This window comes from Mesorhizobium tianshanense (assembly GCF_007830515.1).
GTDB lineage: Bacteria > Pseudomonadota > Alphaproteobacteria > Rhizobiales > Rhizobiaceae > Mesorhizobium > Mesorhizobium tianshanense.
In genome coordinates this window covers 1-96,594 of record NZ_VLKT01000030.1, presented here as the reverse complement: position 1 = coordinate 96,594, position 96,594 = coordinate 1, and the positions used below count along the sequence as shown (strand labels likewise).

Sequence of the window (96,594 nt, the reverse complement as noted above, 5' to 3'; positions counted from 1 at the left end):
ATCTATGAGGGTGCGCGCGACATGGCCCGCGACATCGCCAAGACCGACGCCTACCAAACCTCACGCTATCAACGGAAGAAGGTGGAGATGCTGTTCGCGCACCTCAAGCGCATCCTGAAGCTCGACAGACTGCGATTGCGCGGCCCCTGTGGTGCCCGCGATGAGTTCCACCTCGCAGCCATCGCCCAGAACCTCAGGAAATTGGCCAAGATCTGCACTACCCGGACGCCAATCCCAGCCACTTAGGGCAAGGAGGCCGCCTCGACCCAATCGCAACTCGTCGCGGCGAAAAGAACGCCCGGCTTAATCACCGACTTCTTCAACACAATCGGTCGAATTCAGTCGTTCAGAGTGATTGGGTTGATACTTAGCCAGGCGCGCCGGCGACCGACCCCCTGATCACCAGGTCGACCGGCCAGACCTCGCCGCGGGCGCCCTCCTCCAGGCCGGAGATCCGCGCCGCCAGCCGTTCGGCGACGCGTGCGCCGGCCAGGCGGATCGACGAGCGCGTCGTCGACAGCGGCACCGAGAAATTCTCCGGCTTCAGCCAGGGGAAGACATCGTCATGGGCGATCAGCGACAGGTCGCTCGGAATGGTCAGGCCAAGGTCGCGCACCGCGCGCACGACGCCGAGCGCCATGATCAGGCTGGAGCAGGCGATGGCGGTCGGCGCATCGCTGCGCTCGAGCAGCCGCCTGGCGGCGCGATAGCCGTTCTCCTCGGTCATGGCCAGGGAACAGACATGGCCCTCGCCAAGCTCCAGACCGCTCGCCGCCAGTGCCCGGCGCACGCCGCGCTCGCGGTGAATGGCGAAGGTCTCGCGGTCGTCGCCGTTGATCAGCGCCAGCCGCCGGTGACCGAGCTGGATGAGCAGCCGGGCAGCCTCATGGAAGGCGCCCTCATTGTCGATGTCGGTGAAGGGGTAGTCGAAATCGAGGCCTTCGCTGCGGCCATGGACGATGAAGGGGATGCCGAGCGTGCTGACCAGCGCCACCCGCCGATCGGCGGGCCTTGGCGAGGAGATGTAGACAGCGTCGACCTGCCGGTTGGCGACGATACGCCGGTAGGTGGTCTCCTGGTCGTCGGCATCGGCCGGGGACAGCACCAGGTCGAGTTCGTGCGAACGGGCGTAGTCGCCGAGGCCGGACAGGAATTCGACGAAATGCGGGTCGATGTCGACGGCCGTCCCGGTCGGCAAGACATAGCCAATCATCCCGGTCTTGCCGGTCGCCAGCCGGCGCGCGCTCGGGTTGGGGCGGTAGCCGTGGCGCTTGGCGGCGTCGATCACCCGCCGGCGCGTTTCCTCGTTGACCTCCGGGTAGCCGTTCAGCGCGCGGCTTACCGTTGTCTGCGAAAGCGCCAGCATGTGGGAGAGCTGTTTGAGGTTCACAGGAGGCCTCCAAGCCTCAAAGCGCTTTTAACCATGGATTGCCGATCGCCCGGGAAAGCGCTGCCTAGTGTGGAGACAATAAGCACCGTTTCTGACCGGTTTGAAGTAAAATTTACTGCTGCATCGCCAAAAAAGCATGCTGCAGCGCACTTATGTGCTCCTGTATCGCGGGAATTAAATCGATTAGCCCCTTTACCCCCTTGACTCCCGATCGATTCAGTGGCGTGATTGGAAAGGCCAAAGCGCTTTGGAAGACTCTTCGAAAGGTTGCGGTTCCTTTCCGACTGAGTCACAGTCCTGCAGCGTCGGCGGACGGAATGGAGGTTTCGTCCGGGTGTTTGTGACCACTGGGAGGAATACCGATGAAGAAAATGCTTCTGCTGGGTGCCGCGTTTGTCACGCTCACCCTTAGCGCGCCAGCGCAAGCCGAACTGAAGTTCAAGCCGGGTGAGGACCCCCGCTTCAACTGGGCGAACTACGAAGAGCTCAAGAAGGTCGACCTCAAGGGCGAGACGCTGTCGATCTTCGGGCCATGGCGCGGCGAGGACGAGGGCCTCATCCGCACCGTTCTCGACTATTTCGCGGAGGCCACCGGTGCCGAGATCAAATACTCCTCGTCGGAAAATTACGAACAGCAGATCGTCATCGACACGCAGGCCGGCAGCCCGCCCAACATTGCCGTGCTGCCGCAGCCGGGCCTGATCCAGGACCTTGCGTCCAAGGGCCTGCTGACGCCGCTCGGCGACGACACCGCCAACTGGGTCAAGGACAATTACGGCGCCGGCCAGTCGTGGGTCGATCTCGGCACCTTCAAAGACAAGGACGGCAAGCCGGGCTTCTTCGCCTTCCCCTACAAGGCCGACGTGAAATCGCTGGTCTGGTACTCGCCCGACAATTTCGAGGAAGCCGACTACGAGGTGCCGAAGACGCAGGAAGAGCTTGCCGAGCTCGAACAGAAGATCATCGCCGACGGCGGCACGCCTTGGTGCATCGGGCTCGGTTCGGGCGGCGCCACCGGCTGGCCGGCGACCGACTGGGTCGAGGACATCATGCTGCGCACCCAGACGCCCGAGACCTACGACAAGTGGGTGAAGGACGAGATTCCGTTCAACGATCCCGCGGTGGTCAACGCCATCGACATTTTCGGCAAGATCGCGACCGACGACAAGATGGTCGAGGGCGGCGCCAAGGCGGTTGCGGCGACCGACTTCCGCGATAGCCCGAAAGGCCTCTTCTCGGTGCCGCCGAAATGCTATCTGCACCATCAGGCGTCGTTCATCCCGACCTTTTTCCCGGAAGGCACCGAGATCGGCCAGGACGCCGACTTCTTTTATTACCCGCCCTACGCCTCCAAGGCCGACCTCGGCACCCCGGTGCTCGGCGCCGGCACGCTTGCCATGATCACCAAGGACAGCAAGAGTGCCCGCGCGTTCATCGAATTCCTGAAGATGCCGCTCGCCCATGAGATCTGGATGGCCCAGGGCGGGTTCGTGACGCCGCTGAAGTCGGTCAACAACGACGCTTATGCCAGCGAGGCGCTGAAGAAGCAGGGCGCAATCCTCGCCGAGGCCTCGACCTTCCGCTTCGACGGATCCGACCTGATGCCGGGCAAGATCGGCGCCGGCGCCTTCTGGACCGGCATGATCGATCTCGTCGGCGGCAAGTCCGCCCAGGATGTCGCCACCGACATCCAGAAGAGCTGGGACGCGATCAAGTAAAGTAGGCGCCGCGGCTGAATATTCGGATTACCGATCCCAAATGGATCCGGGCCTCAATGGCCCGGATCCGACCGGCGGCCCGCGCCGCAGCGATTTTTATGAGCATATTCCGGCATGACGCGCGACCAGCAAGAGTGGAGCCCTGCCTTGCCTCCGGTCGCGCTCCAAACAACTGAATCGGCACATGATCCCGCCGCCAAAGCCATTCTCGACTGGCGGATCATGCGCAGAGGGAGGGACCCGTGGCGGCTCAGATTTTCTCGGCCATATTCGTCATCATCGCCGGCGTCGGCGGCTGTGTCGCCTATTTCTGGGGCGCCAACAGACTGGTGGACATCATCTTCCCGTCGCGCGGCGTCGCCGGTGCCGCGGCCATCGACAATCTGCGCCGGCAGGGGCTGATCCGGCCGTGGCTATTCGTCGGCCCGGCCATGATCATCCTCACCATCTACCTGATCTACCCGGTCGTGGAGACGCTCAGGCTGTCGTTCCTCGATCGCGGCGGCGCCGATTTCGTCGGCTTCGCCAATTATGAATGGGCGCTCGGCGACCGCGAGTTCCGCAGCTCCATCCTCAACAACATCATCTGGCTGGCGGTCGTGCCCGCCGCCTGCACCTTCCTCGGTCTGATCATCGCCGTCCTCACCGACAAGATCTGGTGGGGCACCATCGCCAAGAGCCTCATCTTCCTGCCGCTGGCCATCTCGTTCGTCGGCGCCAGCGTCATCTGGAAATTCATCTACGAGTATCGCGGCGCGGGCCAGACGCAGATCGGCCTGCTCAACGCCATCATCCAGTATTTCGGTGGCCAGCCGCAGGTCTGGATATCGCTGCCGTTCTGGAACAATTTCTTCCTGATGATCATCCTGATCTGGATCCAGACCGGCTTTGCCATGGTCATCCTGTCCTCCGCCTTGCGGGGTATTCCCGAAGAGACGCTGGAAGCCGCCGTCATCGACGGCGCCAATCCGTTCCAGATCTTCTGGAAGATCATGGTGCCGCAGATCTGGGGCACGATCGCCGTCGTCTGGACCACCATCACCATCCTGGTGCTGAAGGTTTTCGACATCGTGCTGACCATGACCAACGGCCAATGGAACAGCCAGGTCCTGGCCAATCTGATGTTCGACTGGATGTTCCGCGGCGGCGGCGATTTCGGCCGCGGCGCCACCATCGCCATCATCATCATGATCGCGGTCATTCCGATCATGGTCTGGAACATCCGCCAGGCCAACAAAGAGACGGGAGGACATTGAGATGGCCGTGTCGACCGGAAAGTCCTTTGCCAGCCGTTTCGGCGTCCATATCGCGGTCCTCATCTTCGTCGCGATCTGGACCGTGCCTACGCTCGGCATTCTCGTCTCGTCGCTGCGCGACAAGGATCAGATCATCGCCTCGGGCTGGTGGAACTCGTTCGCCAGTTCCACCCAGACGGAAGCGGGCCGGCTGCCACCCGCCTCGGCGCAGGTCGAGAAGGACGGCAAGTTCGTCCTCGAGGGCAACATCTTCGGCGACGATCCGGCCCGCGACATCAGCGCCTTCGGCGTCAAGTCGGCGGCGCCGACGCAATATCCCGCCGGCACGACGGCCGATCTCGGCGACGGCGAGACCTTGCAGCTCAACGCCGACGGCAGTTTCGTCATGACCTCGACGCAGCCCTTCGAGGGCGAGCGCGGCCAGCGCGTCTACTACGCCTCGTCGGCGCCGCCGAAGTTCACCACCGACAATTACGATACGGTGCTGTTTTCGGAAGGCATCGGCCGCTCCTTCATGAATTCGCTAACCGTCACCATTCCGGCGACCGTCATCCCGATCCTGATCGCGGCGTTCGCGGCCTATGCACTGGCCTGGATGCGCTTTCCCGGCCGGGCGCTGCTCATCGCGGTCATCATCGGCCTCCTGGTCGTGCCGCTGCAGATGTCGCTGATCCCGCTGCTGAAGCTCTATAACGGCGTCGGCTCTTTCTTCGGCGTGCCGTCGAAAACCTATCTCGGCATCTGGCTGGCGCATACCGGCTTCGGCCTGCCCTTCGCCATCTATCTCCTCAGAAGCTACATTGCCGGGCTGCCGCGCGAAATCATGGAATCGGCGCGCATCGACGGCGCCAGCGATTTCGAGATTTTCGTCAAGATCGTGCTGCCGCTGTCGTTCCCGGTGCTGGCCTCCTTCGCCATCTTCCAGTTCCTCTGGGTGTGGAACGACCTTTTGGTCGCGATGGTTTTCCTCGGCACCGAAGGGGACCAGATCGTGCTGACCGCCAAGCTCAACGCGTTGCTCGGCTCGCGCGGCGGCGACTGGGAGATCCTGACGACGTCGGCTTTCATCACCATTGTCGTGCCGCTGATCGTGTTCTTCTCGCTGCAACGCTATTTCGTCCGCGGGCTGCTCGCCGGTTCGGTGAAGGGAGGTTGAGATCATGCAATCCGCCGTGAAAGCGACCGTGAAACCCGACCTCGCCGCCGATAGCGACTGGTGGCGAGGGGCCGTGATCTACCAGATCTATCCGCGCAGCTATCAGGACTCGAACGGCGACGGCGTCGGCGACCTCAAGGGCATCATCGGCAGGCTGCCCTATGTCGCGGCGCTCGGCGTCGACGCCATCTGGATCTCGCCGTTCTTCAAGTCGCCGATGAAGGATTTCGGCTACGACGTATCCGACTTTTGCGACGTCGATCCGATGTTCGGCACACTGGTCGATTTCGATGCCCTGACCGCCGAGGCGCACAAGCTCGGGCTCAAGGTGATGATCGACGAGGTGCTGTCGCATACCGCCGACAGCCATCCGTGGTTCAAGGAAAGCCGCTCGAACCGCACCAATCCCAAGGCGGACTGGTATGTCTGGGCGGACGCCAAGCCCGACGGCACGCCACCCAACAACTGGCTGTCGATCTTCGGCGGTTCGGCCTGGCAGTGGGACACCAGCCGCCAGCAATACTACCTGCATAATTTCCTGGCCGAGCAGCCCGATCTCAACTTTCACAGCCGTGCGGTCCAGGACGCGCTGCTCGACGTCACCCGCTTCTGGCTGGAACGTGGCGTCGACGGCTTCCGCCTCGACACCATCAACTTCTACTTCCACAGCCAGGGCCTGGAGGACAATCCGGCGCTGCCGCCCGAAGAGCGCAACGACCAGACCGCGCCCTCCGTCAATCCTTACAACTACCAGGACCACCTCTACGACAAGAGCCGCCCGGAAAACCTCGGCTTCCTCGAACGCTTCCGCGCCCTGCTCGACGAATATCCGGCGACGGCCGCGGTCGGCGAAGTCGGCGATTCACAGCGCGGACTGGAGGTGGTGGCAGCTTATACCGCCGGCAGCAAGCGCGTGCATATGTGCTACTCGTTCGATTTCCTGGCCCCCGAAAAGATCAGCGCGGCGAAGGTGCGTTCGGTGCTGGAGGCGTTCGGTAAGGTCGCCAGCGACGGCTGGTCGTGCTGGGCCTTCTCCAACCATGACGTGATGCGCGCTGCCTCGCGCTGGGCGGCCGGCGAGGCCGACCCGACCGCTTATCTCAAGGTGATCTCGGCGCTGCTGATGTCGCTGCGCGGCTCCGTCTGCATCTATCAGGGCGAGGAGCTCGGGCTCGGCGAGGCCTCGCTGCAATTCGAGGATCTGCAGGATCCCTACGGCATCCGCTTCTGGCCGGAATTCAAGGGCCGCGACGGCTGCCGCACGCCGATGGTCTGGGATGGCGCCGCCCTGAATGGCGGCTTCTCCAAGGCAAAGCCATGGCTGCCCGTGCCTGCCAAGCACCTTCCGCAAGCGGTCGATGTGCAGCAGGGCGACGACGCCTCGCTGCTCGAACACTACCGGCGCTTTCTCGCCTTCCGGCGTTTGCATCCGGCGCTGGCCAAGGGCGATATCGACTTCATCGAAAGCGAGGGCGATACGGTTGCCTTCACGCGCCGCGAGGGCAACGAGCAGATCGTCTGCGTCTTCAATCTCGGCAGCCGACCGGCCGAAATCGATCTTGGCGGGCGCTCGCTGCAGCCCTTGCCGGGGCACGGGTTTTCGGGACAGACTAGCGCCGGCTCTATCCGCCTCGGCGGCTACGGCGCCTGGTTCGGGCGTATCGACTGAATTGGCATTTCACTGGAGGGAATCATGGCCGATGTCACGCTAAGGCAAGTGAAGAAATCTTACGGCAATCTCAACATTCTCCACGGCATCGACCTCGACATAAAGTCGGGCGAGTTCATCGTCTTCGTCGGCCCTTCGGGCTGCGGCAAGTCGACCTTGCTGCGCTCCATCGCCGGGCTTGAGGAAATCACCTCGGGCGAGCTCAAGATCGCCGGCGAGGTGGTGAACGACGTGCCGCCGTCGAAACGCGGCATCGCCATGGTGTTCCAGTCCTATGCGCTCTATCCGCACATGACCGTCTACGACAACATGGCGTTCTCGATGAAGATCGGCAAGGAGAGCAAGGCCGAGATCGACAAGCGGGTGCGCCAGGCGGCCGAAATCCTGCAGCTGACAAAATATCTCGACCGGCTGCCTAAGGCGATGTCGGGCGGCCAGCGCCAGCGCGTCGCCATCGGCCGCGCCATCGTGCGCAACCCGAAGGTCTTCTTGTTCGACGAGCCGCTGTCGAACCTCGACGCGGCACTGCGCGTCGCCACCCGCATCGAGATCGCCAAGCTCAAGGAATCGATGCCTGCCACAACGATGATCTACGTCACCCACGACCAGGTCGAGGCGATGACGCTGGCCGACCGCATCGTCGTGCTCAAGGAGGGCCATATCGAGCAGGTCGGCACGCCGATGGATCTCTACAAGAAACCCGGCAATCTGTTCGTCGCCCAGTTCATCGGTTCGCCGGCCATGAACATCCTGCCGGCAACGATCGACAAACCAGGCAACCCGACCATCGTCAGCCATGTCGGCGGCCGCAAGGCGACGGTGCCCATCGCCACGCCGGCCTCGGCGAAGGGTGCTGCGGTGAGCTTTGGCGTGCGGCCGGAGGATTTGATGATCGCCACCGGCGCGGATTATCTGTTCGAGGGAACGGTGGACTATGTCGAGCAGCTCGGCGAGGTCCAGCTGGTCTATGTCGACATCGGCCGCGCCGACCTGCCGCTGGTGACCAAGCTGCCCGGCAATGTCGAGGTCAAGCGGGGTGCTGCGCTGCGGTTGAGTGCCGATGCCGGAGATCTGCATATTTTCGATGCCGAGGGACATTCCTTCACACTCCACAATGCGGAAGCAAAGGCAGCCTGAGAGCGGCAGCCGAACTGCTGGATATAGGCAGTTTGGCGAAGGCAAAAAACAAGAGCGGCGGGCAAAGCCCGCCGCTCTTGTGCGTTCTGGTCGCTGCTTAGCGGCCGAACAGGTTCCGGTCGCTGCCCTGCGGGGCGGACTTCTGTACGTCGCCAGATGAATTGAGCAGCTTGTAGACCGGCGAGCCGGTGTTGCGTACCGAGGACGTCTGCGTGTTGTCGACGTTGACGGCCGCCTGCTTATTGATGTCGGTTCCGCCAACGTTGTCGTTGCGGGCATAGGCGCTGCCGGCGGCAATCAAAAGTGCGGCGGCGGTAAGAGCGATTTTCTTCATTTCAGTATTCCTGGATTTTCGCATTCGACCAGCGCGGCGGTCTTGATGAAAGACAATGCCGCCGCTGTTGTTTGTTTGACCATGATCTTTTCCGAAAACCGGTTTCCACTTTTTGCTTCGCTGACCTTCGGTTCGGGATCACGGTCTGGAATCGACTGTTAGTTGTTGCCGAAGAGGTTGCGGTCGCTGCCGTGGACGGGCTTCTCGTCAGCCGGAACCGGATTCTGGGCCGAAGCCGAATTCCGAACCGAAGCCGTGTACGAGCTGTCGACCGCGGCGGCCGGCTGGTTGGCGCCGTCAGACCCATAATGGTCACTGCCTTCAGCAAAGGCGCTGCCGGTGATGGCCAGAACGGCGACGGCAGCAAGAGCGATCTTTTTCATTTTAAGTACTCCAGTATCTTAAGTTTCCCGTCCGTCCAGCGGCTTGTCTTGGAAGGAATTCGCGTCGTTCGGACAGCCCCGATGTGGGAAGGCCATCCTGCGGATTCCAATCACGAAGTTGTTCCGTGTGGACCAAGAATCTGCATCTTGAAATTGTGCCAGTGGCTCCTACAACCACAATTTTCCTTTTTTTATCAGTCTGTTAGCTCAAGCGTTCCATCCGACCATTTGACGGATTGGCGAGCCAGCGTTCACACCGTCCTGCACGCAGTGTCAACAGAAACGAACCGTTCGGTTCGATTTTAGACGCACCTAAAAAAGCATTTCGAAGCCTGCTAACGAATCGTTAACCAGTTCGGCCCCTGACAATGGGCCAAATCCGGCCATGCTTTCGGGCCGGCAACGCTCGGCGAAGGGTGGATTTCACCCTTGTTCACTCCGGTCCAACAGGTTTCGTGGCCGTGTCGCGCCGCATGGATACGATGTCGCTTTCATGCCGACAGTCGGTCGGCGGTCATGATTAGATCACGCCAACTCAGGTGCCGCTTGGTGACGACCAAGCGGAGAATTGGGAAGCCGGTCAGAACCCGGCGCTGCCCCCGCAACGGTGGTGGAGTTCAAGTCGCAACGGGAGACCACTGGGCCACAAGCCTGGGAAGGTGTCGCGATGAGTCCGCAAGGACACTCCAGAGCCCGGAAACCAGCCCGAGATTCTAGACTCGACTGATCGCGGTGGGCGGTCAAGAGGCGGATAGTGCATGCCCGGCCGTATTGCCGACGTGCAGCCGATCCTTCCTCCATCACCACCAGTTCAGTCCTTGGACATGAGGACAGGACATGGATGCGCGCAACGACATGCTGAGGCTCTTGCACGGCCGCAGGCAAGGCTATTCACTGGAACAGCCCTTCTACACCGATCCCGATTTCTTCAAGCTCGACATGGAGCTGATCTGGTATCGCGACTGGCTGTTCATCGGTCACGATTGCGAGTTGCCGAAGCCGGGCAGCTACATCACCGTCCAGATCGGCGGCTATCCGGTCGTGCTGGTCCGCGACCAGCAAGGCAAGATCAACGCCTTCCACAATTCCTGCCGCCATCGCGGCAGCCGCGTCTGCAACGCCGACAAGGGCACGGCGGCGAAGCTCGTCTGCCCCTATCACCAGTGGACCTACGAGCTGGACGGCCGGCTTTTGTTCGCAAGGCAGATGGCGGATGGCTTCGACAAGAGCCAGTTCAGCCTGAAGCCAGTCGCCTGCGAAAGCGTCGGCGGTTACATCTTCATCTGCCTGGCCAAGGAGCCCGCGGATTTCGCGCCGATGCGCGCGATGGTCGAGCCCTACCTCCTGCCGCACCGGCTGCGCGAGGCAAAGGTCGCCTTCGAATCGACCATCGTCGAGAAGGGCAACTGGAAGCTCGTCTGGGAGAACAACCGCGAGTGCTACCATTGCGCCGGCAACCATCCGGAACTGTGCAAGACATTCCCGGAAGCACCGACTGTGACCGGCGTGCAAGGCGCCGACAGCGATCCGGAGATGCTGGCGCACTGGGCGAAATGCGAGGCGGCGGGCTTGCCGAGCAAGTTCCGCATCGATTCGGCCGGGCAGTATCGCGCCACCCGCGCGCCGCTGCTGCGCGACGCCGTCAGCTACACGATGACGGGACGGCGCGCGGTGAAGAAGAACCTTTCCGACAGCGTTTCGACCGACCGCATCGGCTCGTTGCTGCTCTACCACTATCCGACGACCTGGAACCATATCCTCGGCGATCATGCCGTCACCTTCCGCGTGCTGCCGATCAGCGCCACGGAAACGGCCGTCACCACCAAATGGCTCGTCCACAAGGATGCGGTCGAAGGCGTCGACTACGATCTCACCGAACTCACCCATGTGTGGACCGAGACCAACGACCAGGATCGCCGCATCGTCGAGGAAAACGCCTTCGGCATCCTGTCGCCGGCCTATGAGCCCGGCCCCTATTCGGAACTGCATGAGGGCGGCGTCATCCAGTTCGTCGAATGGTACGCGTCCTTCATTGGGCCGCGCCTTGCCGAGGACGGCCGGCCGGCGTTGCGCAGCGTCGCCTAAGATCTGAGGGATGAATGCGATGACGGACCTCGGGCTCTACCGCCATCTCGACGAGATGGCGCCCTGGAACGACAGGCTCCAGGTGCTGGAAGTGATCGGCGTCAGCGACGAGGCGCCTGAGGTGAAGACCTTCACCTTCCGCTCCGACAACCAGACCTGGTTCCGCTACAAACCGGGGCAGTTCGTGACGCTGGAACTGCCGACCATTGAGGGCCCGCTGATGCGGACCTATACGCTGTCGTCCTCGCCGTCGCGGCCGTTCTCGATCGCGGTGACGGTGAAAGCGCAGGCCGGCAGCGCCGGCACGCGCTGGATGTTCGACAATCTGAAGCCCGGCGTTCACGTGAAGGCCTATGGGCCGGCGGGCGACTTTTCGCTGCACAGTCATCCCGCGGCCAAGTATCTGTTCATTTCGGCCGGCTCCGGTGTGACGCCGATGATGTCGATGCTGCGCTGGCTGAACGACTGCGCGCCATGGACCGATGTCGGTTTCGTCAACTGCGCCCGAAAGCCCGAAGAGATCATCTTCCGCAAGGAACTCGAACTGCTCGGCAGCCGCATGCCGGGTCTGACGCTCGGCTTCATGATCGAGGAGCGCTCCAGCCGCGAGGGCTGGTTCGGCCATATGGGTCGGATCGACGCGATCCGGCTGCCGCTGCTGGCGCCCGATTTTCGTGAGCGCGAAATCTTCTGCTGCGGTCCCGACCCGTTCATGCGCGCGGTGCGGCAGATGCTGGAGGCCGCCGGCTTCGACATGGCCAACTACCATCAGGAAAGCTTTGCGGCGCCGCCGGTGGAGGAAATACCGGCCCCGTTCGCATCGCCGGCGGAAGGCGGGGCGGCAGAAGGCGGGGTCGAGATCCCTGCTGAAGCCGCAACGCCGATCCGCTTTTCGCTTTCGGATGTCGATGCCGACTGCGTTGCCGGCCAGACCGTGCTGCAGACGGCGCGCGCCTCGGGCGTGCGAATTCCCGCAGCCTGCGAGTTCGGCCTGTGCGGAACCTGCAAGGTGAAAAAGGTCTCGGGCAAGGTCGAAATGAGTCACAATGGCGGCATCCTCGATCACGAGATCGATGACGGCTTCATCCTCGCCTGCTGTTCGAAGCCGCTGACGGCGCTGGAAATCGAGGTCTGACAAGCTGAGCCGCAGCCCTCAGACCCCGTAGCGCTCGGTGCGGATGAGGCCTGCCGGAACGCCGGCATCGATCAGCGCCTGAGCGGCGGCCGACACAAAGGCGTTCGAGCCGCAGACAAAGGCGAGCCTTGGCGGCGCGGGCAGCCGCGCCATCGATTGCACCATCATCGCGGCATCGACCCGCCGCGAGTAGTCTACAGGGCGCCGGGCGGCCTCGCGCGTCAGCGTCAGCACCAGATCGAAGCCGTCCCGGCGATCGTCGAGGCCGATCAGTTCGTCGCGAAAGATCACCTCGTCCCAGACCCGCGCGGAAAACACCAACGCCGCGGGCACCGCTGATTTGCGCGCCGCGCGATGGCGGATCATCGCCATCAGCGGCACCACGCCCGATCCGCCGCCGACCAGCAGAAGCGGCCCGCCGTCGCTGTCGGACCAGACGAAATGGCCGCCGAGCGGCCCGCGCAGTTCGACCTCGTCGCCGACCGCCGCTATCTCATGGAAGAAGGGCGAGACCTCGCCGTCGTCGAGTTTTTCGATCGCCAGTTCGATCGTCTCGCCCGATTCCGGCGCCGAGGCGATGGAGTAGGAGCGGCGCGCCTGATAGCCGTCCGGCGCCGTCAGCCTGACATCGACATGCTGCCCGGCACGATAGGCGAAGGACCGCGACGGCTGGAGGAAAAAGCTGGTGACGCGCGGCGTGCGCTTTTCGATGCCGGTGATGGTAACCGTCTGCCAGGGCGACTGCGCCGCCGGCCCGTCGCTCATGGATCGCCCGCATAGCGCTGCTCGCGCCACGGGTCGCCATAGATGTGATAGCCGCGCAGTTCCCAGAAGCCCGGCTCGTCACGCTCGGTGAACTGCAGCCCGTTCAGCCATTTGGCCGACTTCCAGAAATAGAGATGCGGGACCAGCAGCCGCGCCGGGCCGCCATGGTCGGGCGTGATCGGCTTGCCCTCGTAAAGCAGCGCCACCATCGCCTTGCCGGCGGTGACGTCCTTCGTCGGCACGTTGGTGGTATAGCCGTCGAAGGACAGCGCCAGCGTGAAGGCGGTCGGCGGCTCGATGCCGGCACCGGCAAGAATGTCATCGACCAGCACGCCCTGCCACGCCGTGTCGAACTTGGTCCATGCGGTCACGCAATGGATGTCGCGCGTCATCTTGGTTAGAGGCAAAGCGTTGAACTCGGTCCAATTCCATTTCTTGATCGGCCGCGGTCCGTGCTTGAGCGTGAACGACCAGTCCTCGGTGCGCACGCGCGGCGTCGGCCCGGCCGACAGCACCGGGAAGCCTTGCTCGAGATACTGCCCCGGCGGGATACGCGCATCCGCATCCGTCGGGGGCTTTCGTCCTGAAAAAAAGCCGCGGGTAACCATCGAGACAATCCGTTTACATGGGGCCGTTTACATGGGGCCGTTTACATGGGGCCATTTGCTTGGGGCCGTTTGCCTGGGGCCGTCCGCCGGCCTTCAACAGTCTTCTCGAAGATGGCTTGGCGGGGCAACCGAAATGTTGGCAACGACCTCGCGACGCCTTGCTGGCCTCACAAGCTCGCCGCCCGGATGGTTGCCATCTGCTGCTGTCGCCTGCCGGGACGGCGCCGAAACCCGAGAACAAAAAAACCGCCTCGGCGGCGGGTCGCTGGCGCAAATCAGCACCATGAATAAATTCCTAACATAACCGCCGTCACAAAGCAAGAACAAATGTGCTATGCCTCAGGGCAATCGCTTCAGGTCGGCGTTGCCCCTATACGCCGATCCCGTCGGTTCGCCTGAGATAGCCCGTGGCGATTTCGCGCATGCGCCTGGCGTCAAAGCTCGGTCCATGGCCGCCATGGCCGATGCGGATCGGCAGGTCGAGCAGCCGCTGCATCGTCCGGCGATAGGCGGCGCGGTCGGAATCCGGCAGGTCGTCGATCAGCATGTCGTCGTAGATGGCGTCGCCGGCGAAGAACAGGCCGTCGGCCTCATCGAACAGCGCGATCGAATCGGGGGAGTGGCCGGGCAGATGCAGCACGCGAAATTGCCGGTCGCCGAGGTCGACCAGATCGCCCTCGTCAAGCGTCCGCGTCAGCGGCGCCGGCGTAATTTTATAATCGGCCGCTTTCCAGCCCGGCGCCGGCAGCTTTGAGACCGCGCCGTCGAGCGTGTGGAACATGTGGGCATAGGTGACCGCTTCATCCATGCTGTCGAATTGCGCGGCGCTGTGCCTCGGCCCCGCCCGCAAGGGGAATTCGTGCAGCGAGCCGACATGGTCGAGGTGGATATGGGTGGCAACGACGAGCAGCGGCTTGCCGGCCGGCGTGTCTATCTCGGGCGCCAGCGGGCAAATGCCCATGCCGGTGTCGACAAGCAGGTCGACATCGCGGCCGCGCAGATGCCAGATGTTGGCGCGCACGAAATCATGCACGAACGGCTCGGTCAGCATCGTGGTATGGGCGTCGATGATGGTCTTGCTGAACCAGTCAAGCATCAGGAGAGAGCCGGCATCACAAGAGAGCAGGCATCAGACGAACGGCTTTCCGACCTTGTATTTTTCGGGAACCAGCCGCTTCAGGTAGGCCATTCCCGCATCGGACAGTTGGTTGACATCCGGCAGCATGAAGTCGTCGGGCATGTGACGGGTCTTGCCGGCGACGTTTTGCAGCGGCACCTTCTTCAGCACGGTTTTCTGGCCGTCATATTGCAGCGCCACCGAGCCACCGCCCTGTTCCGCCACCGCAACGGCAAAGGCGCCGGCATCGAAGGCTTCCTGCGCATCGACTGCGTTGATGGCGCCGACATAGCCGCGCGGCATGTAGCCGAGCGCGTCGACGCGCGCCCGCTTGCCGGGCAATCCTTCGGCCAGCGCACGCTCGAGGGCGGCCGGCAGGTCGCTGCCCGACAGCTTGACGTTGCCATGCGCATCGCGCTCCAGTTTCTCCGGCGGGACGAGACTTTCGACCAGCGCCTTGCCATCGGCGGTGCTGACGCCTTCGGAGACCGCAACGATGCAGCGCTTGTGGCGGTCGAGCGTGGCGCGCACGTCGTCGATGAAGGCCGCGGCCGAGAACGGACGTTCCGGCACATAGACGAGATGCGGGCCGCTGTCGGGGTCAAGCTGCCAGGCGGCAGCGGCGGCGGTAAGGAAACCGGCGTGCCGCCCCATGACGATGCCGACATAGATGCCCGGCAGAGCGCGGAAATCGAGGTCGACCGAGAGAAAGGCGCCGGCGACGAACTCGGCCGCCGAAATGAAGCCGGGCGTGTGGTCGTTCTCCTCGAGATCGTTATCGATCGTTTTCGGCGCATGAACGAAAGCGATCTTGCCACCGGCAGCATCGGTCAGGATCTGCTGCGTGCCCGACGTGTCGTTGCCGCCGATATAGATGAAGGCGTCGGCGCCGGCCTTCTTCAGGCCATCGAGGATGACCTCGCAATAGGCGGCATCCGGCTTGTCGCGGGTCGAGCCAAGGGCGGCGCTCGGCGTTGCCGCAATCAGCCTCAGCCGGTCCTCGGCTATGGCGGAAAGATCGACATAGTTGCCGTCCCGAATGCCGCGCACGCCGTGGATGGAGCCCAGGACCTTGGCGCCGGGATGCCGCTTGCGGATCTCGAGCGCGGCGCCCACCATCGTCTGGTTGATGACGGCGGTCGGGCCGCCGCCTTGCGCGATCACAAAAGTTCCGGACATGCTTCACGTCTCCCGAGCTGTGGCTTTGCAGGCACATTCGCCTGTCTTGCGAGATCACGCAACGGGAGAGTCGAATGGCCGCGCCGGCCTCGCTATCAGGTCAGACGACGACGATCGGGTTCTTCCTGGAGACGCGGCTGTAGAGGTCGATGATGTCCTGGTTGATCAGGCGCACGCAGCCCGACGACATCGCCTGGCCGATGCTCCACCATTCGGGCGAGCCGTGGATGCGGTAGCCGGTGTCCTGACCATTCTGGTAGATGTAAAGCGCGCGTGCACCAAGCGGATTTTCGAGGCCGCCGGGTTGGCCGCCTTGCCACTTCACCAGTTCCGGTTTGCGGGCAATCATCTCGGCCGGCGGCGTCCAGGTCGGCCATTCCTTGCCGTACTGGATGTTGGCGCGGCCGGACCAGCGGAAGCCTTCCTTGCCGATACCGACGCCGTACCGGATCGCGTCACCGCCGGGCTGCACCAGATAGAGCAGCCGCTCCTGCGAATGGACGACGATGGTGCCGGGCTGCTCGCCGGTCGGATCGACGACGATCTGGCGGCGGAACTCCGGCTTGACCTTGAGATAGGGCACTTCCGGCAGCGTGAAGCCGCCGTCGGTGACGGAGGCGTACATGACGGCCGGGCTGGTTATGTTCCTATCGACGCTGATGCTCGGGCGGATGGGCCGGATCGAGCCGGTGGTGCCGCCGTCGAGCTGAAGCGCGGACAGGTCGAGCGTCTGGCTGCAGCCGGCAAGGCCGAGCAGCGCCAACGAGCCGGCACCGGACAGCACCGCGCGGCGGGAAAGCTGGATTTCTGGAATTTCGATGTTGATGGCGTCGCCGTCGTACGGCGACTTCAGACCTTGCGGCAACTCACGCATGTACCCAAACCCTACGCTGTCGGCCGGAAACACGGTCCGGCCGGATAGCAGGCATTTTCAGCAATCATGGTTGAGAAAGCGTGAACACGGCTTGCCCCGCCTTAACCTCCTGGCCGAGCCGCGTGCCGTACATTTTCGATGCTGCCCCTTTACATCTTCGCGAGGCCAAGGATTTATCCTCTTCTTTGAGCTCAAGGAGACGAACATGTCCTTCGAAAACTGGGCCGCCTTTGCCGCCGCCTCGACGATCCTTCTTGTCATTCCCGGCCCGACCATCCTTCTGGTCGTGTCCTATGCGCTGGGCCAGGGCTGGCGCACCGCGCTGCCGATGGCGGTCGGCGTGGCGTTTGGCGACTTCACGGCGATGACGCTGTCGATGCTGGGCATCGGCGCGCTGCTGGCGGCGTCGGCCACGGTGTTCACGGTGCTGAAGGTGATCGGCGCGGGCTATCTGATCTATCTCGGGATAAAGCTGTTTCGCGCCGGCGGCGCGCTCAAGGCCGAACCGCGCCTGGACGCGGTGTCGTCGGCCAAGATGATGGCGCATGCCTGGCTGGTCACCGCGCTCAACCCGAAAAGCATCACCTTCTTCGTCGCCTTCCTGCCGCAGTTCCTCGACCGGCATGCGGATTTCTGGACGCAGATGCTGATCTTCGAAACGACCTTCCTGGCACTCGCCTTCGCCAATGCCTTCGGCTATGCGCTGATCGCGGCAAGGGCGCGCAACGTCGTGCGCAACCCGAAGGCGATCCGCATCTTCAACCGCACCGGCGGCACGCTGCTGGTCGGCGCCGGCATCGCCACGGTGGCGATGCGTTCGGGCAATTGAAGGCCGCGACGTCATCGACCCGACGCTGATCGAGGCGGCGCTACGTTCCGGCGACCACGCGTTGGCAAGGGCGCTTGCCGCGGCACGCGCCTGGCACGGCCCGGGCAGCCCGTTGTCGGCGCTGCTTTCACGGCGAGCGGCCGATTTGTCGGAGAATTGACCGGAGGCGAATCTTGTCTTAAAAACTGCCAAGTCAGATTTTTTCGAGATCCGAAAAAATTAATGACATCGGGAGGAACATATGTATCTCGGCCTCGATCTGGGCACGTCGGGCGTCAAGGCGCTTTTGATCGATGCCGGGCAGACTGTCATCGATTCCGGCCACGCTTCGCTCGACGTGTCGCGGCCGCATCCCGGCTGGTCCGAGCAGAATCCAGCCGACTGGATCCGCGCCTGCGAAGAAGCGGTCGCCGAGCTGAAGGCTTCCCATTCGAAAGAACTTGCCGCGGTCAAAGGCATCGGATTGTCCGGCCACATGCATGGCGCCACATTACTCGACGCCGGCGACCAGGTGCTGCGCCCCTGCATCCTGTGGAACGACACGCGCAGCCACGCCGAAGCGGCTGCGCTCGACGCCGATCCGCGTTTTCGCAAGCTGACAGGCAACATCGTCTTTCCCGGCTTCACCGCGCCAAAGCTCGTCTGGGTGAAAAACAACGAACCGGATATTTTCGGCAGAGTGGCAAAGGTCCTGCTGCCGAAGGATTTCCTGCGGCTCTGGCTTTCCGGCGAACACATTTCGGAGATGTCGGATTCGGCCGGTACGTCCTGGCTCGATGTCGGCAAGCGAGGCTGGTCGTCCGACCTGCTCACTGCCACGTCGCTCGACGAAAGACAGATGCCGTCGCTGGTCGAAGGCACTCACAAAGCCGGCGCCTTGCGCGGCGAACTGGCCGCGAAATGGGGGATGCAGTCCGGCATCCCGATCGCCGGCGGCGCGGGCGACAATGCGGCGTCGGCCTGCGGCATGGGCACGGTGGCAGCGGGCCAGGCCTTCGTCTCGCTCGGCACGTCGGGCGTGCTGTTTGCCGCCAATGCGTCCTATCTGCCAAACCCGGAAAGTGCGGTGCATACGTTCTGCCACGCGCTGCCCGACACCTGGCACCAGATGGGCGTCATCCTGTCGGCAACCGATTCGCTCAACTGGCTGTCGGAAATCACGGGAAAAGGCGCTGGCGAGCTGACGGCCGAACTCGGCGACACGCTTAAGGCGCCGACCGGCGTGTCCTTCCTGCCCTATCTCTCAGGCGAGCGTACTCCCTATAACGACTCGGCCATTCGCGGCTCGTTCACCGGGCTTGCGCATGAATCCACCCGCGCGGTGCTGACCCAGGCGGTCGTCGAAGGTGTGGCTTTCGCCTTCCGCGACAGCCTGGAGGCTTTGGCCAAGGCCGGCACGACCCTGACGCGGGTGACGGCGATCGGCGGCGGCTCGCGCTCGCGCTACTGGTTGAATGCCATCGCCACCGCGCTCGGCCTGCCCGTCGACATTCCCGCCGACGGCGATTTCGGCGCTGCCTTCGGTGCGGCGAGGCTCGGCCTGATCGCGGCGACGGGCGCCGATCCGCTCAGAGTGTGCACGGCGCCGGCCACCGACGCCACGATCGAACCGGTCGCCGCACTAAGCGATGCCTATACGGATGCCTATCAGCGTTACCGGGCCCTTTATCCCGCGATCAAGGCTGCGACCGCATGAGCGAGGGTTTATCCCCGTCTGGCCTCGCTAGCAAAGCCTCACTGTGCTGGAACCTTGTCGAGGAAGCCGGTGACGCTTTTCAAGCGGCCGTTCTCTATGACGCCGATATCGGTGCCTTCGATGATGGAATCGCTGCCTTCCGGCCCGAGATTCCACGAGAAGCGGATCGTGTCGGCAAAACCGTCCGGCTTGCCCTTCAACGAAAACCGGAAGCCGGCAAAGCGCTGCTGCACGCCTTCGACCAGTGCGGCGACGCCATCATGGCCGTCGCCCTGCATGATCGGGTCGCGGTAGCTGACGTCTTCGGTGAAGGCCGCCTTGAGCAAGGCCTGCCTGCGTGCGGCGTCACTCTCGTTCCAGGCGGCGATGTAGTTTTCGGCGATCGTGTTGAGGTCGGTCATGGTCTGTCTCCTTTGTTTGGGGCTTTGACATGACCGTTTTCATCCAGCGCCGGCGCGAAACCAATTACGCCTGAGGTAATCGGGACAGAACCATGCGAGAGGACAGACAATCATGACCAGCGGCTTTTTCGGCGATATCCAAGAGATCAAATATGAGGGGCCGGATTCGACCAATCCGCTGGCCTACCGGTTCTACAATCCCGATGAAATTGTCGCCGGCAAGCGGCTGGAAGACCATCTGCGCTTTGCGGTCGCCTACTGGCATTCCTTCGCCTGGCCGGGCGGCGATCCGTTCGGCGGCCAGACCTTTGAGCGGCCATGGTTTGCCAAGGCAGGCGGCACCGACACGATGGAACTGGCCAAGCTCAAGGCCGATGTCGCCTTCGACATGTTTGCGCTACTCGGCGCTCCCTATTTTTGCTTTCACGATGCCGATGTGCGGCCGGAAGGCAGGGACTTTTCCGAAAGCGCTGCGCGGCTCGACGAGATCGCCGATTACTTCGCGACCAAGATGAAGCAGACCGGCGTCAAGCTGCTTTGGGGCACGGCGAACCTGTTCTCGCATCGCCGCTTCATGTCGGGTGCGGCCACCAATCCCGATCCGGATGTCTTTGCCTACGCGGCAGCGACGGTGAAGCACTGCATCGACGTGACCAACCGGCTGAAGGGCGAGAATTATGTGCTGTGGGGCGGCCGCGAGGGCTATGAGACGCTGCTCAACACCGATCTGGCCCGCGAGCAGGAGCAGGCAGGCCGCTTCCTCAATCTGGTCGTCGACTACAAGCACCGCATCGGCTTCAAGGGCACCATCCTGATCGAACCGAAGCCGCAGGAGCCGACCAAGCACCAGTACGACTATGACGTCGCCACAGTCTACGGTTTCTTGAAACGCTTCGGGCTGGAAAAGGAAGTCAAGCTCAACATCGAGCAGGGCCATGCGATCCTGGCCGGCCATTCCTTCGAACACGAACTGGCGCTGGCCAATGCGCTCGGCATCTTCGGTTCGATCGACATGAACCGCAACGACTACCAGTCGGGCTGGGACACCGACCAGTTCCCCAACAATGTGCCGGAGATGGCGCTGGCCTACTACCAGGTCCTGCAGGCCGGCGGCTTCAAGACTGGCGGCACCAATTTCGACGCCAAGCTGAGGCGCCAGTCGCTCGATCCGCAGGACCTTTTGATTGCCCATATCGGCGGCATGGATTGCTGCGCGCGCGGCCTCAAGGCCGCCGCCAGGATGGTCGAAGACAAGGCGCTGTCGGGACCACTCGCCGAGCGCTATGCCGGCTGGACCACGACCGAGGCCAAGGCGATGCTCGCGGGCAAGCGCACGCTGGAGGAGATCACCGAGCGCGTCGTCAAGAAGAAGATCGAGCCGCAGCCGAGATCCGGCCGCCAGGAACTGCTCGAGAACATCGTCAATCGGTATGTGTGAGGGCGGAAAGCCGCTTCGTACCATGGCGGCGGGATAACCACTCCCGCCGCCCTGAAATGGCTTTGCGCGCGAGGGCGGAACCGACGACAAGGTTTTGCCTTGCACCGCCCCTCAATCGCCTCGCTCTTGCCTTCAAACAGCCGTCACGAATCTCGTATAGTGTGGTTCGTGGCGGAAACAGAAAGAAGGAGGCGAAACGATATGCAGCACGAACGCGAAATCGACGCCCTGCTCTCATCTGGCGAGGCCGGGTCGATCATCGACCGGTTGATGGCGTTGCCGCATCCGAAGGACGGCGCGCGCAGCACGAACGAATGGGACCGCGCGGTGGCTAGCCGCTTCGAGACCCATCTTGCGAGGCAGATGCGCTCGCAGATCGACGGCGCCGGCGATCGCCAGAACGCAGCCTGATCCCACTACGCCCGTCGTAACCTGACCGGCGCTTCGCCGAAAGCTCTTGAAAACGCTCTGGAAAATGCCGCGGCAGACGAAAATCCCGTCCGCCCGGCAATATCGGCCATGGCCACACGCGTGTCGACCACCAGCCGGCGCGCGGCGCCCAGCCGCAGCCGGAGGTAATAGGCGCCCGGCGTCTCGCCGATCGACTTGCGAAAGATGCTTTCCAGGGTCCGCGCCGTCACCCCGGCGCGCTTGGCCACCGCGGCGATGGTCAGCGGCTGGTCGACATGCGTTTCCATCAGCCGGATCGCCTGTGCCAGCCGCGGATCATAGCCGTCGAGGCGGCCGAGCGAGACCAGCGGCTGCGCGTCGGTGGCGGCGCGCGCCTGGTCGTAGATGAAGACGCTCGCCACATCGAGCGCCACCGCCATGCCGAGCCGCGTGCGGATCAGATGCAGCATCAGGTCGAAGGTCGGCGAAGCGCCGCCCGAGGTGAAGACCGGCCCGTCGATGACATAGCGGTCGGGGCGCACATCGACGCCGGGAAAGGCCGACGAGAAATCCTCCATATCCTCCCAGTGCGTCGTGGCGCTGCGCCCTTCCAGCAAGCCCGCGCGGGCAACCAGCCACGTACCGGCTTCGACGCCGCCGCAGGCGCGCGCGGCGCGGGCCGCCCGGCGCAGCCCAGCAAGCAGGGCAGCGGTTGCATAATTCTGCGTGCCGAAACCGGCGACAACGACAAGCATATCGGTGGATTCAGCCGCATCGAAGCGGCCGCTGACCGCGACCGGCAGTCCGCATGTGGTGACCGGAGCTTCGCCGGTCACCGAAACCAGCCTGAAATCGAACAGCGTCTCGCCGGCAATGCGGTTGGCTGCGCGCAGCGGATCGAGTGCCGAGGCCACGCACATGATCGATGAGCCGGAAAACACCAGCAGCGTCACCTTGAGCGGCGAGCGCTCGGTGCGAAAGATCGAAGGTTTTTCGCTTTTTGTCATAGGAGCTTCGTAAAACGCAAAACAGTTTCCGACAAGTCAGGCATTCTTGCCGTCTGTTCGATCGGGTCCATGTTTGATTGGGCCATGTTTGATCGGAACCGTCCGTGCTGATTGGGAGAAAAGTCCATGCCGCTTGCGATGAACCGTGAGGTATTCATTACCTGTGCCGTGACCGGGTCCGGCAGCTCGCAGGACCGCAGCCCGCATGTGCCGCGCTCGCCCAAGCAGATCGCCGATTCAGCCATCGATGCGGCCAAGGCGGGTGCTGCGATCGTCCACTGCCATGTTCGCGATCCCGAAACCGGCAAGCCCAGGCGCGATGTGAACCTCTATCGCGAGGTAACCGAGCGCATCCGCGCGGCGGATGTCGACGTGGTGCTGAACCTGACCGCCGGCATGGGCGGCGACATGGTGTTCGGTTCGCCGGAAAACCCGCTGCCGCTGAACGAAAAAGGCACCGACATGGGTGGCGCGAACAACCGCGTGGAGCATGTGCGCCAATGCCTGCCGGAGATCTGCACGCTCGACTGCGGCACCATGAACTTCGCCGAAGCCGATTATGTCATGACCAACACGCCCGGCATGCTACGCGCCATGGGCGGCATGATGACCGCGCTCGGCGTCAAGCCGGAGATCGAGGCGTTCGACACCGGGCATCTGTGGTTCGCCAAGCAGCTTGTCGAGGAAGAAGTGCTGAAGCCCGATGCTCTCGTGCAATTGTGCATGGGCGTGCCGTGGGGCGCGCCCGACGATCTCAACACCTTCATGGCCATGGTCAACAACGTGCCGTCGAGCTGGACCTGGTCGGCCTTTTCCATCGGCCGCAACCAGATGGCCTATGCTGCCGCCGCGGTGCTGGCCGGCGGCAATGTCCGCGTCGGGCTCGAGGACAATCTATGGCTCGACAAGGGCGTGCTCGCCACCAACGCGCAGCTGGTCGAGCGGGCGGTCAGCATCGTGTCGAACATGGGCGCAAGAGTGATCGGCCCGGACGAGGTGCGCAAGAAGCTCAATTTGACGAAGCGCGCCCCGCTCTGAAGACGGACTCGGTAGGGAGGAGCCGCCGATGAAGACCGTGAAATTCACCGCCATGAAGGATGGCGACCGCGAGGACTATGCCTTCCTGACCGAGCACGAGATCGACTATGCGGCCAGGACCGGCGAGCGGCTGCTCGACGCGCTGGTGCAGCTCGACGAGGGCCTGTCCGGATACAAGATCACGCGGCTCGGCCATTCGCTGCAGGCGGCGACGCGTGCCTGGCGCGATGGCGCCGACACCGACTGGATCGCCTGCGCGCTGCTGCACGACATCGGCGACATCCACGCGCCCTACAATCACGACGAATATGCGGCCGCCATCCTGAAACCCTTCGTGCGCGAGCAATGCACCTGGGTGGTGGAGAAGCACGGCGACTTTCAGCGCCTCTATTATGCCCACCACCTCGGCGGCAATCCCCATGCCCGCGAGCGCTTCGCCGGGCACGCCTATTTCGACGATTGCGACCAATTTTGCGAGCGCTGGGACCAGTCGAGCTTCGACCCGGACTACGAGACGCTGCCGATCGATTTCTTCAGGCCATTCGTGCTCGAAGTGTTCGCTCGCAAGGCCTACGACCCGTCAGTGATCCTCGCCGGCGAGCGCGTGCCTCTCATCGACCCCGCAACAGCCAGGACAAGAACCGGAGCCTCCGCATGAGCATCATCACCAAGGCGGCCGCCATCGGCGGCGGCGTCATCGGCGCAGGCTGGGTGGCGCGGCTGCTCCTCAACGGCATCGACGTGTCGATCTTCGATCCCGATCCCGAAGCTTCGCGCAAGGTCGGCGAAGTGATGAAGGGCGCGCGCCGCGCCTATAAGCAGATGCTGCCTGGCGGCCTGCCGAAAGAGGGCAAACTGACCTTCGCCAAGACCATCGCCGATGCCGTCGCCGACGCCGATTTCATCCAGGAGAGTGTGCCTGAAAGACTCGACCTGAAACATCGCGTGCTGGCCGAGATTGATCTTTATGCGCCGGCCAACACCATTGTCGGCTCCTCGACCTCCGGCATCAAGCCGACCGACATGCAGGTGGCGATGAAGAAGCATCCCGAGCGTCTGGTCGTCGGCCACCCGTTCAATCCGGTCTACCTCCTGCCGCTGGTCGAGATCGTCGGCGGCGACCAGACCTTTCCCGAGGCGATCGAGGTCGCCAAGGAGATGTACGCCTCGATCGGCATGAAGCCGGTGGTGATCCGCAAGGAGATCGAGGCGTTCGTCGGCGACCGTCTGCTGGAGGCGGCATGGCGCGAGGCGCTGTGGCTGATCAAGGACGGCATCTGCACGGTCGAGGAACTCGACGACATCATGCGCTATGGCTTCGGCCTGCGCTGGGCGCAGATGGGCATGTTCCAGGTCTATCGCGTCGCCGGCGGCGAGGCCGGCATGCGCCATTTCATGGCGCAGTTCGGGCCGTGCCTGAAATGGCCATGGACCAAGCTGATGGACGTGCCGGAGTTTAACGACGAGCTGGTGGACCTTATCGCCACCCAGTCGGACGACCAGGCGCATGGGCTGTCGATCCGCGAGCTCGAAAAGATCCGCGACGACAATCTGGTCGCTATCATGGATGCGCTGTCAAAGCAGAACAAGGGCAAGGGCTGGGGCGCCGGCGCCTTGCACAAGGACTATACCAAGCAGCTCGCCAAGCTTGCGGCGAAGAAGCCCACCGCCTCCAAGGCGGCCGAAAAAGCCAAGGCGACCAAGCCGGTGAAAAAGGCTGAGAAGCCGAAGAAAAAGAAGAAAGGCTGAGACTATGGATTTTGGTCTTTCGGAGGAACAGAAACTCATCGTCGAGACGACGCGCGCCTTCGTCGAGAACGAGCTTTACCCGCATGAGCGCGAGGTCGAGCGCACCGGCGTGCTGCGCCGCGAACTGATCGAGGAGCTCCAGGCCAAGGCGATCCAAGCCGGCCTCTACGCCGCCAACATGCCGGCGGAAGTCGGCGGCGCCGGGCTCGATACGGTGACCTGGCTGCTCTATGAGAAGGAGCTTGGCCGCGCCAATTATGCGCTGCACTGGACGTGCGTGGCGCGTCCCTCCAACATTCTTTTGGCCGGCACGCCGGAGCAGCGGGAAAAGTATCTGTTTCCTTGCATTCGCGGAGAGAAATGGGACTGCCTGGCGATGACCGAGCCCGGCGCCGGCTCCGACCTGCGCGGCATGAAGGCGACTGCGGTCCAGGATGGCGACGACTGGGTGCTGAACGGCACCAAGCACTTTATCTCCCACGCCGATCTCGCCGACTTCGCCATCGTCTTCATGGCCTCGGGTGAGGAAGAAACCTCGCGTGGAAAACGCAAGAAGATCACCGCTTTCTTCGTCGACAAGGGCACCAAGGGATTTGCGGTGCGCGACGGCTATCGCAACGTCTCGCATCGCGGCTACACCAACGCCATCCTCGAATTCGACGATTGCCGCCTGCCGGCAAGCCAGGTTCTGGGCGAGGTCCACAAGGGCTTCGACGTCGCCAATTCATGGCTTGGCGCGACCCGCCTGCAGGTCGGCGCGACCTGCCTCGGCCGCGCCGAGCGGGCGCTTGGCCACGCGGTCGAATACGCCGCGCAGCGCCGGCAATTCGGCCAGCAGATCGGCAAGTTCCAAGGCGTGTCCTTCAAGCTCGCCGACATGGCGACCGAACTGAAGGCGGCCGAGTTGATGGTGTTCGAAGCCGGCTGGAAGTACGATCAGGGCACCGTCACCGATCAGGACATGGCCATGGCCAAGCTGAAGGCCACCGAAATGCTCGCCTTCGTCGCCGACGAGGCGATCCAGATCCATGGCGGCATGGGGCTGATGGACGACCTGCCGCTGGAGCGCATCTGGCGCGACGCCCGCGTCGAGCGCATCTGGGAAGGCACGTCCGAGATTCAGCGCCACATCATCTCGCGGGCATTGCTGCGAGCGGTTGGGGGCTGATCGATGCATAAACTTGAGCGCCTTTTGCGGCCGCGAACGATCGCCGTATTCGGTGGCGCGCAGGCCGCCGCCGTTGTCGCGCAGTCGATCAAGATGGGCTTTGCCGGCGAGATCTGGCCGGTGCATCCGAGCAAGGAGGACGTCGCCGGCCGCAAGGCCTATCGTTCGGTGGCCGACCTGCCCGGCGCCCCCGACGCCGCCTTTGTCGGCGTCAACCGGCATCTGACCATCGAGGTGGTCAAGGCGCTGGCCGAACGCGGCGCCGGCGGCGCCGTCTGCTTTGCCGCCGGCTACCTCGAAACCGAGGCCTATGACGAGCATGGCGAGCGGCTGCAGGCCGAGCTGGTCGCTGCTGCCGGCCGGATGCCGATCATCGGGCCGAACTGCTACGGCCTGATCAACTATGCCGACGGCGCGCTTTTGTGGCCCGACCAGCATGGCGGCATCAGGCTGGCGGGGGGCGGCCGCGGCGTCGCCATCATCACCCAGTCGTCCAACATCGCCATCAACATGACGATGCAGAAGCGCGGCCTGCCGATCGCCTTTCTGATGACCGCCGGCAACCAGGCGCAGACCGGCCTCTCCGAAATGGCTCTCGGCCTGATCGAGGACGACCGCGTCACCGCGCTCGGCCTGCATATCGAGGCCTTTGATTCGGTAGCCGGCTTCGAAAGGCTGGCGGCGCGGGCGCGAGAACTCAAGAAGCCGATCATCGCCATGAAGGTCGGCCGTTCCGAGCAGGCGCGGCAGGCGACCGTGTCGCACACCGCATCGCTGGCCGGCTCCGACGCCGCCTCGGGCGCCTTCCTGAAGCGGCTCGGCATAGCCCGCGTCGATTCGATTCCCGCCTTCATCGAGGCGCTGAAGCTGCTGCACGTCACCGGGCCGTTGCCCGGCTACCGGCTGTCGTCGATGAGCTGTTCGGGCGGCGAAGCGTCTGTCATGGCCGACAGCGCCGAGGGCCGCTGGGTGAACTTCCCGGCGCTGACCGACAAGCACCGCGCCCACGTCAAATCGACGCTCGGGCCGCTGGTTGCGGTGGCCAACCCGCTCGACTACCACACCTTCATCTGGAATAACGAGCCGGCGATGACCGCCACCTTCACCGCCATGGTGTCGGGCGGCTTCGACCTCAACATGCTGGTGCTCGATTTCCCGCGGCCCGACCGCTGCTCCGACACCGACTGGTGGACGACGCTGCGCGCCTTCGAATCGGCACTGAAGACCAACAAGGCGCAGGGCGCGATCGTGTCGTCGCTGCCGGAGAACCTGCCCGAGGAATATACCGCCGGGCTGATGGCGCGGGGCATGGTGCCGTTGTTCGGCATTTCCGAGGCCATGGACGCAGCCCAGGCGGCAGCCTTCATCGGCTGGGCCTGGCGCGAGCCGCAGGCGCAGCCGATCGACACCTCGGCGTCCGGGGCGCCGGCCGGCGACCATGTCACCCCCGACGAGGCCGAGGCGAAAGCGCGGCTGATCCAGGCCGGACTTCCCGTGCCCAGGGGTGAGCGCGCCGGCAACGCGGTCGAGGCGGTGATCTCCTCGATGGCGCTCGGCTTCCCGGTGGCGCTGAAGGCCCTGGGCGTCACCCACAAATCCGAGCTCGGCGCGGTGCGGCTCAACCTCAGGGATGCCGAATCCGTCAGCACCGCCGCCCATGATCTCGCCCCCCTCGGCACCGGCCTCTATGTCGAGCGCATGGTGCGCGACGGCGTCGCCGAACTCATCGTCGGCTTCACCCGTGATCCGATGTTCGGCGCGGTGATGACGCTGGGCACCGGCGGCGTGCTGGTAGAGCTTCTGCGCGACAGTATCACACTGATGCTGCCGGCAAGCCGCGACGACATCGAGGCGGCGTTGCGCGGGCTCAAACTGTTCCCGCTGCTCGAAGGCTATCGCGGCCGGCCCAAGGCCGATGTCACGGCTGCCATCGATGCGATATCGGGCATTGCCGCCTTCGTGCAGCAAAATGCCGGCGAGATCGAGGAACTCGACATCAATCCGCTGATCGTCTGCACCGAGGGCAATGGCGCCTGGATCGCCGACGCGCTGCTGGTGCTGGGAGAAAACAGGAATGTCTGACGTTATTTCAACCCGCCGCGAAGGCTCGGTCCTAGAGGTCACGCTCGACCGGCCCAAGGCCAACGCCATCGACCTGAAGACCTCGCGGCTGATGGGAGAGACGTTCAAGGCGTTCCGCGACGATCCGGGCTTGCGCGTCGCCATCGTCAAGACCGCCGGCGACAAGTTCTTCTGCGCCGGCTGGGATCTGAAAGCCGCGGCCGGCGGCGACGCGGTCGACGGCGACTATGGCGTCGGTGGTTTCGGCGGACTGCAGGAACTGCGCGATCTCAACAAGCCGGTCATCGCCTGCGTCAACGGCATGGCGGTTGGCGGCGGCTTCGAGCTGGCGCTGTCCTGCGACCTCATCTATGCGTCGGACCATTCCTCCTTCGCGCTGCCGGAGATCCGCGCCGGCACTTTGGCCGACGCTGCGACGATCAAGCTGCCGAAGCGCATTCCCTATCACGTCGCCATGGACCTTTTGCTCACCGGCCGCTGGATGGATGTTGCCGAGGCACATCGCTGGGGCCTGGTCAACGAGGTGCTGCCCAAGGAGAAGCTCGAGGACCGCGTCTGGGAGATCGCACGGCTGCTGGCCAGCGGCCCGCCGCTGGTCTTCGCCGCGATCAAGGAAACGGCTCGGGTCGCCGAATCGCTGACCTTCCAGGACGCGATGAACAAGGTGACGCGCCGGCAGTTGCCGACGGTTGACGCGCTGTACGGCTCGGAGGACAATCTCGAAGGCTTTCGCGCCTTTGCCGAAAAGCGTGATCCTGTGTGGAAGGGGAAGTGACACGGCGGAGATGATGGTGGATTCGTTACGGTCCGTTCCGTTCCCATGACCGACTACAAGAAACTGATCGACGCAGAGACCTGGGCCTTCATCGAGCGGACCAATTCCTACTATCCGCCGGACACGATCGACTACACGATCGATCAGCAGCGCGACATCTACGACCGGCTGTGCCGCGAGTTCTTTGCCGGCTATCCCGAAGACGTCACGGCGGAAACCACCGCCATTGCCACGCCTTCGCACCCGATCCCGCTCCGCATCTATCGCACCCCGGCGCCGGAAGCGGCGGCGATGGTGCTTTATCTCCACGGCGGCGGTTTCATCCTCGGCGGGCTCGACAGTCATGACGATCTCTGCGCCGAGCTTTGCAGCCGCACCGGCTATGAGGTGGTTTCGGTCGACTACCGGCTGGCGCCGGAACATCTTCATCCGGCTGCCTTCGACGATGCCATCAGCGCCTTCGAATGGGCGGCGACGACTTACAAGCGCCCGATCCTGCTTTGCGGCGACAGCGCCGGCGGCAATCTCGCCGGCGCGGTCAGCCACGCCACACGCGGCCATGCTCGAAGGCCGATCGGCCAGGTGCTGATCTATCCCGCTCTTGGCGGCGACCGCTCGCAAGGGTCTTACGTGACCCATGCCGAGGCGCCGATGCTGACCGCGCGCGACCTCGATTTCTATGGGGACATCAGGACCGGCGGCGAGGATCGCACCGGCGACCTCACTCTGGCTCCGCTGGCCGACGCCGACTTTGCCTATCTGCCGCCGACCGTGCTGATCACCGCCCAATGCGACCCGCTGTCGTCCGACGGCGAGGCCTATCGCGACCGCGTCGTCGCGGCAGGCGGCCACGCCTTTTGGTTCGAAGAGCCAGGGCTGGTGCATGGCTATCTCAGGGCCAGGCATACGGTCGGCCGCGCCCGCTCGAGCTTCACCCGGATCGTCGAGGCGGTGTCGGTTCTCGGACGGGGCGAATGGGTCTGGTGAGCTACCTACCCCACCCCGCGCGCCGCAGCGCGGCCAGCGCTGCGGCCGGAGAAGATGCAGCCGCCGAGAAACGTGCCTTCCAATGCCGCATAGCCATGCATGCCGCCGCCGCCGAAACCGGCGGCTTCGCCGACCGCATATAGCCCTTCGACCGGCCGGCCATCGATGCCCAGCACGCGGCTGTCGAGATCGGTGTGCAAGCCGCCCAGCGTCTTGCGGGTCAGGATGTTGAGCCGGACCGCGATCAGCGGGCCATTGGCGGGGTCGAGCATCTTGTGCGGCTTAGCCGTGCGGATCAGCCGGTCGCCGAGATAGGCCCGCGCCCCGCGCAAGGCGGTGATCTGCATGTCCTTGGAGAACGGATTGTCGAGTTGCCGGTCGCGGGCGAGGATTTCGCGCTCGACCTGGCTGAGCTCAAGCAGCGGCTCGCCGCCGGCCAGCGCGTTCATGCGGGCGACCAGCGCCGGCAGCTCCGCCTCGACGATGAAATCCTTGCCCTTCTCCATGAACGCTTTCACCGGACCGGGAACGCCTGACGTGGCGCGGCCGAGCACCTGGCGCCAGCTTTTCCCAGTCAGATCGGGGTTCTGTTCGGAGCCCGACAGCGCGAACTCCTTCTGGATGATCTTTTGAGTCAGGATGAACCAGGAATAGTCGAAGCCGGTGCGCATGATGTGGCTGAGCGTGCCCAGCGTGTCGAAGCCGGGATAGAGCGGCACCGGCAGGCGCTTGCCACGCGCGTCGAGCCACAGCGACGACGGGCCGGGCAGGATGCGGATGGCATGGTCGGTCCAGAGCGGCGCCCAGTTCCTGATGCCTTCGACATAGTGCCACATGCGGTCGCGATTGATGACGCTGCCGCCGGTCCGTTCGGTGATCGCCAGCATGCGGCCGTCGACATGGTCGGGGACGCCGGAGATCATATGCCTGGGCGGGGTGCCCAGGCGCTGCGGCCAGTTCTTCCGGACAAGCTCGGGATTGGCGCCGATGCCGCCGGAGGCAACGATGACCGCCTGCGCCTGCAGTTCGAAATCGCCAGCGACATCGCGCGAACTCTTGCGGCCGCGCTCGACGTCGCTCGGCACCAAAATGTCGCCGCGCACGCCGTCTACGACAGTGCCTGTCCGGGTCAGCTCGTTGACGCGGTGGCGGAATTTGAAGCGGATCAGTCCGTTCTTCTCGGCCTCGCGGACTCGCTGGACGAACGGTTCGAGGACGCCGGGCCCGGTGCCCCAGGTGACGTGGAAGCGCGGCACCGAATTGCCGTGACCGACGGCGTTGCCGCCGCCGCGCTCGGCCCAGCCGACCACGGGAAAGAATTTTAGGCCGCGCTGCATGAGCCAGGAGCGCTTCTCGCCGGCGGCGAAGCCGACATAGGCTTCGGCCCAGCGGCGGGGCCAGAGATCTTCCGGGCGGTCGAAGGCGGCGGTGCCCAGCCAGTCCTCGAGCGCCAGCGCATACGAATCGCGGATGCGCATGCGCCGCTGTTCGGGCGAATCGATGAGGAAGATGCCGCCGAGGGACCAGAATGCCTGGCCGCCGAGCGACTGCTCCGGCTCCTGGTCGACGATGATGGTCTTCTTGCCGGCCTCCGCCAGTTCCGCCGCAGCGACGAGGCCAGCAAGGCCGGCGCCGACAATGATCACATCCGCATCGTCAGCCATTTTTCTCCCCCGGCTCTCCTCCCCTGCTTAGATTCTGTTGTTTGTCGCAGGTTCTTGTCGCAAAACCGTGGGACACTTTTGCGGAACCTGCTTGGTTGTCAGACCGTCTCCCAGCCTTCCTTCTCGCCGGCGCGGAAGATGGCGTCGATGACCTTCTGGTTGAGCACCGATTCTTCCAGCGTGAAGACGCGGTCCTTGCCGCCAAGTGCGGCCCGCGCAAAGGCCTCGACCTCCAGCCGGTATTGCTGCATGCCGGGGAAGCGGAACACCTGGGCCTCGCTGTGGTTCTGGTTGTGCAGCTCGATACGATGATGGTCATAGATCCCGGCGTTGAACGGCGAAAGCACCTCGATGAAGCCCTTCTCGCCGTGGAACACCATCACCTGCCGCGCCGCCATCTGAGTCGACAGATAGAACGACAGTTCGAAGTCGCCGAAATCGGCGCGGATCGAAGAGTATATGTCTGTGCCGAATGTCTTGTCGCGCTCGATCGTCGCCTGGACCCGCAGCGGCTCCTTGCCCGTCGAAAAGCGTGTCGACACCGTCGGATAGACGCCGATATCGGGCAGCGCGCCGCCGCCGAGGTCGAGCTGGTTACGCATGTTGGCGGGATCGACATTATAATAGGAGAACGCACCCTGGACATGGCGCAGCCGGCCGATGGCGCCGTTGGCGATCAGCTCGCGCACCTTGATCCATTGCGGGTGGTAGACGACCATGAAGGCTTCGCAGACCAGCACTTTCTTGGCGTCGCGCAGCGCGATCAGCGGCGGAATGTCCTTGGCATCGAGCGCCAAGGGCTTTTCGACCAGAACATGCTTGCCGGCCTCTATCGCCTTGGCAGTCCATTCGACATGCTGCGCGGTCGGCAGCGGGATGTAGACGCCGTCGACGTCCTCGGAGGCGAGCAGCTCGCCATAGGAACCGAAGGCATGTGGCGCGCCGAAACGGTCGGCCAGCGCGCGGGCTTTCGACATGTCGCGGCTGGCGATCGCCGACAGAACGCCGTTATCCGCCTCGACCATTGCCGGCAAAAGATGCTCGCGGCCGATCTTGGCCGTCGACAAAACACCCCATCGGAACATCAGCCTTCTCCCTCTCGGTTTGCAGGAATGGAGGTTTGCCTGAATTCAGGAGAAAAGCCAATGCGGGACACCGGTTCCTCGCCCCACGAAGTGGGGAGAGGAAGAAGCGCTCAACCTCTTTTACCCGTCAGCGTCATGTCGAAGTTTACGACGTTCGAATAGATCGGCGTGCCGACATCCATGCCGTAGCGCGAACGCATCACCTTGCCGGTGACATGGAATCTGATCGTGCCCGCCTTGAGGCCGCCGAGCTCGGCCGTGAACTTTTCCGGAAAGGTCTTGCCGCGCGCCGTCAGCCGGCCGGTGACGAGGGCCGTGGTGTCGCCAGTGCGTTTCACGCTGGTCGAACGGAATCGGATTTCCGGGTTGTTGGCGGAATCGAACACGGCGTCGGAACGAAGGAAGGCGTCGACGCGGCTCTGACCGGTCCCGACGCTTTCGGGAAAGATGGTCAGGTTGACCCGGGAGCGCCCGACATTGCTGTTGTCGATGCGGATCGAGCCCTTGAAGCGGCCGAAGGCGCCGTCGAGCCCGCCGCCGCCGGCCTTGCCGATGGAGAAACGGATGCTCGAACTGGCCGGGCTGATCGTGTAGCTGCCGGCGGCATCACCGAGGGCGACCGCCGCGAAAACAGGCACGGCAAGGCAAGCGGCAATCGCCGCAAATCCCAGGATCCGCGCATACATGGGAATGATCCTTCTCTTGGTGGCGACGCTTTTCTAGCGTCCTCGCCCCATAAACGAATCAGCCGCCTGCTCTATTCCGAGCTGTGATCTGAAGGCGTGATCATGCGCGTCAGCACCGCGTCCTTCAGCCAGAAATGATGACGTAGCGCCGCGGCGAAATGCAAGGCGACGAGCCCGATGCCGGTGTAGGCGAGATACCAGTGCGCTGCCGCCCAGAAGCTCTCTGCCGTGTCCGATTCAGCCAGCGGCAGGTCCGGCATGACAAACAGATTGAAGGGCACGCTCGGGATCTCCAGCATCGAGACCGAGACCAGCGCCCAGCCGGACAGCGGCAGAGCGAACTGAAACGCATAAAGTGCAAAATGGACAGGCGGCGCCATGCGGCGCTCCAGAGGCCCGACCGAGCGCGGCAGCGCCGGCACTGCATTGCCGAGACGCCAGGCGATGCGCAGGATCACCAGGCCGAGCAGCAGAAAGCCCAGGGATTTGTGCAGCTGGATCAGTTCGAAGGCGGTCCGCTGGCTGGACACCCGCATCATGACGAAGCCGAGCACGAACTGGCCGATGAAGAGTGCGGCGATCAGCCAGTGAAGGACGATCGCCGCCCAGCCGTAGCGGGTCGTGCTGTTGGTGATCGATATCGGCATGGTCGGTGAACGTTGGCGGGATCGGCTTTTATCCGGTCATCTTGAAGAAATCGACAAAGGCCCTGAGCGCGGGACGAGGTCGTCGCCAAGCGCTGCACGGAGGATTGCTGGCGTTGGTCAATGGTGAATGCCTGCCAACGGAAGGGACGCTTCGGCGTCCTCTTTTCCCGCACCTTAGTTTTCCTGCTCAAGGCCAATGGTTCGGTCTGCCTCAGACCAAAAGACTGGCTCTTCGATTGAAGGCCACTCCTCGCGGTAAACAAAGCCCTCGATCGCATCGAGCCTTGCCGTTGTCTGGTCGAAGAACAGAACCATGCCGCACTCCAACCGATCAGGTCCGACACACGCCGTACGGAGTGAACTGAACACCCGATTCTCAAAGCGTAGTTCCGGGGGAACCGACGCTGGAATGACAGTGGTCATGAACCCGACAGCATTGCGGCCTCGATCTTTGACTTCGAGACTATTCGCCTTGTCAGGAGAAATGCCCGCGACACGACAGAACTCCCGAACGAAAAACATCTCGAGCGGAGTCAGCTTCATCCAGCTAACCCCGCAGCACGCCGCCAGTCTGCTTGTGCACGTTCTCGACGATGCGCTTGGCCAGCGCCTCGAAATCCTCGTCGGTCAGCGTCTTTTCGACAGGCTGGATCGACACTTCGATGGCGACCGATTTCTTGGCCGCACCCAGCGATGCCCCTTCGAAAACGTCGAAGACCGAGACGCTGGTGATCAGCTTCTTGTCGGCGGCAAGGGCGGCGCGGGTCAGCGTGCCGGCTTCGACCGCCTTGTCGACGACGAAGGCGAAATCGCGCTTGACCGCCTGGAAGGCGGACAGGTCCAGTCTCGGCTTTGTCCGCGTCGGCTTGGCCTTCGGCTCGGGTACGGCGTCGACGAAGACCTCGAAGCCGCAAAGCGGTCCGGAAACATCCAGCCCTTCCAGCGTCTTCGGATGGAACTCGCCGAACGTTCCCAAAATCACTTTAGGACCGAGCTTGATCGTTCCGGAGCGGCCGGGATGATACCAGGCCGGGCCGCAGGCCTCGATCTGCAGCCGCTCGACCGGCGCGCCGCAGGCTTCGAGCGCGGCGATCGCGTCGGCCTTGGCGTCGAACACACCGACGGAACCGGCGTTGCCGGCCCAGTGGCGGCCGGAGCCTTCGAGCTTGGCCGTGCCGCGCCGCACGCCGGCGGCGACGCGCCGCTGCTGGTCGGCCGCATCGCCTTCATAGGTACCCGACACCTCGAACAGCGCGACATCGCCGATGCCCCTGTCGGCGTTGCGCTGGGCTGCGGCGATCAGGCCCGGCAGCAGCGACGGCCGCATGTCGGACATGTCGGCGGCGATCGGGTTGGCCAGCTTGAGCGCGGTCTGGCCGCCGCCGAACAGTTCGGCATGTTTTGCCGGGATGAACGACCAGGTGACGGCCTCCATCATGCCGCGCACCGCCAGCGCCCGCTTGGTCGCGCGGGTGCGGATCTGCAGCACGGTCAGGATCTTGGCGTTGACCGCATCATGCGCGCCGAGCGGCTGCGGGGCGATGTTGTCGACGCCATGGATGCGCATGACCTCCTCGACCAGATCGGCCTTGCCGTCGACATCCGGCCGCCAGGACGGGACCGCCACATCGACCACATCGCCCGCGCCTTCCGGCTTGAAGCCGAGGCGGGCAAGGATGTCGAGGCTCTCGTCCCTGGGCACCTCGATGCCGGTCAGCCGCTTCACTTCCGACAGCGGGAAGGAAACGATCTTCTCGACATGGCCGGCATAGCCGGTGACTTCGGTCTCGCTCGGCGTCCCACCGCAGAAATCCAGCACCAACTTCGTCGCCAACTCCACCCCGGGAACCATGAATTCAGGGTCGACGCCGCGCTCGAACCGGTAGCGCGCATCGCTGATGATGCCAAGCGTGCGGCCGGTGCGGGCCGTGGCGATCGGATCCCAAAGTGCCGATTCGATCAGCACGTCGGTGGTGTTCTCGTCGCAGCCGGAATGCTCGCCGCCCATGATGCCAGCGATGGATTCGACACCGCTTTCATCGGCGATCACGCACATCTCCGGTGTCAGCGTGTATTCGCGGCCGTCGAGCGCCAGCACCTTTTCACCGTCGCGTGCCCGGCGCACGGTAAGGTTGCCGGTGACCTTCCTGGCGTCGAACACATGCAAGGGCCGGCCGCGGTCGAAGGTGACGTAGTTGGTGATGTCGACCAGCGCGCTGATCGGCCTCAGGCCAATGGCAATCAGCCTTTGCTGCAGCCATTTCGGCGACGGGCCGTTCTTGACGCCACGCACCAGGCGCAGCGCAAAACCGGGGCAGAGCTCCGGCGCCTCGATCGTCACCTTGACCGGGCACATGCCGCTGCCGGCATGCGGCATGATGGCCCCGCCGACGAGGCGGCCAAGGCCGCTTGCCGCCAGATCGCGCGCGATGCCATAGACGCTGGTCGCATCCGGCCGGTTCGGCGTCAAATTGATCTCGATCAGCGGATCGTCGAGATGGGAATAGGCGGCGAAGCTGGTGCCAACCGGCGCATCGGCGGGCAGGTCGATGATGCCGCTATGCTCGTCCGAAAGTTCCAGCTCGCGCTCGGAGCACATCATGCCGTGACTTTCGACGCCGCGGATCTTGCCGACCGTCAGCGTCACGTCGATGCCGGGAATGTAGGTGCCGGGTGCTGCAAAGGCACCGATCAGGCCCGCGCGGGCGTTCGGCGCGCCACACACCACCTGCACCGGCGCCTTGCCGTCGCCGGTATCGACGGTGAGCACGCGCAGCCGGTCGGCGTCGGGATGCTGCACCGCCGTCAGCACCTTGGCGATGACGAAGGGTTTCAGGCTCGCTCTGTCGTCGACATGTTCGACTTCGAGGCCGATCGAGGTCAGCCGCTCGACGATCTCGGCCAGCGAGGCGTCGGTCTCGAGATGGTCCTTGAGCCAGGAGAGGGTGAGTTTCATGACTGTGTTCCGTCTGGTCCTTGCCCGTCAGGTCTGGGCACGCTGGTCTTCAAATGGCGCGGCAGCGCGTCGGGCATGTGCAGGAAAGGGAGCTGCTCGCGCACATAGGCATGGTGCGTCGGCTTGAAATAGGCCGGCATGTCCATCGCGCCGAGCATGAAATAGATCTGGTCGGCCAGCCGCTCGTCGACATAGGCGATCGGCGAGCCGCAGATGCCGCAAAACGAGCGCGTCACCGGCCCGTTCTCGAACATCTTCAGCGCCTTGCCGGTGAAGGTGACCTGTTCGGTCAGGAAGCCGACAAAGGCCGACACCGGCGCGCCGCTGGCCCGCCGGCAATCGCCACAATGGCAATAGCTGACATGGTGCGGTTCGGCCGAAGCCTCGAACCGCACAGCACCGCAGCGGCAGCCGCCGGTGTGGACCACTGTCATGCGCTCAAGCCTCCGAACAGCGTCGGCATGTCGAGCGGCCTAAAACCGTAATGCGACAGCCAGCGAACATCGGCGTCGAAGAAGGCGCGCAGGTCCGGCATGCCGTATTTGAGCATGGCGATGCGATCGATGCCCATGCCCCAGGCAAAGCCCTGATACTCGTCGGGATCGAGCCCGCCATATCTCAGCACATTGGGATGCACCATGCCGCAGCCGAGGATCTCCATCCAATCGGAGCCTTCGCCGAAGCGCACCTCGCCCGGCCGCGAACGGTCGCACTGGATGTCGACCTCCATGCTGGGTTCGGTGAACGGGAAGAAGGACGGGCGGAAGCGCATCTTGACCTGAGGCACCTCGAAGAAGGCCTTGCAGAACTCCTCCAGCACCCATTTCATGTTGGCGACATTTGCTGTCCTGTCGATCACCAGCCCCTCGACCTGATGGAACATCGGCGAGTGGGTGGCATCGGAATCCTGCCGGTAGGTCTTGCCGGGGATGACGATGCGGATCGGCGGCTTCTGCGCCTCCATGGTGCGGATCTGCACCGGCGAGGTGTGGGTGCGCAAAAGCTTGCGCTCGCCCTTCTCGTCCGGCTGGAAGAAGAAGGTGTCGTGCATCTCGCGCGCCGGATGGCCTTCCGGGAAATTCAGCGCGGTGAAATTGTAATGGTCGGTCTCGATATCGGGACCTTCGGCGATGGCAAAGCCGAGGTCGCCGAAGATCGCCGCGATCTCGTCGCTGACCTGGCTGATCGGATGGATGCGGCCGCGCTCGGCCGGCGATTGCCGCACCGGCAGCGTGACGTCGACCTTTTCGGCGGCAAGACGGGTTGAGATCGCTACATCCTTCAGCTCGGCCTTGCGCGCGACAAGCGCCTCGGTGATGCGGTTCTTGAGCCCGTTGATCGCCGGACCTTTTACCTGACGCTCCCCGGCCGACATCGAGCCGAGCGTCTTCAGCATTTCGGAGACCGAGCCCTTCTTGCCGAGCGCCGAAACGCGCACGGCTTCGATCGCCTGCTCGTCGGCGGCCGATGCAATGTCGGTCATCAGGGAATTTTCGAGGGTTTCCATGTCACTCATGTTCCAGACTCGATTGGAAGCAAAGAAAAACCCGCGCCAGCCCTGCCAGCGCGGGTTTCCCAAATCAGTGTCGAAGTGCTTGGGAAGGCGCTGGTTAGGCTACAGCGCTTTCAAAAGCGTTCGGCGTGGTGTTCTTCAGGTATTCGAGCGCGACCTTCGCCTTGGCCACAAGCGCGGCGAACGCCTGCGGCTCGTGGATGGCCATGTCCGACAGGACCTTGCGGTCGATCTCGATGCCGGCCTTGTTGAGGCCGTCGATGAAGCGGCCATAGGTCAGGCCATGCTCGTGGGTCGCTGCATTGATGCGCTGGATCCACAAAGCGCGGAACGAGCGCTTGCGGTTCTTGCGGTCGCGATAGGCATACTGCAGCGACTTTTCCACCGCCTGCTTGGCGATGCGGATGGTGTTCTTGCGGCGGCCGTAGAAACCCTTGGCGGCTTTCAGGACCTTCTTGTGCTTGGCGTGCGAGGTGACGCCTCTCTTTACGCGTGCCATGTCATGATCTCCTTAAAACGCTGTCCAGACCGAATGCTCTTGTTGTTTGGCGCATGATGTCTTCCAAAAAGTCTGCAACTTTTTGGCATCATGCCCTAGAGGCCGTTCGGCAGAAAATTCTTGATGACCTTCTTGCCATCCGGTTCAGCCAGAACCATCGTGCCGCGGGCATTTCGAATGAACTTGTTGGAACGCTTGATCATGCCGTGACGCTTGCCGGCCGCAGCCGACAGGACTTTACCGGTACCTGTGATCTTGAACCGCTTCTTGGCGGCCGACTTGGTCTTCATCTTGGGCATTTTGCTACTCCGTTTCTTTGAGGTCTCCGGCGTGCCTTTGGCACTCCACGCCTCTTGTTTTGTTCGCTTCAGGCCGACCAAAGCCCGAAAAGCAAATGAAACCGCCACGGCATGCCCTGCCGGGCGGTTTTTTGGGAACGGCGGTCCTATACGTCAAAGCGGGCCGGCGCGCAACACCCCGTGCGCGCGACGCCCAGGCTTATGGGAAACGGAACAGCACCGGCAATATGCCCGATTCCTGCGCGCCGTCGATCAACTCGAAAGCCGGCAAGGCGACGAGGAACACCAAACCATCCAGCAGCGTGGTCCGCAGCAGGCGCGGCTTGAAGCTGCCGGTGTCGCCTTCCTGATACAGCGAAAGCTTCGGGAAGAAGCGCGGCACCCGCGCCATATAGGCCTGGAATGGAGCACCGAGGGCCTCCTTCAGGAACTTCTCTTCGCGCAGGATGACGACATGAAAGGCGGCGGCGCAAAGCACGGCAAAGCCGATCGTCGCGGTGATCGAGCCGATCTGCGCGCCGACACCGGCGGCAGCCATCGAGGAGAAGACATAGAGCGGATTGCGGGTGATCGAATAGGGCCCGCCGGTCACCACCTCGGAGGATTTGCGCCCGCCGATATAGAGCGTCGACCACAAGCGCCCGACAATGCCGAGAAAGATCAGCAGGACGCCGACCATTTCGATCGTTTCGTGCGGCACGCTGTCGGGAGGAAAAGAAGACTGGCCAAACAGCAGCGCCGCGAACAGGACGACCACGAGCGCGGCAAGAACCATCCTGCGCGCGTGCTGGTAGCTGCCCAGCGCATGCTTGGCTAGCACTTGTTCGGCCTGCGCAGATTTGACTTCTTTGAGCATGTCGTGAATCCGATCGTCGAGGAACTTTGCCGGCGATCGCAGCGTCTGGCCAAGAAACAGGCGCCCCGCCGATCGCCGGGACGCCTTGCAGCAGGATTCAGGCGAATTTAATGCATGTCGCCCAAAAATGCGCAGCGGTTTTGGGACAACGACATGCACAAACAGAGGCTAGAGCGCAACGCGCTTTAGCGTGGCGCCAGCACCATCATCATCTGACGGCCTTCGAGCTTCGGTTCGGCTTCGACCTTGGCGATGGGCGCCACTTCCTCGCGAACCTTGTTCAGAAGCTGCATGCCGAGTTCCATATGCGCCATCTCGCGGCCGCGAAAGCGCAATGTCAGCTTGACCTTGTCGCCTTCCTCGAAAAACCGCCGGACCGCTTTCATCTTGGTCTCGTAATCATGGCTGTCGATGTTCGGGCGCATCTTGATCTCCTTGATCTCGATGACCTTCTGGTTCTTGCGCGCCTCGGCCGCCTTCTTCTGGTTGGCGTATTTCAGCTTGCCGAGATCGAGAATTTTTACGACGGGCGGCACCGCATTGGGCGATATCTCGACCAGATCGAGCCCAGCCTCTTCGGCGAGCAGCAATGCGTCGTTGATGGAGACATCGCCGTGGTTCTGGCCTTCGGCGTCGATAAGTTGGACCCGGGCGACCCGGATGTCACGGTTGGAGCGCGGGCCCTCCTTAGTGGGCGCCGTTGCTTTGAAAGGTCTGCGAATGGTCGTGGTCTCCTTGGGCCGTTTCGTTCAGGATTTTCAATTCAGTTGCGAACGCGCCAATGTGGTGAGCGCGCGGCCGGAGTCAATAGCACAGCGTTCACAGGAAATCACCCTGTTCCCTACTGCAGCCTTGTGCCAAACGAAGAAAGTTGCCGAGCACTTTTCGTCGAACCGCCAGTTGTGCCAAAAGACCTGCGTGAGGGAGCAGCCATGACCGCACCGGTTTTTCTCGATGTCGACGGAACCAGCATCGCTGTCAGGCGCGCCGCGGGTGCAACACCCGGCATTGTCTGGCTCGGCGGCTACAAGTCGGACATGCTGGGCACCAAGGCGGAGACGCTGTCGGACTGGGCAAGCGGGCAAGGCCGCGCCTTCCTGCGTCACGACTATTCCGGCCATGGCGAATCGGGTGGCGCCTTCGCCGACGGCACCATCTCGAAATGGCTTTCGCAAAGCCTCGCCGTCTTCCGCCATTTCACGCAAGGCAGGCAAATCCTGGTCGGCTCCTCGATGGGCGCATGGATCGCGCTGCGCATGGTCCAGGAATTGCGCCAAGAATTGCCCAAGGCAGGCGAGAACCGCATCGCCGGCCTGGTGCTTCTGGCCCCGGCGCCGGATTTCACCGCCGAGCTGGTCGAGCCGGTGCTGACCGAAGCGCAGAAGCGCGACCTTGCCGAAAAGGGTTTTTTCGAGGAGCCATCGGACTATTCGGCCGAGCCTTATATCTACACCCGCGCGCTGATCGAGGACGGCCGCAACAACCTGACAATGACCGGGCCGATCGACACCCATTGCCCCATCCACATATTGCAGGGGCTGGCCGATGCCGACGTGCCGCCGAGCCATGCGCTGAAACTGGTCGGCCTGCTGCCGGCCGACGACGTCACGCTGTCGCTGATCCCCGACGGCGACCACCGCCTGTCACGGCCGCAGGATCTCGACATGCTGGTGCGGTCGGTCGACGCCATGGTGCGGCAGGCAGGCTAGGGACATGCGTATTTCCATTCCGGTATCCGCCTACGTCGCGGCGATTGTCGGCTTCGGCGGCACGCTGGCCATCGTCATCGCCGCCGCCAAGGCGGTGGGCGCGACGCAGGTCGAAACCGCAAGCTGGGTTACGGCGATCTGCCTGGCGATGACGATCGAGTGCCTGTGGCTGTCCTGGCGCACCAAGATGCCGGTCATCACCGCCTGGTCGACGCCGGGCCTGGCGCTGATCGCGGCATCGAACGGCTTTTCGATGGGCGAGGCCGTCGGCGCCTTCATCGTCACCGCCATCCTTTTGATCGCCACCGGCCTGTTCAAGCCGCTGACCCGGCTGATCGCCAGGATACCGGCCTCGGTCGCGTCGGGAATGCTGGCCGGCATTGTCGTCACCTTCGCCATCAACGCAGTGAAGGCCATTCCCGTCGACCCCTGGCTGATCCTGCCGCTGATCGCCACCTTCTTTGTCATCCGCCTGTTCAATCCGGCGCTCTCGGTGCTGGCGGTGCTGATCGTCGGCGGCGCCGCCGCCTTTCTCACCGGCCGTGTCGGCGGCCTGCCGACGCCTGAACTTTCGACATTGACGCTGATTGCGCCGCAGTTCACCGTCACGGCGCTCATCGGCCTGGCGCTGCCGCTCTACCTGGTCACCATGGCCTCGCAGAACCTGTCCGGTCTCGCCGTGCTGAGGGCCGCGGGCTACCATCCAGAACCCGGCCCGCTGATCGGCGTCACCGGCCTGCTTTCGCTGCTGTCGGCGCCGTTCGGGGCCTCGACCACCAATCTGGCGGCGATCTCGGCGGCGATCTGCACCGGCCCCGACGTGCATCCCGATCCCGCCGAGCGCTGGAAGACCGGTCCCTTTTACGCGCTTGCCTATCTCGTCTTCGCCATTTTCGGCGCCTCGCTGGTGGCGATCTTCGCGGTGCTGCCGCAGAGCCTGATCGTGCTGGTCGCCGGACTGGCACTGATGGCGCCGCTCGCCAACGCGCTGTCGATCGCCCTGAAGGAGGACGACGAGCGCATGGCCGCCACCGTCACCTTTGCCGTCACCGCCTCGGGGCTGACGCTGTTCGGCGTCGGCGCGGCGTTCTGGGGCCTGATTGCGGGCCTGGTCGTGCTTTTCCTCGAAACCCTCAAAAAGCGATAATCATTTCAGCCGTTTGTCCGGTTTTGGCAGTGGCTGTCTTGAATCGCCGTTTTTCCCTTCCCATTTCGATTCCACGCAGCCGCGATTGGCTGTCTCCAACTGAAGGACTGGGAGAAAATGAACACATCTGCATTGATCCGTCCGGCCTGGACGCCGGCGACCATCGCACTGATGGTGATCGGCTTCATGGTGTTCTGGCCGCTCGGCCTCGCCATGCTCGCCTACATCATCTGGGGCGACCGGCTTGACGGCTTCAAGCGCGACGTCAACCGCGCGACCGACGGCATCTTCGCCGGCTGCCGCCGCGGTTCCGACAAGGCGGCGCGCTGGGGCCACGGCTCCGCCCGCACCGGCAATGTCGCTTTCGACGACTGGCGCGAAAAGGAACTCGAGCGGCTCAATGAAGAGCGCCGCAAGCTCGACGAGATGCTGAGCGAGTTCGACGAATATGCCAGGGAATTGCGTCGCGCCAAGGACCAGGAAGAGTTCGACCGCTTCATGGCGAACCGCAACAAGTCGACCTCCCCGACAACCGGTGGTCCGACAACCGGTGGATCGACCGGCTCTACGGGGACCGGCAAGCGCAGCGGCAAGTCCACGCCTGGCCTGCTCGACGAGTAAGGCCCTTGCCCCGATAAATAATCAAAAAACGGCGTCGCGTCAGCGGCGCCGTTTCTTTTTTGTTCTATTCGTTTTCCTCGAATCGCGTATCGTCACGCCATGTCATTCGGCTTCTTCCGCAACCTGACCAAACCCAGGCCCGCCCCCGCCGTGGAGCGAGAGCATTGCGTTGCCGGCCGCACGCTGCCGCTCAAGATCGTCGAGAGCGACCGGGCGCGCCGCCTGACGCTGCGCATCGATTCCGGCGGCCGCGGCTTGCGCATCACCGTGCCGCCGGGCCTGCGGCGGGGCGAGGTTGAAAAATTCCTGGACCGGCATCAGGACTGGCTGGAGCAGCGGCTGGCCAAGGTGCCCAACCGGCCGCAGGTGCGGCCCGGCATCAAGATACCGGTGCGCGGCGTGCCGCATCGCATCGTTCATGAACCTTCGAAACGCGGCACCGTCATGCTGTCGCGCGACGAGCGCGGCCCGCTGATGATCGTGCATGGCGATCGCGTGCATCTGCCGCGCCGCATCGCCGATTTCCTCAAGCGCGAAGCCAAGCGCGAGATCGAGGCGCTGGTGATCAAGCACACCGGGGCGGTCGGCAAACGCGCCAGGGCGATCCGCTTCAAGGACACGTCGAGCCGCTGGGGATCGTGCACGTCCGACGGCAATCTGTCCTTCTCCTGGCGCATCATGATGGCTCCGGCACCGGTCATAAACTACCTCGTCGCGCATGAGGTGGCGCATCTCAAGGAGATGAACCACGGCCCGAAATTCTGGAAATTGTGCGAGCAGCTCTGCCCCGACACCGAGCGCTGCAAGGACTGGCTCAAGCGCAACGGCGGCGCGCTGCAGGCGATCATGTTCGAGTGATTGATGCCCGCGCGGATCGAATACCGGCTGATTGGAGCGGGCTGGGCGATGTGCGATGTGACGGTTGGCGACCTTCAAGCAACCGTGGCAGCGTCTTATCTGGGCGATGCTCTCAACGAGCTGCTTGGCGCTACACTAAAAGCGCTGAAAGGCACCAGGTATTCGGTCGCTCGCTTCTGTGATGAACCCGGTGAGTATCGCTTCGTCCTGGTGCCGGAAGGCGCATTTGTCAGAGTGCAGATACTGGAATTTTCAGAAATCTGGTCTGACGAGCCAGATGACTTCGGCGAGATGAAACTTGAAGCCACATGCGGGTTGCGAGAGTTCGCAGAAGCAGTTCTCAGTGCCGTTCGTGCGGTTCTGAACACACATGGCGTCAAGGGTTACAAGGAGAATTGGGTCCGTCACGAGTTTCCATTGGAGGCCATGAACGAGCTGAGCCGCGCGTTGGGAGTGGCGACACTCCAATGACAAGCGAGCTTTGAAAGCTTAGCCGATCAATCGTCGTTCGCTGCGTTGAGCTCCTCCGGCCGCAAGCCTCCATCGGCATGGCGCGGCCATGGCAAGAAGTCCGTCTCGAAGGCGTCGCTGTCGAAATAGTCGAGCGCGCGCTGCGCCTCGGCGCCGTTGAAGGCGGCTTTGTGCATCAGATGCACAATGACCTCGCGGGCCTGCGCGATCTTTTGCCTGAGTTGGGCAACGGTTTGGTCTGCCATGTTTTCTGCTCCCGCCTGCAGTCCCTGGGAAGAAGGTAGCGCGTTCCGCGCTGGCGGCAAACAGCATGCTTTTTCTCGACTCTTTTGCCGTTTCGTGCCAATCCCCGCGTCATGGCGCTCGACATCAAGATATGCGGATTGAAGACCGACAAGGCATTAGCCGCGGCACTGGCCGGCGGCGCCAGCCATGTCGGCTTCATTTTCTTCGCCAAAAGCCCGCGCTATGTCGAGCCAGCGCAAGCCCGCCGCTTGCGTGAAGCGGCGATCGGCAAGGCCAAGGCGGTTGCCGTGACGGTCGACGCCGGCGATGCGTTGCTGGATGAAATCGTTGAGAAAATGCAGCCCGACATGCTGCAGCTGCATGGTTCGGAAACGCCCGAGCGGGTGGCGCAGGTCAAGGCCCGCTATGGCCTGCCGGTGATGAAGGCGCTGGCCGTCAGCGCCGCTGCCGATCTGGAGCGGATAAAACCCTTCGTCGGCATTGCCGACCGTTTCCTGTTCGACGCCAAGCCGCCGAAGGGTTCGGAACTGCCGGGCGGCAACGGCGTTGCCTTCGACTGGCGCATTCTGGCCGGCCTTGACGCAGGCGTCGATTACATGCTTTCGGGTGGGTTGAACGCCGCCAATATCGGCGATGCCGTTCGGCTTGCCAATCCGCCCGGATTAGACATTTCCTCTGGTGTGGAAAGCGCGCCTGGCGTCAAGGATCCGGCGCTGATCGAACAGTTTTTCCGGGCCGTCGGAGCCGCGCGGAACACCCGCGCAGCCTGAAGGATAGAACCCGGAGCATGTCCCGGAAAAGTGGAAACCGGTTTTTCCGACAAGGACATGCTCCAAAACAAGAAGTAGGAGATCGGCGATGGACAAGCCGGCGATACCCAATTCCTTCCGCACCGGACCCGACGAACAGGGCATGTTCGGCATCTTCGGCGGCCGTTTCGTCGCCGAGACGCTGATGCCGCTGATCCTCGACCTCGAACGGCACTGGAACGAGGTCAAGGACGATCCGGATTTCAAGGCCGAGCTGACTGACCTTTCGACCCACTATGCCGGCCGGCCGTCGAAGCTTTACTTCGCCGAAGGCCTGACCAGGCATCTTCGCGAGGTTTCCTCGGCGAAGGGCCTGGGCGGCGGCGCGAAAGTCTATTTCAAGCGCGAGGACCTGAACCACACCGGCTCGCACAAGATCAACAACTGTCTCGGCCAGATCCTGCTGGCCAAGCGCATGGGCAAGAAGCGCATCATCGCCGAGACCGGCGCCGGCCAGCATGGCGTGGCGTCGGCCACGGTGGCGGCGCGTTTCGGCTTTCCCTGCGTCGTCTATATGGGCGCAACCGACGTCGCCCGCCAAAGCCCCAACGTCTTCCGCATGAAGCTGCTCGGCGCCGAGGTGCGGCCGGTGACCGCCGGCCACGGCACGCTGAAGGACGCCATGAACGAAGCTCTTCGGGATTGGGTAACCAATGTCGAGGACACCTATTACCTGATCGGCACCGCCGCCGGCCCGCATCCCTATCCGGAGCTGGTGCGCGACTTCCAGTCGGTGATCGGCACCGAGGCGCGCGCCCAGATCCTCGAGCAGGAAGGCCGCCTGCCGGACACCATCATCGCTTGCGTCGGCGGCGGTTCCAACGCCATCGGCCTGTTCCATCCCTTCCTCGACGACAAAGACGTTCGCATCATCGGCATCGAAGCCGGCGGCCGCGGTCTCGACGGCATCGAGCATTGCGCCTCGATGAATGCCGGCGCGCCGGGCGTGCTGCATGGCAACCGCACCTATCTACTGCAGGATGCCGACGGGCAGATCATGGACGGGCACTCGATCTCGGCCGGCCTCGATTATCCGGGCGTCGGGCCGGAGCACTCCTGGCTGCGCGATACCGGCCGCGTCGAATACGTGCCGATCCTCGACGACGAGGCGCTGGAGGCATTCAAGCTGACGACCCGCGTCGAAGGCATCATTCCGGCGCTCGAATCCGCCCATGCCATCGCGCATGCCGTGAAAATCGTGCCTGCCATGGACAAGGACCAGATCGTCATCGTCAACTTGTCCGGCCGCGGCGACAAGGACGTGCATACGGTGGCCAATATGCTGGGCATGGAGATCTGATCATGACCACCCGCATCGACCGCCGCATGGCCAAGCTGAAGGCCGAAGGGCGCCCGGCGCTCGTCACCTATTTCATGGGCGGCGACCCGGATTACGACACCTCCCTGTCGATCATGAAGGCGCTGCCCGGCGCCGGCAGCGACATCATCGAGCTCGGCATGCCGTTTTCCGATCCGATGGCCGACGGCCCTGCGATCCAGGCGGCAGGCCTGCGCGCGCTGAAGGGCGGCCAGACGCTGGTCAAGACGCTGAAGATGGCGTCGGAATTCCGCGCCGGCGACAATGAGACGCCGATCGTTTTGATGGGCTACTACAACCCGATCTACATCTACGGCGTCGACCGCTTCCTCAGGGATGCGCTGGCCAGCGGCATAGACGGGCTGATCGTCGTCGACCTGCCGCCGGAAATGGATGAGGAACTGTGCATTCCGGCGCTGAAGGCCGGCATCAATTTCATCCGGCTGGCGACGCCGACCACCGACGACAAGCGCCTGCCCAAGGTGCTGCAGAACACGTCGGGTTTCGTCTACTACGTGTCGATGACCGGCATCACCGGCTCGGCGCTTGCCGACACCGGCAAGGTGGCGGCGGCGGTCGGGCGCATCAAGGGCCATACCGACCTGCCGGTCTGTGTCGGCTTCGGCGTCAAGACCGCCGAGCAGGCGCGCGTGATCGGCGCCAATGCCGATGGCGTCGTCGTCGGCACCGCGATCGTCAATGCGGTGGCCAATGTGCTGGGGCCGAAGGGCGAAAAGACCGCCGACCCGGCCGAGGCAGTCGCCACGCTGGTCAGCGGGCTTTCGCAAGGCGTGCGCGCGGCTCGCCTTGCTGCCGCCGAATAGTCTTCCTACGTCTTTCCTACCTCTTCGTCAGGACAGGAGCCGAAGCGATGAACTGGATCACCAACTACGTTCGCCCGAAGATCAATTCGATGCTCGGCCGGCGCACCGACATGCCCGAGAACCTCTGGATCAAGGATCCCGAGACCGGCGAGATGGTCTTCCACAAGGATCTGGAGCAGAACCAGTTCGTCATCCCGTCTTCCGGCCACCACATGAAGATCTCGGCCAAGGAGCGGCTGAAATTCTTCTTCGACGACGGCAAGTACGAGACGCTCGAAAACCCCAAGGTCGTGCAGGATCCGCTGAAATTCCGCGACGAGAAGCGCTACACCGACCGGCTGAAGGACGCCAAGGCCAAGACCGGGCTCGAAGATGCCATCGTCAATGCGCTGGGGACCGTCGAAGGCTTGCCGGTGGTGGTGACGGTGCAGGACTTCGCCTTCATGGGCGGCTCGCTTGGCATGGCCGCCGGCGACGCCATCGTTCATGCCTTTGAAGTGGCGTTGCAGCGCAAACGGCCGCTGGTGCTGTTCGCGGCCTCCGGCGGCGCCCGCATGCAGGAAGGCATCCTGTCGCTGATGCAGTTGCCGAGAACCACAGTGGGTGTCGATCGGCTGAAGGAGGCCGGCCTTCCCTATATCGTCGTTCTGACCAACCCGACCACCGGCGGCGTCACTGCCTCCTATGCCATGCTGGGCGACGTGCACATCGCCGAGCCCGGCGCGCTGATCGGCTTTGCCGGGCCGCGGGTCATCGAGCAGACCATCCGGGAAAAGCTGCCCGATGGCTTCCAGCGCTCCGAATATCTGATGGAGCACGGCATGGTCGACATGGTGGTGTCGCGGCTGGAGATGCGACAGACGATCGCGCGGCTCCTGAAAATGCTGCTCAAGCTGCCCGAAACGCAAAAGCCGCTGGAGCCGGAAATCCTGCCGCCGGCGGCGATCCCGGCGGAAGCACGCCCGCAAGCCTGACGCGACATCCTTCGCCGCGAACGCGATTGCGCGCCGTCTGTGGCGCGCCTAGGATTCCACCATGACCACGCTTGCCGCCGACCGCGAAATCGAAAGCCTGATGTCGCTTCATCCGAAGGGCTTCGATCTTTCGCTCGACCGCATTTCGCGGCTGCTGGAGCGGCTGGGCAATCCGCAGAACCATCTGCCGCCGGTCATCCACATCGCCGGCACCAACGGCAAGGGTTCCTGCGCCGCCTTTTCGCGGGCGCTGCTCGAAGCGGCCGGCCACCGCGTCCATGTCCACACGTCACCACATCTGGTGAACTGGCATGAGCGCTACCGGCTGGCCGCCGACGGCGGCGGCAGGCTGGTCGAGGACAAGGTCTTCGCCGATGCCATTGCCCGCGTCGCCAAGGCCAATGGAGGCGAGACGATCACCGTCTTCGAGATCCTCACCGCCGTCACCTTCCTGCTGTTTTCGGAACATCCGGCGGATGCCGTCATCATCGAGGTCGGCCTCGGCGGCCGCTTCGACGCCACCAATGTCGTCACCGAGCCGGCGGTGTCGGTGATCATGCCGGTCTCGCTCGACCACGAAGCCTATCTCGGCGACCGTGTCGAACTGATCGCCGCCGAAAAAGCCGGCATCATCAAGCCCGGTTGCCCGGTGGTCATCGGCGCGCAGGAAAGCGAAACGGCGCTGCAGGTGCTCATCGAAACCGCCGAGCGGCTCGACTGTCCCGCCTTCGTCTATGGCCAGGATTTCCTCGCCTTCGAGGAAAACGGCCGCATGGTCTATCAGGACGAAGACGGTCTGATGGACCTGCCGCCGCCGCGCCTGCCGGGACGCCACCAATTCGCCAACGCGGCGGCGGCGATCGCGGCGGTCAAGGCGGCGGGCTTCGAGATCGGCCATCGCACCGCCGAGAAGGCGATGACCAATGCCGCATGGCCGGCGCGGATGCAGAAATTGCCGCCAGGCAGGCTGACGGAACTGGCGCCGAAGGGCGCCGAAATCTGGCTCGATGGCGGCCACAATCCGGGCGCCGGCATCGTTGTTGCCGAGGCGCTGGCCGAGCGGGAGGAAAAGAACCCGCGGCCGCTGTTCCTGATTTCCGGCATGATCAACACCAAGGACCAGAGCGGCTATTTCCGCGCCTTCAAGGGCCTAGTCCGGCATGTCTACACAGTGCCGGTGAGCCTCAGCGAGGCCAGCGTGCCGAATGACGAACTGGCGATCCGCGCCGTCGAGGCCGGGCTGTCGGCCGAGCCGGTGAGCTCCGTCGCCAATGCATTGATGCTGTTGCGTGATACATGGGACGGGCCGCCGCCGCGCATCCTGATCAGCGGCTCGCTCTACCTGGCCGGCGCGGTGCTGGCCGAGAACGGCACGCCGCCGGTCTGAAGCCGGATTTTCCGCGAGGAGCAGTCATGATCAAGGTAAAGCAGCTCGCTCATGTCTGCATCTTCGCGCATGACCTGGAAGCGACGCGAAGCTTCTACAGGGACGTTCTTGGCATGGACACCCAGTTCAATTTCCTGCGCGACGGCAAGATTTTCGGGTTCTACCTCAATTGCGGCGGCCGCAGCCACGTCGAGGTATTTGGGAAAGACGAGGCCCGCTATAGCGACTTGAACCAGATCAACCACTTCTGCCTTGAGGTGGAAAACATCGACGCGGCGATCGCCCACATAAGATCGAAGGGCATCGATGTCACGGCAAAGAAACACGCGTGCGATGACACCTATCAGGCCTGGATACGCGATCCCAACGACGTGAAGATCGAGTTGTTCGAGTATACCGAAAAGAGTGCGCAATTCGCCGGAGGCGATCGCATCGCCGATTGGTGATCGCGCGGTGGATTACTTCAGCTCGATCTCGATGAAGGCGTATTCACCCTCATTGGCGCTGATGACGTCGTGCTCGACGCCTTCCTTGCGGAAATAGGGCGCCCCCTTCTTCATCTCGGCAAAGGATTCGCCATCCTTGGTCAACAGCTTGACCTTGCCGTCCATCAGCGGCACGACGACGTAGTCATGGCCATGGCGGTGCCAGCCTGTGTTGTCGCCCGGCGCGAAGCGGTACTCGGTGACGATGACGCGGTCATTGTCGATGAAGACGGTTGCCTTGGCGGATCCTGTCATGGAGTTCTCCTCTTTGCCTGAACAGAGGACATGGAGTGCGACAGCGCGAGGGCCAGAGCGACCTGGCGATGACGCCAGCAAAAAGCCCGGCGCGACGGCCGGGCTTGGCTGCAGAATTTCGGGCCGGATCAGGCGAGATTGCCGTTGATCCAGTGCGACAGCGCGGTCTTGGGTGCTGCGCCAACCTTCATGTCGGCCATTTCGCCGTCCTTGAAGATCATCAGCGTCGGGATCGAGCGCACGCCGAACTGCGCGGCCAACTCCGGATTCTCGTCGATGTTGAGCTTGGCGATCTTGACCTTGCCGCCGAGTTCGACGGCGATGTCTTCCAGCGCCGGCGCGATCATCTTGCACGGGCCGCACCATTCCGCCCAGAAATCGACCACGACCGGCTCCTTGGCGTCGAGCACGTCAGCCTGGAAATTGCTCTTGTCGACCTTGACGGTGGCCATGCTGAAATCCTTTCGAGAGTTGTTTTTCGCACCAAATGTGGTGGTTATTGCGCCCTTCTTCAAGCAGCTGTTGTGTCACGCTCCCGTGAGTCGGGCAAGGGCGTCGTCCATCGCCTTTGCCGGCAGCTCGATCAGCCGCGGCGCTTCGGTGAACAGCAGCGCCGCAGAGACCTCATGTTCGGGGTAAAGCGGCTGGAGCAGCGCGCGATAGAGCGCGAGCTGCAGGACATAGGCCGGAGGAACGTCCGCCAGCGCGGCTGGCGCCGGCCGATTGGTCTTGTAGTCGACGATCGAAACCTTGCCTGGTGTAACTGCCAGACGGTCGATCTTGCCGGAGATCGAGCGTAATTTGCCCTTCACCTCCAGGCTGCCCATGACCGCGACTTCCGCGCGTGAGGACGGCGAGAACAGTTCACCGAAACGGATGTCGGCAAGGATCGCCGCCACCGAGGCCAAAGCCCTATTGCGTTCGGTTTCAGGCCATTGCGCGCCGGCGCGCTTGAGATAGCGCTCCGCGGCACCCCGGCGTTCGGCCTCCGCAATGCCGGGCAGCATCTGCAACAATTTGTGCAGCGCCAGCCCCCGCATCACGGCAAAGCCGGGCTCCGCCTCGGCGTCCAGCACCGGCGAGCCGGTGTCGATCACGGCTTCCTTCGCCTCGTCGATCAGCGCCGAAGCGCCGGAGGGCGACAGTGGCCGCGGCAGGTCCTCGAAGGGCGGCAAGGGTTGGAACAGCGTCTCCGGCAACGGCGCAAACTGTTGCGTCTGCCGCGCCTCTTCGGCGGCCGCCGGTGCGACCGGCGGCAATTTTGTCACGTGAAAGCGATGCACGGTCTCGCCGGTGGCGGGGTGCTGCCGCTCCGTGCTTTCGGGAGCACCGACCAGCGCGCGGCTGACGATCGAATGCCAGGTGCCGGCATTCGGCGCCCGCTTGCCGTGATAACCGCAGACGATCAGCCGGTCCTCGGCGCGGGTCATGCCGACATAGAGCAGCCGGCGATATTCGTCGTCGGCCAGTTCGCGCGCGCGGGCCGAAGCGGCCCGCGAAAATCCATTGGCGACGTCGCTGGCCGAGCGCCAGAGGTAGCCCTTGCCGTCCCAATGCTCGCCCGAGCCATCGAACGGCATCAGCCTCGGCAGATGCTGGTCGCTGAACGGAGCCGAGCCGCCATCAACCAGGAACACGACAGGCGCCTCCAGGCCCTTGGCGGCATGCACGGTCATGACGCGAACCTCGTCGCGGGTCTGGTCCATTTCGCGCTTGATCTCGGGGCCGGCGTTTTCCAGCGTCGACAGGAAGGATTCCAGTCCCGGCAGGCCGGTTCGTTCCTCGGCGAGGCAAAAGCTCAAGAACTCGTCGAGGATGTCGCCGGCTTCCGGCCCGAGCCGCGCGATCATCTTCCTGCGCAGGCCGTCGCGAGCGAGAGCCCCGGCATAGAATTCGAACACCGGCTTGAATGCGGCTTCATCGGACCATGTGTCGAGTTGGGCAACGATTGCGGCCAAGGCAGCGCTTTCGTCGGCATGCCGCCTGAGCGAAGCGATCAAGGAGAGACCGGACGGCCGCTCGCCCGCGAGCGCGAAAAGCATCTCTTCCGAAACATCGAAGATCGGGCTGCGCAGCACGGCGGCAAGCGACAGATCGTCCTCGGGCTGGATGAGGAAGTGGCCGAGCGCGATCAGGTCCTTCACCGCGATATGGCCGGGCAGGCTGAGCCGGTCGGCGCCGGCGACCGGGATGTCGCGGCGCTTCAGCGCGCGCGTCAGCGCATGGACGAAACGATCGCGCTTGCGCACCAGCACCAGCACGTCGCCGGGCCGAAGCTTCTTGCCGCGGCCTTCGATGATCTCACCATTGCCGATCCAGCCGGCAATGGTCGCCGCCACGTTTTCGGCAACGCGCACCGCCGGCGCATGGGCGTGGTCGACGGCTTGCGTCCAGTCGTCGGGCTCGTCGACGACGTCGGCGCCGATCGAGGGCCAGACCTCGACATAGCCCGGCGCGTCGGTGCGGATCGCCTTGTGGTTCAGCGGATCGGGATCGTGGCTGATGCCGCGCCGCACGACCGGGTCGGCAAAGACACGGTCCACCGCCGCAAGCACGTCGTCGGTCGAACGGAAGGACCAGGTCAGCTTGAGATCGGCGAAGGCGGCGTTGGCGTCGCGTACTTTTCCGGCAAACAGGAGCCTTGAGTCGGCGAAGGAGTCGGGGGCCGCTCCTTGAAAGGAGTAGATCGACTGTTTTTCGTCGCCGACGGCAAAGACCGTGCGGTGGACCGTGTCGCGCGCGCCGAGCCCGGCAAAGAATTCCTCGGCCAGCCGCTTCACCACCTCCCATTGGTCGGGACTGGTGTCCTGCGCCTCGTCGAGCAGGATATGGTCGATGCCTTGGTCGAGCTTGTATTGCACCCAGGGACCGGCGTCGGGCCGCGCCAGGAGATTGACCGTTCGGGTGATGAGGTCGTTGAAGTCGAGGAAGCCACGGGCGCGCTTCAACTGCTCGTAGCGGGCGATCAGCCGGTCGGCGATGGTCAGCGCGGCACGTGTGCCCTCCAGCATCCTGAACAGGGCCAGCCGGTCGGAGATTTCGAGGATGGCGTCGGCCGCGGCCAGATAGCGCTCGGCAAGATCGGGCAACCGGTCGAGCAGCGCCTTCTTGAACGTCTTTGCCGGCTCATAAGGCTCGCCATCCGCCCGCAGGAAGGCTTTTGCCAGCAGTTGCAGCCGGCGAACCGAATCATTCTCGGCGAAGGCAAGATGGGCGTAGGGCAGAAGATTGTTCAGCACGATGCGGGCATCGGCGGCTTCGGCAGCGCGGGCAAAGGTGACGAAATAGTCCGGCAGGAAGCCCGGCAGCGGCCAGACGGACGCCGCCAGGCCTTCGGCGGTCTGGCCGGCGCGAAACTTGAACTCATCGAACAGCGCCCGGAAGCCATCGCCGCCGGCCGCGCTGATGAAGGCGCGCAAACCGTCGCGCTTGCGCACGATCTCGGCCAGCAACGCGTCGAGCCCGTGTTCGCCGCCGCGTTCCAGAATGGTGGCGAAAGCCTCGGCCAGTCCCGGATCGCCGGCCGCCGTGCCCGAGATCATGTCGCGGCGGGCGGCGGCGAAGAGCGACGCCTCCATCTGCGGATCGAGCATTTCGAAATGCGCCGGTATGTTGGCTTCCAGCGGGAACTGGTGCAGCACCGATTCGCAGAAGGCGTGGATGGTCTGGATCTTCAGCCCGCCCGGCGTTTCCAGCGCCTCGGCGAACAGCCGGCGGGCGCGGCGCATGGTTTCGCGATCGGGCCCGCGACCGTCCAGCGCCTCTATCCTTGTCGCCAGCTCCGCGTCGCCAAGCGCCGTCCATTCCGACAGCGTCGAAAACACCCGGTTCGACATGTTGGCGGCGGCGGCGCGGGTGTAGGTCAGGCACAGGATCTTCGACGGATCGGTGCCGCGCAGCAAAAGCCGGATGACGCGCTGGGCCAGCACATGGGTCTTGCCCGATCCGGCATTGGCCGACACCCAGGCGGAATTTTGCGGGTCGGAAGCACTTGCCTGGCTGGCCGCCGTGTCGGTCGGGATGGGATAGGCCTTCTTCACGCCTCCCCTCCTTCGTCGCTGGCGTCGCTGCCGGCGGACCATTCGAGCACGCGGGCGAGATGGTCGTAGTCGCCATCGGTCTCGCCCTCGCGGAACGGCAGCGCGCGCGACAGATAGCCGGTCGCCGGGTCGGCATAATGGATCAGCAGCCTTTCCAGCCGCGCCCAGGCCTCCTCGGCGAGATCGGCGGCGGTTCGCGGCTTGCGGTTGTATTCGAGGATGGATTCCTCGAACACCTCGCCGTTCGGCTTCAGCCTGATGAAGGCCAGCTGCGACGGCTCGCGCGCGCCAAGCCCCTTGAAGGCGCCGCGCCTGAGCAGCGCGCCTTCGAGCGCCAGTTGCGGCGACAGCAGCGTATGGGCCTGCGCCTTGGACGGCGAGGAACCGGTCTTGTAGTCCAGGATGTCGGCCATGCCACCGGCCAGGAGATCGACACGATCGGCGTAGCCGGACAGCGTCACGCCGGACCGGCCGACACCGGTTTTTTCGGCGCGCTCCTCGGCATGCCGCATTGTCACGGCGAAAGCGCGGCCGCGTTCCCATTCGATGATGCCGGCTGCGAGCTTTTCGAAGCGCGGCCACCACACCGCCTCGACATCGGACGGAAGGGCCGCCTCGGCAAAGCATGCGCGGCCGGCGGCGAGGAGACCGTCCAGCGCCTCCGGCGCAAGCGGATCGGCGACCCTTGCCGAGAAGAGATGCAGGATGGCGTGAAACAGCGTGCCGCGCTCGGCGGCGCCCGGGTCGCGGATGACCGGATCGAGCGGCATCAGGCCGAGTATTCTCCTGGCATAGATCGCGTAAGGGTCGCGGCGCAGCGTCTCGATTTCGGTGACGGAGAAATGCTGAGGCCGCACGGCCAGCAGCGGTTTCGGCTGCGGTCGCGGCGCGAAATCTCGCCTTTCGCCGGCATCGAGCGCACGTGCCCAGGACAGGAATTCATCACCACGCCGGCGAAGCACCGCCGCATGGTCCTCGCCGATGAAGGTCAGGATGCGCTGCAGCCAGCGCGATGGCACCGCCGGCGCGTCGCCAGAGCGGGCGGAGCGCGCCAGCACCACCTTTTTCGAGCCCATCGCCATCTGGAAATCATGGGCGGCCAAGCCGATGCGCCGTTCGGGCGGCTCGAGATCGATGCCGGTCTTCATCAGCCGCGACATGAAGCGGTCGCTTTCCGGCTTGCGCGGCCACACGCCTTCGTTGAGCCCGCCGACGACCAGCGTGTCGACGTTCTGCAACCGAGCTTCCAGGGCGCCCCAGATGGCGATGTTCCTGTCAGTGCCTTGTGCCGGTTTGACCGTCTCGGGCGCGATCAGCGCCTCCATCACATCGGGCCATTCGTCCGCCGCGAAGGAGAACGACGCCGGGGCGGCGACCAGCCCGCGCAGGAGCTCAGCGAGTTTTTCGCCGGCGTCGCCTGCGTAGAGTTCGCTCAGGCTGCCGTCCGCGGCGCGGCCGAGACTTTCGAGCGCGACGACGCTGGCCCGGGTCAGCGCGGCAAGATCGGTGTCCTCCCCGCCGCGAAAGACAATCAGCGGCGCCAGCGCAGCGGCAAGGCGGATGAGCAACTCGCGGGCGCCTTCGATGTTTCGCACAGTCAGGCGGGAAAACCAGAAGGGCGGGCGGGTGCCGGTGCCCAGGCCGGTGAGGCGGGCCTCGAAGAGCTCCGGCAGCGATGCGACGTCGGGGCGGCCGGTGCCGCCGCGCAGGGCCACCAGTTCGATGATCTCCGCCGCATGACGCACGCTTGTGCGTTCCAGGCCGAGGCCAAGCAAAGGGTGCTTGAGCAGCGACAGCAGGGCGACCGGATCGCCGGGCCGGAACGCGGCCTGAAGCGCCAGCCTGAGCAGGCTGGCGGCAAGCGTATTGGCAAGCGGCGTGCCGCCCGAATCGTCTGCGACGACACCAAAGCGCAAGAGTTCGGCCGAGACGCGCCGCGCCAGGGCGCGGTCACCGGTGACGAGTGCCGCGCGCTGGCCGGGCTGCTCGACCGCGCGCTTGAGCGCGACGGCGATCGCCACCGCTTCGTCGCGTTCGCCGGCGGCTTCGACAAGCGTCACGTCGGCGAAGGCGTCAATGATGTCGCCCGCGGGAAAGCCGGCACGCGTCTGCGCCCACAATTCGGTGGTTTCGGCCGGCCGCAGCGCCTCGCCGACAAGTGCCGCGCGCAGCACAAGCGGCCTTTCGGCAACGGCGATCTCCCCGACATCGCCGCGCAGCACGCCGATCTTGCCGATCAGTTTTGCCAGGCCGTATTGCGGATGGCCAAGCAAGGCCGGACGCGCCCCGGGCGCCGCGATTGCCTGGAACGACGGCTCATCCAGCATCAGGTCGAGGCCGGGCAGCACGACGGCGCCGTTCGGCAGGCCGGCGATCACCGCAAGCAGTTCGGCCGTTGCGGGAATAGACCCCGTGGAGCCGGCGGCGATCACCGGCCCAGTGGGCGGATTGCGCTTCAGCCGCGCCGCTTCCAGCCTCATCAGCGCATTGCGATGTGCGGCGGGATTGGAGCGGTTGCGTTCTTCGAGGAGATTCGGCCAGTTTTCGGTGACGATGCTCAGGAAATCGAGCGTCACTTGCCACCAGCCGGCGAGATTGCCGGTCACCAGATCGGCGAGCCTGGCCCAGTCCGTGCCTTCCGTCTCGATCTCGTCCATCAGCCGGGCCAGGTCGCGCGCCAGCCAGATGGCGTCGGCGGCGGAGGCCGGCACGACGATCTCCTCGTCGAAAAGCGCCGCGACATGCGCCGGCAGGCGGCGCTTCCAGGCGCGCACCAGCGGCGCCAGCAGCAGCAGCCGCTCGATCGCGGCGATCGGCGGCGCGAGGTCGATCGCCGCCGATGCGTCGGCCTCGAATGCCGCTTCGTCCTCGTCGAACTCACCGAGCGGACGGATCACCGGCAGGATCGCCGAGCGGGCACTCAGACGGTCGACGAAGACGCCGCGCAGCGCCCGCGCGGCACGGCGCGTCGGCACATAGATGGTGGCGTCGGCCAGCGCCAGCGGGTCGCCGTCGAACCGGAAACCGGGAACAAGCCGCCCTGACAGCAGGGCCTCGGCCAGCGTCGGCAGAAACGGCGCTCCGGGGGGAATCGAGAAGACGCGGCGGGAGCCGCTCATTTCAACTCGTTAAGGGCGCTGGGCGACTCGGCAAGCGCGCCGGCGACCGCCGCTTCCGCAAGCGGAATGGCGTCGGGCGTGCCGACGGTGATCCAACGTCCGTGCATCGTCATGCCGAACAGGCGGCCGGCGGCGATGGCCGCATCGAAATAGGCGTTGAGCGAGTGCGGCTCGGCCGGCGCATCCTTGAAAAGACGCGGATGGACGATGGCAGCACCTGCATAGATAAGGCCTGCCGGGTCACCTTTCGAACGCCGCAAGGCGCCGTCCGGCGCCATCAGGAAATCGGTGCCGCCGCTGTGTCCGGTCGCTGACTGGAGATCCGCAAGCATCAGCAGAATATCCATTTTCGCTGCCTCCCATGCAAGGGCAAGGCGAGCAAGATTGGGCATGCCGCTGTCGATCCAGAAGGTGTCGGCGTTGACGATGTAGAAGGAAGCCTTTCCCAGGTCCGGCAAAGCATGGACGATGCCGCCGGCGGAATCGAGCAGCCTTTCGCTTTCGTCGGAAATGACGACGCGCGGTGCGCGGCGCGTGGCGATATGGGCGACGATCTGTTCGGGAAAATAATGGACGTTGACCACGGCCTTGTCGACGCCGGCATGGGCCAGGCTGTCCAAGCTCCAGTCGAGCAACGTCTTGCCTGATATCTTGACCAGCGGCTTCGGCATCGTGTCGGTGATCGGCCGCATGCGCTTTCCCAGGCCGGCGGCAAGCACCATTGCGGTCTTGGGGCGTGTCGTCACAGCGGCCGTTCCTCCAGCAGGCCGTTGGCGGTGTAGAAATCCCGCAGGCTGGCCAACGCCGGATGCGCCAGCGCCCGGCGGAGGTAGTCGCGAATGCGCGGCAGGTGTTTTAGATAATAGGGCTTGCCGTCGCGCTTTTCGAGCCGGACGAAAATGCCGAGGATCTTCGAATTGCGCTGCGCCGCCATGATCGCATAGCTCTCGACGAATTCGTCTTCGTTAAAAGCACCGGCCTTATGGCGCGCAGCGATATAGGCATCGAGCGTCCGCTTCTCGATCCCAGGCGAAAGCGTGACGCGCGCATCCATGGCGAGCGAGGCGAGATCGTAGGCGGAGGGGCCGATCAGCGCGTCCTGGACATCGATGATGCCAAGGCGATCGTGACCGGTGCGCTCGCCGCGCCAGATGATGTTGGGCGAATGAAAGTCGCGCAGCACAAGCGTGTATTCGCGCCCCTCCAGCCGGTCGAGGGCCGCATTCCATTCCCTGTCGTAGCCGGTGCGCAGGGCATCGCTTGCCGGGCCGCCCGATATCGCCGGCACGTACCAGTCGAGCAGCAGTTCGGCTTCGATCATCATGGCATCTCGATCGAAGGGCGGCACCTCGTGAAAAACGCCGGGCGCGGCCTCCATGCGATCGGGCCATGCCTTGCCATGCATCATGGCAAGCAGTTCGGCCGCCGCCTCGTAGCGCTCCGCCACCGGTTCGCCGTGCTTGCCGAGAACCCCCTCCGAGCCAAGATGCTCCAGGAGAAGAAAGCCCTGGTCCAGGTCCTGGGCATGGATCTCCGGGGCGCTGACGCCACCGGCCCGCAACGTCCGGTCGATGGCGACGAAGGCCGCGACGGATTGCGCGGTGTGGGCGATCACCGCATAGGGCTTGCCGTCGCGGACCGGCGGCCCGAGCACCAACCGCGGCGAGTTCATCAGCACGCGCGGCGGCAGGCCGGCCAGCGAGACGATCTCATAGGAGCGGGCCGAGGCGTCGCCGATAAAATATCGTCTCTGCGCTTCGCCCCAGCCAGCTCTTTCCAGAAAATCGCGGATGGCCAGCGATCGCGCCGCGCGCTCGAAGGCAGCCCCTTGTCCCGACAGTCTCGCCAGGCGTCCGTCGCCCTGATGGACCAGTTCGATCAGAACCAAAGTCTTCGGCAAATAGGCCTCCGCCCGTTCCGGCCATTCGACCAGGGCAGCGCCTTGCGCCAGCGCTTCGTCGAAACCCAGTTCGTCCAGTTCGGACGCCGAGGTCAGGCGGTAGAGGTCGAAATGATGGACGGGAACGCGCGCCTCATAGCTCTGGACGAGCGTGAAGGTCGGGCTCGGCACATCGAGGCTGGCGTCCTCGGTCATGGCCCTGATCAGGGCCCGCGCCAAACTCGACTTGCCGGCGCCGAGATCGCCTTTGAGGGACAGCACGTCGCCGGGGCGCAGCGACATGGCCAGATCCTCGCCCAGCCTTGCGGTCGCAGCCTCGTCGGCGAGAAAACGCTCCAGCACCACGCCTGCCATCGAGCGCGCTACTCGGCCGCCGCGCGAATGCCGGACGGCGTGTCGGGAAAGGCACAAATGACGGTGGTGCCCTTGTCCTTGCCGGTCTCGATGCGGACGCTGCCGCCATGCAGTTCGACAAAACTCTTGACGATCGACAGGCCAAGGCCGGCGCCGCGCCGGCGGCCGCCATTGGCGCGCGGCTCGAAACGGCGGAACACCGAATCGAGCACGTCCGGCGGCATGCCGGGGCCGTCGTCGTGAACGGAGAATTCCACACCTTCGGCAAGCGAGCGGCAGGCGAGGGTGATGGTGCTCGATTCCGGCGCGTAGTTCGCGGCGTTGCTCAGCAGATTGTAGAGGATCTGGCGGATGCGGATTTCGTCGCCGTGGAACGTCTTTGGCGCGGTGGCCGCGTCGACCTTGAGCCTGATCGCATGCTCCTCCAGCCGGTCTGCAACCAGCTCGGCGGCGGCGGCGATGGTCCGGTCGACGTGAACTTCGGAGATATCGAGCTGCATGATGCCGGCATCAACGGTCGCCAGGTCGAGGATGTCGTTGACGATGGTGAGCAGGACCGAGGAAGACGAGCCGACATGCTCGACATATTCGCGCTGCTTCTGGCTCAATGGCCCGGTCGACGGCAGCGAAAGAAGCTCGGTGAAGCCGATGATGTTGGTCAGCGGCGAGCGCAGTTCGTAGGAGACGTGCTGGACGAACTCGTTCTTGAGCTGGTCGGATTTTTCCAGCGCCTCGTTCTTATCCTTCAGCGCCCGCTCGACATTGACGCTGTCGGTGACGTCGACGAAGGTCATCATCACCTGCCCGTTGGGCAGCGGGATCATTGCGTAACGCAAAACGGTGCCATTGTTCAGCTCAGTCTGGCCGTGGCGGTCGCGGCGCTCATCGTCGAATCCGGTGATGGCGGCAACGAACCCGCCCCAGGGACTGTCGGCGGCACGCCGGTCGCACAGATCGCGGATCGAGGAGACGTGAACGTTGGGCTTGGCAGCGTCGGCGTCCAGCCCCCACAGCACTGCAAATGCCGGGTTCGACAATCTGAGCCTTCCGTCCGGGCCGAACACGGCCACACCCTCGGCAAGATTGTCGAGCGTCTCGCCTTGCACCCGCACCGCGGTCTGGTAGCGGCTTTCGAGATCCATCTTCTCGGTCAGGTTCTCGAACACCCAGGTCACGCCGCCCTTGGGCTGCGGATTGGCGACGACGCGGATAGTCTTGCCGTCCGGCAAATGCCACCAATGTTCCTGCGATTCGACCGCGCGATACGCCCCGAGCAGGCTTTCCTTCCAGCGCCGCCATTCGGGCTGCTCGGCGATCTTACCCTCGCTGCGCAGCCGGTCGAGCAACAAGGCATTGTCCGGAGCGCTATGCAGGAAGCCGCTATCGAGACCCCATAGTTTCTGGAACGCCTGGTTGAAGAACCGCAATTTTTCGTCGGTATCGAAAATCGCCACGGCGGTGTTGAGCTGATCGAGCGTGTCGGCGTGGCTGCGCACGGTCCGCTCATATTCGCTACGGATCGTTTCGATGGCGCTGGTGTCGCAGGCAAGCCCCGCCGAGCCGTCCGCGCCGGCGAAGTCGGTCACGGCGAACATGCGGCGGTCGCCTTCGATCACGGTGGAAAGCGCCTGCTCGAAGACGGGATGCGACTTGTGCTGCGCTGCGATCGCATCGCGCGCCTGGCCGCCCAGGAATTCCTTCGCGTCGCGAACGGCCGCTTCGGCGTTTTCGGCTTCGACCGCCTTGGCGTAGGCGCGGTTGACCCATTTCAGCCGCCCGTCCGCCGTGCGTAGCCATGACGGCATGCTGAGCGCGTCGAGAAGGCCGATCATGGTGTCGTAGTCGGCGGCGAGGCGCTGGTTCTCGATTTTCAGCCTGGCCTCGCTTCGCTGCGTTTCAGAAAGCGAGACGAAGCGTACAAGCACGTGTGCCGCGCTCTTGCGCCCGTGCACTTCGAGCGGCGCACCAACCTGCGATTCGATGACGAGATCGAACGGCTTCGCCTTTTCCCGCAGTGCCGCCACGGCATTTTCGAGCGCCGCTGCCGAGCGCGGCATCAGCCAGCGGCCGAAGGCGAGGAAGGCGGCACGGTCTTCCGGGGCGCCGCTCTCGACCGGCAATGTCCCGACGAGCTCGGGTTTCTTGTTTTCCGAGGTCCATACGACGACACGCTGGTCGCGCAGATTGAGCAGCGCCTCGGAGCGCTGCAGCGCAACGTTGACGTCGGCCAAGCGGCCTCTGAGTTCGACATTCTGCGCCGAGGTGCGCGCCCTTTCGCGGATCAGGAAAATGGCCGAGACAAGTGCCGCGCCCATGACGCCGACAAACATGGCGAGTTGCATGACCTCGACAGCGCCGACCGATAGCCCGGGCTTGGGCGCAGCAGCCGTTTCAGCGTGTGCCGAAAGGCCAAGCAGCGGACCGGCGAGCGCGGAAGAAGCGAGCAACGTTCCGACGCGGGTACCGGCGCGCCATAGAAGGCTCCCGCCCCTGGCGGCGGAACCCTTGGTCACCGAATCGTTGCGGCCGCCGGAAACGGCCTGTCCCGCGCGAGGCGGGTTATCCCCCGGCATGTCCTGGTCCTCTTCGCCGCCTGAATGCAAGACCGCCCTGATGCGGGCGTCGGCCCTCGTCCCCGGACCCGCGAATCAGCACCATAGCGCTTGCGCGAATCGGCGTGAAGAATCAATCAGCGCAAAAATAAAGCCGGGCAAAAAGTCAATCGCCCGGCCTCAATATCTAGTGGTAAATTCAAGTGTGGTTAATAGCGGTAGTGTTCCGGCTTGAACGGTCCCTGCTGGGTCACGCCAATATAGGCAGCCTGTTCGCCGGACAGTTCGGTGAGCCGGGCGCCGAGCTTGTCGAGATGCAGGCGCGCGACCTTTTCATCGAGATGCTTCGGCAGGACGTAGACCTGGTTCTGATAATGGCCGGGCTTGGTGTACAGCTCGATCTGGGCCAGCACCTGGTTGGTGAAGGACGCCGACATGACGAAGCTCGGATGGCCGGTGGCATTGCCGAGATTGAGCAGGCGGCCTTCCGACAAAAGGATCATCCGCTTGCCGTCCGGGAAGGTGATCATGTCGACCTGCGGCTTGATGTTGGTCCACTTCAGATTGCGGAGCGACGCCACCTGAATCTCGTTGTCGAAGTGGCCGATATTGCCGACGATCGCCATGTCCTTGAACGACCGCATGTGGTCGATGGTGACGACGTCCTTGTTGCCGGTTGTGGTGATGACGATGTCGGCCGTCGGGGCGGCATCTTCGAGCGTGACCACCTCGAAGCCGTCCATCGCCGCCTGCAATGCGCAGATCGGATCGACCTCGGTGACCTTGACGCGGGCGCCGGCGCCCTTGAGCGACGCCGAAGAGCCCTTGCCGACGTCGCCATAGCCGCAGACGACCGCGACCTTGCCGGCCATCATCGTGTCGGTGCCGCGGCGAATGCCGTCGACCAGCGATTCCTTGCAGCCATACTTGTTGTCGAATTTCGACTTGGTCACGCTATCGTTGACGTTGATCGCCGGGAAGGGCAGCAGGCCCTTCTTCTGCAACTGGTAGAGCCGGTTGACGCCGGTTGTCGTCTCTTCGGTGACGCCGCGGATCGCTTCCTTCTGCTTGGTGAAGAAGCCGGGCGAGGCCTTCAGTCGCTTCTTGATCTGGGCAAACAGGATTTCTTCCTCCTCGCTGCCCGGATTGGAGAGCACGTCCTCGCCGGCTTCGGCACGCGCACCGATCAGGATGTACATGGTGGCGTCGCCGCCATCGTCGAGGATCATGTTGGACGTGCCGCCGTCGGCCCACTGGAATATCCTGTCGGTGTAGACCCAGTAGTCCTCGAGCGTCTCGCCCTTGACGGCGAAGACCGGAATGCCAGCCTCGGCGATTGCCGCGGCCGCATGGTCCTGGGTCGAGAAGATATTGCAGGAGGCCCAGCGGATGTCGGCGCCGAGCGCCTTCAGCGTTTCGATCAGCACCGCGGTCTGGATGGTCATGTGCAGCGAGCCGGTGATGCGCGCGCCCTTGAGCGGCTGCGCCTTGCAGAATTCCTCGCGGCAGGCCATCAGGCCCGGCATCTCGGTTTCGGCGATCTCGATCTCCTTGCGGCCCCAGTCGGCAAGCGAAATGTCGGCGACCACATAGTCCTTGCTACCCGTCATGGCAGTGCTCCGATGCAAAATTGTTTTCGGGTGCGCCCGCGCCGGAAGGCGTGTCGATGGGCGCGAGTTGCCGGCTTGACTAGCAGATCGCCGGTCGGACGACAATGGGATATAAAGAAATCTTTATCCGTGCATGTCTTCGGGGGCGCATCGGCCCGAAAATCGGAATCGATTTTCGGAAAGCACGATGCGCAAATTCAAAGTGCTAGAGCGTCCTTTGCGCGTCCAAAGGACGCGCGGCGCTCTAGGCGTCAGGACTCCTCGCCGAAGCGGGAAGCGACCAGTTGCTCCAGCGCGTCGATGACCCGTTCGGCCTCCGGGCCGCTGGCGGTGACGCGGATCGAATAGCCGGGGCTCGCCGCCAGCATCATGAGCCCCATGATCGAGGTGCCGCCGACCGTGACGCCGTCCTTCTCGACATGGACGGAGGCGTCGAAACCGCTGGCAACCTGAACGAACTTCGCCGAGGCGCGGGCATGCAGGCCACGCTGGTTGACGATTGGAAACTCCCGAACGATGTGATCCTTCTTGGCCGACACCGCGTTCATTTGCTGCTCAGAAGCTGGCTGGCGACGTTGATGTATTTGCGGCCGGCCGCCTGCGCCTCGTCCAGCGCTGCCGTCATGTTGTCGCCCTTGCGAACGCTGGACAGCTTGATCAGCATCGGCAGGTTCATGCCGGCTATGACCTCGGTACGACCGGATTCCATCACCGAAATGGCGAGATTGGAGGGCGTGCCGCCGAACATGTCGGTCAGAACGATGACGCCCGCCCCGGTGTCGACGCGGGCAACGGCGTCGACGATCTCGCTGCGACGCTGCTCCATATCGTCGTCGGCGCCGATCGCCACGGTCTCGAAACTGTCTTGTGGCCCGACGACATGTTCCACGGCATGGCGGAACTCGGCGGCCAGTTGACCGTGCGTTACAAGCACGAGTCCGATCATTCTTTGGTGGCTCCCGTCATCGCCGCTTCACAGGCGCATTTCATGCTCGCCGGCCATTCCAGGCGGCGGGAGCGCTATCTTGTCGACGCGAGACGCGTTGACAAGCCCAAAATTGCACAGGCCCAGGCCATTTTGACGCATTGCAGCAAAAAACCGGAACCGGATCATAAAAAGGGGGCGATCGACAGCCGCGCCATCACCGCCGGCAAGGCCGTGGCGGCGTTGCGCTCGGCAAGGTCGATACGCGGCACCGGACAGCCTGCCACCGGCTCGCTGATTTCCTCCTGGAAACGGGCCATTTCTGCCTTCGGCACTAGCCGGACATGCAGGTCGATCACTCCACCCGGCTCGAACGGCAGCGGGCGCGGCATGAACCCAGGCACTTCGGCGAGACCGGCGATGGTCGCCGGCACGCGACAGACCAGCCGCCCGGCGTGGGCCGCGGCGAGCAGCCTGTCGTCGCCGATAAGCCGCGAAAACAGCCCGCGCGCGCGGCAATGATCCAGGAGTGTCAGCGCCAGCGTCGTCTTGCCGACGCCGGACGGTCCGGTGATGAGGACGCCGCGCTCGCCGATCAGCAGCGCCGTTCCATGAATGTTTTCAGCCTGCACAATCGGGTCAGGCATGATCTTGTCCGAAAACCGGTTCCCACTTTTCGGGGCTGCGGAACTTCGGTTCGGGATCATGCTTTTTTGGTTTACGCATGATCTTGTCCGAAAACCGGTTCCCACTTTTCGGGATCATGCGTCAGCCTTCCGCCGGCAGTGTCACGACGAAGCGCGCGCCCTTGATCTCGCCTGGTTTGGTGCCCGGGATGTTCTCGGCGGTCAGCGTGCCGCCATGGGCTTCGACGATCTGCCGGCTGATCGACAGGCCAAGGCCTGAATTCTGGCCGAACGCCTCGCCGGCCGGCCGGTCGGTGTAGAAGCGTTCGAAGATGCGGTCGATGTTGTCGGCCCTTATGCCGGGGCCATTGTCGTCGACGGTGATGATGTTGACCTTGCCGGCGCGCGCCAGCGAGATAGCGATGTGGCCGCGCTCTTCGGGGACGAAGGAGCGGGCATTCTCGATCAGATTGGTGATGACCTGGCCGATCCTCAGATCATGGCCAGCGACGAAGTAGCCTTTGACGCCCTGCGGCGGTTTGGCGACCTTGAACTCGATCTCGACCGTCTTCTTGTTGCGCGTGGCCGTGCGCGAAACGGCGATCAGATCGGTGATGAATTTCTTCAGGTCCACGGTTCCCGCGTCCTCCCGCGCGAGCTCGGCGTCAAGACGAGAGGCATCGGAAATGTCGGTGATGAGACGGTCCAGCCGCCTGACATCGTGCTGGATGACATCCATCAGCCGGCTGCGCGACGTGTCGTTCTTGGCCAGCGGCAGGGTCTCTACCGCGCTGCGTAGCGAGGTCAGCGGATTCTTCAGCTCGTGCGAGACGTCAGCCGCGAAACTTTCGATCGCCTCGATGCGGGCGTAGAGCGCATTGGTCATGTCGCGCACGGCGATCGACAGGTTACCGATCTCGTCCTGCCGATCGGAGAAGTCCGGGATTTCCTCGCGGTTCTTGACGCCGCGCCGCACCCTGACCGCCGCCGCCGACAGCCGGCGCAGCGGGTTGGCTATGGTCGAGGCAAGCAGCATCGACAGGATGGCGGTGACAAGGGCGGCAATGCCGAAGACGCGCAGGATCGCCTTGCGCTCGGCCGCGACGATCTTGTCGATGTCGCCGCCCTCCGTCGACAGCATCAGCACGCCGAGGACGGCGCGGAAGCGCTGGATCGGCACGGCGACCGAAACAATCTGCTCGCCCTGTTCGGAGATCCGCACGATGGTCGACGGGCTGCCGGTAAGCGCCTTGACCACTTCTGGAAATGCAGCGCCATTGCCGCCCGGCTGCTCATGATAGACCGGCAGCGCGGTGTTGCGGAAGAAATCGAAGACGAATTTCTGGATACGCTCCAGGAGGTCGGGCTCTTCCTCGTCGACCGGCGGCAGGTCGTAGCGAAGGATCTGGCCGCGCGAATAGAGATGGCGGGAATCGAGCAGCAGGTTGGCGTCGCGGTCATAGATGCGGGCGCGCGTCCGCGTCGGCGAAATCAACCGCCTGAGCACCGGCGCGACGCGCTCCGGATTGATCGGGAAATCCAGATTGTCGAGCTGATCGGAGCCGGGGCCTAGGCTTTCGCCAGCCTGCATTTCAAGCAGTTTTTCCGGATCGATCCTGATCGAATCGGTCTCGACCGTCGCCGACGCCGCGATCGCGCCGGCGATGATCTCGCCCTGGGTCATCAGGCTCTCGACGCGGGCATCGATCAACCCGTCGCGAAACGTGTTGAGGTAGAGAATGCCGGTGACCAGGACGGCGAGGCCGGCGAGGTTGAGGAAGAGAATGCGCCGCGTCAGGCTGGAAAAGATATGGTGGCCGAGAAAGCGGCGCATCGGCACCGTGATTCTCGACAGGAATGCGGGCAGAATCCGAGACGGGCGCCGGGCGCCCGTCCGTCTCACTCGCTCTACGTCCACTGCCATCGAATAGCAGCCCCCGCTCAGTCTTTAGCTTTCGATGCATGCCGTTGTCCCAAAACTGGGACCACTTTTGGGCGCCATGCATTGACGTTTTCGATGCATGTCGTTGTCCCCAAGACCGGAACCACTTTTGGGCGCCATGCATCAACTCATGCTTCGCGGAACCGGTATCCGACTCCGTAAAGGGTTTCGATCATCTCAAAGTCATCATCGACGGCCTTGAACTTCTTGCGAAGCCGCTTGATGTGACTGTCGATGGTGCGGTCATCGACATAGACCTGCTCATCATAGGCCGAATCCATCAGCGCATCACGGCTTTTTACCACGCCGGGGCGCTGGGCCAGCGAATGCAGGATCAGGAACTCGGTGACGGTAAGCGTCACCGGCTCGCCCTTCCAGGTGCAGGTATGGCGCTCCTGGTCCATGACAAGCTGGCCGCGCTCGAGCGAACGGGCCTGCTGGTTGGGTGTCTTGGCCGACGCCTCGCGGGCACTGGCACGGCGCAGCACGGCGCGAACCCGCTCGACCAGAAGACGCTGCGAGAAGGGTTTGCGGATGAAGTCGTCAGCGCCCATCTTGAGGCCGAAAAGCTCATCGATCTCGTCATCCTTGGACGTCAGGAAGATCACCGGCAGGTCGGATTTCTGGCGCATCCGGCGCAGAAGCTCCATGCCGTCCATGCGCGGCATCTTGATGTCGAGGATGGCGAGATTCGGCGGGCGGGCCGCCAGGCCTTCCAGCGCCGACGCCCCATCCGTGTAGGTTTCGACGCGGTACCCCTCCGATTCGAGGGCGATCGACACCGAAGTCAGAATGTTGCGATCGTCATCGACAAGCGCGATTGTTGCCATTTCAAGCGGCTCCCTCATTGAGCTGTCCCTTCTTTGGTCGAGAAGGGGCTTTTGCAGGACAAATTAGGTACAAAATGTGGCACAGGCTTCGTCCGCTATCTTTAGCGGCACGCCGGCGGCCACAATCTCACCTCGACATGGATTGGACTGATAAAGACCGCCAATCCTTTGGGCAACCGCCTGACTTTTTGCATATATAAACGATTTAAACAACTTTCAAAATATTTAAATCGATTAATGATTTGATATCATTTGGTTTTTCTGGTTCTGACCCTTATAGTCTCCTTCATGGAGGCTCCGGAAGTTCGCCGGCCAGGATGCTGCAAAACGAAGAAGGAACCCTCATGTCGGAAGCCGGCAAACGCAATCCCGCATGGGCGATCGACCGGATCGGCCTGAAGACCACGGGCGCGGTGCGCTATAATTTCGGCGCGGCCGCCCTTTACGAGGAAGCGATCCATCGCGGCGAGGCCCGGCTTACCGCGCATGGCGCGCTTGTCGCTGAGACCGGGCAGCACACCGGCCGCTCGCCCAAGGACAAATTCATCGTGCGCGACGAGGCCACCCGGCCGCATGTGTGGTGGGACAACAACAAGGCGATTTCGCCGGCCCAGTTCGACACGCTGCTCGCCGATTTTCGCGCCCATGCGGCGGACAAGGATCTCTATGTGCAGGATCTGGTCGGCGGCGCCGACGAGGGCTTGAAGCTGACGACCAGGGTCGTCACGGAGCTTGCCTGGCACTCCTTGTTCATCCGCAATCTGCTCATTCGTCCGGAAGCCGCCGAGCTCGAGCATTTCGTGCCCGACATGACGATCATCGACCTGCCGTCGTTCCGCGCCGATCCCGCCCGCCACGGCACCCGCACCGAAACGGTGATCGCCGTCGATCTCTCGCGCATGATCGTGCTGATCGGCGGCACCTCCTATGCCGGCGAAATGAAGAAGTCGGTGTTCACCATGCTCAACTATCTGTTGCCGGCGAAGGGCGTGATGCCGATGCATTGTTCGGCCAATGAAGGCGCTGGCGGAGACGCAGCCATCTTCTTCGGCCTCTCGGGGACCGGCAAGACGACACTGTCGGCCGATCCGTCGCGCACACTGGTCGGCGACGACGAGCACGGCTGGGGTCCGCATGGCATCTTCAATTTCGAAGGCGGCTGCTATGCCAAGACGATAAAGCTCTCGGCCGAAGCCGAGCCGGAGATCTTCGCCACCACCCAACGCTTCGGCACGGTGCTGGAGAATGTGGCGCTCGACGCAGGCCGTGTGCCGGATTTCGACGACGGCAGCCTCACCGAAAACACGCGCTGCGCCTATCCGCTCCACTTCATCCCCAACGCCAGTAAGACGGGCCGTGCCGGCCATCCGAAGAACATCATCATGCTGACGGCAGACGCATTCGGCGTGATGCCGCCGATCGCGCGGCTGACCCCGGCGCAGGCGATGTACCATTTCCTCTCCGGTTACACCGCCAAGGTGGCAGGGACCGAAAAGGGCGTCACCGACCCCGAAGCGACGTTTTCGACCTGTTTCGGCGCACCGTTCATGCCGCGCCATCCGTCGGAATACGGCAATCTGCTGCGCGAGCTGATCGCCCATCACGGTGTCGATTGCTGGCTGGTCAACACCGGCTGGACCGGCGGCGCCTACGGCACCGGCAAGCGGATGCCGATCAAGGCGACGCGGGCGCTGCTTGCCGCGGCACTCGACGGCTCGCTGAAAGAGGCCGATTTCCGGACCGACGCCAATTTTGGTTTCGATGTGCCGGTGGCGGTTGCGGGCGTCGACCACGCCATTCTCGATCCGAGATCGACATGGGCCGATACATCAGCCTATGACCTGCAGGCGGCGAGGCTGGTCGGCATGTTCGCCGTCAACTTCGAAAAGTTCGAACCTCATGTCGACCCGATCGTGCTCGGCGCCGCGCCACGCATGCGCGAAGCCGCGGAATAGTCGCCGACTGGATATGCTGCATCTCAAGGCCCGGACCGGGATCGGGAAGGCCCGACCCCGGGGATCGGGCCTTTTCTTTTTTCATCGGCCGCGCCATGACTGCGGCATGAACGCCGACGACAAGATCATCATTGCCGACGATGCGGTGATCCATCCGGATGACCTGCACGAGGACTTCATCCGCTCGTCCGGCCCTGGCGGCCAGAACGTCAACAAGGTGGCGACGGCGGTGCAATTGCGCTTCGATGCAGCCAATGCAGCGGGCCTGTCGGAGCGCGTGCGCGAGCGAACCATAAAGCTGGCCGGCCAGCGCGCCACCAAGGACGGCGTCATCGTCATCGAGGCCGGACGCTTCCGCACGCAGGAGCAGAACCGGGCGGACGCCCGGGCGCGGCTTGCGGAACTGGTCGCCAAGGCCGCCGAACCGCCGCCGCCGCCGCGCAAGAAGACGAGGCCGTCGAAAGGCGCGGTCGAAAGACGGCTGAAGACCAAGGCCGGGCGCGGCACCATCAAGAAACTGCGCGGCCGGGTGAACGACGATTAGGTCAACACAACGAAGCGGCTTCCAATTCAGGGTTGCAGGTGGCAAGTTCGGTATTCGCCACAGCAAGGAGACCGCACATGGGCATGTTTGATTTCGTCAAGGGCGTCGGCAAGAAGCTCGGCTTCGGCGACGATGAGCCGGAGCCGACCGCCGATACGCTCAAGAAGGAGCTCGATTCGCACGCGCTCGGCACCGACAATGTGGAAGTCGTCGTCAAGGGTGATACGGCCGTCCTGAAAGGCGTGGTCAAGGATCAATCGATCTTCGAAAAAGCGGTCATCGCTGTCGGCAACACGCTCGGCGTGTCCAAGGTGCAGGCGGACGAATTGCAGGTCGCCGCGCCTGAGTCCGGCACGCCCACAACCGCGGCCAAGGAGCCGACCCTTTATACGGTCCAGAAAGGTGACAACCTCTGGAAGATCGCCGAAAAGAGCTACGGCAAGGGCAAGGGCGCGAAAAACACGATCATCTTCGAAGCCAACAAGCCGATGCTGACCCACCCGGACAAGATCTATCCGGGGCAGGTCCTGCGCATACCGGATCTCGATCAAGCCTGACCAGATCGGGGACGGTCAACCGACAACGGCGGCTTTCGGGTCGCCGTTTTCATTTGATGGTGGCATTCTTTGCCGGATGAGAATGAAGCGACCAATCTGATGCTCGTTCTGCCCAAAGGCGTCCGCCACATGCCCGGCTATCTGTCGCGCGCCGTGCAGGAAGCGCTGGTCGAGGATGTGAGGCGGGTCGTGCGGGAGGCTCCCCTGTTCGTGCCGGCCATGCCGCGCACCGGCAAGGAGATGAGCGTGCGCATGACCAATTGCGGCTCGCTCGGCTGGGTCACCGACAAGGAGCGCGGCTATCGCTACCAGCCGACGCACCCGGCGACCGGAATGCCATGGCCGCCGATCCCCGACGTGTTGCTGGAGTTGTGGCGGGACGTGTCCGCCTATCAACATCCGCCGGAGGCCTGCCTGGTCAATTTCTATTCGCCGGACGCGAAGATGGGCCTTCATCAAGACCGCGACGAGGTCGATTTCTCCGCGCCGGTCGTCTCCGTTTCACTCGGTGACGATTGCCTGTTCAGGGTCGGCCAGAGCACGCGCGACGGGGCGACCCGGTCGTTCAGGCTGAAAAGCGGCGACGTCGTCGTGCTCGGTGGCGAAGGCCGCCTCTGTTTCCACGGCGTCGACCGCATCTATCCGTCGACCTCGGCATTGCTCAGGAATGGCGGGCGGATCAACCTGACGCTGCGGCGGGTGACGTATCCTAGCTAGAGCGACAGACTTTCAAGTCGAATCGCCGCTCTATTTCGTTACAGCTTCCTGAGCGCCACTTCCTCGACCAGGTGATTGGCGCCCTTGCGCAGGATGAGATCGGCCCGCGCCCGCGTCGGCAGGATGTTCTCGCGCAAATTCTTCAGGTTGATGTTGGCCCACAGGCCTTCGGCGATGGCGCGGGCCGCTTCTTGCGAAAGTTGCGAATAGCGGTGGAAGAACGAGTCCGGATCGCGGAAGGCGGTTTCGCGCAGCCGCATGAAGCGGGCGATGTACCAATGATGGATCAGCTCCTCTTCAGCATCGATATAGATCGCGAAATCGAAGAAATCCGACAGGAAAGGCACGATCTTGCCGTCCTTCGGCAGCTTGCCCGGCTGAAGGACGTTGATGCCTTCGAAGATCAATATGTCCGGCCGGTCGATGGTCTGGAACTCGCCGGGAACGACGTCGTAGGTCAGGTGCGAATAGACCGGCGCGCGGACATTGCGCTGCGCCGACTTGATGCCCGACAGGAAACGCAGCAATGCGCCGACATCGTAGCTGTCGGGAAAGCCCTTGCGCTCCATCAGATTGTTGCGGCGCAGGATTTCGTTGGGAAGCAGGAATCCGTCGGTGGTGATCAGATCGACCTTGGGGCTCGACGGCCAGCGCGCCAGCAATTCCTTGAGCACGCGCGCCGTGGTCGATTTGCCGACCGCGACAGAGCCGGCAATGCCGATGATGAAGGGCGTTTTGACGATATCCACCGCGTTGAAGAACGCCTGGCGCTGCCTGAACAGAAGCTGGCTCGCCTCGACATGGGCCGACAAAAGCCGCGACAGCGAAAGATAGATGCGCTTGACCTCTTCGAGGTCGACCGGGTCGTTGAGCGAGCGCAGGCGGTTGATTTCATCTTCGCTGAGCGTCAGCGGCGTGTCAGCGCGGAACTGCGACCATTGCTCGGCCGAAAAGAATCGATAAGGCGAATATTTCTCGGTGGGGGCGAGCTGGTCCATCGAGTTTTCTGCCCTCCGCAGCGATCAGCCCCGGTCCTGCCGAGACGCCTTTTCGGCGATGCCCGAACGCCCGGTGCGGGTTTCGAGCTCCTTGAGCACGTCGCTTAGCGGAACACCTGCGATACCGAGAACGACGAGCCAATGATATATAAGATCGGCGCTTTCCGAAACGAGAGCTTGTCTGTCACCCCCAACGGCCGCGATCACCGTTTCGACCGCCTCTTCGCCGAGCTTCTGCGCCGCCTTGTCCATGCCGCGCGCGAACAGCTTTGCCGTCCACGAATCCGGATCGCCGGAATGTGCGCGTTCCCTGATGATTGTCTCCAGATCGGAGAGCGAAAACTCAGCCATGGCGCCGTTTAGAGCCGATCGCCTGATGAGTCCAGTCGCATCGGCAGGCCGGCGCGGGCCATGTGCGCCTTGGCTTCGGCAATGCTGTACGTGCCGAAATGGAAGATCGATGCCGCCAGCACCGCACCCGCATGGCCGTCGCGAATGCCCTCGACCATGTGCTCGAGCGTGCCGACGCCGCCGGAGGCGATGACCGGCGCACGCACGGCGTCGGCTACAGCACGGGTCAGCGCAATGTCATAGCCGGCCTTGGTGCCGTCGCGATCCATCGACGTCAGCAGTATCTCGCCGGCGCCGCGATCGACCATCCGCCGAGCGAACTCGACAGCGTCGATGCCGGTCTTCTCGCGGCCGCCATGGGTGAAAATCTCCCAGCGGTCGGCCTCGCCTTCGCCGGACACTTTCTTGGCGTCTATGGCGACGACGATGCACTGGTTGCCGAACTTGTCGGCGGCCTCGGCGACGAAATCGGGATTCTTCACCGCCGCCGTATTGATCGACACCTTGTCGGCACCGGCCAAAAGCAGCTTCCTTATGTCGGCGACCTGGCGTACGCCGCCGCCGACGGTCAGCGGCATGAAGCATTGTTCGGCGGTGCGGGCGACGATGTCGAAGATCGTCTCGCGATTTTCGGACGACGCGGTGATGTCGAGAAAGCAAAGCTCGTCGGCGCCGGCGGCGTCATAGGCCTTTGCCGCCTCGACCGGATCGCCGGCATCGACCAGATCAACGAAGTTGACGCCCTTGACGACGCGGCCGTTCTTGACGTCGAGACAGGGGATGACGCGGGCTTTCAGCATCAGGTTCTCTCGATCGCTGCAAGAAGATCGCCAAGCAATTGCCCGACGACAGGCGGAACCTCACCTTTGGCGTCAAATGCCGGGTCGTAGGCGGAGATGGTGACGCCGGCAATCGGGATCGACCTGGCCAGCCCGCAAACCAGTTGCTGCAGCTGATCCGGGTTTGGACCGCCTGATTTCGTGTAACGATTCACCTGCAGCACGTCCGGATCGAGAACGTCGAGGTCCAGATGCAGATGTGCACGAACCGCGCCGGCCGCCTTCAGCTTTCCGAGAGTGTCCAGCGCATCGGCACATTGGGTGCGAATAATCGGCAATGTGTCCAGTAAGCGCTTTTCGTCGGGATCGAGATCGCGCGCATCGACCAGCATGCATCGTGACGGGTCTATCGCCTGGAAGCCAGGAATCGCCGACGTCATCGGGCGCCAGCACAGCCCTAGTGTCGTCGCCAGCGCCATGCCGTCGAGGAAGCCGTAGGTGGACGTCTCGGGCGTGTTGAGATCGCCATGCTGATCGATCCAGATGATCGAATCCGCGGCATCGCCAGCCACCGCACCGGCGGCGGTCAGGCAATTTCCGGTGAACACGATGGGAAACCGCTCATCGTCGCGCGCCAGATCGACCTTGGTGGCGACTGCCCGACAAACCGCGAAGCCTGTCGCGATTTCGCGTTTCTGGGCATCGCCGACCTCGCCGATGTCCTCGACGATGACATCGTGGCCGCGCAAAACAAGTTCATCGACAAGGCCGCCGGCAAGGATGGCGTCAGGGCCCTGACCACAGCCGGCGTGGTAAAGGCCGCTGTCATAGGGTGCGAGGATGATCGAGAGTTTCATCGCGCCCTCGCCTTCTCCGATCCCGCCGCCAATATCGCCAGCGCCTCGGCCGGATCGATACGCCCGTCGTAAAGCGCGCGGCCGGAGATGGCGCCTTCGAGTTTTTGCGCATCGGGCATGGTCATGCGTACGATATCGACGATCGAGGCCAGACCTCCAGAGGCGATGACGGGGATCGAAACCGCTTCGGCGAGATCGATGGTGGCGTCCCAGTTGATGCCGGTCAGCACACCGTCGCGATCGATATCGGTGTAGATAATGGCGGCGACGCCGGCGCCCTCGAACTTCTTCGCCAGTTCGATGACGCCGAGGCTAGAGGCCTCTGCCCAACCCTCGACCGCCACCTTGCCGCCCTTGGCGTCGATGCCGACGGCGATCCTGTCCGGGAATGCCTTGCAGGCCTGTCTGACCAGATCGGGATCGCGCACAGCCACCGTGCCGAGAATGATGCGGGCCAAACCACGATCGAGCCAGTCCTCGATCTGCGCCAGCGTGCGGATGCCGCCGCCAAGCTGCACCGGGTTCGTCGTCGCCTTGAGGATGGCGCCGACCGCCGCGCTGTTGACGCTCTGGCCCTTGAACGCGCCGTTGAGGTCGACGACATGCAGCCATTCGAAGCCCTGTTCTTCGAAGGCTCCGGCTTGCGCGGCCGGATCGTCATTGTAGATCGTGGCGGTCGCCATGTCGCCGTGCTTGAGGCGCACGCACTTGCCGTCCTTGAGGTCGATTGCCGGGAACAGGATCACCGTTCAGGCGCCTTCGACAATGACGAAGTGACCGGTCGAGGCGGCAAGCCTGTACTTGGACGCCTCCTGGTATTCAGGCGATTCGTAGCAGGCTAGCGCCTGGTCGTAGGTCTCGAACTCCACCAGCACATGGCGATTGCCTGTCGGCCCTTCCGGGTTCGCGTAACGCCCGGCCCGCACGACAAACTTCGCGCCGTATTTCGCAAAAGCCGCCGCGTTCGCCTCGATATACTGCTTGTAGACCTCAGGGTCGCGGACATCGACCATCGCCATCCAGTAGCCCTTCTTGCTCATGATTTTGTCCTTTTGAAACTAGGGCTTCCAGCGCAGGAAATTGGTGATCAGCGCCAGGCCAAGCGCTTGGCTCTTTTCGGGATGGAACTGCGTGCCGGCCAGATTGTCGCTGATGACAGCGGCCGTCACCGGACCGCCATAGTCGGCAATCGCCAGCACCTCGTCCGGCTTCTGCGCGTCGAGATGATAGGAGTGGACGAAATAGGCGTGCAACCCCTTGGCGCCGGTCGGAATGCCGGAAAACAACGGATGCTTGCGCGTGAGCTCGATCGTGTTCCAGCCGATCTGCGGGATCTTCAGCGCCGGATCGGCCGGCGTGATCTCCTTGACGTCGCCGGCGATCCAGCCAAAGCCTCTTGTCACCGTCTTTTCCAGGCCCCGCTCCGACATCAACTGCATGCCGACGCAGATGCCGAGGAACGGCCGCCGCTTGACGATCGCGACCTCCTCCACGGCTTCCCACATGCCGGTGACGGTGCGCAGCCCGGCCGCGCAATCGGCATAGGCGCCGACGCCGGGCAAGACGATGCGGTCGGCGGTTCTGACACGCTCGGCATCGGCGGTCAACTCAATGGCGGCGGCGATGCCGGCTTCATGCGCGGCGCGCTCGAAGGCCTTGGTGGCGGAGCGCAAATTGCCCGAGCCATAGTCGATGATCGCGACCCGCATGTCAGGGTTTTCCCGGCGTGTGGGTCAGCCCCAGCGCCATGCCCGTCTGCGACGGCCGGGCAAGGGCGGCGTCCGGAACGATGCGTTGCGCGGGCGCTTGCTCATCCAGGTGCGCTTCGGCTTCCATAACATAGCGCATATCGGCGTCGTCGAGCCTGCCGGCCTCGACCACGCCCCATTCATGCCAGCCACGGCGGCGCAATGCGGCGATCCGCAAGGCCTGCCCTTCCAGCCCGACATAGAGCGATACCAGCAGCGACAAAAGCGAGCCGGCCAGCCCAAGGCTCAACCTTTCGGCAACCACCGAAAGAACCGCCATGGCGACGAAGGCCAGTGCGGCCTCGATCCACAACCGGTGCCAGAGCAGCCACAGCGGCGGCACGAGGAAACCGAGCCAGGAAAACCCGTCACGGACAAAGACCGTTGTGTCAGGCTTTTCGCCGCGGCCCGGCGGTTCCATCACGACGTAGATGGCCATCAGGCTATCCCTTCAGAGATCCCTTGGTGGAAGGAACCGCGTCCGGCTGGCGCGGGTCGCTTTCAAGCGCGAAGCGCAGCGCACGGGCCACGGCCTTGAAGCAGGTCTCGGCGATGTGGTGATTGTTGGCGCCGTAGTGATTGGTGACATGCAATGTGATGCCGGCATTCTGCGCCAGGGCCTGGAAGAATTCGCGCACCAGTTCGGTGTCGAACGTGCCGATCTTCGGCGACGAGAACGCGACGTTCCAAACAAGGAAAGGACGGCCGGAGACGTCGATCGCCGCGCGCGTCAGCGTCTCGTCCATGGCGAGATCGATCGAGGCATAGCGCATGATGCCGCGCCGCTCGCCCAGCGCCTTGGCCAGCGCCTGGCCGAGCGCGATGCCGGTGTCCTCGACCGTGTGGTGGTCGTCTATGTGCAGATCGCCCTTGGCCTTGACCGTCATATCGATCAGCGAATGGCGCGAAAGCTGGTCCAGCATATGGTCGAAGAAGCCGACGCCCGTCGTAATATCGGATTTGCCCGAGCCGTCGACGTGGACCGATACGGAGATATCGGTTTCCTTCGTCTTGCGGCTTGCTTCGGCGGAACGGGGCGGCATGACCTCATCCTTGTCCAGAGTTCAGTCCAAGCGTTCACTTGCTTGAAAACGAGAGCCTTCTAGCAGCATGATCCGGCGATTGCCAGTTACCAAGCCAAGCGGTATCGGGACTGGCGGATGACCGGTTTGCAATCATCGGACCTATGCATACATATGGCCGATCAAGTCCACTCGTAACGCGCCAATCGCCTTTCGGGATCGGTGTTGATCGGAGCAGAAAATGTCTGATGAACTGACCATGCACGCCACGACCATCGTGACGGTGCGCAAGGGCAGCAAGGTGGTGATCGCCGGCGACGGCCAGGTCAGCCTCGGCCAGACCATCATGAAGGGCAACGCCAAGAAGGTGCGCCGCATCGGCAAGGGCGGCAACGTCATTGCCGGTTTCGCCGGCGCCACCGCCGATGCCTTCACGCTTCTGGAGCGGCTGGAAGCCAAGCTCGAACAATATCCGGATCAGTTGACGCGGGCCTGCGTCGAGCTTGCCAAGGACTGGCGCACCGACCGCTATCTGCGCCGGCTGGAAGCGATGATGCTGGTTGCCGACAAGTCGGTCTCGCTGGCGCTGACCGGCACCGGCGACGTGCTCGAACCCGAACATGGCGTCATGGCGATCGGTTCGGGCGGCAATTACGCGCTGGCCGCGGCGCGCGCGCTGATGGACAGCGACAAGGATGCCGAAGAGATCGCCCGCAAGGCGATGCAGATCGCATCCGAAATCTGCGTCTACACCAACAACAACTTCGTCATCGAAACGCTCGATGCCGGCTGAGCGGGCCGCGCTGTACGATTTTCGGCCGGTGACTGAGGCGGACCTGCCGATGATCGCCGGCTGGCTGGCCGAGCCGCATGTCGCCGAGTGGTGGGACGATCCCGAGACGGAGATCGCCCAGATCCGCGAACATATCGACAGCATTTCCGTCGAACCGCTGATCATCGAACTCGACGGCGAGCCGATCGGCTACATGCAAAGCTACGACCCGCATCTGGAGGATGGCCATCCCTATAGCGACCAGCCGTTCGGCACGCTCGGCATCGATCTGTCGATCGGCAGGCCTGAGCTTGTCGGGCGCGGGCACGGCTCGGCAATTGTCCGGCAGTTCGTGGAGCAGCTGTTCGAGGAAGGGGCGCCGCGCGTCATCATCGATCCGGATCCGGCAAACGGACGAGCCATCCGCGCCTATGAAAAGGCCGGTTTCCGGGCTATCGATCGCAGGCGGTCGGAATATGGCGACGCCGTGCTGATGGCAATCGATGCCGAGGGCGATGCCGAAGAGGGCAATGCCTAAGAGGGCGGCGTCGAAGAGGGGCAGTAACAGCATGAGCACAACCAGCGGCGACAAGACCGTCTCGGCCTATGAAGACAGCTGGCGGATGGGACTTCTGCTCGTCCTCGGCCTGATAATCTTCCAGGCCGTGGCCCTCTACCTTATGGGTCGAACGCCGATCTGCACATGCGGCTATGTCAAGCTTTGGCACGGCGTTGTGCAGAGCTCGGAAAATTCCCAGCACATTTCCGACTGGTACACATTCTCCCACCTCATCCACGGCTTCCTGTTCTATGCGCTGGCGTGGTTTCTGTTCCCGCGCTCGCCGATCGGGCTCAGGCTAGCATTCGCGGTGGTCATAGAGGGCGGCTGGGAGCTTCTCGAGAACAGTCCTCTGATCATCGAGCGCTATCGCGCCGGCACAATTTCCCTGGATTACTATGGCGACAGCATCATCAATTCGGTGGCGGACACGCTGGCGATGGTGCTGGGATTTGTGATGGCGCGCAAGCTTCCTATATGGGTGATCGTGACCCTCGCCCTCATCTTCGAATTCGGTGTCGGCACCATCATCAGGGACAATCTGACGCTCAACGTGATCATGCTGCTGCATCCGTTCGAGTCCATCCGGCAGTGGCAAAGTGGAATTTAGTGATATGAGCACATTCTCGCCCCGCGAAATCGTTTCGGAACTCGATCGCTTCATCATCGGCCAGAAGGACGCCAAGCGCGCCGTGGCCATCGCCTTGCGCAACCGCTGGCGCCGCCAGCAGCTCGAAGGCCAGATGCGCGAAGAGGTGATGCCGAAGAACATCCTGATGATCGGCCCGACCGGCGTCGGCAAGACCGAGATCTCGCGCCGGCTGGCGCGCCTTGCCGGTGCGCCGTTCGTCAAGGTCGAGGCGACCAAGTTCACCGAGGTCGGCTATGTCGGCCGCGACGTCGAGCAGATCATCCGCGACCTGGTCGAGATCGCCATCGGACTGGTGCGCGAAAAGATGCGCGAGGATGTCAAGGCGCGCGCCCATGTCAATGCCGAGGAACGTGTGCTGGAAGCGCTCGTCGGCAAGACGGCGAGCCCGGCCACGCGCGACTCCTTCCGCAAGAAGCTGCGCGACGGCGAGCTCGACGACAAGGAAATCGAAATCGAAGTGAGCGACACCGGCACTGGCGGCATGCCCGGCTTCGAGATTCCCGGCATGCCAGGCGCCAATATCGGCGTGCTGAACATCAACGACATGCTGTCGAAGGCGATGGGCGGCCAGAAGACCAAGACGCGCAAGACGACGGTGAAGGAATCCTACGCGCTGCTGGTCGGCGACGAGTCCGACAAGCTGCTCGACCAGGAAGAGGTGGTGCGCAGGGCGCTCGAATCGACCGAAAACGACGGCATCGTCTTCCTCGACGAGATCGACAAGATCGCCTCGCGCGAGGGCGGCATGGGCGCCGGCGTTTCCCGCGAAGGCGTGCAGCGCGACCTCTTGCCGCTGGTCGAGGGCACCACGGTCGCGACCAAATACGGACCGGTGAAGACGGATCACGTCCTGTTCATCGCATCGGGTGCGTTCCACGTTGCCAAGCCGTCCGACCTGCTGCCCGAACTGCAGGGCCGTCTGCCGATCCGCGTCGAGCTGCGTGCGCTGGAGAAGGACGATTTCGTCCGCATCCTGACCGAGACCGAGGCCAGCCTGATCAAGCAGTACATCGCGCTGATGAAGACCGAGGGCGTCGATCTCGTCTTCACAGACGACGCTATCGATTCGCTGGCCGGCATCGCCGTCGATCTCAACGCCAGCGTCGAGAATATCGGCGCCAGGCGGCTGCAGACGGTGATGGAGCGGGTGCTGGACGAGATCTCCTATGACGCGCCGGACCGCCACGGCACGTCGGTGTCCATCGATGCCGCCTATGTGGAGAAGCATGTCGGCGACTTGTCCAGAAACACGGATTTGTCGCGATTCATCCTGTAAGGCGACAGTGCCGAGCAATCCCGGTGCCGGGCGGGCGGGGATTCTGCCCGGATATTCTGCAACGTGTGGCCAAATGGAAGCATATGGCCACCTTTCGTCTCGGCGACTGAAGGGGCTCTCGACTCGACCTGGAGCTTTACCTAGTTTGCCCGGCGACTATTACAGGCGGCGGCGCATGAAAAAACTGATCCTCGTCATTCTCGGGCTGACGCTGGCGACAGCCATGTTCGCCGCGCAAGCGGCGACGATGGTGCCGCCGGGCAACCGCAATGCCGAGCAGCCCAACATACCGGGCGCCTCGAGCCGGCGCACCCAGGCCACCAACACCACCTTCCAGGCGAAATACCGCAAGGTCTATGCACTGCTGCAGAACGACGCCGGTCTTCGCGGCAAGATCAGCGAAGCGGCGGCGACCTATGGCATCGACCCGATGCACATCGTCGGGGCCATCGTCGGCGAGCACACCTACAATGTCGATGCCTACGACCGGCTGCAGACCTACTACGTCAAGGCGATCTCCTATCTGTCGAGCAAGTTGTCCTTCGCCTATGACGGCGAGGACATCACCGATTTCGTGCAGCGGCCGCAATTCCAGAAATGCGCCGGCAAATCGGACAGCTACGAGCTCTGGGAATGCCGCGAGCAGGTGTGGAACCAGTCCTTTCGCGGCAAGAACGTCGACGGGGAGAGTTTTCCCGACGACCGCTTCGGCGCCACCTTCTTCCAGCCCTATTATGCCGGCCAGACCTTCGGCCTCGGCCAGCTCAATCCGCTGACCGCGTTGCAGATGAGCGATCTCGTGAGCGAGGTTTCCGGCCTGCCGAAGCTCGACGTCGGCGATCCGAATGCGGTCTACAAGACCATCATGGACCCGGACCTCACCTTGTCCTATGTCGCGGCGGCGCTCCGCAAATCGATCGATGCCTACAGAGACATTGCCGGCTTCGACATATCGGGCAATCCCGGGATCACATCGACGCTCTACAATGTCGGCAATCCCGAACAGCGCGCCCATGCGCTGAAAGCCGAGAACGACAGACGCCGCGCCGCGGGCGAACCGGAGAAGCTGCCCGAGGAAAATTACTATGGGTGGCTGGTCAACGATAAGCTGGCGGAGCTGAAGGCGCTGTTTTAGTGGTGAAATCCGACGCTTCGTGCCTGACGATCAGGGGCACGGCGTAGGATTGAATTCATGGGCGGCTGTTGGCTATGCACACACTATGTATTCCAGTACGGAAATTGTGCATCAAGCCAGACCCAGAGGGATGAGTGGCAGCGCCGATCAATATCGATTCCTATAGCGATGCGCTTGTCGTACTTGGGACGGCGGGCATTGTTGTTCCGTTGATGCGGCGTTTTGGGTTTAGCACCGTGATCGGATACATGGCGGCTGGGGCGATCCTTGGCCCACTGGGCCTGGGCTCCCTCATCAACGCATTTCCGTTCTTGTACTGGGTCACCGTCGTCGATGCCAAGAATGTTGCCGGTATCGCCGAACTCGGCGTGGTGTTCTTGCTCTTTGTTGTCGGCATGGAGCTATCCTACGAACGTTTGAAAACCATGCGCCGCCTGGTGTTCGGACTCGGGAGCTTGCAGGTCGTCCTTTCCGCCGCTGTGATCGGCGGCATCGCAGCCCTGGCCGGCAACTCGGCGACTGTATCGATCATCCTCGGCGCCTGCCTTGCCTTGTCCTCGACCGCGATCGTTATCGAGGTGCTTTCCCACCAGGGCCGGCTTGCCACGGCTGCCGGCCGAGCCAGTTTTGCCGTGCTCCTGGCGCAAGACCTGGCCGTGATTCCGATCCTGCTCTTTGTCTCCATTCTAGGTGGCGACACGAGCAACTCGGTCACCGCCAATCTCGCGCTCACCCTCTTGAATGCTACGCTTGCCGTTACGGCGATTGCTATCGTCGGACGCCTGTTTTTGCGGCCCCTGTTCCGATTGGTCGCCTCCGCCGGAACCATTGAATTGTTCGTGGCCGCGACGTTGTTTGTGATTGTCGGTACCGGGGTCGCGGCCGCGCTGGCCGGGCTGTCCATGGCGCTGGGAGCATTCATCGCGGGGCTGCTGCTCGCCGAGACCGAATTTCGCAAGGCGATCGAAACCGCCGCTGGTCCTTTCAAGGGGCTGCTGCTTGGCGTGTTCTTCTTTACTGTCGGCATGAATATCGACCTCCGCGAGCTTGCTCGCGAGCCATTCTGGCTTCTTGCCTCTGTCGTCGGCCTGATCGGCATCAAGGTCCTCCTGCTCACCGGCCTCGCCCGGATATTTCGCCTGTCCTGGCCTGCGGCGATCGAAACAGGCCTGCTCCTTGGTCCAGGCGGCGAATTCGCATTCGTTGGCATCGGCATGGCAACCACGCTCGGACTTATCGATTCCAACGTCTCAAGCTTCACCTTGACGGTGACATCGATCACGATGACGCTCATTCCGGCGCTGAGTTTGGTCGCGCGGCGATTGATGCCGAGGTTCCATGAGCCCAGGGCGCTCGACCCGGAACTCACCGTCGCACCAAGTGACGTCGCCGGACATGCGATCGTCATAGGGCATGGCCGGGTCGGACACGTCGTCTGCTCGCTGCTGGATCGGCATAGCTATCGCTACATCGCAGTGGACAATGACGCAGCTGCGGTCCCGGCATACCGGCGAAGCGGACGTGAGGTCTTTTACGGCAACGCAACAGAGCCGGAATTCCTGAAGATCTGCGGTCTCATGGACGCCAAAGCCGTCATCGTAACGGTTGCCGGGAAGGCAGATATCGACGAGATCGTAAAACAGGTGCGTGCGCTGAGAACGGACATCGTCATCATCTCCCGCGCACGCGATGCTGGCCACGCGCGTCACCTCTATGCGATCGGCGTGACCGACGCCGTGCCGGAAACGATCGAGGCCAGCCTGCAGCTGTCGGAAGCGGCGCTGATCGGATTGGGGCAGGCGGCAGGACCGGTCATCGCTTCGATCCATGAGAAACGCGATGAATTTCGGCGTGAGCTGCAGGAGGCAGCGGCACCGAAAGCAAGCGGTTCCACGCATTCGATCCGGCCGAAAAGATCTCGATTGCCATGAGATTGGACCAAGCATGGATAAGCCATGGCAATATCCGTTCAGGGTAATGGACGAATTTGGCCGAGGGCGCACGAGCTTTCATCCGCCAGTTCTCTCAAATGGTTCTGGAGCCCGCGTCGGCTCACGCCGCCAGCAGCGACTTCAGCTTGACCGTTTGCGAGCCGAGCGCTTCCGGCGCCGGCTTCGCCCGCCTGGCGATCAGCATCTCGGCCAGCCTTATGTCGCGGGCGACCGTGTTGCCCAGGCCGATGCCGCTCGCCGCGACCAGCCTGCCGTCCTGCGCCAAATGGAACAGGATGAAGGCGCCGTCGTCGAGGTCGCGGCGCACAGTGCTGTGGCCCTCGTCCGATAGGCCGGCGATCTGTAAGGTCAGGCCGTACTGATCCGACCAGAACCATGGCACTGCTGCGTGAGCCTCGCCGGCGCCCAGCATGTTCCTGGCCGCCAGCGCGCCCTGCTCCTGCGCGTTGCGCCAGGCTTCCAATCGCACGCGCCGGCCGCCATAGACGGCAAGCGGAAACGAGCAGCAATCGCCGGCGGCAAAGATGTCCGGATCGCCGGTGCGAAGCTCGGCGTCGACTGCTATGCCGTTGTCGATCGTCAGCCCCGCTTCCGCGGCAAGTCCGGTCACCGGCACGGCGCCGATGCCGATCACGGCCAGATCGGCGACGATGTTCTGCCCGCCGGCAAGCGCGATGCGCGCCTTGGCGCCGTCGTCGGCGATCGCGGCGATGCCGTCGCCGCACAGGATTTTCACGCCTTCGGCTTCATGCGCCTCGTGGATGATTTTGGCGATCTCGGCCGGCACGCCGCGCATCAGGATGCGCGGCTGTGCCTCGACGACGGTGACCGCAGCCCCCAGCCTGCACGCCGCGGCGGCGAGTTCGAGGCCGATGAAGCCGCCGCCGACGATGGCGATGCGGTTTCCGGCGCTGAGATGCGCGCGAATAGCCAACGCGTCGTTGAAGGTCCGGAGATAGACGCAGCGCACGCCGAGGCCCGGCATTGGCAGCTTGCGCGGGGTAGAGCCGGTCGCCAGCAAGAGCTTGTCGTAAAGCAGGCTTGAGCCGTCCGAAAGGTGCACGCAATGCGCCGCGCGGTCGATCGCCACCGCCTGAACCGAATGGATGTGCCTGATCGATCTCTCGGCCAGGACCGCGTCGCTGGCGATCGCCTTGATCTCGGGCGCATTGCCGGCCATCGCGTCTTTCGACAGCGGCGGCCTCTCATAGGGCAGATGCGGCTCGTCGCCGACCAGCGTCACCGGCCCGTCATAGCCGAGATCGCGCAGCGCCAACGCAGCCCGCCCGCCGCATTCGCCGGCGCCGATGATGATCATCCCCTTCGTCATCACCGTCACCCGATCTGAATGAGGATTTTGCCGGCGTCGATCCTGACCGGATATGTCCTGAGATTGACGCAGACCGGCGCGCCCCTGGCCGCCCCGGTCTTGTAGTTGAAGCGGCCATTGTGCTTGGGGCATTCGATGATGTCATCCATCACCAGACCATCGGCCAGATGCACCTTCTCATGCGTGCACAAACCGTCCGTCGCGAAATACTCGTCGTCGGGGCTGCGATAGATGGCAAAGGTGCGGCCGTCATGGTCGAACCGCATCACGTCCTCCTCGTCGATGTCCTCGGCATCACAGGCCTCGACCCAGTCGCTCATCGGTCCTCCCGGCGGATTTCTGCTTGGTCAACTTGCCCGGCATGGGCGCATATCATTCCGCTGCCGCCGCGACAGCATGGTTATCGTTGTGAAGCTCTTCACGATAGGGCTTCGCGGTCGGCGGCAACGCGCGCTTGAGGAAATAGTCTTCATTGCGCAACTGGCGCAGGAAGGCGGGCACCATCTCGCAGTAGCCGGCCAGGATCGACGGCGTCGGTGCCGGCAGGTCGTGCTTGATCAGCTCATGCAGCCTCGGCAGCGCGTGATAGGGCACCATCGGGAACATATGGTGCTCCACATGGTAGTTCATGTTCCAGTAGATGAAGCGGCTGATCGGGTTCATGTAGACGGTGCGGCTGTTGAGGCGATGGTCGATGACATTTTCGGCGAGGCCGCCATGCTGCAACAGGCCGGTCATGACATGATGCCAGGCGCCGTAGAGCCTCGGCAGCCCGACCAGCATCAAGGGCAGGAACGAGCCCATAGTAAGCGCCAGCGCGATGGTCGCGGCATATATCGCGGTCCAGATACGGGCGATACGGATCGCCTTCGGCTGTTCTTGCTCGGGAATGAAGGTCTTTTCCGCCGGGCTGATGATGCCGGCCGCATTGCGCACCATGTCGGTCATGGCATGCCAGGCATCGACAATGCCGAAGACATTGAGCACGACGCGCAACAGATCCGGCGGGCGCATCACCGCGATCTCCGGATCGCGGCCGACGATGATCGTATCGGTGTGGTGCCGCGTATGGCTCCAGCGCCAGGTCACCGGATTGCGCATGATCATGAAGCAGGCGATCTGATAGACCGCATCATTCATCCACTGCGTCCTGAACGCAGTGCCGTGACCGCATTCGTGCCAGCGTGAATCCGTCGAGGATCCATAAAGGACGCCATAGACGAAGAAGAACGGCACGCACCACCACGTGCCCCAGAACCAGGCGCCGCCCGCGCCGCTCAGGATCAGGGCGCCGAGCCAGATGATCGTATCGCGGATCGCCGGCCCGTCCTCCCGCTTCATCAGCTCCTTCATCTGCTTGCGGGGCACGTCGGTGTGATACCACTCGGCCGCCGACAGTCCGGTTTCGACGGCGCGCTTCGCGTCGCGGCCGAGCAGGCTGTAGTCACGCCGGGACGGCATTGCGGATAGTGTCGCTTCCATAGAGGCTGCCTCCGTCGGCACAACGTCCGTCAGGACGGGTGCCCCTGCCACAGGTGCTTGTGTCGCAAAGTAGCGCCAAGCCATGATAGGCTCAATATCACAAAGATAGTTTCTATCATTTACCATCAGAATGGTGTAGAGGTATGCTGGCAATCAGGCAGGACTCTCATGGCAAAACGGCCGACCATCACCGATCTGGCGCGCATCTCCGGGGTCAGCGTCGCCACCGTCGACCGGGTGCTGAACAACCGCTTGCCGGTGCGCGAGGAAACCGCCCGCCGCGTCTACGAGGCCGCCACAAGCATCGGCTACCACGCCGCCGGGCTGATCAAGCAGCGGATGCGCCAGGAACTGCCGGAATACCGGCTCGGCTTTCTGCTGCTGAGAGGCAATGATGTTTTCTACAGCGATTTCGCGCGGGAGCTCGAACTGGCGGTTTCGCAATCGCAGCGCTTCCGCGGCGTGGCAACCATCGATTTCGCCAGTTCGCTGGCCCCCGACGAGATCGCCGCGCAGATGCGCAAGCTAGCGGCGAAATCCCGGGCAGTCGCCCTTGTCGGTCCGGATCATCCGACGCTAACGGCAGCCGTCGAGACCCTGAAGGCAAGGGGGCAACCCGTCTTCTCGCTGTTGTCCGACTTTGCCGCCGGTATCCGGGAGGGCTATGTCGGCCTCGACAACCGCAAGGTCGGTCGCACCGCGGCCTGGATGATCGCCAGGGCGGCGAGAAAGCCCGGCAAGGTCGCCCTTTTTGTCGGCAGCCATCGCTTCCATGGCCATGAGCTGCGCGAGATCGGCTTCAGATCATTCTTCCGCGAGCATGCGCCGGAATTCACGGTGATGGAGACGCTGGTCAACCTGGAAGCCAACCAGGTGACCCATGATGCGATGATCGATCTTCTGGCGCGGTACCCGGATCTTGCCGGCTGCTATGTCGCCGGCGGCGGCATGGAAGGCGCGGTTTCCGCGCTACGGGCGGCTAGGCCGGCAAACATGCCGGTGGTCGTCTGCAACGAGATCAACGCCGAATCGCGCGCGGCGCTCGCCGACAACATCCTGACCATGGTGATTTCGACGCCGCTGGCAGCACTATGCCGCGAGCTTGTCGGGCTGATGGCGCATGCCATCGAGGCAGGCGCTGCCAATGCGCCGGGCCAGACCTTCCTGCCCTTCGATATCTATCTGCCTGAGAACATCTAGGTTCGGGCAAACGTCTGGGCTCAGACAAGGCATCCAGGTTCAGATCGGGCATCATGATGTGAACTATCAGCCTGATGGATTCTTGCAGAAGATTTGCCGGCCCTCAGCCGCGTTATCCGAAAATCCAGCATCCGCTTTCGGAATCTCCTTGACGCCCGCACGCAGAATGGAATAAATATTTCACCGACTAGGTATTTTGGTTCTTTCGTTCCGGAACATCTGTTTCAAGCGGAGGACTTGGCGTTCCAGTCAACGCTGAAATCGCCATCAGGGAACGGAGATGGCAATCGGGAGAGATTCCCTGGGAGATCGGGGATTCCGGGTAGATCGGTGCAGCCGGACACCAATTCTGTGGAGGAGAAATAAAATGAAAAAACTGCTTTTGGGCGTCGTGTTTTCGGCGCTGATGAGTTCGTCCGCCCTCGCCGCCAAGATCGGCGTGTCGATGGCGCTGTTCGACGACAACTTCCTGACCGTGCTGCGCAACGGCATGATCGAGCAGGCCAAGGGCATGGAAGGCGTGGAGCTGCAGGTCGAGGACGCGCAGAACGACGTCGCCAAGCAGCTCGACCAGATCAAGAACTTCGTCGCCTCGGGCGTCGACGCGATCATCGTCAATCCGGTCGACACCTCGGCCACCCAGGCAATGTCGGACGCCGCCGCTGCGGCCAAGGTTCCGCTGGTCTATGTCAACCGCGAGCCGGTCAATGTCGACACGCTGCCGGACAACCAGGCCTTCGTCGCCTCCAACGAGGTCGAATCCGGCACTCTCGAAACCCAGGAAGTCTGCCGCCTGTTCAAGGAGGCCGGCAAGACCGAGGCCAATGTCTACGTGATCATGGGCGAGCTGTCGAACCAGGCCGCGGTGCAGCGCACCAAGGACATCGACGATGTCATCGCCACGCCGGAATGCAGCTTCATCAAGATCATCGACAAGCAGACGTCGAACTGGAAGCGCGAGGAAGCGCAGAATCTGATGACCAACTGGCTGTCGACCGGCACACCGTTCGATGGCGTGATCGCCAACAATGACGAAAGCGCCATCGGCGCCATCCAGGCGATGAAGGCCGCCAACATCGACATGAAGTCGGTTGTCGTCGGCGGCGTGGACGCCACCCAGGACGCGCTTGCCGCAATGCAGGCGGGCGACCTCGACGCGACCGTGTTCCAGGATGCGGCCGGCCAGGGCGCAGGGGCGCTGGATGCCGCACTCAAGCTTTCCAAGGGCGAGGCGGTCGAACAGAAGGTCTACATCCCCTTCCAGCTGGTCACGCCGGCAAACATCGACAAGTTCCTGCAGAAGAACTGAGGCCGAGGACGGTTTTCGATAGGGAGCGGCGCGTCGGAGCATCGGGCCATTTTGCGGATCCGATGTTCGAAACAAGAGCATCGGATCCAAAAGTGGAAGCCGCCGATGCTCAAAACAAAAGGACAACGCCGCTCCTCTTTTCCCTCATCGCCGAAGACAGGCGACGGGAAGCGACTGCTGACGGAGGAAACAAGATTTGTCACAGACAACCCATGGCGTCGGCGGACTAAGCTATGATGCGAAGAAGCGCACATGGCCTGCCGAATTCAACGTTTTCCTGGCGCTCATCATCCTCGTCGGCGCCTTCGAGCTGATAGGCCGGGTCTTTCTCGGCGACAGCTTCCTGTTCAACACCCGCGCCAATGTCGATACGATCTTCAACGAGGCGCGTCTGCAAATCATCATCCTGCAGGTGTCGATTGTCGGCATCATCGCCATCGGCGTGACGCAGGTGATCATTTCCGGCGGCATCGACCTTTCCTCGGGTTCGATCGTCGGCGCCACGGCGATGATCGCCATGAGCTTCGCCCAGGTGGCGACGGTCAACGGCAACCCTAACCCCAAGGCGATGTTCATCGAACAGGGCTGGACCGACCTGCCAGTGATCGTGCCGGTGCTCGTCGCGATCGGCTGCGGCCTGCTGGCGGGCCTGATCAACGGCTCGCTGGTCGCCTATACGCGCATTCCACCGTTCATCGCCACGCTCGGCATGATGGTCACCGCGCGCGGCGTCGCCAAATGGTGGTCCAAGGGGCAGCCGATCTCGTTTCCCACCGAGAGCTTCGCGGCGATCGGCAAGGGACTGATGCCTGTCATCATCTTCATATCGCTGGCAATTCTGTTCCAGCTGATCATGACATACACCAGGTATGGGAAGCACTGTTATGCCATCGGCTCCAATGAAGACGCCGCGCGCATGTCCGGCATCAATGTCCAGAACCACAAGATCCTCGTCTTCGTCATTGCCGGCATCCTCGCCTCGCTTGCCGCCGTGGTGCTGAGTTCCAAGAACCTCACCGCTCAGGCGGGCATGGGCGTGATGTACGAACTGGACGCGATCGCCATGGCGGTCATCGGCGGCGTCTCGCTATCTGGCGGCCGCGGCTCGATCATCGGAACGGTGATCGGTGCGCTGATCTTCGGCGTCATCATCTCCGGCTTCACCTTCCTGCGCCTCGACGCCTACTACCAGGAGATGGTCAAGGGCGTGATCATCATCGGCGCAGTCGTTCTCGACCAGTGGCGCCAACGCCTGCGGGCAATGAGGGCTTGATCATGTCAGACATCGTCCTGAAGACCGAGAACCTGACCAAATACTATGGCGGCGTGCATGCGCTCGAAGGCGCGAATTTCGAACTGCGCAAGGGCGAGCATGTCGCCATCATGGGCGACAACGGCGCCGGCAAATCCACCTTCGTGCGTCAGATCACGGCTGTCGAGCAGCGCACCAGCGGCAAGGTCTGGTTCGACGGCCAGGAAGTGAACTTCGCCGGCCCGATCGCGGCGCGCGAGGCCGGCATCGAAACCGTGTTCCAGAACCTTGCGCTCGCCGACGATCTCGACGTGCCGTCGAACCTGTTTCTCGGCCGCGAGAAGGTGCTTTTCAATCTCGGCCCCTTCTCGATCCTCGATCGCAAGTTCATGCGCAAGGCGACCGAGGCGGCGCTGGTCCGCACCGCGGTGAAGATCCCCAACCTCAACAACACCATCCGCCATATGTCTGGCGGCCAGCGCCAATGCGTGGCGATCGCCAGGACCGCGACCTTCGCCTCCAAGCTGATCATCATGGACGAGCCGACGGCAGCTCTCGGCGTGCAGGAGACGGCGCAGGTCGAAAACATCATCCGCACGCTCAAGGCCAATGGCGAGCCGCTGATCCTGATCAGCCACAATATGCGCCAGGTGTTCGACCTTTGCGACCGAATCGTCGTGTTCCGGCGCGGCCGCATCGTCGCCAATTTGCGCAAGCAGGACACCGACGGCAACGACATCGTCTCCTACATCACCGGCTCCAAGACCGGGGAGGCGGAACTTGCCGCCTAGAGACGGATGTAGGGTCAGCGGATCGTCGGCGTCCGTCGACCTGTGGTGATCATAACCTCAGTGCCTCGCCCTGACCGGGCGGGATACATTTCTTAAAACCATCCTCAAGGAAACCCCATGCCTCTTCGCTTCGCTCTTCTCGGTGCCGGTCGTATCGGCAAGGTCCACGCTCGCGCCGTGGGTTCCAATCCGCAGGCCAAATTGGTCGCAGTGGCGGACGCCTTCGAGAAGGCGGCGACCGAGCTGGCGTCGGCCTATGGCGCCGAAGTGCGCACCATCGAGGCCATCGAAAAAGCCGGGGATATCGACGCGGTCATCATCTGCACGCCGACCGACACCCATGCCGATCTGATCGAGCGGTTCGCCAGGGCCGGCAAGGCGATCTTTTGCGAGAAGCCGATCGACCTGGACGCCGGCAGGGTGGAAAAATGCCTGGCGGTGGTCGACAAGGCCGGCGCCACCTTGATGGTCGGCTTCAACCGCCGTTTCGATCCGCATTTCGCCGCCGTGCGCAAGGCGATCGACGACGGCGCCATCGGCACGGTCGAGATGGTGACCATCACGTCGCGCGATCCCGGCCCGCCGCCGCTCGACTATATCGGCCGCTCGGGCGGCATCTTTCGCGACATGACCATCCATGATTTCGACATGGCGCGCTTCCTGCTCGGCGAGGAGCCGGTGGCGGTCAGCGCGCATGCCTCGGTGCTGGTCGACAAAAAGATCGGCGAGGCCGGCGACTTCGACAGCGTCAGCGTCATCCTCGAAACCGCTTCCGGCAAGCAGTGCATCATCTCCAATTCGCGACGGGCCACCTATGGCTACGATCAGCGCATCGAGGTGCATGGTTCGAAGGGCATGGTTGCCGCCGAGAACCAGCGGCCAGTGTCGATCGAACTGGCCAACGACAAGGGCTACACGCGCCCGCCGCTGCACGACTTCTTCATGACCCGCTACCTCGACGCCTATGCCAACGAGATCGCCGCCTTCATCGCAGCGGCGACATCAGGCAACAAGGCCGCGCCGAGCGGCAAGGACGGGCTCGTCGCGCTTAGGCTGGCGGATGCGGCGCTGAAATCGGCCAAGGAAGGCAAGACCGTCCGCCTCGACAACTGAGCAACATCTATCACAGGAGCAACGCGATGAACGGTTCAGCCGATCGCAATTCCGAAACACGCGCCATCGTCACCGGCGGCGCGCAAGGTATCGGCTTCGCCGTCGCCGAAGCACTGGCCGACGAGGGCTGCCGCGCGCTGGCGCTGATCGGCCGCTCCAAGGAGAAAGGCGACAAGGCGGTCGCCGCTCTCAGGGAGTCAGGCGTCGATGCCATCTTCATCAGCGCCGATGTCTCAGAGGTGGCCGATTGCAGGCGGGCCGTCGAAACGGCGATCGCTCATTTCGGCACGATCAACGCGCTGGTCAACGCCGCCGCCACCTCGGCCCGCGGTTCACTGGTCGAGACGAGCGAAGAGCTTTTCGACACGATCTTTGCGACCAATGTGCGCGGTCCGTTTTTCCTGATGCAGGGCGTGGTAGCGCATCTGCTGGAAAACAAAGCGCCTGGCTCGATCGTCAATGTGCTGTCGATGTCGGCGCATTGCGGCCAGTCGTTCCTGACGCCCTATTCGTCGAGCAAGGGCGCTCTGATGACGCTGACCAAGAATGTCGCCAATGCCTATCGCGGCAATCGCATCCGCTGCAACGCCGTGCTGCCCGGCTGGATGGACACCGAAGGCGAGGCGATCGTGCAGAAGAAATGGCACGATGCGCCTGACGACTGGCTGGAAAAGGCCGAGGCTGCGCAGCCGATGGGCCAATTGGTGAAGCCGGACCAGCTTGCCCGGCTGATCAGCTATATGATCAGCCCGCAATCCGGCGTCATGACCGGGTCGCTGGTCGACTACGACCAGAACATCGCCGGGTCGTCGCCGGAGTAGTGTCGGCGAGTGTAGCGGAACGCCCATCACTTCGTCATCCACGGGCGGAGCAAGGAGCGTAGCGACGCGGCGCAGACCCCAGGATCCATGCCGTGACTTCTAGGCGTTGCCGCGGTGCAGAATTCTGCCCCACTGCGCTCTTCGGCTAGAGTCACGGAATGGATCCTAGGGTCTCCGTGACGGAGCTTCGCTCCTCTTTCGCCTAAGATGACGAAGTTCGGGAGGCTTCAGCCAATCGCGAATGGGCTGGAGTAGACCTCCTCCTCATCAGGCACGTGACAAGCGCTTCGGCTTCGATTATATGGGCGTCATGATCCACCTGACCGCCTCGTTCTGGTACTTTAGCTACGGCAGCTCGCTGGCGGCGGGAGGATTGCGCTCGATCTGAAGATTGCAGCATCAAAATCCGAACAGCCGCCAGACCTGGCGGCTTTTTTGTTTCAGCCGGCGGGTCTCCCAATCAGGAGCAGAAAGCCGTGTTGACCACCACAGACGATCTTCGGGTCAAGGAAATAAGGGAATTGAGTACGCCGGACCAGGTGATGCGGGAGATACCGCGCACGCTGACGGCCACGCGGACCGTTGCCGCGTCACGCAACGCGACCCACGCCGTGCTGACCGGCACTGATGATCGGCTGGTAGTCGTCGTCGGCCCCTGTTCGATCCACGACCCGGCCGCTGCCGTAGACTATGCCAGCCGTCTGGCGACGCTGCGCGAGAGCCTGTCGGATCGGCTGGAGATCGTGATGCGCGTGTATTTCGAGAAGCCGCGCACGACGGTCGGCTGGAAGGGCCTGATCAACGATCCCGACCTGGACGGCAGCTTCAATATCGACAAGGGATTGAGGCTGGCCCGCAACGTGCTCTCCGCCGTTAACAATCTCGGCCTTCCGGCGGCGACCGAATTCCTCGACATGGCCACCCCGCAATACATCGCCGACCTCGTCGCCTGGGGTGCGATCGGCGCGCGCACGACCGAGAGCCAGATCCATCGCGAACTCGCATCCGGCCTGTCCTGCCCGGTCGGCTTCAAGAACGGCACCGACGGCAATTTGCGGATCGCCGCCGAGGCGGTGAAGTCCGCCGCCCAGCCGCATCATTTCATGGCGGTGACGAAGGGCGGGCGCAGCGCCATCGCGACGACCACCGGCAACGAGGACTGCCACGTCATCCTGCGCGGCGGCATTCAGCCCAATTATGACGCCGCATGCGTCGCCGCAGCCAGTGCGGAACTCGCCCGGATCGGCGTAGCACCTCGGCTGATGATCGATGTCAGCCACGCCAACAGCAACAAGAAGCCGGAGCACCAGCCAAAGGTGGCGGCCAACGTGGCAGGCCAGGTCGCGGCAGGCGACGAGCGCATCATCGGCGTCATGATCGAGAGCAACCTCGTCGCCGGCCGACAGGACGTCATGCCCGGCAAGCCGCTCGTCTATGGCCAGAGCATCACCGATGGCTGCATCGACTGGGCAACCACCGAGACGGTGCTGCACGGCCTTGCCGACGCTGTCGAGCGGCGCAGGTCAGTGCGTCGCGCGATGATGGAGAGCCGCCCGGGAGCCGCCTGACGGCTTCCCCTTCTCCCCTTGTGGGACCGTTGCGCAGTTTCAGGAGAGCGCTGGCGGGAACGGGTTTGGCGCCGGTTTTCGTTTGTTTTTGGGTTTTGGGGTGTCCTGTCTGGGGTTTCAGGCGGCGGTCCGGCCCTGTGTGGCCGGAATCCGGGCGCACCTATCCTGTGATGGCGGCCCATCGGCGCATGTTGAAGGCGATGGCCGCCATCGTCACCTGGGCGGCTGCCTTGGCCAGCCCGACATAGCGGATCGTGGTCAGCTTCATGCGGCGCTTGAGC

96 protein-coding genes, 1 pseudogene and 1 riboswitch are annotated in these 96,594 nt (G+C 63.5%); of the genes and pseudogenes, 49 read left to right on the top strand and 48 right to left on the bottom strand.

All coding sequences use genetic code 11. From position 1 onward, the window contains the following. The coding region (locus IQ26_RS22985; protein WP_208760197.1) for a transposase at positions 1–246 on the top strand (246 nt) is incomplete at its 5' end. Positions 247–367: 121 nt separating this feature from the next. Here the strand turns inward: IQ26_RS22985 and IQ26_RS22980 are convergent. Further along, positions 368–1,390, bottom strand: coding sequence for a substrate-binding domain-containing protein (locus tag IQ26_RS22980; protein ID WP_145720626.1), 1,023 nt, complete (start codon positions 1,388–1,390; stop codon positions 368–370). Positions 1,391–1,752: 362 nt separating this feature from the next. Between IQ26_RS22980 and IQ26_RS22975 the strand changes: the two genes are divergently transcribed. The 5 genes from IQ26_RS22975 to IQ26_RS22955 all read left to right on the top strand — a co-directional run bounded on the left by IQ26_RS22975 (position 1,753) and on the right by IQ26_RS22955 (position 8,326). Further along, positions 1,753–3,108 (top strand): ABC transporter substrate-binding protein, encoded by a 1,356-nt coding sequence (locus IQ26_RS22975; RefSeq protein WP_145720625.1) that lies wholly within the window; start codon positions 1,753–1,755, stop codon positions 3,106–3,108. A 242-nt stretch (positions 3,109–3,350) separates the two neighbouring features. Then, the gene (locus IQ26_RS22970; RefSeq protein ID WP_145720624.1) at positions 3,351–4,364 is read left to right on the top strand and encodes a carbohydrate ABC transporter permease; all 1,014 of its coding nucleotides are present in this window, start codon (positions 3,351–3,353) and stop codon (positions 4,362–4,364) included. Between the two features lies 1 nt (position 4,365). Continuing rightward, positions 4,366–5,520: a carbohydrate ABC transporter permease gene (locus tag IQ26_RS22965; RefSeq protein WP_145720623.1), complete on the top strand. Its 1,155-nt coding sequence runs from the start codon at positions 4,366–4,368 to the stop codon at positions 5,518–5,520. A 4-nt stretch (positions 5,521–5,524) separates the two neighbouring features. Continuing rightward, positions 5,525–7,189 carry a beta-galactosidase BglA gene (bglA, locus tag IQ26_RS22960; protein ID WP_145720622.1) on the top strand — a complete coding sequence of 555 codons (1,665 nt, stop codon included), beginning with the start codon at positions 5,525–5,527 and terminating at the stop codon, positions 7,187–7,189. Between the two features lie 24 nt (positions 7,190–7,213). Beyond that, positions 7,214–8,326, top strand: coding sequence for an ABC transporter ATP-binding protein (locus IQ26_RS22955; protein WP_145720621.1), 1,113 nt, complete (start codon positions 7,214–7,216; stop codon positions 8,324–8,326). A gap of 97 nt (positions 8,327–8,423) precedes the next feature. Here IQ26_RS22955 and IQ26_RS22950 read toward each other — a convergent pair whose 3' ends face one another. Together IQ26_RS22950 and IQ26_RS22945 are read right to left on the bottom strand one after the other, a co-directional pair. Continuing rightward, complete coding sequence (locus IQ26_RS22950) at positions 8,424–8,660, bottom strand: DUF680 domain-containing protein (RefSeq protein WP_145720620.1); 237 nt, start codon at positions 8,658–8,660, stop codon at positions 8,424–8,426. A 158-nt stretch (positions 8,661–8,818) separates the two neighbouring features. Continuing rightward, positions 8,819–9,043, bottom strand: coding sequence for a DUF680 domain-containing protein (locus IQ26_RS22945; protein ID WP_145720619.1), 225 nt, complete (start codon positions 9,041–9,043; stop codon positions 8,819–8,821). A gap of 520 nt (positions 9,044–9,563) precedes the next feature. Continuing rightward, positions 9,564–9,766, top strand: a riboswitch (cobalamin riboswitch). Positions 9,767–9,880: 114 nt separating this feature from the next. Here IQ26_RS22945 and IQ26_RS22940 point away from each other — a divergent pair. Continuing rightward, a complete protein-coding gene (locus tag IQ26_RS22940) occupies positions 9,881–11,128 on the top strand; it encodes an aromatic ring-hydroxylating oxygenase subunit alpha (RefSeq protein ID WP_145720618.1) in 1,248 nt (415 codons plus the stop codon). A 19-nt stretch (positions 11,129–11,147) separates the two neighbouring features. After that, a complete protein-coding gene (locus IQ26_RS22935; RefSeq protein WP_145720617.1) occupies positions 11,148–12,263 on the top strand; it encodes an FAD-binding oxidoreductase in 1,116 nt (371 codons plus the stop codon). Positions 12,264–12,281: 18 nt separating this feature from the next. On the opposite strand, the gene IQ26_RS22930 is transcribed toward IQ26_RS22935, so the two are convergent. The 5 genes from IQ26_RS22930 to IQ26_RS22910 form a co-directional block, all read right to left on the bottom strand. Beyond that, positions 12,282–13,028: an FAD-binding oxidoreductase gene (locus IQ26_RS22930; protein ID WP_145720616.1), complete on the bottom strand. Its 747-nt coding sequence runs from the start codon at positions 13,026–13,028 to the stop codon at positions 12,282–12,284. Continuing rightward, positions 13,025–13,636: a molybdopterin-dependent oxidoreductase gene (locus IQ26_RS22925; RefSeq protein WP_145720615.1), complete on the bottom strand. Its 612-nt coding sequence runs from the start codon at positions 13,634–13,636 to the stop codon at positions 13,025–13,027. The genes IQ26_RS22930 and IQ26_RS22925 overlap by 4 nt, the downstream gene beginning before the upstream one ends. A 370-nt stretch (positions 13,637–14,006) precedes the next feature. Beyond that, entirely contained in the window at positions 14,007–14,732 is a 726-nt protein-coding gene (locus IQ26_RS22920) for an MBL fold metallo-hydrolase (protein ID WP_145720614.1), read from the bottom strand. Positions 14,733–14,765: 33 nt separating this feature from the next. Further along, entirely contained in the window at positions 14,766–15,932 is a 1,167-nt protein-coding gene (locus IQ26_RS22915) for a diphosphate--fructose-6-phosphate 1-phosphotransferase (RefSeq protein ID WP_145720613.1), read from the bottom strand. Between the two features lie 100 nt (positions 15,933–16,032). Then, entirely contained in the window at positions 16,033–16,806 is a 774-nt protein-coding gene (locus IQ26_RS22910; protein WP_145720612.1) for a L,D-transpeptidase, read from the bottom strand. Between the two features lie 205 nt (positions 16,807–17,011). Here IQ26_RS22910 and IQ26_RS22905 point away from each other — a divergent pair, with 205 nt between their 5' ends. The 3 genes and pseudogenes from IQ26_RS22905 to xylB all read left to right on the top strand — a co-directional run bounded on the left by IQ26_RS22905 (position 17,012) and on the right by xylB (position 19,331). After that, a complete protein-coding gene (locus IQ26_RS22905; RefSeq protein ID WP_145720611.1) occupies positions 17,012–17,635 on the top strand; it encodes a LysE family translocator in 624 nt (207 codons plus the stop codon). Positions 17,636–17,639: 4 nt separating this feature from the next. Next, positions 17,640–17,795 (top strand): annotated as a pseudogene (locus tag IQ26_RS41285) (tetratricopeptide repeat protein); the annotation flags it as partial. Between the two features lie 81 nt (positions 17,796–17,876). Beyond that, complete coding sequence (xylB, locus tag IQ26_RS22895) at positions 17,877–19,331, top strand: xylulokinase (RefSeq protein ID WP_145720610.1); 1,455 nt, start codon at positions 17,877–17,879, stop codon at positions 19,329–19,331. 38 nt (positions 19,332–19,369) lie between these two features. Here the strand turns inward: xylB and IQ26_RS22890 are convergent, their stop codons facing one another. Beyond that, complete coding sequence (locus tag IQ26_RS22890) at positions 19,370–19,732, bottom strand: nuclear transport factor 2 family protein (protein ID WP_145720609.1); 363 nt, start codon at positions 19,730–19,732, stop codon at positions 19,370–19,372. Positions 19,733–19,844: 112 nt separating this feature from the next. On the opposite strand from IQ26_RS22890, the gene xylA reads away from it, so the two are divergent. Then, positions 19,845–21,170, top strand: a complete 1,326-nt coding sequence (gene xylA / locus IQ26_RS22885; RefSeq protein WP_145720608.1) for a xylose isomerase — start codon at positions 19,845–19,847, stop codon at positions 21,168–21,170. A gap of 201 nt (positions 21,171–21,371) precedes the next feature. After that, the gene (locus IQ26_RS22880; protein WP_126037019.1) at positions 21,372–21,581 is read left to right on the top strand and encodes a hypothetical protein; all 210 of its coding nucleotides are present in this window, start codon (positions 21,372–21,374) and stop codon (positions 21,579–21,581) included. A 5-nt stretch (positions 21,582–21,586) separates the two neighbouring features. Here IQ26_RS22880 and IQ26_RS22875 read toward each other — a convergent pair whose 3' ends face one another. Further along, on the bottom strand, positions 21,587–22,567 hold the full coding sequence (locus IQ26_RS22875; RefSeq protein WP_145720607.1) for a GlxA family transcriptional regulator: 981 nt from the start codon (positions 22,565–22,567) through the stop codon (positions 21,587–21,589). Between the two features lie 126 nt (positions 22,568–22,693). Here IQ26_RS22875 and bcoG point away from each other — a divergent pair, with 126 nt between their 5' ends. Genes bcoG through IQ26_RS22840 form a run of 7 tightly spaced genes read left to right on the top strand, consistent with a single transcriptional unit; the run spans position 22,694 to position 30,366 of the window. Continuing rightward, on the top strand, positions 22,694–23,605 hold the full coding sequence (bcoG, locus tag IQ26_RS22870) for a 3-dehydrocarnitine:acetyl-CoA trimethylamine transferase BcoG (protein WP_145720606.1): 912 nt from the start codon (positions 22,694–22,696) through the stop codon (positions 23,603–23,605). Positions 23,606–23,633: 28 nt separating this feature from the next. Continuing rightward, entirely contained in the window at positions 23,634–24,263 is a 630-nt protein-coding gene (locus IQ26_RS22865) for an HD domain-containing protein (protein ID WP_145720605.1), read from the top strand. Next, a complete protein-coding gene (locus IQ26_RS22860; RefSeq protein WP_145720604.1) occupies positions 24,260–25,354 on the top strand; it encodes a 3-hydroxyacyl-CoA dehydrogenase NAD-binding domain-containing protein in 1,095 nt (364 codons plus the stop codon). Before IQ26_RS22865 ends, IQ26_RS22860 begins: the two co-directional genes overlap by 4 nt. Positions 25,355–25,358: 4 nt before the next feature. Beyond that, entirely contained in the window at positions 25,359–26,522 is a 1,164-nt protein-coding gene (locus tag IQ26_RS22855; protein WP_145720603.1) for an acyl-CoA dehydrogenase family protein, read from the top strand. A gap of 3 nt (positions 26,523–26,525) precedes the next feature. Then, on the top strand, positions 26,526–28,604 hold the full coding sequence (locus IQ26_RS22850; RefSeq protein ID WP_145720602.1) for an acetate--CoA ligase family protein: 2,079 nt from the start codon (positions 26,526–26,528) through the stop codon (positions 28,602–28,604). Next, positions 28,597–29,379 (top strand): carnitinyl-CoA dehydratase, encoded by a 783-nt coding sequence (locus IQ26_RS22845; RefSeq protein ID WP_145720601.1) that lies wholly within the window; start codon positions 28,597–28,599, stop codon positions 29,377–29,379. The genes IQ26_RS22850 and IQ26_RS22845 overlap by 8 nt, the downstream gene beginning before the upstream one ends. 45 nt (positions 29,380–29,424) lie before the next feature. After that, the gene (locus IQ26_RS22840; protein WP_145720600.1) at positions 29,425–30,366 is read left to right on the top strand and encodes an alpha/beta hydrolase; all 942 of its coding nucleotides are present in this window, start codon (positions 29,425–29,427) and stop codon (positions 30,364–30,366) included. A 5-nt stretch (positions 30,367–30,371) separates the two neighbouring features. Here IQ26_RS22840 and IQ26_RS22835 read toward each other — a convergent pair whose 3' ends face one another. The 12 genes from IQ26_RS22835 to infC form a co-directional block, all read right to left on the bottom strand. Next, a complete protein-coding gene (locus IQ26_RS22835; RefSeq protein ID WP_145720599.1) occupies positions 30,372–32,030 on the bottom strand; it encodes an FAD-binding dehydrogenase in 1,659 nt (552 codons plus the stop codon). Positions 32,031–32,128: 98 nt separating this feature from the next. Further along, positions 32,129–33,115 carry a Gfo/Idh/MocA family protein gene (locus tag IQ26_RS22830; protein ID WP_145720598.1) on the bottom strand — a complete coding sequence of 329 codons (987 nt, stop codon included), beginning with the start codon at positions 33,113–33,115 and terminating at the stop codon, positions 32,129–32,131. Positions 33,116–33,225: 110 nt separating this feature from the next. Next, positions 33,226–33,801 (bottom strand): YceI family protein, encoded by a 576-nt coding sequence (locus tag IQ26_RS22825; protein WP_145720597.1) that lies wholly within the window; start codon positions 33,799–33,801, stop codon positions 33,226–33,228. A 71-nt stretch (positions 33,802–33,872) separates the two neighbouring features. Next, positions 33,873–34,448: a cytochrome b gene (locus tag IQ26_RS22820; protein WP_145720596.1), complete on the bottom strand. Its 576-nt coding sequence runs from the start codon at positions 34,446–34,448 to the stop codon at positions 33,873–33,875. Between the two features lie 174 nt (positions 34,449–34,622). Continuing rightward, the gene (locus IQ26_RS22815) at positions 34,623–34,991 is read right to left on the bottom strand and encodes a hypothetical protein (RefSeq protein WP_145720595.1); all 369 of its coding nucleotides are present in this window, start codon (positions 34,989–34,991) and stop codon (positions 34,623–34,625) included. Between the two features lie 4 nt (positions 34,992–34,995). Beyond that, on the bottom strand, positions 34,996–37,404 hold the full coding sequence (gene pheT / locus IQ26_RS22810) for a phenylalanine--tRNA ligase subunit beta (RefSeq protein WP_145720594.1): 2,409 nt from the start codon (positions 37,402–37,404) through the stop codon (positions 34,996–34,998). Beyond that, a complete protein-coding gene (locus IQ26_RS22805) occupies positions 37,401–37,838 on the bottom strand; it encodes a GFA family protein (protein WP_145720593.1) in 438 nt (145 codons plus the stop codon). Before IQ26_RS22805 ends, pheT begins: the two co-directional genes overlap by 4 nt. Next, positions 37,835–38,920 carry a phenylalanine--tRNA ligase subunit alpha gene (gene pheS / locus IQ26_RS22800; RefSeq protein ID WP_145720592.1) on the bottom strand — a complete coding sequence of 362 codons (1,086 nt, stop codon included), beginning with the start codon at positions 38,918–38,920 and terminating at the stop codon, positions 37,835–37,837. Before pheS ends, IQ26_RS22805 begins: the two co-directional genes overlap by 4 nt. Before the next feature lie 94 nt (positions 38,921–39,014). Further along, complete coding sequence (gene rplT, locus IQ26_RS22795) at positions 39,015–39,416, bottom strand: 50S ribosomal protein L20 (RefSeq protein WP_023796882.1); 402 nt, start codon at positions 39,414–39,416, stop codon at positions 39,015–39,017. Between the two features lie 95 nt (positions 39,417–39,511). Beyond that, positions 39,512–39,715 carry a 50S ribosomal protein L35 gene (gene rpmI / locus IQ26_RS22790; RefSeq protein WP_006201248.1) on the bottom strand — a complete coding sequence of 68 codons (204 nt, stop codon included), beginning with the start codon at positions 39,713–39,715 and terminating at the stop codon, positions 39,512–39,514. A gap of 199 nt (positions 39,716–39,914) precedes the next feature. Further along, positions 39,915–40,571 (bottom strand): methyltransferase family protein, encoded by a 657-nt coding sequence (locus IQ26_RS22785; protein WP_145720591.1) that lies wholly within the window; start codon positions 40,569–40,571, stop codon positions 39,915–39,917. A 185-nt stretch (positions 40,572–40,756) separates the two neighbouring features. Beyond that, positions 40,757–41,293 (bottom strand): translation initiation factor IF-3, encoded by a 537-nt coding sequence (infC, locus tag IQ26_RS22780; protein WP_126036976.1) that lies wholly within the window; start codon positions 41,291–41,293, stop codon positions 40,757–40,759. Between the two features lie 210 nt (positions 41,294–41,503). On the opposite strand from infC, the gene IQ26_RS22775 reads away from it, so the two are divergent. The 5 genes from IQ26_RS22775 (at position 41,504) to IQ26_RS22755 (ending at position 45,377) form a co-directional block, all read left to right on the top strand. After that, complete coding sequence (locus IQ26_RS22775) at positions 41,504–42,280, top strand: alpha/beta hydrolase (RefSeq protein ID WP_145720590.1); 777 nt, start codon at positions 41,504–41,506, stop codon at positions 42,278–42,280. 4 nt (positions 42,281–42,284) lie between these two features. Next, positions 42,285–43,427, top strand: a complete 1,143-nt coding sequence (locus IQ26_RS22770; RefSeq protein WP_145720589.1) for a benzoate/H(+) symporter BenE family transporter — start codon at positions 42,285–42,287, stop codon at positions 43,425–43,427. 117 nt (positions 43,428–43,544) lie between these two features. After that, positions 43,545–44,048: a DUF2852 domain-containing protein gene (locus IQ26_RS22765; protein ID WP_145720588.1), complete on the top strand. Its 504-nt coding sequence runs from the start codon at positions 43,545–43,547 to the stop codon at positions 44,046–44,048. A gap of 99 nt (positions 44,049–44,147) precedes the next feature. Then, on the top strand, positions 44,148–44,906 hold the full coding sequence (locus IQ26_RS22760; RefSeq protein WP_145720587.1) for a M48 family metallopeptidase: 759 nt from the start codon (positions 44,148–44,150) through the stop codon (positions 44,904–44,906). A gap of 3 nt (positions 44,907–44,909) precedes the next feature. After that, positions 44,910–45,377 carry a hypothetical protein gene (locus IQ26_RS22755; RefSeq protein WP_145720586.1) on the top strand — a complete coding sequence of 156 codons (468 nt, stop codon included), beginning with the start codon at positions 44,910–44,912 and terminating at the stop codon, positions 45,375–45,377. Between the two features lie 26 nt (positions 45,378–45,403). Here IQ26_RS22755 and IQ26_RS22750 read toward each other — a convergent pair whose 3' ends face one another. After that, positions 45,404–45,622, bottom strand: a complete 219-nt coding sequence (locus tag IQ26_RS22750; RefSeq protein ID WP_145720585.1) for a hypothetical protein — start codon at positions 45,620–45,622, stop codon at positions 45,404–45,406. A 111-nt stretch (positions 45,623–45,733) separates the two neighbouring features. On the opposite strand from IQ26_RS22750, the gene IQ26_RS22745 reads away from it, so the two are divergent. The 6 genes from IQ26_RS22745 to IQ26_RS22720 all read left to right on the top strand — a co-directional run bounded on the left by IQ26_RS22745 (position 45,734) and on the right by IQ26_RS22720 (position 51,381). Next, positions 45,734–46,393 carry a phosphoribosylanthranilate isomerase gene (locus IQ26_RS22745; protein WP_145720584.1) on the top strand — a complete coding sequence of 220 codons (660 nt, stop codon included), beginning with the start codon at positions 45,734–45,736 and terminating at the stop codon, positions 46,391–46,393. An 88-nt stretch (positions 46,394–46,481) separates the two neighbouring features. After that, a complete protein-coding gene (gene trpB, locus IQ26_RS22740; protein WP_145720583.1) occupies positions 46,482–47,732 on the top strand; it encodes a tryptophan synthase subunit beta in 1,251 nt (416 codons plus the stop codon). 2 nt (positions 47,733–47,734) lie between these two features. Next, positions 47,735–48,574, top strand: a complete 840-nt coding sequence (gene trpA, locus IQ26_RS22735) for a tryptophan synthase subunit alpha (protein WP_145720582.1) — start codon at positions 47,735–47,737, stop codon at positions 48,572–48,574. Between the two features lie 47 nt (positions 48,575–48,621). Further along, positions 48,622–49,548 (top strand): acetyl-CoA carboxylase, carboxyltransferase subunit beta, encoded by a 927-nt coding sequence (accD, locus tag IQ26_RS22730; protein ID WP_145720581.1) that lies wholly within the window; start codon positions 48,622–48,624, stop codon positions 49,546–49,548. A gap of 61 nt (positions 49,549–49,609) precedes the next feature. Further along, positions 49,610–50,935, top strand: a complete 1,326-nt coding sequence (locus tag IQ26_RS22725) for a bifunctional folylpolyglutamate synthase/dihydrofolate synthase (RefSeq protein WP_145720580.1) — start codon at positions 49,610–49,612, stop codon at positions 50,933–50,935. Between the two features lie 26 nt (positions 50,936–50,961). Then, positions 50,962–51,381 (top strand): VOC family protein, encoded by a 420-nt coding sequence (locus IQ26_RS22720; protein WP_145720579.1) that lies wholly within the window; start codon positions 50,962–50,964, stop codon positions 51,379–51,381. 12 nt (positions 51,382–51,393) lie between these two features. Here the strand turns inward: IQ26_RS22720 and IQ26_RS22715 are convergent, their stop codons facing one another. The 13 genes from IQ26_RS22715 to IQ26_RS22645 form a co-directional block, all read right to left on the bottom strand. Beyond that, positions 51,394–51,675: a cupin domain-containing protein gene (locus IQ26_RS22715; RefSeq protein ID WP_126036949.1), complete on the bottom strand. Its 282-nt coding sequence runs from the start codon at positions 51,673–51,675 to the stop codon at positions 51,394–51,396. 128 nt (positions 51,676–51,803) lie between these two features. Beyond that, positions 51,804–52,127 carry a thioredoxin gene (gene trxA, locus IQ26_RS22710; RefSeq protein WP_145720578.1) on the bottom strand — a complete coding sequence of 108 codons (324 nt, stop codon included), beginning with the start codon at positions 52,125–52,127 and terminating at the stop codon, positions 51,804–51,806. Between the two features lie 75 nt (positions 52,128–52,202). Beyond that, complete coding sequence (addA, locus tag IQ26_RS22705; RefSeq protein WP_145720577.1) at positions 52,203–55,715, bottom strand: double-strand break repair helicase AddA; 3,513 nt, start codon at positions 55,713–55,715, stop codon at positions 52,203–52,205. Next, entirely contained in the window at positions 55,712–58,834 is a 3,123-nt protein-coding gene (gene addB / locus IQ26_RS22700; RefSeq protein ID WP_145720576.1) for a double-strand break repair protein AddB, read from the bottom strand. The genes addA and addB overlap by 4 nt, the downstream gene beginning before the upstream one ends. Continuing rightward, entirely contained in the window at positions 58,831–59,580 is a 750-nt protein-coding gene (locus IQ26_RS22695) for a nucleotidyltransferase family protein (RefSeq protein ID WP_145720575.1), read from the bottom strand. Before IQ26_RS22695 ends, addB begins: the two co-directional genes overlap by 4 nt. Further along, positions 59,577–61,088: a tRNA (adenosine(37)-N6)-threonylcarbamoyltransferase complex ATPase subunit type 1 TsaE gene (gene tsaE, locus IQ26_RS22690; protein ID WP_145720574.1), complete on the bottom strand. Its 1,512-nt coding sequence runs from the start codon at positions 61,086–61,088 to the stop codon at positions 59,577–59,579. Before tsaE ends, IQ26_RS22695 begins: the two co-directional genes overlap by 4 nt. An 8-nt stretch (positions 61,089–61,096) precedes the next feature. Further along, entirely contained in the window at positions 61,097–63,661 is a 2,565-nt protein-coding gene (locus IQ26_RS22685; RefSeq protein WP_145720573.1) for a sensor histidine kinase, read from the bottom strand. A gap of 188 nt (positions 63,662–63,849) precedes the next feature. Further along, on the bottom strand, positions 63,850–65,250 hold the full coding sequence (gene ahcY / locus IQ26_RS22680; RefSeq protein ID WP_145720572.1) for an adenosylhomocysteinase: 1,401 nt from the start codon (positions 65,248–65,250) through the stop codon (positions 63,850–63,852). A 251-nt stretch (positions 65,251–65,501) separates the two neighbouring features. Beyond that, entirely contained in the window at positions 65,502–65,798 is a 297-nt protein-coding gene (locus tag IQ26_RS22670; RefSeq protein WP_145720571.1) for an HPr family phosphocarrier protein, read from the bottom strand. Then, positions 65,795–66,196 carry a PTS sugar transporter subunit IIA gene (locus tag IQ26_RS22665; RefSeq protein ID WP_145720570.1) on the bottom strand — a complete coding sequence of 134 codons (402 nt, stop codon included), beginning with the start codon at positions 66,194–66,196 and terminating at the stop codon, positions 65,795–65,797. The genes IQ26_RS22670 and IQ26_RS22665 overlap by 4 nt, the downstream gene beginning before the upstream one ends. A 164-nt stretch (positions 66,197–66,360) precedes the next feature. Then, entirely contained in the window at positions 66,361–66,822 is a 462-nt protein-coding gene (locus IQ26_RS22655; RefSeq protein WP_145720568.1) for an HPr kinase/phosphorylase, read from the bottom strand. 121 nt (positions 66,823–66,943) lie between these two features. Beyond that, positions 66,944–68,725: a sensor histidine kinase gene (locus tag IQ26_RS22650; RefSeq protein ID WP_145720567.1), complete on the bottom strand. Its 1,782-nt coding sequence runs from the start codon at positions 68,723–68,725 to the stop codon at positions 66,944–66,946. A gap of 146 nt (positions 68,726–68,871) precedes the next feature. Next, positions 68,872–69,573, bottom strand: a complete 702-nt coding sequence (locus IQ26_RS22645; protein ID WP_023796909.1) for a response regulator transcription factor — start codon at positions 69,571–69,573, stop codon at positions 68,872–68,874. Positions 69,574–69,917: 344 nt separating this feature from the next. Here IQ26_RS22645 and IQ26_RS22640 point away from each other — a divergent pair, with 344 nt between their 5' ends. The 4 genes from IQ26_RS22640 (at position 69,918) to IQ26_RS22625 (ending at position 73,346) form a co-directional block, all read left to right on the top strand. Beyond that, a complete protein-coding gene (locus IQ26_RS22640) occupies positions 69,918–71,528 on the top strand; it encodes a phosphoenolpyruvate carboxykinase (protein WP_145720566.1) in 1,611 nt (536 codons plus the stop codon). A 106-nt stretch (positions 71,529–71,634) separates the two neighbouring features. Then, positions 71,635–72,072, top strand: a complete 438-nt coding sequence (gene arfB, locus IQ26_RS22635; RefSeq protein WP_145720565.1) for an alternative ribosome rescue aminoacyl-tRNA hydrolase ArfB — start codon at positions 71,635–71,637, stop codon at positions 72,070–72,072. Positions 72,073–72,149: 77 nt separating this feature from the next. Beyond that, positions 72,150–72,629, top strand: coding sequence for a peptidoglycan-binding protein LysM (gene lysM / locus IQ26_RS22630; RefSeq protein WP_145720564.1), 480 nt, complete (start codon positions 72,150–72,152; stop codon positions 72,627–72,629). A gap of 99 nt (positions 72,630–72,728) precedes the next feature. Then, complete coding sequence (locus IQ26_RS22625; protein WP_145720627.1) at positions 72,729–73,346, top strand: alpha-ketoglutarate-dependent dioxygenase AlkB family protein; 618 nt, start codon at positions 72,729–72,731, stop codon at positions 73,344–73,346. Between the two features lie 38 nt (positions 73,347–73,384). On the opposite strand, the gene coaA is transcribed toward IQ26_RS22625, so the two are convergent. Genes coaA through hisB form a run of 9 tightly spaced genes read right to left on the bottom strand, consistent with a single transcriptional unit; the run spans position 73,385 to position 79,122 of the window. After that, the gene (coaA, locus tag IQ26_RS22620) at positions 73,385–74,344 is read right to left on the bottom strand and encodes a type I pantothenate kinase (protein WP_145720563.1); all 960 of its coding nucleotides are present in this window, start codon (positions 74,342–74,344) and stop codon (positions 73,385–73,387) included. Positions 74,345–74,368: 24 nt separating this feature from the next. Then, positions 74,369–74,695 (bottom strand): phosphoribosyl-ATP diphosphatase, encoded by a 327-nt coding sequence (locus IQ26_RS22615; protein ID WP_145720562.1) that lies wholly within the window; start codon positions 74,693–74,695, stop codon positions 74,369–74,371. A gap of 8 nt (positions 74,696–74,703) precedes the next feature. After that, the gene (hisF, locus tag IQ26_RS22610) at positions 74,704–75,498 is read right to left on the bottom strand and encodes an imidazole glycerol phosphate synthase subunit HisF (protein WP_162458046.1); all 795 of its coding nucleotides are present in this window, start codon (positions 75,496–75,498) and stop codon (positions 74,704–74,706) included. Beyond that, the gene (locus tag IQ26_RS22605; protein WP_145720560.1) at positions 75,495–76,331 is read right to left on the bottom strand and encodes an arginase family protein; all 837 of its coding nucleotides are present in this window, start codon (positions 76,329–76,331) and stop codon (positions 75,495–75,497) included. The genes hisF and IQ26_RS22605 overlap by 4 nt, the downstream gene beginning before the upstream one ends. Continuing rightward, positions 76,328–77,077, bottom strand: coding sequence for a 1-(5-phosphoribosyl)-5-[(5-phosphoribosylamino)methylideneamino]imidazole-4-carboxamide isomerase (gene hisA, locus IQ26_RS22600; protein ID WP_145720559.1), 750 nt, complete (start codon positions 77,075–77,077; stop codon positions 76,328–76,330). Before hisA ends, IQ26_RS22605 begins: the two co-directional genes overlap by 4 nt. Positions 77,078–77,080: 3 nt before the next feature. Beyond that, the gene (locus IQ26_RS22595; RefSeq protein ID WP_145720558.1) at positions 77,081–77,371 is read right to left on the bottom strand and encodes a DUF1330 domain-containing protein; all 291 of its coding nucleotides are present in this window, start codon (positions 77,369–77,371) and stop codon (positions 77,081–77,083) included. Positions 77,372–77,389: 18 nt separating this feature from the next. Further along, a complete protein-coding gene (hisH, locus tag IQ26_RS22590; RefSeq protein ID WP_145720557.1) occupies positions 77,390–78,040 on the bottom strand; it encodes an imidazole glycerol phosphate synthase subunit HisH in 651 nt (216 codons plus the stop codon). 1 nt (position 78,041) lies between these two features. Continuing rightward, the gene (locus IQ26_RS22585; protein ID WP_145720556.1) at positions 78,042–78,518 is read right to left on the bottom strand and encodes a DUF2628 domain-containing protein; all 477 of its coding nucleotides are present in this window, start codon (positions 78,516–78,518) and stop codon (positions 78,042–78,044) included. A gap of 4 nt (positions 78,519–78,522) precedes the next feature. Beyond that, positions 78,523–79,122: an imidazoleglycerol-phosphate dehydratase HisB gene (gene hisB / locus IQ26_RS22580; RefSeq protein WP_145720555.1), complete on the bottom strand. Its 600-nt coding sequence runs from the start codon at positions 79,120–79,122 to the stop codon at positions 78,523–78,525. Between the two features lie 220 nt (positions 79,123–79,342). Here hisB and hslV point away from each other — a divergent pair, with 220 nt between their 5' ends. From hslV to IQ26_RS22550, 6 genes are all read left to right on the top strand, one after another. Next, positions 79,343–79,894 carry an ATP-dependent protease subunit HslV gene (hslV, locus tag IQ26_RS22575; protein ID WP_145720554.1) on the top strand — a complete coding sequence of 184 codons (552 nt, stop codon included), beginning with the start codon at positions 79,343–79,345 and terminating at the stop codon, positions 79,892–79,894. After that, on the top strand, positions 79,884–80,411 hold the full coding sequence (locus IQ26_RS22570) for a GNAT family N-acetyltransferase (protein WP_145720553.1): 528 nt from the start codon (positions 79,884–79,886) through the stop codon (positions 80,409–80,411). Before hslV ends, IQ26_RS22570 begins: the two co-directional genes overlap by 11 nt. Positions 80,412–80,442: 31 nt before the next feature. Next, complete coding sequence (locus IQ26_RS22565) at positions 80,443–81,042, top strand: DUF2585 domain-containing protein (RefSeq protein ID WP_145720552.1); 600 nt, start codon at positions 80,443–80,445, stop codon at positions 81,040–81,042. 4 nt (positions 81,043–81,046) lie between these two features. Beyond that, on the top strand, positions 81,047–82,360 hold the full coding sequence (hslU, locus tag IQ26_RS22560) for an ATP-dependent protease ATPase subunit HslU (RefSeq protein ID WP_145720551.1): 1,314 nt from the start codon (positions 81,047–81,049) through the stop codon (positions 82,358–82,360). Between the two features lie 175 nt (positions 82,361–82,535). Next, positions 82,536–83,495, top strand: a complete 960-nt coding sequence (locus IQ26_RS22555) for a DUF1402 family protein (protein ID WP_145720550.1) — start codon at positions 82,536–82,538, stop codon at positions 83,493–83,495. 134 nt (positions 83,496–83,629) lie between these two features. Continuing rightward, entirely contained in the window at positions 83,630–85,426 is a 1,797-nt protein-coding gene (locus tag IQ26_RS22550; RefSeq protein ID WP_145720549.1) for a cation:proton antiporter domain-containing protein, read from the top strand. A gap of 121 nt (positions 85,427–85,547) precedes the next feature. Here IQ26_RS22550 and IQ26_RS22545 read toward each other — a convergent pair whose 3' ends face one another. The 3 genes from IQ26_RS22545 to IQ26_RS22535 are packed head-to-tail and all read right to left on the bottom strand — an operon-like array spanning position 85,548 to position 88,259. Next, on the bottom strand, positions 85,548–86,777 hold the full coding sequence (locus tag IQ26_RS22545; RefSeq protein WP_145720548.1) for an NAD(P)/FAD-dependent oxidoreductase: 1,230 nt from the start codon (positions 86,775–86,777) through the stop codon (positions 85,548–85,550). A gap of 5 nt (positions 86,778–86,782) precedes the next feature. Further along, a complete protein-coding gene (locus IQ26_RS22540; protein WP_145720547.1) occupies positions 86,783–87,097 on the bottom strand; it encodes a MocE family 2Fe-2S type ferredoxin in 315 nt (104 codons plus the stop codon). 52 nt (positions 87,098–87,149) lie between these two features. Continuing rightward, positions 87,150–88,259 carry a fatty acid desaturase family protein gene (locus IQ26_RS22535; protein ID WP_145720546.1) on the bottom strand — a complete coding sequence of 370 codons (1,110 nt, stop codon included), beginning with the start codon at positions 88,257–88,259 and terminating at the stop codon, positions 87,150–87,152. Positions 88,260–88,427: 168 nt separating this feature from the next. Here IQ26_RS22535 and IQ26_RS22530 point away from each other — a divergent pair, with 168 nt between their 5' ends. The 8 genes from IQ26_RS22530 to IQ26_RS22500 all read left to right on the top strand — a co-directional run bounded on the left by IQ26_RS22530 (position 88,428) and on the right by IQ26_RS22500 (position 96,313). Then, positions 88,428–89,459: a LacI family DNA-binding transcriptional regulator gene (locus IQ26_RS22530; RefSeq protein WP_145720545.1), complete on the top strand. Its 1,032-nt coding sequence runs from the start codon at positions 88,428–88,430 to the stop codon at positions 89,457–89,459. 367 nt (positions 89,460–89,826) lie between these two features. Further along, positions 89,827–90,768: a sugar ABC transporter substrate-binding protein gene (locus tag IQ26_RS22525; protein WP_145720544.1), complete on the top strand. Its 942-nt coding sequence runs from the start codon at positions 89,827–89,829 to the stop codon at positions 90,766–90,768. 196 nt (positions 90,769–90,964) lie between these two features. Continuing rightward, on the top strand, positions 90,965–92,041 hold the full coding sequence (locus IQ26_RS22520; protein ID WP_145720543.1) for an ABC transporter permease: 1,077 nt from the start codon (positions 90,965–90,967) through the stop codon (positions 92,039–92,041). A 2-nt stretch (positions 92,042–92,043) separates the two neighbouring features. After that, the gene (locus tag IQ26_RS22515; protein ID WP_145720542.1) at positions 92,044–92,811 is read left to right on the top strand and encodes an ATP-binding cassette domain-containing protein; all 768 of its coding nucleotides are present in this window, start codon (positions 92,044–92,046) and stop codon (positions 92,809–92,811) included. Positions 92,812–92,928: 117 nt separating this feature from the next. After that, positions 92,929–93,924, top strand: a complete 996-nt coding sequence (iolG, locus tag IQ26_RS22510) for an inositol 2-dehydrogenase (RefSeq protein ID WP_145720541.1) — start codon at positions 92,929–92,931, stop codon at positions 93,922–93,924. A gap of 26 nt (positions 93,925–93,950) precedes the next feature. Beyond that, on the top strand, positions 93,951–94,745 hold the full coding sequence (locus tag IQ26_RS22505) for an SDR family oxidoreductase (RefSeq protein WP_145720540.1): 795 nt from the start codon (positions 93,951–93,953) through the stop codon (positions 94,743–94,745). A 241-nt stretch (positions 94,746–94,986) separates the two neighbouring features. After that, the gene (locus IQ26_RS39180; protein ID WP_156090944.1) at positions 94,987–95,133 is read left to right on the top strand and encodes a hypothetical protein; all 147 of its coding nucleotides are present in this window, start codon (positions 94,987–94,989) and stop codon (positions 95,131–95,133) included. Between the two features lie 88 nt (positions 95,134–95,221). Then, complete coding sequence (locus IQ26_RS22500; protein ID WP_145720539.1) at positions 95,222–96,313, top strand: 3-deoxy-7-phosphoheptulonate synthase; 1,092 nt, start codon at positions 95,222–95,224, stop codon at positions 96,311–96,313. Positions 96,314–96,594 lie beyond the last annotated feature (281 nt).

What these genes read in the sequence shown, in the direction of transcription:
- IQ26_RS22975 (WP_145720625.1), top strand. Translation starts at nt 1,753, where the DNA reads ATGAAGAAAATGCTTCTGCTGGGTGCCGCGTTTGTCACGCTCACCCTT.
- IQ26_RS22965 (WP_145720623.1), top strand. Translation starts at nt 4,366, where the DNA reads ATGGCCGTGTCGACCGGAAAGTCCTTTGCCAGCCGTTTCGGCGTCCAT.
- bglA (WP_145720622.1), top strand. Translation starts at nt 5,525, where the DNA reads ATGCAATCCGCCGTGAAAGCGACCGTGAAACCCGACCTCGCCGCCGAT.
- IQ26_RS22955 (WP_145720621.1), top strand. Translation starts at nt 7,214, where the DNA reads ATGGCCGATGTCACGCTAAGGCAAGTGAAGAAATCTTACGGCAATCTC.
- IQ26_RS22950 (WP_145720620.1), bottom strand. Translation starts at nt 8,660, where the DNA reads ATGAAGAAAATCGCTCTTACCGCCGCCGCACTTTTGATTGCCGCCGGC.
- IQ26_RS22945 (WP_145720619.1), bottom strand. Translation starts at nt 9,043, where the DNA reads ATGAAAAAGATCGCTCTTGCTGCCGTCGCCGTTCTGGCCATCACCGGC.
- IQ26_RS22940 (WP_145720618.1), top strand. Translation starts at nt 9,881, where the DNA reads ATGGATGCGCGCAACGACATGCTGAGGCTCTTGCACGGCCGCAGGCAA.
- IQ26_RS22935 (WP_145720617.1), top strand. Translation starts at nt 11,148, where the DNA reads ATGACGGACCTCGGGCTCTACCGCCATCTCGACGAGATGGCGCCCTGG.
- IQ26_RS22930 (WP_145720616.1), bottom strand. Translation starts at nt 13,028, where the DNA reads ATGAGCGACGGGCCGGCGGCGCAGTCGCCCTGGCAGACGGTTACCATC.
- IQ26_RS22925 (WP_145720615.1), bottom strand. Translation starts at nt 13,636, where the DNA reads ATGGTTACCCGCGGCTTTTTTTCAGGACGAAAGCCCCCGACGGATGCG.
- IQ26_RS22920 (WP_145720614.1), bottom strand. Translation starts at nt 14,732, where the DNA reads ATGCTTGACTGGTTCAGCAAGACCATCATCGACGCCCATACCACGATG.
- IQ26_RS22915 (WP_145720613.1), bottom strand. Translation starts at nt 15,932, where the DNA reads ATGTCCGGAACTTTTGTGATCGCGCAAGGCGGCGGCCCGACCGCCGTC.
- IQ26_RS22910 (WP_145720612.1), bottom strand. Translation starts at nt 16,806, where the DNA reads ATGCGTGAGTTGCCGCAAGGTCTGAAGTCGCCGTACGACGGCGACGCC.
- IQ26_RS22905 (WP_145720611.1), top strand. Translation starts at nt 17,012, where the DNA reads ATGTCCTTCGAAAACTGGGCCGCCTTTGCCGCCGCCTCGACGATCCTT.
- xylB (WP_145720610.1), top strand. Translation starts at nt 17,877, where the DNA reads ATGTATCTCGGCCTCGATCTGGGCACGTCGGGCGTCAAGGCGCTTTTG.
- IQ26_RS22890 (WP_145720609.1), bottom strand. Translation starts at nt 19,732, where the DNA reads ATGACCGACCTCAACACGATCGCCGAAAACTACATCGCCGCCTGGAAC.
- xylA (WP_145720608.1), top strand. Translation starts at nt 19,845, where the DNA reads ATGACCAGCGGCTTTTTCGGCGATATCCAAGAGATCAAATATGAGGGG.
- IQ26_RS22880 (WP_126037019.1), top strand. Translation starts at nt 21,372, where the DNA reads ATGCAGCACGAACGCGAAATCGACGCCCTGCTCTCATCTGGCGAGGCC.
- IQ26_RS22875 (WP_145720607.1), bottom strand. Translation starts at nt 22,567, where the DNA reads ATGACAAAAAGCGAAAAACCTTCGATCTTTCGCACCGAGCGCTCGCCG.
- bcoG (WP_145720606.1), top strand. Translation starts at nt 22,694, where the DNA reads ATGCCGCTTGCGATGAACCGTGAGGTATTCATTACCTGTGCCGTGACC.
- IQ26_RS22865 (WP_145720605.1), top strand. Translation starts at nt 23,634, where the DNA reads ATGAAGACCGTGAAATTCACCGCCATGAAGGATGGCGACCGCGAGGAC.
- IQ26_RS22860 (WP_145720604.1), top strand. Translation starts at nt 24,260, where the DNA reads ATGAGCATCATCACCAAGGCGGCCGCCATCGGCGGCGGCGTCATCGGC.
- IQ26_RS22855 (WP_145720603.1), top strand. Translation starts at nt 25,359, where the DNA reads ATGGATTTTGGTCTTTCGGAGGAACAGAAACTCATCGTCGAGACGACG.
- IQ26_RS22850 (WP_145720602.1), top strand. Translation starts at nt 26,526, where the DNA reads ATGCATAAACTTGAGCGCCTTTTGCGGCCGCGAACGATCGCCGTATTC.
- IQ26_RS22845 (WP_145720601.1), top strand. Translation starts at nt 28,597, where the DNA reads ATGTCTGACGTTATTTCAACCCGCCGCGAAGGCTCGGTCCTAGAGGTC.
- IQ26_RS22840 (WP_145720600.1), top strand. Translation starts at nt 29,425, where the DNA reads ATGACCGACTACAAGAAACTGATCGACGCAGAGACCTGGGCCTTCATC.
- IQ26_RS22835 (WP_145720599.1), bottom strand. Translation starts at nt 32,030, where the DNA reads ATGGCTGACGATGCGGATGTGATCATTGTCGGCGCCGGCCTTGCTGGC.
- IQ26_RS22830 (WP_145720598.1), bottom strand. Translation starts at nt 33,115, where the DNA reads ATGTTCCGATGGGGTGTTTTGTCGACGGCCAAGATCGGCCGCGAGCAT.
- IQ26_RS22825 (WP_145720597.1), bottom strand. Translation starts at nt 33,801, where the DNA reads ATGTATGCGCGGATCCTGGGATTTGCGGCGATTGCCGCTTGCCTTGCC.
- IQ26_RS22820 (WP_145720596.1), bottom strand. Translation starts at nt 34,448, where the DNA reads ATGCCGATATCGATCACCAACAGCACGACCCGCTACGGCTGGGCGGCG.
- IQ26_RS22815 (WP_145720595.1), bottom strand. Translation starts at nt 34,991, where the DNA reads ATGAAGCTGACTCCGCTCGAGATGTTTTTCGTTCGGGAGTTCTGTCGT.
- pheT (WP_145720594.1), bottom strand. Translation starts at nt 37,404, where the DNA reads ATGAAACTCACCCTCTCCTGGCTCAAGGACCATCTCGAGACCGACGCC.
- IQ26_RS22805 (WP_145720593.1), bottom strand. Translation starts at nt 37,838, where the DNA reads ATGACAGTGGTCCACACCGGCGGCTGCCGCTGCGGTGCTGTGCGGTTC.
- pheS (WP_145720592.1), bottom strand. Translation starts at nt 38,920, where the DNA reads ATGAGTGACATGGAAACCCTCGAAAATTCCCTGATGACCGACATTGCA.
- rplT (WP_023796882.1), bottom strand. Translation starts at nt 39,416, where the DNA reads ATGGCACGCGTAAAGAGAGGCGTCACCTCGCACGCCAAGCACAAGAAG.
- rpmI (WP_006201248.1), bottom strand. Translation starts at nt 39,715, where the DNA reads ATGCCCAAGATGAAGACCAAGTCGGCCGCCAAGAAGCGGTTCAAGATC.
- IQ26_RS22785 (WP_145720591.1), bottom strand. Translation starts at nt 40,571, where the DNA reads ATGCTCAAAGAAGTCAAATCTGCGCAGGCCGAACAAGTGCTAGCCAAG.
- IQ26_RS22775 (WP_145720590.1), top strand. Translation starts at nt 41,504, where the DNA reads ATGACCGCACCGGTTTTTCTCGATGTCGACGGAACCAGCATCGCTGTC.
- IQ26_RS22770 (WP_145720589.1), top strand. Translation starts at nt 42,285, where the DNA reads ATGCGTATTTCCATTCCGGTATCCGCCTACGTCGCGGCGATTGTCGGC.
- IQ26_RS22765 (WP_145720588.1), top strand. Translation starts at nt 43,545, where the DNA reads ATGAACACATCTGCATTGATCCGTCCGGCCTGGACGCCGGCGACCATC.
- IQ26_RS22760 (WP_145720587.1), top strand. Translation starts at nt 44,148, where the DNA reads ATGTCATTCGGCTTCTTCCGCAACCTGACCAAACCCAGGCCCGCCCCC.
- IQ26_RS22755 (WP_145720586.1), top strand. Translation starts at nt 44,910, where the DNA reads ATGCCCGCGCGGATCGAATACCGGCTGATTGGAGCGGGCTGGGCGATG.
- IQ26_RS22750 (WP_145720585.1), bottom strand. Translation starts at nt 45,622, where the DNA reads ATGGCAGACCAAACCGTTGCCCAACTCAGGCAAAAGATCGCGCAGGCC.
- IQ26_RS22745 (WP_145720584.1), top strand. Translation starts at nt 45,734, where the DNA reads ATGGCGCTCGACATCAAGATATGCGGATTGAAGACCGACAAGGCATTA.
- trpB (WP_145720583.1), top strand. Translation starts at nt 46,482, where the DNA reads ATGGACAAGCCGGCGATACCCAATTCCTTCCGCACCGGACCCGACGAA.
- trpA (WP_145720582.1), top strand. Translation starts at nt 47,735, where the DNA reads ATGACCACCCGCATCGACCGCCGCATGGCCAAGCTGAAGGCCGAAGGG.
- accD (WP_145720581.1), top strand. Translation starts at nt 48,622, where the DNA reads ATGAACTGGATCACCAACTACGTTCGCCCGAAGATCAATTCGATGCTC.
- IQ26_RS22725 (WP_145720580.1), top strand. Translation starts at nt 49,610, where the DNA reads ATGACCACGCTTGCCGCCGACCGCGAAATCGAAAGCCTGATGTCGCTT.
- IQ26_RS22720 (WP_145720579.1), top strand. Translation starts at nt 50,962, where the DNA reads ATGATCAAGGTAAAGCAGCTCGCTCATGTCTGCATCTTCGCGCATGAC.
- IQ26_RS22715 (WP_126036949.1), bottom strand. Translation starts at nt 51,675, where the DNA reads ATGACAGGATCCGCCAAGGCAACCGTCTTCATCGACAATGACCGCGTC.
- trxA (WP_145720578.1), bottom strand. Translation starts at nt 52,127, where the DNA reads ATGGCCACCGTCAAGGTCGACAAGAGCAATTTCCAGGCTGACGTGCTC.
- addB (WP_145720576.1), bottom strand. Translation starts at nt 58,834, where the DNA reads ATGAGCGGCTCCCGCCGCGTCTTCTCGATTCCCCCCGGAGCGCCGTTT.
- tsaE (WP_145720574.1), bottom strand. Translation starts at nt 61,088, where the DNA reads ATGGCAGGCGTGGTGCTGGAGCGTTTTCTCGCCGACGAGGCTGCGACC.
- IQ26_RS22685 (WP_145720573.1), bottom strand. Translation starts at nt 63,661, where the DNA reads ATGCCGGGGGATAACCCGCCTCGCGCGGGACAGGCCGTTTCCGGCGGC.
- ahcY (WP_145720572.1), bottom strand. Translation starts at nt 65,250, where the DNA reads ATGACGGGTAGCAAGGACTATGTGGTCGCCGACATTTCGCTTGCCGAC.
- IQ26_RS22670 (WP_145720571.1), bottom strand. Translation starts at nt 65,798, where the DNA reads ATGAACGCGGTGTCGGCCAAGAAGGATCACATCGTTCGGGAGTTTCCA.
- IQ26_RS22665 (WP_145720570.1), bottom strand. Translation starts at nt 66,196, where the DNA reads ATGATCGGACTCGTGCTTGTAACGCACGGTCAACTGGCCGCCGAGTTC.
- IQ26_RS22655 (WP_145720568.1), bottom strand. Translation starts at nt 66,822, where the DNA reads ATGCCTGACCCGATTGTGCAGGCTGAAAACATTCATGGAACGGCGCTG.
- IQ26_RS22650 (WP_145720567.1), bottom strand. Translation starts at nt 68,725, where the DNA reads ATGGCAGTGGACGTAGAGCGAGTGAGACGGACGGGCGCCCGGCGCCCG.
- IQ26_RS22645 (WP_023796909.1), bottom strand. Translation starts at nt 69,573, where the DNA reads ATGGCAACAATCGCGCTTGTCGATGACGATCGCAACATTCTGACTTCG.
- IQ26_RS22640 (WP_145720566.1), top strand. Translation starts at nt 69,918, where the DNA reads ATGTCGGAAGCCGGCAAACGCAATCCCGCATGGGCGATCGACCGGATC.
- arfB (WP_145720565.1), top strand. Translation starts at nt 71,635, where the DNA reads ATGAACGCCGACGACAAGATCATCATTGCCGACGATGCGGTGATCCAT.
- lysM (WP_145720564.1), top strand. Translation starts at nt 72,150, where the DNA reads ATGGGCATGTTTGATTTCGTCAAGGGCGTCGGCAAGAAGCTCGGCTTC.
- IQ26_RS22625 (WP_145720627.1), top strand. Translation starts at nt 72,729, where the DNA reads ATGCTCGTTCTGCCCAAAGGCGTCCGCCACATGCCCGGCTATCTGTCG.
- coaA (WP_145720563.1), bottom strand. Translation starts at nt 74,344, where the DNA reads ATGGACCAGCTCGCCCCCACCGAGAAATATTCGCCTTATCGATTCTTT.
- IQ26_RS22615 (WP_145720562.1), bottom strand. Translation starts at nt 74,695, where the DNA reads ATGGCTGAGTTTTCGCTCTCCGATCTGGAGACAATCATCAGGGAACGC.
- IQ26_RS22605 (WP_145720560.1), bottom strand. Translation starts at nt 76,331, where the DNA reads ATGAAACTCTCGATCATCCTCGCACCCTATGACAGCGGCCTTTACCAC.
- IQ26_RS22595 (WP_145720558.1), bottom strand. Translation starts at nt 77,371, where the DNA reads ATGAGCAAGAAGGGCTACTGGATGGCGATGGTCGATGTCCGCGACCCT.
- hisH (WP_145720557.1), bottom strand. Translation starts at nt 78,040, where the DNA reads ATGCGGGTCGCGATCATCGACTATGGCTCGGGCAATTTGCGCTCCGCC.
- IQ26_RS22585 (WP_145720556.1), bottom strand. Translation starts at nt 78,518, where the DNA reads ATGGCCATCTACGTCGTGATGGAACCGCCGGGCCGCGGCGAAAAGCCT.
- hisB (WP_145720555.1), bottom strand. Translation starts at nt 79,122, where the DNA reads ATGCCGCCCCGTTCCGCCGAAGCAAGCCGCAAGACGAAGGAAACCGAT.
- hslV (WP_145720554.1), top strand. Translation starts at nt 79,343, where the DNA reads ATGTCTGATGAACTGACCATGCACGCCACGACCATCGTGACGGTGCGC.
- IQ26_RS22570 (WP_145720553.1), top strand. Translation starts at nt 79,884, where the DNA reads ATGCCGGCTGAGCGGGCCGCGCTGTACGATTTTCGGCCGGTGACTGAG.
- IQ26_RS22565 (WP_145720552.1), top strand. Translation starts at nt 80,443, where the DNA reads ATGAGCACAACCAGCGGCGACAAGACCGTCTCGGCCTATGAAGACAGC.
- hslU (WP_145720551.1), top strand. Translation starts at nt 81,047, where the DNA reads ATGAGCACATTCTCGCCCCGCGAAATCGTTTCGGAACTCGATCGCTTC.
- IQ26_RS22555 (WP_145720550.1), top strand. Translation starts at nt 82,536, where the DNA reads ATGAAAAAACTGATCCTCGTCATTCTCGGGCTGACGCTGGCGACAGCC.
- IQ26_RS22545 (WP_145720548.1), bottom strand. Translation starts at nt 86,777, where the DNA reads ATGACGAAGGGGATGATCATCATCGGCGCCGGCGAATGCGGCGGGCGG.
- IQ26_RS22540 (WP_145720547.1), bottom strand. Translation starts at nt 87,097, where the DNA reads ATGAGCGACTGGGTCGAGGCCTGTGATGCCGAGGACATCGACGAGGAG.
- IQ26_RS22535 (WP_145720546.1), bottom strand. Translation starts at nt 88,259, where the DNA reads ATGGAAGCGACACTATCCGCAATGCCGTCCCGGCGTGACTACAGCCTG.
- IQ26_RS22530 (WP_145720545.1), top strand. Translation starts at nt 88,428, where the DNA reads ATGGCAAAACGGCCGACCATCACCGATCTGGCGCGCATCTCCGGGGTC.
- IQ26_RS22525 (WP_145720544.1), top strand. Translation starts at nt 89,827, where the DNA reads ATGAAAAAACTGCTTTTGGGCGTCGTGTTTTCGGCGCTGATGAGTTCG.
- IQ26_RS22515 (WP_145720542.1), top strand. Translation starts at nt 92,044, where the DNA reads ATGTCAGACATCGTCCTGAAGACCGAGAACCTGACCAAATACTATGGC.
- iolG (WP_145720541.1), top strand. Translation starts at nt 92,929, where the DNA reads ATGCCTCTTCGCTTCGCTCTTCTCGGTGCCGGTCGTATCGGCAAGGTC.
- IQ26_RS22505 (WP_145720540.1), top strand. Translation starts at nt 93,951, where the DNA reads ATGAACGGTTCAGCCGATCGCAATTCCGAAACACGCGCCATCGTCACC.
- IQ26_RS39180 (WP_156090944.1), top strand. Translation starts at nt 94,987, where the DNA reads ATGGGCTGGAGTAGACCTCCTCCTCATCAGGCACGTGACAAGCGCTTC.